Genomic DNA, 83,215 nt, shown 5'->3' with positions numbered 1-83,215 from the left:
TTGTGGCTTCGGTGAGACGTGCGAGAAGGCGTGCATCGGGAAGATCCCGGCGGCGTCGGAATGGGGCCTGGCCGTACTGGCATTGATGCTGCTGGTGGCCGGGAAGCTGTACTTCGGACGCCAGGTTGCGGAGGTCGCGCAAGGTCGACGTCCGTAGTCGATCACCGAGGAGACGAACTGGTGGGAGCGCTCGCCCTTGCCATCGCGGCAGGGGCGAGCCGCCACCTATCCTGTGTCTTGCCTGCTAGCCTCACACCCCGATTGGTCGGCCAAGTGAACGAGGTTTTTGAAGCCGGGGCCGAAGCGCGCCTCCTCCGATACCCGCAAAGAGATTGATGGTCAGCCTGACGAAGGATCGGCAGACGCAGGTGTCGGCGCATGTACCCGGTCTGTCTGCCGTCCTGCTTCCTTCCCCGGGGCAGGGACGAACAACAGCGGAAGCGCACAAGCGTGGCCGGTGAAAATACGCATGCTCATGCACTCGCGGAACCAAGCATGTGCAAGGTAAGCGGTTCGGCTCGCGAGCGTGGCGAGCGAGTCTCAGCGGGTGGGTCGTTACTCTCTGGAAAATCAGCCCATTTCAGGGTTTGACGGCACTTGCGTGTCACTGGGCAGAGGCGGACTTGAACCGCCGACACACGGATTTTCAGTCCGTTGCTCTACCAACTGAGCTACCTGCCCGGTTGCTCCATCGGGTTCGCCGGATGCGGTCGCACCAGCACGACCGTCGGCACCCGCGCCGATCCTCCCAGCAACTCCGATGGGACGGCGATACTAAGTCCGCTCTCGCTCGCGCGTCAAGGGGCGGCGTTCAGCCGGGACTCGGATTCCTCTGCTGCCACATGGCGGGGACGTTGGCCAGACGGATCGTATCGGCCCGGCCGTGCCATACGCGGCCCCGGCGTCTTGTTCGCATGACACCGCAGACGACACGATGGCGAGTGGCTTCGCCGGACCAATGTTCGAAGAGCGGTAGAGAACCGAAGGGGAAAGAGGCCCGGTCGCGCCGCGCGCCTGGCTTTCGGTACTTCAGGAATGTCCGTGCAGGCTGAAGGCTACGGGTCAGAAGAGACTTCCTCGCGGGGAACTTAAGCGGGCACTGCTCAAGAGCATACGCACATCACTACGTGAGAATCGCCAGCGCGACCAACATGAAAATCGTGATTGAAATCATGTCGTTCAGCGTGGTGATGAGCGGTCCGGAGGCGATGGCCGGGTCGACTCCGATCCGCCGAAAGATAAATGGCAGGGCTATACCCAATGCCCCGGCGGTAAGTATGGCGGCCGTCATGGCAAACCCAACTGCTGCGGCAACGTGCCATTCGGTGAGCATGGCGGCAAGAAGAAAAGCCGTGACACCACAAACCGGTGCCATCACCACGCCGATGCGCCATTCCCGGGCGACCACGTGCTTGAGCCGGCTCGCGGCGAAATCTCCGGTGGAGAATCCGCGAACGATGATCGTGGAGATCTGAATCCCGCTGTTTCCGCCGATGGCACCGATCAACGGTACAAATGGCGCGAGTGCGGCGAACAGCGTGACCTCAAAGGCATGCTCTCCCAGCCGCAGTACAGCGGCGGTGATCATCGTTACGAGCATACACGGCAGCAACCAGGAGAGCCGAATGCGGGCCGCCTCAAACGGCGAGTGCGTCTCAAGCTCGGAGACGTCCGTACCGGCCATGTGGAGAAGGTCTTCTTCGGCTTCTTCAGCGGCGACCTCAATGACGTCGTCGTGCGTGACGCGGCCGATGAGGCGGTCGTGCTCATCGATGACGGCCGCTTCCGGCACGTCGTACTTTCGAATGACCTGGAGTACCGTTTCCTGATCGTCGTCGACCGAGACGGTGACCGGGTCAGGTTCCGCGAGTTCCGAAAGGGGAGTGTCCAGCGGATTGGTGACAAGATCTCGAAGCGAAACCGTGCCCACCAGCCGGGAGGCGTCGTCGATGAGATAGATGCCGTGGACATCCTCATTTTCGCTGGCTTCACGAACGCGTTCGATGGCGTCGCCCACCGTGGCTGAGCCCGGAACGGCGATGACGTCGGGAGTCATGATTCCGCCGGCCGTGGACTCGTCGTAGGTCAGCAGCTCCTCGATCTTGTCCGACTTGGCGTCGTCCAGTTGCTCAAGCACCTGATCCGCGACTTTCACGGGCAGCGCGGAAAGCACGTCCGCGGCATCATCGGGTTCAAGCTCGGCGACGATGTCCGTCAGCGATCGGGTGTCGAGTTCGTCGACGACCTCGCCCTGGACGACTTCGTCGAGAAGAATGACCACTTCGGCGGCCGTGTGAGGAGGAAGCGCAAAGAGGATGCGGGAACGGTCCTCGTCGGGAAGGAAGGTGAACGCTTCAGCAATGTCGGCCGCGCGTATTTCCGCCAGCGCAGAGGCAAGCTGATCATCGGGCAGCGCAAGCGCCTCGTCGAAGCGTTTGTGAAGATCGACGGTTTCGGTGCCCATTGTGGCCTGTGTTCCCGGATGTTTCATGCTCGAATGAAACGGCGTATTATGCCCACACGTGGGATTGACGCAACGCGCCGATCGCGTGGTTCGACGAGTCCATGGCGATTGGCTGGAGGATCGGATTGGCAGTCCAGTTGTCCAAGGAAGTGGTCGATTCGTCTGACATTCGGGCGCTGTCCGTGGCGGTCATTGGTTACGGCAACCAGGGGCGGGCGCACGCACTGAACCTGCGCGATTCCGGTGCGAACGTCAGTATCGGGCAACACCCCGGTCCAAGTGCGCACCGGGCATATGCGGACGGCTTCATTGTTCAATCGGCGGGGGACGCTGCCGCGCAGTCCGACCTCCTGATCGTGGGCCTGCCGGATGAGTCGGCTGGACGCGTGTTTGAGGAGGAGATCACAACGCGGTTACGCCCGGGACAGGCCCTTGGCTTTCTGCACGGGTTCAACATTCGATACGGATTCATTCGCCCCCCAACAGACGTGGATGTCGTCATGGTGGCGCCCAAGGGCCCGGGGACATTGCTTCGGTCCCTATTTCAGCAGGGGAAGGGCCTGCCCGCGCTGCTGGCCATCAGTCACGACGCCACGGGCACCGCGCGGCGGCGGGCGATGGCCTGGGCGGCGGGGATCGGTTCGTGCCGTGCCGCGATCATCGAAACGACGTTTGCGGTCGAGACCGAGACCGATCTCTTCGGCGAGCAGGCCGTGCTCTGCGGCGGAGTCAGCGCACTGACCCGGGCAGCCTTTGAGACCATGGTTGAAGCCGGATACGAGCCGGAATTCGCCTACCTGGAGTGCGTCCACGAGCTCAAACAGGTAGTCGACCTGCTGTATGAACAGGGGCTGGCGGGCATGCGCGAGCGCGTTTCCAACACGGCCGAGTACGGAGACCGAACCCGCGGTCCGAGGCTGGTTGGCGAGCGGGGCCGGGCAATCATGCGTGAGATCCTTGCCGAGGTGCGCGACGGATCATTTGCGCGGGAGTGGATCGAAGAGGCAGAGAGCGGCGCAGCTCGGTTGGCTGAATGGCGTGCCGCGGATCGAAGCTCCTCGTTTGAACAGGCCGGTCGAACGGTACGCTCGTGGATGCCGTGGCTTGGTGGGGATCAAGGCGCGTGAAAGGGCGGTTTGGCTTTCCAGCGATTCGGAGCGCGCTGTGGGCCGTGTTGACGGCGGCGATCGCGGCGATTCCGAGTTCGTCTGTGCGCGCGGCGCCGGGCGAGAAGCCGGCGGGCGCGCTGCGAGTCGCGACGTATAACATCGCCCACGGGCGGGGAAAGACGCCCGGCATGGTGGGAATCACGGCGGAGCAGGCCCGGAACCAGCTCGATGAGATTTCCGAAGTGCTTCACCGAATCGACGCCGATGTGTTTGCATTGCAGGAAGTTGATGCGCCTTCTTCGTGGACGGGCTCCTTCGATCACCTGGCATACCTCGCGGGACAGGCGGGGTTCGAACACCGCTATCACGGAATCCACTGCCGGGCGGCGCTCGGGCCAATGGAAATGCAGTACGGCACTGCCCTACTCGCGCGCCCGCCGCTACGGGGCACTTGGTCGTCGCCCTTGCCCACGGAATCGTGGAATACGAAGGGTGCGGTAGGAGCGAATATCGAATTCGAAGGTCGAGCGGTTGTTGTCGTCGGCGTTCATCTGGATTCGTCGGATCGTGCATCGCGACGAGAGCAGGTTACGCGGCTGATGGCGGAGTTGCGAAAAACCGATTTGCCGATGATCCTGATGGGCGATCTCAACAGCCGGTGGACGCAGGAAGGGGACGCCGTGCAAATGCTGATTGCCGGTCTCGGGCTCACCGCATGGAAGCCGGAAGCGACGGACCTCGATACGTTTCCGGCCGGCAAGCCCGACCGGCGAATCGATTGGATTCTGATTTCGTCGCAGTTGGCGTTTGCCGGCTACGGCATGATCGATACTCAGGTGTCCGATCATCTGCCGGTTTGGGCGGATGTGCGCTGGCAAGGCGAGTCAGCAGGTGCCCGAATGCCCGGGAAATAGTGCTTGCCCGATCGACCGGCGACAGAGAATGCTCGATTTCACTCAGACCGGATTCTCACCGCGGCGCGGCGGAACGGCCGGTCAAAAGGAAGGAGTGCATCGTGGGTGCTTACCTCGTACCGCTGATCGTGTTCTGGCTGGCGGTTTTCTCCGCTTTCTTCTCGATGGTTCCGGACCCGTTTCCGCTTTGAAGGATCCGTAGCGGCAGGGATCTTTTTCCAGCGATGCGCTTCGCCCGAGGTTGGAACATTGGGGCTCCAATGTTCCATGAATTCCTGGACGCCGCCGTCTGAGAACGAACAAGTGACAGGATTTCACGGAATCACCGCGCCGGCAGCCTCCCGAGGAGGCCCGAATACCTGATGGACGCTCTATACGTCTCGGCTGAAAGCAAGGACCGCCCCCCGACGGAACCGCTGCGCCCGCGGCAGTTGCTCCGCCTGGTTCGACTGCTCGGGCCCTACCGTGGCTGGCTGATCGTGGGGCTCGTCTTCACGACGATTTTCGCCGGCGCCCACACGCTCAGTATCGGAGGTGTCTTCCCCGTTTTCAACGTCCTGCTGGAGCGCGAAGGGGTTCACGGCTGGGTCCATCGAACCGTCGCCGGAGATCGCCTTGGCGGTGAGTTTGCCCGAGTTGCCGAAGGAAATGCGTCGGTGGTGCGCGTCGTCAAGGTGGACCGCAAGGGCGAATTGGCCCGAGCAGGGGTTCAGCCGGGCGAGGAGCTGGCCGGTGCTGACGGCGTTTCGATCCGAGACACGCTTCAGAGGGCAGCGCAGATCGAGGCAGGTGCCCCCGTTCCGTTCGAGCTGATCTCGTCCGCCGGGCAGGAGGGCGAAAATCGACGAATCGAATTGCGCCCGGCCAAGACTGATTGGAAGCTACGCCTGCTGGCCTGGTCGTTGCGCTGGATGCCTGATGACCGGGAGGACCACGGCGACGCCGAGGCCGTGGCCCGCCAGAAGATCAAGACGCTCAGCGTCCTGCTCGTTTCGCTCGTGGGCCTCGTTGTCGTGGCAAACTTCTTCCGCTACGCCGGCGAGGTGTTGATGTCACGGGCGGTGCTGCGGGCCATGATGGACCTCCGCGAGCAACTCTACGACCGCACCCTCCAGCTTCCCATGAGCTACTTCGCCCGGCAGAACACGGCCGACGTCATCACCCGGTTCGTCCAGGACATCCAGGAAATCCAGCGCGGCCTGCGCACGCTGTTCGGCAAGATGATCCGGGAGCCGTTGCGGGCGGCGTTCATCCTGACGATGGCCTTTGCGATCAACTGGCGGATCACTCTGGTCATGCTCGTTGTGGTTCCGCTGACACTCGTGATTTTTTTCCTCGTAGGTCGAAGCGTCAAGAAAGCCAATACGAAGCTTCTGCAAGCATACGGGAGGATGATCGGGGCACTGACCACAAGCCTTCAGAATCTCAAAGTGGTCAAGGCCTATACGGCGGAAAGGCAGGAAGGGGACCGGCTCGCACAAATCGATTTGCACGTCTATGAGCAGCAGTATCACCTGGCGAAGCTGGAGGCGTTTATCAGCCCCATGGTGGAGACACTGGCCGTAATTGCGGCCAGTATCGGAACGGTATGGCTGGCGGGCCGCGTGCTGGAGGAACAGCTGCCATTCGCGGAGTTCGCCGGCCTGGGAATCGTGCTGTCGGTGCTGTTCGATCCATTGAGAAAGCTGAGCGACGTGTATGTGCGCGTGAAGCGTTCCTCCTCGGGTGCAGAGCGGATCTTCGCAGTGATTGATCATCCCGTGGAGCGGGAGTTGTCCGCCGCTGAAATTGACGTCGGCCCGCTGACGGAGTGTATCGAATTCGATCGCGTTTCCTTCACCTATCCCGGCGGAATGAAACCCGCACTCCACGAAGTGAGTCTGACGATCCGGAAGGGTGAGACGGTTGCCATTGTGGGGCCGAACGGATCGGGCAAGACCACGCTGCTGAGCCTTCTGCCACGACTTTATGACCCCACGGAAGGTGCCGTCCGCTACGACGGTTTGGATCTGCGGCGCGCATCGCTCACCAGTCTTCGGCGTCAGATCGGTCTGGTCACGCAGGATTCCATCGTTTTTGAAGGAACGCCGGCGGAAAACATCACCTATGGGGCTGGAATCGAAGATGAGCCGCGCATGCTGGAGGCCGCTCGCCGTGCGCGGGCGGAAGAATTCATTCAGCAATTGAACGGTGCGTTCGCGGCGACGCTCGGCGAGAGAGGGACGACGCTGTCCGGTGGGCAGCGTCAGCGTCTGGCCATCGCACGGGCCATTTTCCGCAACGCGCCGATTCTTGTCTTTGACGAAGCGACCAGCCAGATCGACTCAGAGTCGGAAGCCGATATTCAGCGCGCCCTCCGGGAATTCTGCCGGGACCGCACCACAATCATCATCGCCCATCGTTTGAGCACGATACAATTCGCGGCTCGCGTGGTGGTTATGGACGACGCGCGGATCGTTGATTCCGGAACGCACGCCGAGCTTATTGAGCGCTGCAAACTCTATCAAGCATTGTGCGAGACGCAATTCGGTCCTGCCCGGTAAATTGTGCTGGACGGCAATTAGACGCCACGCTACACTGATCGCCAGTCGGGGATATGTTCGAAACCGGAAAAAGGACCGGACATGGTACCGACAGACATGTCCTGAGTACATTCGCGCGACAAGTGATTACCAAGAAAGTGTGAGTCTGGCGCAGCGAGCTTCGCAATAGGCTCGTATTGCGCCGGATCGCGCTCCGCGTCCATTGGGCGAAATCCCCGCCTGGATCGGACGGGGTGAGCCTCGCGTCGGACTGGTGAGGATTATTACGGTCGCCGACTGAGTTCGCGAAAATGGCCGAATCGCCACACTCGGCCCGCCGACGAGGGGACGTATCTACCCCGACGGGCCCGCGGCGTGTGAAACTCCGCAATTCGGAGAGTATTGAATGGATTCTGAACTGAGCGGCGACAGGATAATTCCTGAAAGCGCGTCCCACTCCCGGAAACGGCTGCTGATCGTTGACGATCACCCGATTGTCTGCGAGGCGATCCAACTGCGATTCGTGGGAGATCCGGAGATTGAAGTTGTGGGGACGGCCGGCGATGCCGAAGCAGCAATCGAAATCGCGTTGAAACTGCTGCCGGAGATTGTCATCATGGATATCGATATGCCGGGGCTGAGCTGCTTTGATGCGGTTCGGCGTATTCAGTCGCGCGATCCGAACATCCGCTTCATATTCCATACCGCTTTTCGCCACGACCATTTTGTGAAACAGGCACTGGACGTAAAGGCAATGGGTTTTCTGCTGAAGACTGATCCCGCGCCCGATTGTGTGGAGGCCGTGCGGGCTGTCGCGAGAGGTCGAACCTGGTTTTCGAAGTCGATTCGTGAGCTGATCGTCGCGGAGGCCTCAAGACCGGGGGATGACGTTTGCGCCCGATCCGGATTGGGCGCTTTGACCCCCAAGGAATGCGATGTCGTGCGCTACATCGCCAGGGGGTTGTCGAACAAGGAAATCGCCTCGGTCATGTCGGTGAGTCCCAAGACCGTCGAGAACCACTGCACCCATCTGATGCGGAAACTCGGCGTGAAGGATCGCGTCGATGTCGCCCGGTTTGCGATTCGCGAGGGTCTCGAGCGCCCGTAGATTGGCCGCCGCAGCGCCGTTGGGTTCGGAGCCGTGGGGCAGCGGATGGCATCATCGGCGAGCGCTGCAATGGTGCACGTATGCGATGATCTTGTAGGCCAATCGGGCTGCAAGAAACTCCGTGACGCTCTGACCGGGAATGGGCATGACTTCCACGACGTCGGCCGCCACGACATTGCGTTGCTCAATCACCTTCCGTAGAAGGGCTGTCACCTTGTACCAGTCCAACCCCCCGGGCTCCGGGGTTCCGGTTCCCGGAGCGAATGCCGGGTCGAATCCATCGATATCCACCGTGATGTAGACAGGGTCGGTAAGCGCGTTGACAACGTCTTCCATCCAATGGTCGTTCTTCACGCATTCTCGCGCGGAAAAGATACGCAGCCTCTCGCGCCTGGCGAATGCATTTTCCTCGTGCGAGATGTTGCGAATTCCCACGGGCACGATCTGTGCGCCGAGTTCAAGAACTCGTCGCATCACGCTGGCATGGGAGTATGGGCTTCCCTCGTATTGATCGCGGAGGTCGGCATGAGCGTCGATCTGGAGAACCGAGAGCTTGCGATGCCTGGTCATGACGGCCCGGACCAGACCGGACGTGATGCTGTGCTCGCCGCCGAGCGAGAGCAGGAATTTTCCGTCCCGGATCACGCGCTTGGCCGATCGGAAGATGGCATCATGCATGGCGGCGGGACCATCCGCGCGCACTTCCAGCGGCTCCAGCGTCGCCATTCGACATCCGGAAAGCGCCGTTCCCAGTTCCTCGTCGAAATCCTCCACCTGGCGCGATGCTTCCAGAATGGCTCCGGGACCGTTTCGGGTTCCGGCGCGGTACGACGTCGTGGCGTCGTATGGAATCGGCAGGATGATAAAGCGCGCGTCTTCATAGGTTGCACGCTTGCCCTCGATGGCCAGAAACTCGTTGGTTGCCAGCTTCATTGGAGTTGACCCAGGAGAAGCGAACTGGATACGAATATGCAGGACAGGGGAGCCCCGGGCGCAGGTGTACCGATCGCCGACCAATTGCCCGTTGCCGAGAACATCAGCCCGGAATGAGCACCGCCGCGGACACGGTCGTGGTCCACAGGCCGTTCTTGTCGCCCTCGGCGGTTTGCACCACGGCCCGGGTTTTGACGACAAGACCTTGCGTGCGATAGATGTTCATCCGCTCGTTGTAGGCCTTGTCCGGGTCCAGATCGATGCCCTGGGTCGTGGCGAGCATGGTGGCGGCCATGTCCTCGACATAGTCGGCTACGGCCTTTTGGGTCATGCCGAATCCGTGGTGCTCGGAGATGTACCCATGTTTGGATTTGTCCTTGGGAAGCGCGAGCCCGATGCCCGCACAGGCCAAGCGGTTGGGCTCATTGGTGCGACACTCCGCGAGCACGCAAAACACGATCTGACCCGGGCTGAGCATCTCCAGACCGCGACGTTTAGTAACGATCTGGCAGCCCGGCGGGTAAATACTGCTGACCCGGACCAGGTTAAAGTGGGCAATCCCGGCGATCCGCAGGGCTTCCTCAAACGACTGGAGGTTTTCCTTGTGCTTGCCGACGCCCTTGGTGAAGAACATGTAGCGGGGGACGAATGAAGTCAGCAATTCGCAGGCTCCTTGTGCAACGGGTCACGCGCGGCCAACCATCACGAAAAGGGGGATTGTACACCCGTCGGTCTGCGTAACAAGAGATTGGACACGGAACCTGTTGCGGATTCCGGCGGCGAATGGAGGTGCCCCGGCGCGCCTACGCCAGTTTCTGATTCTGTATCAGTTCCACCAGGTGCGGGACGAGTCGAGCCAAGGCCCGACCCCGGTGGCTGATACGGTTTTTCTCCACCGGGTCGAGCTCCGCCGCCGTCTTCCCCAAAGACGGAATGTAGAAGTGCGGGTCGTAGCCGAACCCGCTCGTGCCACGCGGGGTGTCCATGATGATGCCCTCCACGGAGCCCTCAACACACTGCAAGACTTCTGTCCCACGGGCCAGCGCGAGCACGCACCGAAACCGGGCCGTTCGACGCTCGGGTGGCACGCCCGCCAGGCGCCGGATCAGCTCGGTATTGTTAGCCGCGTCATTTCGCGGCCACCCGGCGAAACGGGCGGAATGCACCCCCGGAAGGCCGCCAAGAGCGCCGACCTCCAGGCCGGAGTCGTCGGCAATGCACACCTGATTGGTGACGCACGCGTAGTATGCCGCCTTAAGTCGAGCATTCTCCGCGAAAGTCTCGCCGGTTTCCTCGGGCTCCGAGATCGCATCAAAATGGGTAAAATCAAGCAAGCGGGCCGGCACCTCTGCCAGCGCCTGGCGAACTTCCCTTAACTTTCCGGCGTTGGAGGTGGCGATCACGATGGCGGGAGCAGATTCCAAGAACTTCCTCCGTCTCCGGATCGAGGAACGCGCACCAGGCGGGATTCAACCGGTACTTTCTGGTCCCTATCCGACATGGCCGTGTAGATGGCGCCATTGAGCACGTTGTAGCGGAGAAGGTCGGAGCTGTTGCGAAGCCGCTCGATTTTTGCGCTGTATCTCCAGAGTCCGCGGTCCTGCGGGACCAACGCGTCCTCCCCGAACGTACCGACGGTAACCATGCTTGCGGATGGGGTGTGGTAATAATAGGCCTCGTAGCCTTCTTCGCGGAGGGCCCGGCAATAGTCGACCGCGGCCTGCTTGAACTCCCAGAAGTCGTCCGTCGGCTGAAATACGCCGACCTGAAGCGAGTACACCGCACTCGTCGAAGCCAGATTCCATTCGGGGGGGCCTACATCCGGAAGTGGGACCGGGACCCGGCGGGCCTGGAGGAAGAGACGACGGCCGTCCGGCGTGCCCAGGCTCTTGATCATCATCAGATCCTTGTCCATGCGCGGCGGCATGGAGCGGCGCCCGGACGGGTCCGTCTTGCGGTAGTAGACGCCGTAATAGAGGCGGGTGAAGCCCTCCTGATCGTCGTCGATCACCATGACGTCGCCGGGACGGACGCCGGGTGTCCGACGCAGCGTTTCCGCAAGCTGGCGAATGACCATGATGCGATCATCTCCCTGCCGCTCGAAGCACAGGATCGTCCACGGTGCACCCCGGCCGCGCTCGAGTCGCCCGGCGAAGCCGCCAGAATCGGCGGAGCTCATTCGCGGAGCGGACGTTGTTCCTGCACATCCGGCGAGGGTGACAATCATCGCGACGCAAACGTAGCCCAACCGTGCGACCGGTCCGCTGCCGTAAATTAGTGAAGACCCGCGAATCATGGACATGGTGTTGTCACTTCCACCGGAGAGGTTTCCGCAGCGCCTCTCGCTGCGCACGGATCAACTTGCGTATTCCGCCGGAGGCGAGCCTGATCATGGTAGCGAGTTGCTCCTGGGAGAAGGTGGCTTTCTCCCCCGTTCCCTGGACCTCGACGAATGCTCCCTTGCCCGTCATCACCACGTTGAAGTCCACTTCGGCGGCCACGTCTTCGGCGTAATTCAGATCGAGTAGACCCCGACCGTCCACGATCCCGACGCTGACGGCGCCCACGGAACTGAGGATGGGGGACTTCCGGATCAGGCCCTCGCCTCGGGCAACCGCGACGGCGTCGCAAAGGGCTACGTAGGCGCCGGTGATGCTCGCGGTCCGCGTGCCACCGTCGGCCTGGAGCACGTCGCAGTCGATAAGAATGGAATTCTCGCCCAAGGCCTCGAAATCAACAATCGCCCGAAGCGCCCGGCCGATGAGTCGTTGGATTTCCTGCGAACGACCATCGATTTGTGTGCGATTGCGTCTGCGCCGCTGGTGCGTAGAGGCGGGAAGCATGTCGTATTCGGCGGTGACCCATCCTTTGCCCGAGCCTTCGCGCCACTTGGGTACGCCAGGTTCGAAGGACGCTGTGCATAGGACGACAGTGTCGCCCGCGCGGGTGAGTACGGAGCCGGCGGCATGCCGGGTGTACCCTCGCTGGAATGAAACCGGCCGGAGTTCGCCGGGGCGTCTGCCATCGATGCGTGCGGAAATGATGAAACCTCCCTGGCTTCAGTACTTACGTCTCGCGACTCGCGCGACGATAGGTCTGCCGCGAAGGCGTGTCAACGCAGCGTCTCGGCCCAGGCGCTCAGGCACATTCCGGCGAAGCGGGAGCGGGCCCGGGCGCGAAGTTCGCGCTGAGTTGGTCCGCGGGGATGGAGCTCAATCCACAGCGAGTCTTCCGGCATTAAGGATGGCACGCGGTCGGCCCATTCTACAACAACAACACTCTCCGGAGTGAGCAGCTCATCAAAGCCGAGCGCCGCAACGGCGGACGCGTCGGGCAGACGGTAGGCATCCAGATGGTAAAGTTTGAAACGTCCTTCGTACTCGTTCATCAGGACAAAGGTCGGACTGGTTACGCCGCGGGCGTGCCCGGCTCCATTGCCGATGGCCAGCCCTTTGACGAAGTGTGTCTTGCCGGCGCCCAGCGGACCGATCAGGGCGATGGCCAAACCGCCGACCAGACGCCGGCCGAGCGCCTCGGCCGCGGCCATCGTCGCTTCGGGCGAATCGCAGGCCCAAAGCAGCTCATCTTGCGGCGATGCGGTCAATGAACGAATCCTCGAGGCTCAAGAGCGATTGCCGTCCCCTCTGAGCCGACCAGGGTCAATCCGGAAGGGGTCACGATGCCCACGGGATGCAAGCCGATTCCGCCGACCTCGGCTCGGCCTTCAACGGCAAGGAGCAGCTCAAAGTCCTCGCCATCTGACAAGGCATGATCGAGCGGCGCGCGCCTGTCCTTCTCCGCCAGCCGGCGGGCGTCCTCATGAATAACCGGTTCCAGCAGAGTTTCCGACAATTCCGCCCCCACGCCCGAGGACTGGGTCATGCGCCAAAGATCGAGCGACAGGCCGTCGCTGATGTCCATCATGGCGTGTAGCCCCGAGCCTAGCGTCTCAGCGATTATTTTCGCCTCGCGAACGCGCGGAGTGAAGGTCAGGTGTCGAGACATGAGGCTGCCGCCTAGTGGCCCGGTCACATAGAGTCGATCGCCGACCTTTGCGCCGGATCGCATGACGGGATCGATTCCTGTGAATGGCTCGGCGACCACGGTGACGTCGATGACCAGCGGCTTGGACCAACGTGTTGTGTCCCCGCCAACGAGCACGACGTCGTATTCCTCCGCAAGATCTTGAAGACCCAGAAGGAGCCGGTGTACATCGTCCGCAGCGAAGTTCACGGGGAGGGCCACCGATGCCAGCGCCGCGACCGGTCGCACGGCCATGGCGGCGCAGTCGCTCAGACTACATGCCAGGGCCTTTCGCCCGATGGCTGCCGGATCGTGGTGGCCGGCGTCGAAGTGGACACCGTCCAGCAACATATCACAGGTGAGGAGGATACGATCAGAGTCGACGCGAAGCACCGCCATGTCGTCGCCAATCCCGGCGAGGACACGATCGCACCGCTTCTGTTTTCCAGAAAGCCACTGAATAATGTCGAGCTCGTCGCCGGGCAATCCTGGCTCCCATTGGTTAGGTTGCGGAAGAGAAAACGGTCAAAGCGAGCAAGTCTCGAGGGCCACGGATTTGTGCTTGACATGCCTACCACCATGGCTAGCATGTCGCCCGATCGCGAGGCGCGGTCGCTTGTCTTAGCAGTCCGTTTAATCCGAGAAGGGTAGGGGTCATGATGCAACTTCGCAAGGTGCTGTCCCGGCGGGCGGCGGCAGCCGCATTGAGCGCGGGAATGTTGTTCCAACTGGGCGGGTGCAATTTCGGCCAGGTCAGCACGACGTTTACGCTGGATGGCCGGGAACTGATCATCAGTCTGGTGCGAACCGCCATCATTAATCCTCTGGATATGTACATCACGGACGCGATCAACAACGCGTTCAGCAACGAGTAGTCCCCTGCGCGGGTCGGACTGGTCGTTGTCCTTTCTGATGTGTTCTGCGGATCGGCTTGGCCATGTTGCGGCAGCGGCTGCACGTTGGCGTTTCCCCTTGGCGGCGGGTGGATTCATGAAAGTCATCATTCGGCTTGGACTGGCGGTGTGTGCGGGGTTGGTCCTGTCGTCGGCAAGTGTGCGTGCCGACGAAGTGAACCTCAGCGACGGGAGCAAGCTGGTCGGTACGATCGAAAGCGCGGCGGATGGGAAGCTTACACTCTCGACCGAATTCGCGGGAAAGCTCGTGCTCGATCTATCGCGGGTGACCGGCATTGTCAGTGCCGAGCCGCTCAACGTGGAATTCGCAAGCGGCGACCGGCTTGTCGGCGTGATTGAAGCCGGGGCCGATTCCGAGGCGGGTCGACTGAAGAGCGAAGTCGGTGAGGTTCCCCTGACGACGGACAAGGTGAAGTTCATCTGGCGTCCGAGCGCGGAAAGCCCCGAGGTCGTGGCCATGCGGGCGGAGGCGGAGAAGAAGATCGAAGCGCTCAGGCCTGACTGGACGATCAAGCTCGAGGCCGGAGGTAACAAGACGGAGGGTAATACGGAAACGTTCGATGCCCAGGGCCGGTTCGACTTGATCCGCAAGACCGAGAGCGACCTGCTCAACTTCTATTTGGCGGCAATCTACAGCGAACAGAATCAGGCGCGGACCAAGAACGAGTACCGTGGGGGCGTCAAGTACGAGGGGAATGTCACCGACCGCTGGTACTGGTACACGCGGTTGGAGTTGGAGTACGACGAATTCGAGAATCTGGATCTGCGTACCACCGCCGCCGCCGGTGCGGGCTACTACTGGCTCCGCAAGCCTGAGCACGAACTCAAATCGCGGGTCGGTGTTGGTTATCGTAACGAGAATTACACCAACGGGCGAACCGAGGATGACGTCATTACGGACCTTGGGCTGGATTACCGGGTTCAGCTTGCCAAGTTTGCCGAGTTCACGCACTCCACGACCTACAGCCCGAGTCTCGAAGATTTCAGCAACTATCGGCTTGATTTCGACACGGCGCTGGCCCTGCCGCTCAAGGACAATCGCTGGAAGTTCAAGGTCGGCATGCGCAACGAGTACAACTCGATGCCCGCGCCTGGACTCGAGCGACTGGACAACACGTACTACGCGAACATTGTCCTCGAGTTGAAGTACTGACGAGAGACGGGTTCCCGTCATATAGCGGGTGGCAGCGCCTCGAGCGGCGTTGCCGGCCAAGTGAAGGAAAAGTCCGGTTCCGTTCCGGTAAATCACTCCATCGGGGCGCGGCCGGACCTTTCTTTTCGGCCCATCCGAATACCCTTTGATGTGCTCCAGGTAGCGTTCTAGGATCGAGCGGGGCTCATGGAGAGCGTCGGGCACTTGCGTTGCGCCGATCGCTCTTCGATCAGTCATGTCTTGCGCATTCTTGGGGGGAAATGCCGGTGCCTCGCGGAACGTGCGTCCGTATTGCAATTGCCGTTTCTTTGGCAGCCGGGCTCGTCGCATTCGAACGAGTTACCGCATCCGTCGTCGCCCCCATGACGGTTGAGGAGCTGGCAGATTACGCTGGAAGCGTCGTTGTGGGGCGCATATCAGACGTCCAGAGTTTCAAGACCGACGAGCATCCCGGCATTCGCTCGCGCATCGTCCTTGAAGACGTGCGGATGCTGAAAGGGGAGTCCGCGAACGGCTCTTCGACGCTCGAGCTCATCGTTCCCGGTGGAACCGTTGGTGAGTACACACTTCGCGTCTGCGGCGCGCCGGAGTTCACCGTCGGCGACGAATGGGTACTGTTTCTGCTCCCCAATTACCGAACCCATCCTGTAGTGGGGATCTCCCAGGGGGCCTTCCGGGTCGAGAAGGATGACGCCGGCGTTCCGCGCGTCTTCACGGTCGGGCGGCAGCCGGTCATCGAAGTGCCCAAGGCCGGGTTCATACAGGTAGGGGAGCCTGCCGCGGCGGGGATTCAGCAACGGTCATCGGATTCGTCGCGGCTGGTATCCGAAGCGGGGGTGCGCGTGTCGATGCCTGCCTCCAGGCCGGAACCGACCGAGGCCATCTCTCTGGAAGCGTTTCTCCACGGGCTCCGGCCCGTGCTCGATGCGAGCCACAAGTACGACACCGCGAATCGAGTCGCACGTCCGGCCGATGTCCGATTCACACCGGTCCCGCTCCGTGGGGCTGTGGGTTCCCATTCGCAGCGGGACGATTCTTCCGGCACGCTTCGATCGCCGCGGCGTCCGGCGTCCGGGTTGGAAGAGCGTGCGGTGAAGTCGCGTGGCGCTGGAGGTGCGCGTCGGTGAAGTCCCGGGGTCATTGCGGAGCTTGGAAGGCGGCGTTCATCGTCGCCGCCGCGGGGGCGCTCGTGCTCGTCGGGGACGCGCGGATCGCCGCCTATTCCTACTACACTCTGAACGGAACGCCGGTGGTCTGGCTGGATGCGAACAGCGTCCGCTATCTTTCTCCCTCGACATTTCCGCCCGGCAGTGAGGTGGAAATTCAGTTTCTTTCGGCTATGGCGGAGTGGAATCTCGTTTCCGGCTCCGACTTCAACTACTCGTTCGTTCGCCTGGGCGAGGATCCGCCGATGGACCATTTCGACGGGTACAACGACACGGCGGCCGTACCCGCCGGACAGCTCGATCCCGGCGTGCTCGGCGTGACATTCCTGGTGAACAGCGGCGCCAACTGGTTCGACATGGACATCGTGTTCGCCGATCTGCCGCTCAATGTGGGATATACGTTTGACCCGAATCCGGATTGCCGCGTGGTCGATGCACCGACGCCGAACAACGGCTTCAGTTTCCTACTGGTGGCCATCCACGAATTGGGTCATGCGATCGGATTGGGGCACGACCCTGTCGGGGACGAGCCGGCGGGCTATCCCTGGTTCGTGGCAACGATGAATCCCCGGTATCCCAGCGGCGGAACACTGGGTCAGAATAACATAATCGAGTTGCACGCCGACGATCGCGGCGGCGCCCGTTTCCTCTATCCGCATTCGGGTCCTTCGGGTACACCCTACGTCGATCTGGCCGCTTCGTCATTCGCGAGTTCCAGTACATTGGGGCGTGCCGAGCCGCTGCAATGTTCTCCCTCGGCGTTGTACCCCGGGCAAGACGTCACGATCCCCAGCGTGATCGAGAACATGGGGACGTCGAGCGTCTTCTTCATTCGTCAGGGCTTCTATCTTTCGCTGGATTCCCAGATCGACACGTCGGATCAATTTCTGGGATCGCTCAATTGGGACATTGCCGGGGGGGATGCGCTGGCCTTCGACGTGACGGCTACACTGCCTGCCGATCTGCCCGCGGGGGAGTATTACGTCGGGGCGATTCTCGACGACATCAACGCGCTGAACGAAAACTGGGAGGACAACAACGCCGCCCGTTGCTGCGACCCCATCGAGGTCCTTCGGTTGCCGCCGGTCATCAACCCGATTCCGCAGCGCGTGGTCTCCTGCGATGCTGCATTTGTGGGCTCGGCGCCGACGGTGAGTCGTCCGCTGAACATGGCGCCGATCACCTGGAGCCTGGATGGAGCGCCGGCGGGCATGACGATCCAACCGTCGACCGGCGTGATCACGTGGCCCGATCCGGTGTCGTCAGATTTCCTTTACGTCGTGCAGGTTCGAGCCACGAACTCCGCAGGGACCACCACGCAGCCGTTCTTTCTCGGAGTCCAGCCGGTGGCGCCCGTGCTGATCCCGCTTCCCGATGTTCGCGTCACATGCTCCCCCGCGTGGTCGCACGCGCCGCCCTCAGTCGTCGATCCGGGTTGCATGGATCCAATCATTGCTTGGCTGCTCGAAACCGGCCCATCCGGTGTCCACATGAACGCAGATTCTGGCGTGCTCACATGGCCCAATCCAGTGCCGAGTAGCGCGCCCTACCTCGTGACCATTCGAGCCCTGAATGCCGTGGGCGGCGGCAGCGCGTCGTTCCGGTTGCTGGCCATGCCCGGAGACTACAACGCAGATGCGCGCATCGATCTGCGCGACTGGTCGCTGTTCGCGGGATGCGCGAATGGCCCCGGCGCCTCGCTCGCCGTTTCGTGTTCCTGCGGAGATGGCGACGCCGACGGCGATCTTGACCTGCGCGACGCCGCGTCCCTTCAGCGCGAGTTCGCTCCTTGACCTCGTTCTACAGTGGTCTGAACGGATCGGTATCTGATTCGCTGATCGCCACGTCAACGTGAGGCAAGGCATTCGCCAGCCGATCGCGGAGCGATGCCAGGACAGGCCGCTCGCTTGCCCAATGCCCCAGTGCAATCGCTGTGCAACCCAGCCGGGAAAATGTCAGCGCGTCGTGATGGCGTATTTCACCGGTGATGATGACGTCATCCCTGCCGAGTTGCGCCTTGAGGGGCAGCGACCCTGCCGCGCCCGCGACGATTACCGCGCGGTAGATCGTTCGTTTGGGGTCTCCGACAAGTTGCACATTGGCCGTCTTGGTAGATCTCCTCAGCTTCGCCGCGAGGGCCTCGAGGGTCACCGGTCCGGGGAACATGCCCACGCGCCCGATTCCTTGAACTGGCGGAGCTTGTAGCGGATAGAGGTCGAAGGCGGGCTCTTCGTAGGGATGGGCGCTGCGCAGCGCCGCGCACACCTTCGGCAAGGACTTCTGCGGGACGACTACTTCGATGCGCATCTCGTCCACCTGTTCAAGCTTCCCGCGCTTTCCGACCGTGGGGTTCGTGGATTCCCCGCCGAGAAACGTGCCCTGTCCGGCGAGTCGATAGCTGCAATGGCTGTAACCGCCGATGTGTCCTGCGCCGGCTTCGAACAGACCGTCAGCCACGCGGTCTAGATGGTCCGCAGGAACAAAGGTGATGAGCTTGAACAGCGTTCCCGGCGGTGGGGAGGCGAACTCCAGCGGCTCCGCATGCGCCAGCCCGCACAGGTTGGAAAGCGCGTCGTTCGTTCCGCCCTCGGCCGCGTCCAGGGCGGTGTGCGGCGCGTAGATGGCGATGCCCGCCTGGATGCACCGCAGGACGAGGGACTCCATGTCGCCGTCGGACATGATCAATCGCTTGACGGGCCGGAACAGCGGTGGATGGTACGTCATCAGAAAGTCGGCTTGGGACTTGACCGCCTCATCGACCACGGCCGGGGTCAGATCAATGCATAACATCGCGCGCTGGACACGTGCGGCGCGGTCGCCGACGAGAAGCCCTACGTTGTCCCAATCCTGGGCGAGCGACGGCGGCGCGATCCTGTCCATCGCGGATTCGACGTCGGCTACCGTCGCCGCCGCTTTGCCCCTCGTTCGCCGCGGAGTCGTGCTCCGCAGCCTCTTGGGTGTTGGTCGCTTCATGACAAACCGCATTCTCTTCGTACGTAATCGGTGAACGCATTCAGCAGCCGCTTACTCATTGAGCCGACTGCGCCTTCTCCGATGTCGCGCCGCTCGATTCGAACGACGGGGAGGACCTGAAAAACAACGTTCGTCAGAAACACCTCCTCAGCTTCGAGCAGGTCGTCGATGGACAGCACCTGCTCACGCGCTTCGATCCCAAGCGCGCGGGCGAGCGTCAACGTCGTGTCGCGAGCGATTCCGGGAAGCACGGGCGTGCTCAGTGGCGGTGTCAGCAGCGCGCCGTCGCGGACGAGGAAAACGTTGCTGATGGAACCCTCTGCAAGGTGATTCAGCGTCGTAAACCAGAGTGCCTCGAAACACTGCGCCCGCTGTGCTTCTCGAAGACCAAGCAAGCGGCCGAGGTAGGACGTACACTTGTGTCCCGCAAGCGGATCGGAAGGAGATGTGCGGAAACTGCACAGCTTGACCTGTACCCCGCGGGCATAGACCTCCGGCGGGGGTTGGGCCAGCGGGCTGACTGAAACGCAGACGTTTAGACGAGGTGCTTCGGTCGAGTCTCCGCCCCGCATCGATCCGGCAGAGACGGTAAGCCGCAGCCGCGCGGAGCGCAGCCCGTTGGCCCGTATGAGCCCGGAAAGATCATCGCCCGTTGGCAGAATTTCCGGGTGCAAGACGTGCAGCAGCACCTCCGCCGATCGACGGAGGCGACTCAGATGGTCGTCCAGCCGGAAGACGCGCTCCGATTCCGCCCGCATGGTTTCGAACAGTCCGGCGCCGTGCAGCCAGCCGCCGTCGTCGACGCCGACGTGCGCCTCGCTTTCGGGGACGAGTCGGCCGTTGTAGTACACGGTAGGTGTCATGATATGGAAACCTCCACGTCGCGGGCATGCGCCGGATCTTGGGGTCCGGCCCCGAGCGCCCGGAACATGCCTGAGGCTTTCGTCATGATTTCCTCGTACTCCCGCTCGGCTACGCCGTCCGCAACGATGGCTCCGCCCGCGTAGCAGTGAAACACGCCTCGGCGATGGATCATGGTCCGGATCGCCACATTGAGCGAGAGTGAACCATCCACGCCGATGCGACCGATCGACCCACAATACACGTCGCGCGGCGTCGGTTCCAGTTCGTCGATGATCTGCATCGCCCGGATTTTCGGCGCGCCGGTGACCGATCCGGGCGGGAACGTTGCGCGAAGCAGGTCCGCCCAGCCACGCCCTTCGGCCAGATGGCCGTGGATGGTCGCGACCTGATGGAACACGGTGGGGTGCTCTTCAATTGCCGCGGCTTCGACTACGCGGATGCTGCCGGGGCGACAAACGCGGCCAAGGTCGTTGCGCATGAGGTCGACGATCATCACCAACTCTGCTCGTTCTTTCACGCAGGTCTGCAGCTCGTCGCGGTGGATCCGGTCGACGGCGGGATTGCCGGTTCGCGGACGAGTGCCTTTGATAGGGCGTGTGATCACGCGCCGCCCATCGAGCTGCAGAAAGAGCTCCGGCGAGGAGGACAGGACGGCGTAATCATCATGCACCAGCAGGGCGCCGTGAGCCGGCTGACTGATATTCCTGAGACGCATGTACGCTTCAGTGTGTGACAGTTGGGAGCGGATCGCGAACCGCTGCGTCAGGTTGACTTGATAGACATCTCCGGCTTCGATGTGTCCTTTGATGCGCGCTACGTGTCGGCAATAGGCCTCATGGCTCATGTTCGATTCAATATCAGCGGGTGGCGCCGATGACGACTCATGGCCCAACGGAATCGATCGCTCTGCGATATTCCGCAGTCGCGTTTCCTGGGCACGGAGTCGATCTCGAAGTGCCGGCCGATTGCCGGACTGGGCCGAGCTTCGCGGCCAATCGATCCCGGCGGCGTACCACCGATTCTCGAGCCGGTCATACACCGCCATGGTGTCGTAGAATCGCAGATGGGCGAGCTTCGCCGGGGAGTGTCGATGCAGAACCGGAGCGGCGTCGCCTCGTCCCAATCCGGCCTCGTAGGCGAAGTAGCCTATCCATCCGCACGCGGGTCCATTGGGCTCTGCCACGCCGTGGTAATCCCCGAGCCTCTCTTGTACTTCCTGGCTTTGGTGACCAAACAACCTCGATGTGGCTTCGTGAAGTGCTTCGATGGCGTCGCCGTCGGAGTGCGACAACCACTTGAACTCATCAACGGGGTCGTCCGCCAGTATGCTGTATCGAGAGAACCGCGGATTCCCGTAAGCGCTTTCGAGAATGGCAGTTCCGTTGCGCGGAGCCAGCGCCGCAATCGCGGCGCCGATCTCGCACCGGACGGAAAGCCGTTCGAATTCCGTGATGATGGACGGCATGGGAGCTCCGAAACCGGCGGAATTCACCGTAGGAAAGTGTAAGCGAACCGATCCCGGCTGGCACGAAGCGTCCCGCGTTGACAGCGTCGTCCGCGCGGATTAGCGTGCGCGGTTTGGCGAGGCTGATTTCACAGGATCGGGTCGAAGGAGTTGGCAGTCATGTCGCTGGGAACCCCAAAAAGACGAGGTCTGAATCTTGTCGGCGGAACTTGGGGGGCGGCCTGGGGCCTGGTGTTGTTCTCCGCCGGGGCCTTCGCCCAGACTAACCCGCCGGCGCCCACAAGTCCTGTGGCGGGCGAAGTCACCGGTAATGATGTCTACGTGCGAAGCGGTCCTAGCTCGAACTATTATCCTGTTTCAAAACTGAACGCCGGCGACCGCGTGACCGTCATCGGACAGACCGGAGAGTGGTACGAAATCGTTCCACCATCGAACGTATTCAGTTGGATTTCGGCCGAGTACGTTGATACACCGGACAACGTTCATGGTGTCGTAAACGGCAACAACGTTCTTATCCGGGCCGGGTCCGATCTTCCGCCATTCGAGCGGCACCGTTCGACACTTCAGATGAAGGTATCTCGAGGTACGGAGGTGACGATTCTGGGCGAGAGTGCCGACGGCTACCTCCGTATCCGTCCGCCGAGCGGCGTGTCGGTCTGGATTTCTTCGAGCTTGGTGAATCTTGCCGGCCATGCCCCACCCGCCGGCTCGCAACCGACTTCGGTCGATTCCAACGCGCCATCTAGCGCTCCATCCAACCCGCCGACGTCGACCGCATCGGCACCGACTCAGCGAACTCAGAGGATATCGCCCTCGCGTCGTGCAACTCCGGTGATCATTACCGGGACGGATTCAGCTCTGAAGGGGTTGCCGAGCACGCCGGAGCGATTGCAACTCGTCGAGATTGAGCGGACGATCCAGCGGGAGATGGAAAAGGACGCGGACGCGCGGGATTTCGGAACAATCAGCAAAGAGTTGCGCGCGGTTGCAGACCAGAACGACGACGAGCTTGCACAGCGATACGCAGAAGCGAGGTTGCAACAGCTTGAGGAAATGGCTTCGCTGGACGCCGCCATCGCCCAGATGCGAAAGATCGATGAGCAAAGCGAGGAACTCCGCCTCCGGTACATTCAGCAACGGAGCACGATGAGCGCTCTGACTACGCCGACGCCGGCCGGTCTGGATGCCGAGGGTGTGCTGCGGGAAAGTGCGGTTTTTGCCAACTCGGCGACGCCGAAGCGCTTACGGCTCGTCGATGTCGATGGCGACAGGCCGAGAACCATCGCGTACGTCGAGATTCCGCCGGACATGACCATCGATCTGGACAAGTACCTTGGGCATCGTGTCGGGGTACGGTCCACCTCCAGCCGTCTCCAAACCGGTACGGTCGATCCCGTTCCCGTCTATGTTGTTCGCGAACTTGTTCTGCTGGATAATGACGACGCCTCCACGCAGGATCGTGGCTGATACCGACGTATGTATTGAGCGTCGCGATGGGAGTGACCGAGATGAAACGTCAATGGAAGAGGTGGACGCGCCGTTTCGTTTCTGTAGCAAGCGCGGCTGTGCTGCTTCAGGCGGGCAGTTGCAGCATCGACCAGCAGCAGATCGTTGCCGGGCTGGCCAATTCGATCATCGGCACCGTGGTGCAAAACTTCGTATTCAGCAGCTTCAATCTGATACCGTGATGCTTCGCCCGCGGAGTCCGGCCGCGGGCGCTAGCCACCATCGGCAGCGAGACGGCTGGTGACGGCGTCGACGATCATGCGCTCCATCCGACGGTCACGCCGGGCGAATTCCCAGACGACGTTCTGTTCGGCGGTGGAACCGGCCTCCGCTTCGATTGGCGTAACTCCCGGCCGATCATCTCCCCGCCAATCCTCAGTTGCCATGCGGTATGCCTGGGACACCTGCTGCTGCACGCGCGCCCGGCAATAGACTTGGTTGGCGCCGTCCGCTTCGACCACCCGAACGTCGACAATCATGCGCTGCGGGCGCGGCGTGCTTAGTCGCGCCGAGGTGATGAAATCCACATTGCGATTCGGAATCGGAACCGGCGCGGTCTGAATCAGGCCCGCAGCCCAATCGCGCGACTCGATCTTCAGTCCCTGCTCGATCAACGCTGATTCGACCGCAGCAAGCGCCAGCTCGCGAGGCACGGAGATCTCCGGACTCAAACTGTACTCGGTTGCTCGAGGACCCGTGGCACGGCAGCCGCCCAGCAGAACGGCCGTCACGATCCAGGCGAAGAATGCCGCTCGCTCCATGCCGCAAGGCCCTTTCCCGACAGGTTATTGAGAGGCCATCTGCACGCCGGCGAGCGCGATCGCGACGTTGTCGGTGAACTCGAAGACCTTGTCCAGCCCGGTGACCAGGAACAGGCCCCAGACGTTCGTATTGATCTCGCAGAGAACCAGACGGCGCTTCTCCGTCAGCAGCTTCTTGCGTAGCTTGAGCAGCTTTGCGATGTTGGAAGAATTGACGTAGTTGACACCCTTGAAGTCCAGAATGACCGCGGTTTGTCCATCGGCCTCACCCTGATCGATCAGCGCGTTAAGATCGTCAGTAAAGGCCGGGTCGTCTTGAAGGTCTACGACCAGGATGTTGTCGGACCAGCGCTCGATGGACACAAGGTGACTCCCCTTCGGACGATGTGACCTTAACGCGGCGACGCAGCTCTGTCAACGAACTTTGAGCGAGTTCCGGAGAAGGATTTCACCATTCCACTCCCCAAAAGCGGTTTCTCATCTTTCCCGTACAAGCGAGGCGCGATCCACGCCGGCTCGCTCCAGCAGTTCGGCCGCATCCGCGATCCACCGAAGTGCATCGTTGAAGTAGCCGGCCGTCGGCCGCAACGATTCCTTCTTCGATGACCAGTATGTATTGAACGCGTACATGTAGAGTTCCCGGACGTACTTGCTCGCAATGCTGGCAAGCGCGATCGGAAGGTGCTTATTCTCTCCCCCGACGGTGAAATCAATCTCCATGGACAAGCCGTCGCACGTGACGGAATAGCGGCTCGATTCCGGAGCCTCCTCGAGGACGGAGAGATTTCCAGGCCAGGAAAGCCCGATCCACTCCCGATAATGCACGCGACCTCCAAGACGATCCACGTGTACGAGAAGCGATTCGCCGGGAACCAGCAGCCGGATCCGCTCGACGACCCGGAGCACTTGACCCAGCAAGACGACGGCCTTGTTCCGCGTGGCCCGGAGCCTCCGATTGAATTCGTCCTCCAGGAGCGTCTCACTGACCAGGGCGACGGGCACGATTCCGCCCTCCCGGCAGTCGCGGAGGACGGCGTTGGCACGTGTTCCGACGTCTCCCGTGTCCGGGGCGAGGGGCAGCGCGAACCCCGTTTCGGCATACCAGGGCTGGGATCCTGCCGCCTTCAGGGCGTGCGGGGCGAGGTATTCGAGCAGCTCGCTGAAGAATCGCGGCCGGACACCCGTTGTTGCCAGCATGACCAGGAAGGCGCGTTCAAGCAGGGACAATCCGTTCGGTCCCAAGCCAGGTTTGTACAGGATTTTGCTGTCCGCGATGGCGAGCTTGCGGCCGCGCGGCGTCGGTTTCCGGGAGCAGGTTCGACGCAACCGCGTCCACAGGCATTCCCGGGCCTGGTCATCGGGAACACGGAACGCGGTGCCGCTCACCACCAGCGGTCCGAGCATCGGGCCGTAACCCGCTTCATCGATGCCGACGACCACGGCCATGCGGTCAAGTCCTGTTCTGCATCACTTTCCGAATCCGCCCGACATGCGATCACATTGAGTCCTCGCGTGCGGAAACGATGTGAAAGCGAGGCCAGACTATGCCCACGTTCTCTGCGTGACAAGGCTTGCGCACAGGCCGCGCGTTCCTGGTTGTGATATCCTGTGATCGGATGCGTCTCACTTGCCGCCCAAGCACATGGGCTTGAGTGCCTTGAGGAGTCGCTTGCCGGTCGATGAAGAGAAATCGAGGGGGTCGCAATGAAACAACTGGTTTGCGCGACCCGAAGCGAGGCGAATGCGGTCCAGCAAACGCTCGATGCGGCGGATGCAGGTCGGTGTATCCTGGGTTGGCGCGCCCACTTTGTCGTTGATGATGATGAGGTCGCTTTCGACCAGCCCGTGGTAGGGCGGACTGAGCTGGATTCGCGTAGCCAATTCGTCCCCGAGCGGCGAGTGGAGGAAGCCCCGTAGCTGTGTTTTCGAGAGTGCGCTCCGCTCTTCGTGCGTGTCGCCGTCGTCCATCAACTCGTCGCTGAAGAGTCCGAAAATCTCCGAGGCAAAGGCCTGCGTGTCATCCAGAACACGTTGGAGCTCGACGGCCGCCCGCTGGGGATCGCGAAAAATGTCACCCAGCGACTCCGGAACCGGCATGACAAACACCCGGTGGTCGTAGGGGTAGGCCCAGCGGAGGATGGGCTCCGCGTCGGCCTCGACCACGACGGAACCGTAGCGGTCCTGCTTGTGAAGTGCGGTCAGCGTTTCGCCCAGGAGCTCAAAGATGCGTTCATCGTCGTATTCCAGCCACCGGGCGGTCGCCACGCCACAGTCGCCATTGGGCTTGGCGGACGGGGGAGGCCGGGTCTTGTCGCCGCCGGACTTGACCAGCCGGATGTAGTGCGGCGGCCGCTTCCAGAGCTGGTCGATCATGGCGCGGATGAGCGTACTCTTGCCGCAGCGTCGCAATCCGCTGACGAACGTAACGCAAAGGCCCATAATCGACTTGCTCCCAACCCCTGTCCGCTTTCGTCCGTGCGTCGCAGGCTACGGTCATCATACGCCCGACAAGACCAGATTTCACGTTGCGCAAGCGTCCGGGAAAGTGTGGTACTGTGCTGAATTGTCGCCAGTTCAGAACGAATGCCGGAATTGGCCACAGCCAGGCGAAAAGATGGGCTTCTTACCGAACGCCAAGCGGATCGGTCGAGCGGGCTTTGCGCAGGGCGAGGATCAACTCGATTTCCCCGACCGGACGCTCTTCCCGATGGGCAATCTCAGCGGCGCTGAGTCCCTGATCGGCGAGGCGGTGAATCTCGGCATGCGAATCCGGCGCTGCGTTTGCGGACGGCGCTGCATGGTTGGGATCACCCTCTGGACCATCGACGACCACGTCGAGCGCCGGGGCATGGCCGTCCGCGTTCATCGCTCGATCGAGCTTCTGGATGCGCTCGTCGGCCGCGCGAATCAGCGCCTCGAGCCTCGCGAATCGCGTGTCAAGCTGGCCATGAACCTGCCGGGCGACGCGGTCAAGCTCCAGAATGGCTTCCTCCACTTCCCGACGTGAAGCATCCGCATGGGCGTTTCGAGATTGATACAGCTCTCGCGCGTTGGGGCCGGGAAGTCCGGTGTGGGTCTGAATCCGCCGTCGAGTAATCATCATGAGAATCGTCAGGGCGACGATCAGTACGCCCAGCAGGCCCAACTGACCGGGGCTGATCCAGGCGGCAACCACGTGCACGGACTGCTCAATATGGGTTCGGGCGGCGGCGCTTTCCAGTAAGCTCATGGCATGACGTCCCTGTCGGATGAGTTCGATCGACCGCCGGGTTTAGCCGCGCCCCGGCCTGCTTTGCCACGCGAGCCGGGCGGTCTCAAGAATGACCCGCAGCGGAATTCCCTCCCGCAGGGCGGCTTCACGGCAGTCCTCGTATTCCGGACTTGCGGTGACGATTGTGCCGCCATGCTCCGCGAGCTTCACGCGAATCGGCCCATACGCCGTTTGTACGGTTTCGATGCGCCGGTGGAGCTTGGCCCGCTGCACTTGAAACTTGCGAATACCCAGCGTCGGGGTTTCGGCAAATATGATTTTCTCGAACTCGGCCGTGCGTTGCACGTCGCAGAGCACGGTCAGAAGAACGCCCGCGCGTCCCTTCTTCATCCCTATCGGCACGGTGTAGACATCCAGTGCACCCGTGGCGAGCAGCCGTTCCGTGGCGAAAGCGACCGTCTGCGGCGTGGCGTCGTCCAGATTGGTCTCCAGGATGCTGACAAGGTCGGATTCCCCGGAGGCGGACGATTCTCCGATCAACACCCGCAGGAGATTGGGGCGGTGCCGACCCTCCCGCGTCCCGGCTCCATACCCCGTGGACTGAAGCCGCATGGCAGGCACCGGACCGTAACCCTCGGCCAGCGTTGTCAGAATCGCGGCGGCGGTGGGGGTGGTCAGTTCGCCTGTTTCCTCAGAGGCCGCGATGGGAACCCCGTGGAGGAGCTCGGCCGTCGCCGGAGCGGGAACGGGCATCACGCCGTGCTCGCAGGTTATGGTTCCCGATCCGACCGGCAGGGGCGAACAGTCCACCCGTTTGATGCCCAGGAGCTCCAGGCAGATCGCCGCTGAAGTCACATCCAAAATGGCGTCGACGGCACCGACTTCGTGAAAATGGACTTGCTCCATGGCACAACCATGCACCTTGGATTCGGCCTCGGCGAGGCGTCGGAAGACGGCGATGCTCGTGGCTTGGGCCCGTTCCGATAGCGAGGACCGCTCAATGATTTCCACGACATGCTTGAGGTGCCGGTGCGGACGGGGGGCGGAAGCATCGAGCTCGACGCGGAAGCGGGTGCCGGCGAACCCCTGCTTCGAAACCTTGCCGATCTCCAGTTGGTAACCGGCGAGTCCGAGCGAATCGAGCTGACCTCGGAGGGCGTCAGGGTCGGCACCGGCGTCAATCAGGGCCGCCGCGATCATGTCGCCGCCGGCCCCGCTGAAGCAATCGAAATAGGCAATCCTCATGGTTCTGCTCTGATATTTCCGTACGACGCTACCGGCGGGGGATGTCCATTGCAATATGGATAGATCCGCCGTCCGGGATGAACCGAGCCGAGGCTTCGGCGAGGCGGGAGCCGGACAAGCCGGGCGGCGGTCGGCTGAGCAGGGGTACCAGAAAGATCCCGTTTGCTGTGGAATTCTGGTTCGAAGTCTCGGCGATCCCCTGCCGACTCAGTGTCCGTTGGAGTCAGGGAATCGGCGGGCTCCGGGCGTGGAAAAAAACGCAATAATTATCCTCAGAAAATCGTTGACTTTTTCTGTCCGTACGGTTTAATCCCCGCGCAATGGTGGTCCCGCGCGATGAGTCACAGTATCGCCCGTGTGTAACTCGGTCGGGGACGAAGCGGCGGCGTTCACCTGAGGTTGTCCAAGAGAAAATGGACGAGCACTCCTGCGGCTCCGAACCGGAGCCTGGCGGTTACCGCCCCATCGTAGCGTCCCTTACTGTGCTGGATAACACGCCTCCGATACTCCCGCCGAGGAACGGGAACGCGCGCAGGCGACGATCGACGGGTCAGCGTGCTCGTGCGCCAGGCGCCGAGCAGCCAAGTCCGATCATCGACGAGTTCCGCCGGAACTTCTATCCCGAAGCAACGATCGAGGAGTGGAGTGACTGGCGCTGGCAGTTGCGCAAACGCATCCGCGAACTCGACGGATTGGAGCGCATCTTCTCGCTCTCAACGGATGAACATTCGGCAGTTGAAGCGCTTGGCGGTCGCTTGCCGGTTGGGATCACGCCATACTACGCGGCGCTGATCGATCGGAGCGATGCCGACGACCCTCTTCGCAGGACGATGATTCCGCTACCGGGTGAGTTCATCACTGGGCCGGGGGAAGCCGACGATCCGCTCGCAGAAGACGCCTACATGCCCGTTCCGGGGCTGGTTCACCGCTATCCGGATCGCGTGCTCTTTCTGGTAACGAACTTCTGCGCGACCTATTGTCGTTATTGCACAAGGGCGCGGTTGGTCGGGCAGACCGGTGAGTACCATTTCAACGCGCGCCAGTACGAAGAGGGTATCGAGTACATCAGGAGCCATCCCCAGATCCGCGATGTGCTCCTTTCCGGCGGCGATCCGCTGACGATGAGCGACGACCGCATCGAGTGGATTCTGTCGCGATTGCACGATATTCAGCACGTCGAATTCTTGCGCATCGGATCCAAGATCCCTGTGGTGTTGCCGCAGCGGATAACGCCGGCACTGTGTAACATGCTTCGGCGTTACCACCCGTTCTGGCTGAGTATCCACTTCATGCACCCCAGCGAAATCACGCCCGAAGTGGCCCGGGCCTGCGGGAGGCTGGCGGACGCCGGAATTCCCCTTGGGGCGCAGATCGTTCTGACCCGTGGTGTAAACGACGATGTGGACACCATGAAGCGGCTCGTCCTCGGACTGCTTCGCATTCGCGTCCGCCCATACTACATCTACCAGTGCGACCCCATTGCCGGCTCCGCCCACCTGCGGACGCCGATCGAGAAGGGACTCGAGATCGTCTCCGGACTGCGCGGCTACGTAACCGGGTATGCCGTCCCGACGTTTGTCGTGGACGCTCCCGGCGGCGGCGGAAAGATTCCCATTTATCCTGAGACACTGGCCGGGCGCGATGGGGAGTTTGTCGTGTTGCGGAATTACGAGGGGAAGACGTTCAGGTATTACGATCCGGAAACGCAGGTGTCCCGTGGCTAACGAAAGCGGCGGTTCGCAGCTCTGGGGCTGTGCCTTGCACGCCCGGATGGGAAAGACGTGTTGCCAGGAGTGCGAAGTCCTTGTCACCGTCGGCGATAGGCAGCGAATCGCCGAGCAGACCGGCCGGGAGGATTTCTGGGAGCACAAGGCTCCGGACAATCCGGCCTATCTCGATCAGGACGACGACCCCAACTGGTTGAAATGGGCATTCCGGCCCGATGGAACGCGTCCCGTGCTCAAGCGCCATTCTTCCGGCGATTGCGGATTCCTCGGCCCGGAGGGATGCGTATTGTCCTTGGAAATCAGGCCGATTGTCTGTCGCCTGTTCCCCTACACGTACACCGAGCGGGGCATTGACGGCGTTTCGGATGCTTGTCCGAAGGAAGTCATTCCGCCGGGCAGCACCATACTTCAGGTTCTGGACATGCGTCGCGAAGACGCCGACCGATGGCACGCCCAGCTCTACGCGGAGCTGCGCACCGGGACATCATGCGATGAAAATCGGGCTTACCTACGATCTGCGTGACGCATACCTTGCCGCGGGCTACAGCGAGGAAGAAACGGCCGAGTTCGATCGCGGGGAAACGATCGACGAGTTGCAGTCCGCGCTGGAATCGCTCGGACATGACGTGGATCGCATCGGCCATGTTCGTGAATTGGCCGCGCGCCTCGTATCCGGCGATCGCTGGGAACTCGTGTTCAACATCGCCGAAGGGCTCCGTGGCTTCGGACGCGAGGCGCAGATTCCCGGGCTTCTGGATGCATTCGAGATTCCTTACACCTTTTCCGACCCGCTCACCTCATCTCTGACGCTGCACAAGGGCTTGACCAAGCGTGTCCTTCGGGATTGCGGATTGCCCACGGCTCCTTTTGCGGAGGTAAGTGACGAGGCGGATGTGGATCATGTCGACTTGCCGTATCCGCTTTTCGTCAAGCCCATCGCGGAAGGAACGTCCAAGGGAATCGACGGAACGTCGCGCGTCAGCAATATGGATGAGTTGCGCCGTGTTTGCCGGCGGATCATTCGCGACCTGCATCAGCCTGCGCTGGTAGAGAGCTTTCTCTCCGGGCGGGAATTCACCGTGGGCGTTACGGGAACGGGACGGCAGACTCGCGCGGTCGGCACGCTGGAGGTCGAGCTGCTTGCCGGTGCCGAGGACCACGCCTGCACCTATGTGAACAAGGAGCGCTGCGAAGAGCTTTGCCGGTACGCGCTGGCGCCGCGATCGATCGCAGAGGACGCTGAATCGATCGCCATTGCCGCTTGGAGGGCTTTGGGCTGCCGAGACGGCGGCCGGGTCGATCTGCGCGCCGATGCAGCGGGCTCGCTCCATCTGCTCGAGGTGAATCCACTGCCCGGGTTGCATCCCACGCATTCTGACCTGCCCATGCTTTGCACGGCAGTCGGAATGCCCTACCACGAGCTGATCGACAGAATCGTCCGTTCCGCCATGCAGCGCATTCCGAGCGACGGCCGCGCTGTTCGTGCTGCGGCGGTGGCGGCGCCGGCATGAACGTGGTAATCCTGCACGATGTCGTCACTGACGCCAGTCGGCCGGACGAGGCGGACGGGCTGCATCAGGCGGACCTTGTCGAAAGCGCCTTGGCCAAGCTCGGGCACCGCGTGCAGCGCATGGCCGTGGGTCTCGATCTTGAAGGACTCTCGCAGCAACTCGAATCCGCCAGGGTTGATCTGCTGTTTAACCTCGTGGAGTCCGCTGGGGGATCGGGGAGGTTCATCTCATTCGTCCCGGCGTTACTCGAGGCCCGGAGGTTGCCTTTCACCGGAAGTGGAAGTGCTGCGGGCTTTCTCACGACCAACAAACCACTGGCCAAGTCGTGGCTGGTTCAGGGGGGCATCCCGACGCCAGCCTGGCGGCTGCGCAGCGGAACGTCGCCATGCGATTTGTCTGTCCCGGCAACCTGTATCATCAAGCCCGTCTGGGAAGATGCTTCCGTCGGCGTGGATGATAATTCGATTATCCGTGTCGATAGCCTGAAACAAGTTGATGCGGCGCTGCAGCGTGCATCCGAACAATGGGGCGATGTGTTCGCCGAACAGTTCGTCGAAGGCCGCGAGTTCAATCTATCCCTGCTCGCCGCAGGCAGCGGTGCGGTGGAAGTTCTGCCTGTGGCCGAGATTCAGTTCATGGACTACCCTCGAGAAAAGCCGCGTATCGTCGGCTATCGGGCCAAGTGGGATGAACGCTCCTTCGAGTATCATGCGACGCCGAGGCGATTTGAATTCCCCTCGTCGGACGGGCCGCTTCTGGAGCGACTTCGCGATCTCGCCCGGGGATGCTGGCGACTCTTCGATCTTCGGGGTTACGCCCGCGTGGATTTTCGCGTGGACGAACACGGACGGGCCTGGGTCCTGGAAGTCAACATGAACCCGTGCATCTCGCCAGACGCCGGCTTCATGGCCGCCGCGCAGCAAGGCGGATTATCTTCGGAAAAGGTGATCGAGCGCGTCGTCGCCGCCGCGGTGGTATTGCCAACACGACAAGACGAAACTCGCCATGCTTAGAATCCGTCGCGTCTTCGATGATCTGCTTCCCATCGACGCCCGCGAAATCGCCGCTGTGCAGCAGATGCTCCGCGACCAGTTTCCGGGCATTTCCGAAGAGGAAATCGAAGGCCTGCCCCAGAAGCTGCGGAATCCCTTCAAGCACAAGTTCAGAGCCTTTCTCTACGTTTGCGACGATACCCAGGGTAATGTGCGCGGCGCAGCCCTGATCTCCCACGAGCCGGAATTGCGATTCTGGTTCATGGACTACCTTGCGGCGGTCACGCGCGGGACGGGCGGTGGCGTGGGTGGGGCCTTGTACGGCAGGGTGCGAGAAGAAGCGGCGGCCGGCAAGTCCATCGGAGTTTTCTTCGAGTGCCCTCCGGACGAACCCGAACTTGTTTCCGATCCGGCTCTTCTGAAGCAGAACATCGCCCGACTGCGCTTCTATGAACGCTTCGGTGCCCGCCCGCTGATTGGAAACGACTACGACGCCCCCCTCAGACCGGGACAACGGGATCTTCCGTTTCTCATGTACGATGATCTTGATTCCGGCAGGCGAATCGGAGTGGAGGAAGCCCGGCGCATCGTCCGGGTCATTTTGGAGCGAAAGTACGGTCACATCTGTACGCCCAAGTATATCGCCGGTGTGATTGCTTCCTTCCGGGACGACCCCGTCGAGCGCCGCCCGTTCCGATACATCACGCCGGAGTCGGAGCACATGCCGTCCACGGCGCCGAAGGCGCCTGTCCGGGCGCGCATTGCCCTGGTGGTCAATGACAAGCACGACATCCACCACGTTCGCGAGCGGGGCTATGTCGAAGCGCCGGCGCGCATCGCGGCGATCCGCGCGGAAATCGACAAGACGGGCCTGTTCCACGAAGTGCGACCGCGCGACTTCGGCGAGAAGCACATTCTTGCCGTCCACGATCGCGGGTTTGTCGAGTACCTGAAACGGGCGTGTGAGTCGATTGCTCCGGGAAAGTCCGTCTATCCGTATGTCTTCCCGATTCGCAATCAGACGCGACCTCCGAAAGAGCTCCTCGTGCGCGCCGGTTACTACTGCATCGACACCTTCACGCCGCTCAATCGCAACGTGATCCCCGCGGCCAAGCGCGCCGTCGATTGCACGCTTACCGCTGCGGAGGAGCTCCTCAGGGGGGAACGCTTGGCCTACGCGCTGGTTCGTCCGCCGGGCCACCACGCGGAACGGAAGTCGTTCGGTGGATTCTGCTACTTCGCCAACGCGGCGATTGGTGCTCATTTCCTGACGCAGTACGGCAAAGTGGCGATCCTGGATATTGACTACCACCACGGCAACGGCCAGGAGGAGATCTTCTGGAACCGCTGCGACGTTCTCACGGTCTCCATTCACGGACACCCCAGCTTCGCATACCCCTACTTCAGCGGATTCGAGGAAGATCGCGGCGGCGAAGGTGCGGAAGGGTTCAACGTCAACCTTCCTCTGCCGGAGAAGATTCCCGTGCAGCGCTACCACGCAACGCTGAAAAAGGCGCTGGCAAAAGTCCGGGCGTTTGCGCCGCGCTTTCTCGTCGTGGCCTTGGGCTTCGATCCTGCCAAAGGCGATCCTACGGGGACGTGGACACTCGGCCCGCGCGACTTTGAGGAGAACGGCCGCCTCATTGGCCGGATGAAGATCCCCACGCTGATTGTCCAGGAAGGTGGCTACCGGACCCGCACGCTCGGAATCAACGCGAGGTCGTTCTTCACCGGCTTGGCGGAAGGACAGTTCGCGACAGACGATACGGCGACTACCCGCCCGGCGACCACAAAGGAGCGGAAATCTGCCCCTGGGGAGGGCCGGCCGCAATGACAGCGCATGGTCAGGAGTCGAACACGCGTATCGAGTTCCGCGACAAATTGCGCCCGACTGACGTTCCCGCTATCCGAAGTATCGTGGAAGCAACCGGGATGTTCAGCGCGGAGGAAGCTGACGTCGCTGCGGAACTGGCCGAGGAGTTCCTTCAGCGGGGCGACTCCTCCGGCTATCGCTTTGTCATCGCGGAATCGGCCGGCTCCGTTGTGGGATACGCCTGTTTCGGGCCGATTCCCTGCACGCGCTCGAGCTTTGATCTGTACTGGATCGCGGTCGATCCCCACAGCCAACGACTCGGCCTCGGGCGCCGGATCATCGGGCAGGTGGAGTCTCGTGTCGTCTCGACCGGCGGAACGCGAATCTACGTCGATACCGCCGGCCGAGACGAGTACATCCCAACACGGGCCTTTTACGAACGGATGGGCTACGTCTGCGCGGCCGTATTGCCGGATTTCTACGCCCCGGCTGATGCCAAGGTCATCTATGCGAAGGTGCTTTGAATTGAAGGAGAGTTCGGCGGGGCACCGAGCCTTAACCTTTCCCTGAGCTTTACAGCGGGCGACGCGACTCGAACGCGCAACATTCAGCTTGGAAGGCTGATGCTCTACCAATTGAGCTACGCCCGCAAAGCGCCTCCACCTGAGGCCGTGTCGGACGCTGCTTCACACGAGAACGCGCAGCCCGCGCCGGACACGACAAGGAAGATAACGGTTTCGCACGGCCGAACAAGTCCCCCGCGGCGGATTCCACTGCCGTAGAAGCGGGTGTTCACGCGTTCCGCCTGCTCCGGCAGGAATCTGGGCTTCGGCGCACGGCATTGCCGGCGAAGGGGCTCGCGCCCGCGTTTCGCCACATTCGTTGAATGATCTGTCACGCAGGTGCCGAGGACCGAGCATTTGCGGAACACCACGCAAAAGCGGCCAGGGCCACGACGTAACAGGCCGCACCCACCAGGAACGCCGTCGAGATCCCGCTGGCGAGGGCGATCGCCACGCCGAGGACTGAAGCACAGACGGATGTCGCCCCGTTCATGCCCCATAGCCACGGCGTGATGGCCGGTGCCCGGCGCGTCGCCAGACGCATTCCCAGCGGGAATGCCATCCCCATGAACATTCCGACGGGAAACAGCGCAAGCACCGACAGAAGGATCCGAAAGCTGGTGGCCGCACCCTCGTATCGCCGCATGAGCATCGGCATGAGTACGGCAAACGCTCCCAGGCTTACCAGGATCAGCAGCAGGCGGTTCAGCGTGCTGCGGCGGAGTCGATCGTCATCGACGCGCCCCGTCAGGAAGCTGCCGATTCCGCTCGAGACCAGCAGCGTAAAGAGAAGTACCGACAGCCCGTAGGTCGGGTGGCCGAGAAAGACGATCATTCGTTGGACCTGCGCGATCTCGACCAGCATGAAACCCAGCCCGATTGCGCAGAAGAAAACGAAGAAGGGCAGAGAGCCCCGCAGGTCGCCGCGGCGGGTTGTCAGGGCAAGCGGCAGAACAATGCACGCGGCCGACAGGAACACCACGCACACGAACAACCCGGCCACCGTCAGCACCGCGACGACGTTGGGCGTATTCGGACCCTGTTTCCACAATTCCGGACGGGCCGCGTCCTTGAGCCGAAGCATCTGGAAAAAGAACGGCTTGTCGTCGGTGGGCGGCGCGATGTTCAGCGGATACTCGGCATATAGCTCCGGCAAGTCAGTCGCCCGGGCGATGCGCGCGAGATTCTCATCGTCCCCGAGTTCGGGTGTGAGGACGATTTCGAAGTCCATCCGGTCCGCCCATTCCTTCAGGGCCGTCAGTTCGTTCGCGGTGAAGGGGGTTCGATTCAGCAATAGCGTCCCGACACCGACTCCATCCGGCAATTCGCGCGGTATCCACCACGGCGTCTGGCGGAAGATCTTGCGGATGATCACCAGATGATCTCGCGGATTCTCGATCCCCGCGGCGGCGAGCGTCTCGGCCGCCAAAGCCGTGAGGCGGTACATCTCCGCGGGGCGGTGTTCAAAGTACCAGCGTGACACGGAGAGTAATCCCGCCGGCGCCAGGCGGCTGAGGAAAAGATCCCAGGCTTCCCGCGTGTAGAGCTGGTTCTCCGAGAGCACGAACGCTCCGGCGGCGGTCGCGGCCCACGTATCGATCAGCGAGAGCTGGATGATGTCGAAATGCCGATCGGTCCCGGCCAGAAAGCTGCGGGCCTCGTCGTGAACGAATTGAACACGGGGATCACGGTCCAAGTGCCCCGTGAACTCCCCGTACTTTCCGATTGCCGTCTCGAGAATGTTGCCGTTGAGCTCCACTGCCAAAACGGCGCGCTGGTCGAACGCGAGGGCGGAGAGAACGTCGCGGCCGCCCCCCGCGCCGATGACGAATACGTCGGCGTCATGCCGGACGATGTGGGCCGCGTTGGTTACGTCAAAACGCAGGTGTTCGACTTTCCGGAAGTCGCCGTCGAAACGTGTCATGGGCGTCCCGGCCAGGCCGTCGATCAGCAGCATGTACTGATCAACCGAGAAATCCGCCGGCAGCTTGTCGCTGAGGCCCCAACCGAACGGCTTGCGGTAGGGCTCGCGATTCCGCTTGGAGTCGCCCAGTACCGTGACGCGCGAGAACGAGTTCCATTTCTCGTACAACGGTGGAGGGGATTCGAGCTGGCCCTTTACCCACATGAGGCGGATGAGCGGCGACTGAAGGCGGACGAGCTCCGCGTGAAGGAGTGCAAACGCCGCAATCGACAAAGCGACCGTGAGCGTCGCCCGCCGGACTTGCCGCTGGCCCGCGTCCAGGGCGAAACACCATGCTCCCATTCCCGCAATCGCGGCAATGAAAAGAACCGTCGTCGGACCGTCGCTGAACGGAAGCATCAATACGACAAGGATGCAGCCGGTTGCCGCGCCGATCAGATCGGCGGCGTACAATTGGCCCACCTGCGAGGGAAACCGGGTCAGCGCCGCGGCCATGCAGATCCCGCTGAAGACGAATGGTACGGCGATCACGAAGTACTTGAACCCGATGGAGAACAGGCCGGTGAGCGAAAAGTGAAATACCGAAGGGACAACCAGTTGGACCAGGAAGCAAATGACCAGGGAGACGGAAAACGCCAAGGCGCTGAGCGCCATTTGCCGCCTCACGCGCTCGTCCGTGAACTTTTCCGGGAAGAGATAGATCAGGATGGCTCCCACGGTCATCCCGAACATCGCCACGGAAATGGCCATGAAGGCGAAATGGTAGAGCATGGTCACGCTGAAAATGCGCGTGAGCAGGACTTCGTGGCTTAATGTCGCCAGGGCGACCAGAAACAGCCCGACGTAGGTCGAACCGCTTGCGCGTAGAGGCTGGCTCAAGGAATGTCTCTCCGATGAATCAGGCCCAATGAGGCGTTTGGCAGCGGCGCTTCTCGCCGGAACGCCGAAGCAGCGTAGTCTACCGGACCCGATTCAGCAAAGATATCCCCTCAAACTGCCGGCTTGCGCGAGAACATCGCCGCTCCAATCAGGTTGACCGGCACGATCAGTACCAGAAACGGCAGATGGTACCAGAGGGGCATTTCGTTCCAGACCGAGGCCTGAACGCCGATCCCCGTGGCCAGGAGGAGCAGGCTGCAAATCAGGGCATGCCGGCCGGGAGCCCGTCGGGCAACAGCGCCGGCCGTCGCACCGGATGCAAGCGATGCAAACACGCTCACCGCCAGAAGCAGCAGGAGCACGCCGGTCCGTGAGGTCATGCCCGTTTCTTCGAAGGCGTCCGGCATGGCCGCCTGAATTCCTGCGCCCGAGGCCAGCCAGATGACCGTCCAGACGATGTACCCGCCAATGACCGAAGCGATTCCTCGAACCATTTCCTCTCTCCTTTGTCCGCGCGGCGCGATGCTGCGCGATCACCCTCCCCAACCGCGATCAGAGCGGCCAGTTCTCGCTGTGGCACTTCTTGCCGAAGATAAAAGGCATGACGAACGGCCCCATGACCGCCTGCATGGCATAGCCGAACCGAACGCCGAACGGTGGCTTGCCGGTCTCCACGACGACTTTCAGCGTGTCCACGATCGTCTTGCCGCCGGTAGTCATATGCTTGGCGGTTTGCGTGCCCTTGGGCATGTCATCGACGGTCAACGTAAACTCCACGCTGTCGCTTACTTCCTTGAGGTCGTAGGTTACTTTGCAGGGCGGATCGGGAAGCGTCGTGAACTTGAACGTGTGCGAGAATCGGTGGGGCGGGTCGAACTCCAGGACATCACCGACGACGATGACATATTTGCCGTTCGCCGAGCGCATCTGCATCTTCCCGCCCGGCTTCAATCCGTTGGTATGCAGGCGGGCGTTGAATATCGCCTTCTGAAGAGAATCGGTCTTGGTGATCTCCTGCCAGACGTCTTCGATCCGGCCCCGGATGTGCACCTTGAACACGGCACGTTCCGTTTCGCTCATTTGCGCTTCCCTTTCCTGTTCTTGGCCTCGATGCGATATTTGATATCAGTCAGCGCCCCGGCCCACAGGGCGCTGTATGCGGTCGTCCAGCGTTCGTAGATCATCCGAATGGGGACCGTGTTCACGCGGAAACGACGGTCCCGTCCTTTCTTTTCGGAAATGACCAACCCGGCGGTCTCCAGCACGCCCAGGTGTTTCATCACGGCAATGCGGCTCACCTCGAAGTGCGCCGCGATGTCGTTGACGTTGCAACCCGGACTGTTGCGCACGATGTCGAGCATCCTCCTCCGAGTCTTGTGCGCCAGCGCCTGAAAGACCGCGTCCATGGATTCAGGCTTCATATGTAACCATAAGGTTACATGAATCCGCGACGGCTGTCAAGCGTATTCCAAGCCGGATTCCCCCAAAAAAAACCTTACCCTGTACGCCGCGCAGGCGTCGGCTGGGAACCGGCGCGCGCCGAAGAAGGGAGTCGCGGGGGAGCGGCCGCCGCGTTACGACTGGTCGAGAAGCTCGCGGACCCGGCGCAGCAGGTCGGCGGCCCGAAAAGGCTTGCCGATCCAGGATGTGCTCGGCAGCTCATCGAGACCCAGAAGGTCCGACGAATAGCCCGTCATGTACAGGATGCGAACCTGTGGGACAAATTGGGATATTTTCTCGGCAAGCTGCCGGCCGTTCATGTTGGGCATGATGATGTCGGTCAGCAGGAGATCGAGATTTCCCCCGATTCGCCGTGCCGCATCTAGGGCCTCGCGTGAGTCGCTCGCCGCAATCACGTTATATCCCTGCTCGGTAAGCGTGTTCCGCACGAGCTCCAGGACTTCTTTTTCGTCCTCGCAAACGAGGATCGTTTCCCCGCCCTTGGGGTCGCTCGTGACGCGCGTGTGAGGCTCGGTCCCGGATGCGACCGGGCTGCGCGGCAATCGCACGCGAAAGAGGCTTCCTTCTCCGGGCCGGCTCTCGACCGTTACATCCCCCCCGCATTGTCGGATGATGCCGTAAACCGTGGAGAGGCCCAGCCCCGTTCCCTTTCCCTTGGCCTTGGTGGTGAAGAAGGGCTCGAAGATGCGCTCGATGACCTCCGGTGGCATGCCGACGCCGTTGTCCCTGACTTCAAGGAACACGTACCCGGCCGCGCCATCCGCGTCGCGATCTTTGCCCAGGTCCTTTTCGGCTCGGGTCCGAATATCCAGCTTTCCACCCTCCGGCATGGCGTCGCGGGCATTGACCACGAGGTTCAAGAGGACTTGCTCGAATTGTCCCTGATCGGCCCGAACGGGAAGCGGTTCATTGTCGAGATCCATGGAAAGCTGGATTCGCCTGCCGGCAAGGCTCCGCAGCATGGCCTCCATTCCCCGGACGAGGCTGTTCAGATCAACAACCGCCAGCTTGGCCGGTTGTCGCCGGCTGAACGCGAGCAATTTGCTGATGAGCGAACCGGCTCGTTCGCCGGCGGACTGTTTGAGTTCCAGGCTTCCGATCAACGATCGATCGTCGAGAGTTCTTCCTTCCTCGTACGAGATGAGCAGCCTCTCCGTATTGCCCAGAATAATCGCCAGGAGATTGTTGAAATCATGGGCAACACCGCCGGCCATCTGGCCAAGGGCATCCATCTTTTGCGATTGACGAAGCTGGTCCTCGAGTTCCCGGCGTCGCGTGATGTCCGTGGAGACGCCGAGCATGCGGTTGGCCTTGCCGTCCGGGTCAATGATCGGCCGTTTGACCGTCTGCAGCCAATGCTGGCGTCCCGTGTGGTCGGTGATCTCCTCCTCCAGCACGACTTCCTCCAGCGTGTCCATCACGTGGAGATCGACCCGCCGAAAGAATGCCACTTCCTCGGGATTCTTGTTGAAGTCAGCATCAGTCTTTCCGATCAGCTCCGCGATGGGAGCGCCGTACAGATCGGCGACCGTCTTGTTCACCAGAATGAAACGCCCGCCCCGGTCCTTGGCAAAGATGAGCGTGGGGCTGATGTCCAGGATCTGCCGCAGGAATTCGCCGTCGGCCCCCAGTGCGACGAGAGCATCCTGGTCGACCGGCGGTACAGGTTCAGTTCCACCCATCGGGCTTGGCTCCGGCCGCGCATTTCGATCAGGACGACCCGACAACAGGGAATACCCGCGCTCCGGCGATTTCGGCTGTCCCCTGTTCTGATCGGCTTGCCGCCTTTGATTGTATTAGCTGCGCCGTTGGAAACCAGCCGGTCGGACGTGCCGGCCGTCGCGGCATGTTTATCCGGTGCTTGGATCACGGCGAGATTGGAGCGCGCGATCTCGGCTGACGCAGCACGAATAGTTGGTGAATTCCCTCATTCCTCAAGACGTGCGGCCCCCAGGTTATCTCGTGCTGAAAGTGGCCCGCCAGCCAGAGTCCTTTCTTGTCAACCACAAGCGAGCGGAAGAGAGTATTCGTCGGTACAGTCTGAACGTGCCGGCGGATCGTTCGACCATCGGCGGTACTCTCCTCAAGCAGGAGTTTACGCTCGTTCGCAGAGCCATGGTCTCCGCAGTCATGCAAGTGGATCCCAGCCGGTCACTGGGTATCAGCCCCAGCACAAGTCGAATGAAACTCGAGACAATCAAGACGGGATAATGATCTGGAAAGCGGGGGGATTCCTGGGCGAGAAACGCATTGGAGCCGACCGGGATCGAACCGGCAACCTCCTGGTTGCAAACCAGGCGCTCTCCCGACTGAGCTACGGCCCCCTGAGCACGCAACGACAGTAACAGATCGGGTTGGATTGGCAAGATCGGGCCACTGCTCCACGACCTCATCGGAGTTCGCCACGCGACCGCCCTGCGCTGCGACCTCATTTGCAGTCCGGATCTCCGTGGGCGTGGCAGGGTCCGTTCGCTGGTCCTAGAATCACATCCGTACCTCATGGCGACTTGGGTCAGCTCCGGGCGATGGGGCCACGCCCTCGTCGCTCACTGGAGCCCTCCGTACAAGGGACTTCGTCCGTGGCCGGTCACGTCATCATCGACGGCAACAACCTCCTCCACGCCATGCACGCCCATGCGCCGATCCCTCTGGTCGGACGAGAGACCATGGTCAAGGTTGTCGAGCGCTGGGCCCGGCGCGGGGACGACGACGTGACGCTCGTGTTCGATGGTCCCGTGCCCCGGGGCGGACTGTCCAAGCAGATGGCTTCAAGTCGGATTCTGGTGCGCTTCAGCTCCCCCGTCTCGGCCGACGACGTTATCGTCGAGTTGCTCAAGAAAGCACGCCATCCCGCTTCCGTTCGAGTCGTCACGAGCGATGGAGGCGTGGCCCACGAGGCTCGCGCCCGACGGTCCCGCCACACCGACGCGGTGGTTTTTGTTCAAGAGTTGTTTTCTGGGGAACAGTCGCCTCGGTCGCCGGAGCAGGTGCCCGAAGCAGAGAAGCCCCCCGGTCTGACTCCGGATCAACGCCGCGAATGGATGGAGATCTTTGGCTTCAGCGACGACGAAGAAGAGCCGTTTGACGGCGCCGAATCCATGCGTGAATAAACAAACGGGGTTTCCCGGAGTGCGTAGTGCATCTCGTCGGCCGCATTCGTAACCCGAGAACGTCGCCGTCTCCGGAATTTAATCCACGAGCACGAGCCGCACGCTCATGGCGTCCAGGGCCAGGTCGAGAGCGCCGGTCCTGTCGGTGTATTGTCGCGCTCCCATGACCAGAAGTCGGCCGGCAACGGCCGCCCGGCCCGGAAGTCGAGCTGCCTGCGGATGCGTCACCAGTTGCGGTGTGAGTATGCCCAGAAGGCGTCGCGGCGTTTTCAAATCCAGCTTGGCACGGGTCGGGCGATCGCCGCAGTTGATCAAGACGATGATCTGCCTGCCCTTCAACGATCGGGAGAACGCCAGAACGTGATCGCTCTCTTTCAGCAAGATCGGCCGGACCTCTCCGCGCCGGAGGATTTCACGCTCTGCACGCTGCGTATTGAATAAATGGACCAGCTGGGCGAATTCCATTCGTTGCCGTGCCGCAGAGTCATCTCCTTCTGATTCTTCGCCCTGACCGAGCCGCCATTCACTTCGGCAGGAACCAACGGCCGGCCGTTCGAAGTTCCCGAATTCATAGCCGCGGATCAGCATGGGAGGCTGTTTGTACAAGAATTGGAACGCAAGCGCGAGGCGCATCCGCGGCAACAACTTCCCCAAATCGGCCTGCGCGCCTGGTTCGAGCGTGGGCAGAGAGGCTGGAGATGCCGCCGAATCGCAAGACATCTCCTCGAGGGCTTTCCAGAATTCCACCGGGGTAAAGCCCTCTTCGCGCGCGACGATCAACTGCTTCACGGCCGCCCCGATACCGCGCTCGACATGCCCGTCGAAGATTCCTTGAAGGCCCGGCGATTCTCCGCTGCGATCGTCTTCTGAAATGAGCAGGGCGTCCACGTTGAGTTTCTTGACCGCCGCGTGCCATTCCTTCCAGGTTTCATCCGGCACCTTCGCGGTGTCGGTCCAGAACCAGCCGTCAACGCCGTCCTTCGGATCACCGTCTCCGTTCGGATCAAACCAGGTTCGCGTCTCGGCCACGAGAACGTCGGCATTGCCCGAATCCGGACCCTCCATGGCAAGACCCGCTGACAGCGAGAATACGATGCGCAACCCCAGCCGGTGTGCTTCGCGAACCACGTCCAGCAGGGCGCGCTCTGCCGGTGCGAACCCGTCCGGGTACTCGTCAGATTGTGGCGAAGCAGCGCCGGCGTCAAAGAGAGTGGGATTGGCGCGTAGTCGTGAGCCGGCCGGCGTCTCCGGACCGGGTGCGCGGACGAGTACGCCCGACAGGATTACGGCGTTGAACTCGAGCTCGCGGGCGCGACTAAGAGCCTTGCGAAGCTCGGCCGAGGTGCCGCCGGCTTCCGCCGCCGCCGACGGAGTATTCCGATCGAGACATGGTACATCGATGCGATACCACCGCGCATCCACGGCCCATGTCGGAGGCGAGACCCCTTCAGGGACGCCGGCACGAACCGTAACCGGAAGTATCACGAGCACGGCCACGAGGCACTCCGCCCATAGGCGTTGTCCACTGCGAGCCGCAGGCTTCAGCCTGCGCGGGTCTTCGTTGCCGTCCGACATCAGGGCTCTCTTCTGAGCCGCGGGCTCTAGCCTGCGCGAGCCCGCAAACGCCGTAGGCGTTCGAATGCTCCGCACGTTGCCGCATGATCTTGAGAACCGTTCGAGCATGATCGTCAATGAAGCACCTGCGTGCGTGACGATGGGAAGTCCATCAGACCCGACGGCGCAGCAGCCACTGACCGGCGAGCGTCGCGAAGAGTGCCGCGATGCCTGCGATCCCGCCGAGCTGCAATCGGCGCGGAAGATCGACCGGCCCATCCAGCACGCCGCAGTGCAGCAACTCGACGTCGGCCCCCGTCGCCGAGGCCAGTCGCTCCTTTTCCAGTTGCGTCAACGTCGAGCCCAGGCGGGCAAGATCTTCCCGAGCCGTCCCGGCCTGCTCCTCCAGAAGTTGCGCCCGAAGGGACGACCGCAGGTACGACTGCGCCGCACCGATATTCACGTTGATGTCGCTCTGAATGTCGAGCAACTCTGCAACCGCGGCATCCACCTCCCCGCGCAGCGTCTCCACGCGGTGCTCGGCCGACGCCAGCCGCGCCGTGTGTTCGCTGCGCGCCCGTTCCAGGGCTTTCTTCGACAGCACGTCATCCAGTCGCTCGATCCGATCCTGGCAGCGCCGCAGCAACCCCTTGGCCGATCGCACCGCGCTGTCGATTCGAAAGTTATCCCTCGGCTCGAAGCCGACGAGCGCGAACTCGAGTCGATGATGTTCCTGTTGAAGAACCTGGAAAGCCCGCGCGACGTCCGACTGACTGATGTGGAATGCCGTGACGTCCGGCCCGGATTCCGTCGCCTCGCGCATACTGCTGCGGACCTCGCTCAGTCGCTTGCCGCTTTCAAACAGGAATCGGTTCGACTCACTGCGAAGGGCTTCATGTGTCTCGATGGCATGCGAAAGCAGCGGATCATCCGGAACTCCCGCCAGGGCCTCGCGATCTTGCTGGAAGTTCACCGCGAACCGCTCGACCTCCCCGGCGTAGGCCTTCACCGCGTCCCCGAAACCACTGTCGCGCATAACCCCCGATGCCTTGGCCACTTCCTCGAAACGCTGCGCGGCCGGCAGGAGTTGCCCCACGGCCGCCCGGAGATTCGTCAGGGAGTCTGCGCACCGCGCGCTGACATCGAGCAACTCCCTGCGCAGCTCGGCCAGATTCACCCCGAGCTCGCGCAGATCCTGTTGAAGCGCCTCATCCGCAAGCTGCGCCGCTTTTCGCTCCTCACCTGTGGGCAGGCCTTGCGTCGGCATCGGCAATCGGCCAAGCCGTGCTGCCTCGAGCGCCGCCGCGCTCAACTCCGATTTCGCCGCGCGATAGTCTCCGATCGCTTTGTTCCAGCGATCCAGCAGCGCCTTCTGCGCATCCGTGGGATCGCCCTCGGGCAAGGATGTCTGCGTCTGCTCCAGTCCCATCTCCACCGACGCCAGCCGCCGCTGAAGCTGATCCACGCTCTCCCCGATGGCGGCCTCGCCCGCCGACGGCGTAGACCGCTGTGCTTCCCTCGTCTCGCGTATACTCCGAACAAAACTCTCCGCGACGCCCCGTGCCTGCTCCACGGCCAGTTCCCGGTTCGTCGTGCGAATCCCCAGTTGCAGTTCCCCGGATTCCGTCGTCTCCACGTACCAGCCCTTCATCGATCCGCCCGATTCCGGCAGGTTCGGACCCAACCGACGCCAGGCGTGATCCATGAAAACCTGCCGCAGATGCTCCCGTGCCGCAAAGCTGCCGCGAGCCGACGGAACAGCCCCCGACGATCCATCGGCCGCGCCTTCCTCACCTCGCGAATCGGGCGTGACGGCCAGCGTCGCTCCACAAAGGTATTCGAACGGCCCCCACAGCGTGACAACCGCACCCACCGCGAGCGAGAGCACCACCGCCGCCAGAACACGCAGCGCCGCTCGAGGCCGCGATGCACGAACGGCTTCCCTCCTTACCTCGCCCCCTTGGTTTGCAGATTCCCCGTCCCGGGTGTGAGCCAGGGTCAGCCGCGGCGGCGAAGTTTCCCGTGCGGAGTCTTTCACGATGCGAAGCTCGTCTTAAATCCCGTGCCCGTTCTCCCGAACGAGTCGATCAATCTCGGCGCGATCCTCCTCGCGCAGCTTCCAGCCGATGCTCTGCGATGCCTCGCTCACCTGCGAGGCCAGTTTCGCGCCGACGATCGGTGCCGTCACCCCATCATGATACGCAGTCCAGTTCAGCACCAGTTGCGTCACGGTTCGGTCGTACCTTCCCGCAATCACCTTGAGCTTCTCCACCAGCAACAGATTTCCCCGGAACCGGCTGCCCAGAAACTCCGGATCGCGACTGCGGATGCCCGAAAGTGGCGTCTCCGGCGAAAACCGCCCGGAAAGGAGTCCCTTCGCCAGCGGGCTGTAAGCCAGCACCCCGATGTCGTGCTCCTTGCAGAACGGAAGCAGATCGTTGGCTGCGTGCAGGTGCAGCATTGAAAACGGCGGCTGAAGACTGTGCACCGGACCGAATTCCCGGGCTGCGGCAATCTGTTCCAGGCTGAAATTCGAGACGCCGATCGCCCGGATCTTCCCCAGGTGAAGAAGCGATACCATCGCCTCCATCGTCTCGCGGATCGGCGTCTTCGGGTCGGGCCAGTGACATTGGTAAAGGTCGATGACATCCGTCCGCAGGCGGCGCAGGCTCGCGTCGCACTCCCGCAAAATCGAATCCTTGGTCAGGCATCGCTCCGGGACGTCCTCCCGGTTTCGCGGGAACAACAGGCCGCATTTCGTGGCCAGAAACACGTCCTTCCGCCGCCCCAGCGTGGCCTTGCCCACGATCTCTTCGCTGTGCCCGAGACCGTAAATCGGCGCTGTATCGATTAGGTTGATTCCGCATTCCAGCGCTTCGTGGATCGCCGCAATGGACTCCCGGTCGTCCACATGACCCCAGGACTCCACGGCGCCGCCCATGGCCCATGTCCCCAGCCCGATGGCCGATACCTCCATGCCGCTGTTGCCGAGCCTTCGTCGTTCCACCGGCCGTCGGACTCCTACGTTGGGAATTTGCCGACCCGGGACCGTCGGGCGGGTCGGAAGAGGGGCCGAAATGCCCCCTCGGATGGAACCGGCCACTCTACTGCCCGCCGTCCGGCTGGACAAGCGGAATTCCCGGCGATCCCGCCGCTGCCCGTTCCAATCCGATAACTCAACGGAGATGCTCTCTCCCTGGCTTCGAAAGGGTGAGATGGACGCACCTCGAAGCGGTCTTCCAGCGCCCATCCGCGCCCTGCTGAGTGGACGCCGGGAATCTGTTCGCAACGCCTTGGTTTGGGTTTGACAAGCAATGCGCGGGCCGTATACTTGCCGGGCTTCTGAGAGGTGCGGACTGTCTCGCCGGGCGGTCGATGGTACTCCCGCTGCGCAGACAAGGCGCCACGGAGAGCCCACGGCGGGCGTTTTCAGGCGAGTCCGCTCGCAGCGGAATTCCCTCGCCGGCGGCGGTCATGCGATTCTCACGGGTCCGCGCCGATGTGCCGCTGCTGTAGCTCAGCCGGTAGAGTGCGTCCTTGGTAAGGACGAGGTCACGGGTTCGATTCCCGTCAGCAGCTTTCGGCACCTTCCGATCACCGGACCGTTTGAAGGTCCCGCAGCGGAGGGCACGCCGGGAGATTGCCTCGGTTGGTATTTGTTGGAAATCGGGTTGTAGGAAGATTCAAGTAGTTTGGCGCGAAAAGCGCAAGGCACGGCACACGGCCGGCAGGACGTGGGACCGACAGCGCGAGTGGAGGATGCTTCTGGATGGCCAAGGAAACGTTTGAGCGAAAAAAACCGCACGTCAACGTCGGTACGATCGGACACGTGGACCACGGCAAGACGACCCTGACCGCCGCGATCACCTTGACGCAGGCCGCCAAGGGCCTTTCCAAGGCGATCTCGTATGACGAGGTCGCCAAGGCTTCCGAAAGTCAGGGACGCCGCGATTCAAGCAAGATTCTCACCATCGCCACCGCCCACGTCGAATACGAGAGCGAGTCGCGCCACTATGCGCACATCGACTGCCCCGGCCACGCCGACTACGTCAAGAACATGATCACCGGCGCCGCTCAGATGGACGGCGCCATTCTTGTCGTGTCCGCGGCCGACGGTCCCATGCCCCAGACGCGGGAGCACATCCTGCTCGCCCGTCAGGTGAACGTGCCGCACCTCGTCGTCTTCCTGAACAAGATCGACCTCGTCGACGATCCCGAACTCCTCGACCTTGTCGAGATGGAAGTCCGCGAGCTCCTCAGCAAGTATGATTTCGACGGCGACAACGTGCCCGTCATTCGCGGATCGGCTTTGCCCGCCACCCAGAATCCCAAGGATCCTGAGGCGACCAAGTGCATCGCCGAGCTGCTGGAAGCCCTCGACAAACATGTCCCGCTGCCTGAGCGCGAAGTCGATCAGGCGTTCCTGATGTCCGTGGAAGACGTCTTCAGCATCAAGGGCCGCGGCACCGTGGCCACCGGCCGTATCGAGCGCGGCAAGGTTACCGTCGGCGAGGAAGTGGAGATCGTCGGCCTGATGCCCACCGCCAAGACCGTGGTCACCGGCGTCGAGATGTTCAACAAGACGCTCGACTTCGGCCAGGCGGGCGACAACGTCGGCTGCCTGCTTCGTGGTACCAAGAAGGACGAGATCGAGCGCGGCCAGGTGCTCGCCAAGCCCGGCAGCATCACGCCGCACACCAAGTTTGAGTCGCAGGTGTACGTGTTGACGCAGGAGGAAGGCGGGCGGCACACGCCGTTCTTCAGTGGCTATCGCCCGCAGTTCTATTTCCGAACGACCGACGTCACCGGTGGTCTGTCCCTCAAGGGAGCGGAAATGTGCATGCCCGGCGACAACATTGAGATGATCGTCGAACTCGGCAAGCCCATCGCCATGCAGGAGGGGCTGCGCTTCGCCGTTCGCGAGGGCGGCCGAACGGTCGGGTCCGGCGTTGTGATTAAGGTTCTCGAGTAAAGCAGACTGCGGATTGGCTCACGACTGTTTCTGAGGTACGTCGATCATGGCAAAAGCGGCAAAAAGGGAATCGGTCTGGCTGCAGTGCAAAGAGTGCGACGACCTCAACTACCGCACCTCTGTGAACGTCATGGGCGGTACGCCGAAGATCGAATTGAAGAAGTACTGCAAACGGGAGCGCAAGCGTACCGTCCATAAGATCAAGCGGAAGTAAGTTCCTTGTCGCGCCGCAAGAGGCGGCGCGCGTAGGAGCGTAGCTCAATTGGTAGAGCACCGGTTTCCAAAACCGGCGGTTGGGGGTTCGAGTCCCTCCGCTCCTGTAGGTGGCGGCGGGCGCGCTGGTTCCCGGCCGCCGGCCGGTTCGTATCAGAGCCGGATTCTTGAAACATTCGAGTTTCAGGTGAGAGTGTCGATATGAGTCAGTTTGACGCGGCGGCAAGAGGGGGATCACGAGAAGGGGGCGACGATGCTTCGCGGCGCACTGGCCCGGGGCAAGCGCCCTCGTCGCGCCCGCCGGCTGCCGCAGGGGCCGGCGGCCTGAGCGACGCGTTTCGCCAGTACAAACCTCAGCAAGGCCGCACCACCCGCGTGGGCACGCTCGTTTCCGTCATGGCCCTTGCGATCTGGGGAGGCATTTGGCTTCAGAGCCAGCTTCGCGGCTTTGAAGGTGACAACTGGTGGAACATGCTCATCACCATGGGCATACCCATGTTTTTCGTGGCCGCCATTTTCGGCCTCACCTATTGGGTGGTCTTTGCCAACCGTCCCGCGAGCGATTTTCTAATCGCCACCGAAGGCGAGATGAAGAAGGTCAACTGGTCGACGCGCCGCGAGATCATCGGTTCGACCAAAGTGGTCATCCTGTTTACGTTCCTTCTGGCGGTCCTGCTCTTCATCGTGGACCTGGTTTTCCAGTGGCTGTTCCAGACCATTGGCGTGTTGAAGGTATGAACCACCCCGAGTCAGATTCGACGCCTCCCGCCGCCGTGACGACTGCGCCCGGCATGAAGTGGTACGTTCTGCGCGTCGCTTCGAACAAGGAGGAGTCCGTCCGGCAGGCCCTGCTTCGCAAGGTCAAGATCGAGGCGCTGGAGTCCCACATCGGTCGCGTCCTGGTGCCCACGATCAAAGAGAAAAAGATGAAGGCCGGCGTTCTCAAGGTGGTCGAGCGCAAGCTCTACCCCGGCTACGTCTTCGTCGAAATGGCGTGCGAGGAAGACGGCTCGGTCGTCGAGAACGTCTGGTTCATGATCAAGGAGACATCGGGCGTGGGGGACTTCATCGGGGCCGAAGGCAAGCCGACCAGCATGCCCGACCACGAGGTGGCCCAGATGCTTGCCGCCACGCAGAAGTCCGAGGAAGAACCCACCCTTTCCGGCCTCAACATCAAGCCCGGCGACATCGTCAAGATCACCGACGGGCCGTTTGAGAGCTACGAGGGCGCGGTGGAGGCCGTGGACGAACGCCGCGGCATGGTTTCCGTCAGCGTGTCCATCTTCGGGCGGCTTACCCCCGTCGAGGTCGGCTATTGGCAACTGGAAAAATCGGAGCAATGATTCGCCGGCGCGGCGCGGACGGAAACGGCTGATCCGATCCGCCTCCGGCAAAGGAAAACGGTGTCAACGTGGCCAAGAAGGAACTCACAGCAACGATCAAGCTCCAGGCGCCCGGTGGACAGGCGACCCCGGCCCCGCCCATCGGGCCCGCGCTAGGTCAGCACGGCGTGAACATCGGCCAGTTCGTGCAGCAGTTCAATGCCTCCACCGGCGAATTGAACGGCATGCCCGTCGGCGTGGTGATCAGCGTCTATTCCGACCGCTCCTTCACGTTCGTGGTCAAGAGTCCGCCCGCGGCCGTGCTGATTCGCGACGCCGCCAAAATCGCCAAGGGCAGCGGCGTTCCCAACAAGGAAAAGGTCGGCACCATCAACCGTGAGCAGCTTCGCAAGATTGCCGAGCGAAAGCTTCCCGATTTGAACTGTTATAACCTCGAGGCCGCCGAGAAAGTCGTGGCAGGGACGGCCAGGTCGATGGGGGTTGACGTCGTCGATTGATGGATTGCTTTTGACAGGAAAATTTGTCAAGAAAAAGAGATTTTTCAAATGCCGCACCTGGGTGTTCGTTATCGAAAACAAAAAGATCTGCTCGGCGACGCCGCCGGTCCAGTGTCACTGGACGAGGGGCTTGCCAAGCTCAAGCAGATGACGGAAGTCCACGGGGACCGTGGCTACAAGAACGGCAAGAAGCGCAAACGGATCGATCAGACCATTGAGCTCTGTATCCATCTTGGCATTGATCCCCGGCATGCGGATCAGCTCGTTCGCGGGGCGCTTTCGCTGCCGCAGGGACTGGGCAAGACCCGCCGGGTTATTGCGTTTTGCGACGCTGCCATGGCGGAAGAAGCGAAAAAAGCAGGCGCTGCGGATGCTGGCGCGGAAGAGCTCGTAGCCAAGGTAGAGGGGGGCTGGTCGGATTTCGATGTTGCCGTCGCCCACCCCTCGATGATGGGCAAGGTAGGTAAGCTCGGCCGGGTGCTGGGTCCGCAGGGCAAAATGCCCTCTCCCAAGGCTGGTACGGTGACCCCTGACGTCATTACGGCCGTCAAGGAGTTCACGGTCGGGCGCCTGGAATATCGCAACGACGCCGGAGGAAATATCCACCTGCCGGTTGGCAAGGCCAGCTTCGCCCTGGAAGCGCTGAAAGAGAACATCGAGGCGGCGGTCAAGCACATCGTTCGTGCCAAGCCGGCCGCCGCAAAGGGGCAGTATATTCGCAAGGTTTCGCTGAGTGCGACGCACACGCCGGGCGTGATGATCGACTACGCCGCGTAGTAATCGCCCAGTTTCATTGGACGGGAAGAAACGATGAGCAAGCCAATCAAGGCCATGGTCTCCGAAGAGCTCCGCGCCCGCTATCAGGACGTCAGCAATGTGTGCGTGGTCGAGCTGACGGGGCTCAGTGTGCAGCAGCAGGAGAAGCTCCGGGCGATGGTTCGGGAGAAGTCCGGGCGCCTGGAGGTGGTGCGGAACAGCCTGGCACGGCGGGCATTCGCGGATACGCCGCTGGAGCCGCTGGGCAAGGCGCTGGAAGGCCCATCGGCGCTGGTGGTCACCCAGGAATCGCTGATCGACGTTGCCAAGGCGCTGATCGAGGCGGCGAAGGAATTCAAGAAGCTCAAGCTGAAGCAGGCCATTTACGACGGCGATCCGAACCTGATGACCGTCGAAGAGGTTTCGAAGCTCCGTGGTATTCGGGAGCTTATCGGCGAGGTTCTGATGCTGATCACCTCGCCGGGCCGGGCGGTGGCGGGCTGCATTGGCGGACCGCAGGCGCGGATCGCCGGATGCCTCAAGGCCATTGCCGACAAGGAGCCCGCTGCGGACGCGGCCTGACCGACGGAGTTGATCTCAACCGATTTCCAGAAAAGCATTTACGAGTTTTGCGCTGCATCCTGGCTGGTCCGCTGAACGCGGATGAAATGACCTGCATCGGGCGGGTCGCCTATCGGGGTGGCGATTGATCGAGATGTAGGAGTGTCTTGCCATGGCTGAAGCACCGGCCGCGACTTTCAGTGCTGAGATTACGGAACTTGCCGAGAAGCTGGCGAATCTAAAGGTCAAGGACGCCCAGGCTCTCGTGGACTGCCTCAAGGAGAACTACGGGATTGAGCCCGCGGGCGGTGGCGTGGTCATGGCGGCCGGTCCCGGCGCCGGTGCGGCGGGCGGTGCTGCTGCCGCAGCCGAGGAGAAGGACTCCTTCGACGTGATTCTGGCCGGGTTCGGTGACAAGAAGATCCAGGTGATCAAGGTGGTCCGCTCGATCACGGGTCTGGGGCTGAAGGAAGCGAAAGACCTGGTGGAGGGCGCCCCGAAACCGATCAAGCAGGGTGCCTCGAAGGAAGAGGCCGAAAAAATCAAGAAGGAGATTGAAGAAGCCGGCGGAGCTGTTACCATACAGTAGATGGTTCTCCGATGGGCTAGCGGCACAAGCTGCGGGGGCAGGCGCTTTTCGTATGCGCCTTCTCCCGCGCGCGGAAGGCGTTCTAACCGCCGCTGGTTTCCTGCCATTACCAACATATCTGCCGGAAGGCGCGAAAGGCTGGTCAGCGGGGCCGACCAGTTCACCAGATGCCTTCGCGGCCGAGTTGCGGTCCCTCGAATCGTCGCGGTCGAATTACCGTCGAAACGCGTTCCCATCTGAGCGTGCGCATTGAAATTGCGCGATGGATGGAGGCGCGGGTCGTCACTTGTTTTCTGATCGAAGCGAAGGGTCGTTCTGCCATGATCACACCGCTGCCCGTGAAGGATTTCGCCAACGTCGGCGACGCCTTGCCGGTTCCCGAGCTTGCCGGACTGCAGACCACGTCGTACGCGCGCTTTCTCCAGGCCGATATGGCTCCCACGGAGCGCGAGGTCAATGGTCTCGAGGCCCTCATGCGCGAGATGTTTCCCATCGAAAGCTACGACGGGAACCTGTCTCTGCATTACATCAGTTATGAGCTGGGCAAGCCGCGCTACACGACGGATGAATGCCGCGAACTGCGGCTGACCTACGGCCGTCCGTTCCGGGTGCGGCTGCGCCTGGTGCGCAAGGACAGCGACGAGATCCAGGAAGACCTGGTCTACCTGGGCGACCTGCCGATCATGATCGGCGGCGGGGAATTCATCATCAACGGCGCGGAGCGCGTTATCGTTTCGCAGTTGCACCGCTCTCCGGGTGTGGACTTCATCAAGACCCAGGCCGAGGGTGACCGGGCGCTGCACGCCTGCCGCATCATCCCGGAGCGGGGAAGCTGGATCGAGACCGAGGTCACCAAGAAGGACAATCTGGTGATCCGGATCGACCAGTCGAGCAAGATTCCGGCGACGACCTTCCTGCGGGCCATGGACCCGCAGTATTCGACGGACGAGTCGATCATCGAGGAATTCTTCCCGACGAAGATGATCAAGGTGTCGGCCCTTCAGCCCGACCACTACGTCGTTTCGACGATCGTGGATGAGGAATCGGAGGAGATGCTGGTTCGGGCCGGGTGCCAGGTCGGCGACGCGGTCGAGCGGATCCAGGCGTCGTCCCTCAAGCAGATCAAGATCATCGCGACGGTGCATGATCCGCTCCTGTTGAACACGCTGGCGGAAGACTCGAGCCGCTCGCACGAAGAGGCATTGCTGAAGATTTACGCGCGGCTGCGGCCGGGCAACCCTCCGCAACTGGAGAAGGCAAAGAAGCTCTTCATCGAGAAGTTCTACGACGAGAACCGTTACCGCCTGGGCCGCGTGGGGCGGTTCCGCCTGCACCGCAAGTTCGACATCGCCGGTGACGCGGGGCCGATGACGCTGACCGTGCAGGACATGGTGGGCTGCATCAAGTACCTGCTGAAGCTCCGCGCGGGTGAATCGGCCTTTGCGGTGGATGACATCGACCACCTGGGCAATCGCCGCCTGCGAACGCTCGACGAACTCTGTGCCGACGAAATGCGCAAGGGCTTCCTCAAGCTGCGCCGCACGGTGCAGGAGCGCATGAGCATGAAGGACCCGGAGCAGATCGGCCGGGTCGCGGAACTGGTTAACAGCAAGTCGGTGAGCAGCGCCATCGAGCTGTTCTTCGGCCGAGGGGAACTTTCCCAGGTTGTGGACCAGACGAATCCGCTGTCGCAGCTTACACACGAGCGGCGGCTTTCCGCGCTGGGTCCGGGCGGCCTGAACCGCAAGCGGGCGGGGTTCGAAGTGCGCGACGTGCACATCAGCCACTACGGCCGAATCTGTCCGATCGAGACGCCGGAAGGCACGAACATCGGCCTGATCGCCTCGCTGAGCATCTACAGCACGGTGGACGACTACGGCTTCCTGATCACGCCGTACCGCAAGGTGCACAAGGACGGGCGCATCGGCGACCCGGTGTACCTGCGGGCGGACGAGGAAATGCGGGAGATCATGGGTCCGCCGGAGTGCGTGAATCCGGCGACGGGGCGGGTGTTCGACGGGCAGGTGCTGGTGCGTCATCACGGCGAACTGGCCCAGGTTGACCGAGAAGACCTGGCGTTCGTGGATATATCGCCGAAGCAGACGGTCGGCGTGTCCGCGGCGCTCATTCCCTTTCTCGAGCACGATGACGCCAACCGGGCGCTGATGGGTTCCAACATGCAGCGCCAGGCCGTGCCACTGCTTCGTCCGGAGCCGCCGGTCGTGGCCACGGGCATGGAGCGGCACGTGGCGCTCAACAGCGGGATGGTGATCCGCGCCCGCACGACGGGGAAGGTCACTTCTGTTGACGGCCGCCGCATCATCATCGACGACACCGACGAGTACGTTCTCCGCAAGTTCCAGGGCCTGAACGAGCGGACGTGCATGAACCAGAAGCCGCTGGTCAAGCCGGGCCAGCGGGTCAAGAAGGGGGAGGTCATCGCCGACGGTCCGGCGTGTTTCAACGGCGAGCTGGCGCTGGGGCGTAACCTGCTTGTCGGGTTCATGACGTTCGACGGGCACAACTTCGAGGACGCGATCATCATCAGCGAGCGGCTGGTGCGCAGCGACGCGCTGACGAGCATCCACATCGACGAGTACGACGTGGAAGTGCGCGACACGAAGCTGGGACGCGAGGAGTTCACCGCGGACATTCCCAACGTATCCGAGAAGGCGCTGGCCAACCTCGACGAGCGCGGCATCGTGCGGATCGGAACGCTGGTGCGGCAGGGCGATATCCTCGTGGGAAAGGTGAGCCCCAAGTCGAAGACGGAGCTGAGCCCCGAGGAGAAGCTGCTGCACGCGATTTTCGGCCGGGCCGGCGAGGACGTGAAGAACGACTCGCTGGAACTGCCCACCGGCGAGCAAGGTATCGTGATCGGGGCGAAGCATTTCAGCCGCCGTCTGCATATGACGGACGACCAGAAGAAGGCGCTGGATCGGGAGGTGGACGAGTACACCAAGGCTCAGAACGCCAAGGTGGTGACGGTCTTCCGGCAGTTGTGCCAGGAGATCGAAAATGTTCTCGGGCAGCCCATGGTCGATCCGAACACGCGGCAGAAGGTCGGCCACAGCAACCTGACGGAGGTCATCCTGGAGCAGGTGGACGTGTTCCGCGAGCATGTCCGGTCGCGCGATCTGAAATGGGTCAAACCCGCGGCGAAGCGCGACGAGTGCCTGGCGCTGACGGATCGTTTCTGGCCGCGCATCGAGGAGATCATGGAGGAGCGTGATCGCAAAGTGGCGCAGATGAAGCGCGGCGACGAGCTGCCCTCCGGCGTACTGGAGATGGTGAAGGTTTACGTGGCCACAAAGCGGCACATCGCGGTGGGCGACAAGATGGCCGGTCGTCACGGGAACAAGGGCGTGATTGCGCGGATCCTCCCCGAAGAAGACATGCCGTTCCTGGACGACGGAACGCCGCTGGACGTCATGCTCAATCCGCTGGGCGTGCCTTCGCGTATGAACGTGGGGCAGATTCTGGAAACGTATCTGGGCTGGTCGGCCAAGATGCTCGGCTTCCAGGCGGTGACGCCGGTGTTCGACGGGGCGTCGGAGGAGGAGCTCGACCGGTGCCTGGCCGAGGCCAACACTCGCGCCAAGGAACTCGCCGCGGACGACAAGACCGTGGCCGAGGCGGCGCTGAAGGAGTTGCGTATGCAGGTTCTGCCGCCGGGTGGAAAGATCCGCCTGCGTGACGGTCGAACCGGGGAGTATTTCGACCAGGCCGTGGCCGTGGGCTACATCTACATGCTCAAGCTGCATCACCTGGTGGATGACAAGATTCACGCGCGGTCGACAGGTCCGTACAGCCTGATCACCCAGCAGCCGCTGGGGGGCAAGGCGCGAACCGGCGGTCAGCGTTTCGGAGAGATGGAGGTCTGGGGTCTGGAGGCCTACGGTGCGGCCTACATTCTTCAGGAGCTCCTCACGGTCAAGAGCGATGACGTGGAGGGTCGCACGAAGATCTACGAGAGCATGGTGAAGGGTCGGAATACGCTGGAGGCGGGAACGCCGGTTTCGTTCGACGTGCTCTGCAACGAGATTCGCGGCCTGTGCCTGAACATCTGGCTGGAGAAGCGCCGGGCGGTCTAGCGTCCGGGTGGTTGGCGAGTGGTGACGTTGATGGTTTTCGAGCGCGGTCGGGAGGTGGTCATGACGGCGGAAGGTGTGACATTCGAGGCGATGGTCAAGCCCGACCCGAAGGAGCTGCTGGCATTCTATGCGCGGCAGCATCATCCGACGACGCCGGATGCGGCGAAGCTTCAGCGGATGATCGACAATACGTTCTGTTTCGTTCTGGCCCGGCGCGAGGAGGAGCTGATCGGCTTCGCCCGCGGCGTGACGGACGGACTAACCGGTCGACTGGCGGAATGCAAGCTGGATCCGAACTACCAGGGTCCGGCGTGTGTCACGAAGACCGACGGGCGGATCGAACACGACGAGTCCGGAATTGCCCGGCAGATGGCCGTGCTGGTGATCGATGCGCTGCGCAACTTCGGTGTGGAGCGGATTGACGCGGTGGCCTACGGGACCGAGGTCGATTTCTGTGAAGAGCTGGGGTTCCGCAAGATGCGCGGCACCGTGGCGCTGGAACTGGCGGGTGACGTCACGCTGGCGCAGGTCGCGGCGAAGACGAGCACGACGGCGGCCTCGGGTGTTTGACGAGATACCGATGCGTATCGCCCCCTGAATTGCGACGAAAGTACGAACCGAGCCCCTACAAGGAAACGGACCAACGATGATTGACACCATCTACGATCGGGTCAATGACTATGCACGGGTCCATATTGCCCTGGCTTCGCCCAACGACATTCGCAGCTGGTCGTTCGGCGAAGTCAAAAAGCCCGAGACGATCAACTACCGCACCTATCGCCCGGAGAAGGACGGGCTTTTCTGCGAGCGCATCTTCGGTCCCGAGCGGGACTGGGAGTGCGCCTGCGGGAAATTCAAGGGCACCAAGCACAAGGGCATCATCTGCGACCGCTGCGGGGTGAAGGTGACGCACTCCCGCGTGCGCCGCAAGCGCATGGGGCACATCAATCTCGCGGCGCCGGTGGTGCACATCTGGTTCTTCAAGTCGATGCCGTCGCGGCTGGGCGCGCTGCTGGATGTCAAGACGACGAGCCTGGAGAAGGTCGTTTACTTCCAGGAATACGTAGTCATCGATCCGGGCGATACGCCGCTGAAGCCCAAGCAGACGCTCACCGAGGAGGAGTACCGGGCGGCGGTCAGCGACTACGGCTCGGGCTTTACGGCGATGATGGGGGCGGAGGCGGTCAAGGAGCTTCTCGGCCGGCTCGATCTGGCGACGCTGAGCGTCGAGCTGCGCGAGGAACTGGCCAAGACGGGCAGCAAGCAGCGCGAGAAGGACCTGGCCAAGCGCCTGAAAATTGTCGAGGCGCTGCGTAAGAGCCCCAACGAATCCGCGTGGATGGTGCTGGACGTGATCCCGGTGATCCCGCCGGACCTGCGCCCGCTGGTCCTGCTGGACAGCGGCAACTTCGCCACCAGCGATCTGAACGATCTCTATCGCCGCATCATCAACCGCAACAGCCGGCTCAAGAAGCTGGTCGATCTCAACGCGCCCGAGGTCATCATCCAGAACGAGAAGCGCATGCTCCAGCAGGCGGTGGATGCGCTCTTCGACAACGGGCGCTGTCGCCGGCCGGTGCTGGGCTCCAGCAACCGCCCGCTGAAGTCCATGACGGACATGATCAAGGGCAAGCAGGGGCGCTTCCGCGAGAACCTGCTGGGCAAGCGCGTCGACTACTCGGCGCGTTCCGTGGTCGTGGTGGGTCCGGAGCTCAAGCTCAACCAGTGCGGCCTGCCCAAGAAGATCGCCCTGGAGCTGTTCCAGCCATTCATCATCCGCAAGCTCAAGGACCGCGGGCTGGCCGATACCATCAAGTCCGCGAAGAAGATGCTGGAACGCCGCGATCAGGCGATCTGGGACATTCTGGAAGAAGTCATCTATCAGCACCCCGTGTTGCTCAACCGCGCTCCCACGCTCCACCGCATGGGTATCCAGGCGTTCGAGCCGGTGCTGGTCGAGGGCAATGCCATCAAGATTCACCCGCTGGTCTGCAAGGGGTTCAACGCCGACTTTGACGGCGACCAGATGGCGGTTCACCTGCCGCTGTCCATCGAGGCGCAGGTCGAGGCCCACGTGCTGATGATGTCCACGAACAACATCTTCAGCCCGGCCAACGGCAGCCCGATCATGTCGCCCACGCAGGACATCGTCATGGGCTGCTTCTACCTGACGACCGACCACGTGAGCCCGGCTCTGGAGGACAAGGACATCCCCCGGTTCTCGACGCCGTTCGAGGCCATCATGGCCTACGAGCAGAAGCGCATCGGCATGCACGACTGGTTGTACGTCCGTGTCGACCGGGAAAAGGTCGTGAACAGCGCCAAGGGCCCCATCGAGGAAATGCCCGCCAACCGGCGGATCAAGACGACCATCGGCCGGCTCTTCCTGGAGGAAGTCCTTCCCGAGGGCATGCCGTTCTACAACTGCGCGTTGTCTCAAAAGGGACTGGTTCGTCTGGTGGCGGATTGCCACGAGATTCTCGGCCGGGCGACCACCATCGAGATTCTCGACGAAGTCAAGCAGCTCGGCTTCAAGCACAGCACGCTGGCCGGGTTGTCGTTCGGCGTCAAGGATATGCGTATTCCGGGAGCGAAGAAGGATATCATCGACGCCGCCCAGAAAGCGGTGGATCGTATCGAGAAGGCCTTCCGGGACGGCAGCCTGACCCGTCTGGAGCGCTACAACCAGATCATCGACGTCTGGATTCACGCCCGCGAGCTGGTCACCAAGGCCATGATGACGGAGCTGAAGGCGGACTATCGCGACGTCAAGGGTGACTACCGCGCCCCAGGGGACAAGGACGGCACGCCGTATCTCAACCCCATCTTCCTGATGACCGAATCGGGCGCCCGAGGCAGCGTGGACCAGATTCGCCAGTTGGCGGGCATGCGGGCTCTGATGGCCAAGCCCTCCGGCGAGATCATCGAGACGCCCATCAAGTCCAACTTCCGCGAAGGCCTCAGCGTGCTGGAATACTTCAGTTCCACGCACGGCGCCCGAAAGGGCCTGGCCGACACGGCGCTGAAGACGGCCGACTCCGGCTACCTGACGCGCAAGCTGGCCGACGTGGCGCAAAACGTCATCGTGAACATGCACGATTGCGGGACGATCAACGGCGTCACCAAGGAAGCGATCTACAAGGGCGAGGAAGTGGACATCCCGCTGCGCGAGTCGATCATCGGCCGCGTGGCGCGCGACGGCATCCGCAACCCCGTGACCGACCAGTTGATCGTGGCCGAGAACCAGATCATCACCAAGACGATCGCGTCGCGCATCGAGGACCTCGGTCTGGACAAGATTCGTGTCCGCAGCCCGCTCACGTGCGAGAGCCCGCGGGGCATCTGTGCTTCCTGCTACGGCATGGACATGTCTACTGGAAGGCTCGTCGAAGAGGGCATGGCCGTGGGGATCATCGGGGCGCAGTCCATCGGCGAGCCCGGCACGCAGCTCACGATGCGTACCTTCCACACGGGCGGTGTCGCTCAGAAGGCAGCTTCGGAAAATACGCTCAAGGCGACGCAGAAGGGCCGCGTGAAGTACCTGGATCTGAATCCGGTGGACGTGCCCGGTCCCGACGGCGCCATGCGCCGCGTCGTGCTCAAGCGCAACGGAGAGATCGTCGTTCAGGACGACAAGGACCGCGAGTTGTCGCGGGACAAGGTTCCGTACGGCGCCGTGCTCAAGGTGAATGACGGACAGACGGTGGCCCGGGGTGACGTGATCTGCGAATGGGACCCGCACATGACGCCGATCCTGGCCGAGGTCGCCGGTTCGGTCCGATTCCACGACGTGGCCGAAGGCGAGACGGTGCGTGTCGAGATTGAAGGCGGTAGCAGCCGCTTCGTGGTCATCGAGCACAAGGGCGAGAAGCACCCGCAGATCATCATCGAGGACGCCCAGGGCAAGGTGCTGGATTACCACTACCTGCCCGCCAAGGCGCGTATCGAGGTGCAGGAGCGCCAGGCCATTCTGCCGGGTATGGAGCTGGCCCGGCAGCCGCGGGCCATGGGCGTCACGCAGGACATTACCGGCGGTCTGCCGCGGGTGACGGAGGTCTTCGAGGCCCGGCGCCCGAAGGAGCCGGCGGTCATGGCGGAGATCTCGGGTGTCGTGGAAATCCGCGCCGACAAGCGCCGCGGCAAGATGACCATCGTGGTCCGCAGCGAAAGCGGTATGGAAAAGGAGCACCACGTGCCGCAGGACAAGCACCTGCTGGTGCACGCGGGTGACAAAGTCGAGGCCGGCGATCCGCTGATCGAGGGACCGCTGATCCCGCACGATATCCTGCGGATCAAGGGTGAGGAGGCGCTCCACCAGTACCTCCTGGCCGAGGTCCAGGCCGTGTACCGCAGCCAGAACGTGGGCATCAACGACAAGCACCTGGAGGTCATCCTCAGCCAGATGCTGTCCAAGATTAAGGTTGAACAGCCGGGCGATACGGAGTTTCTGCCGGGCGAGCTGGTCGAGCGTTACCGGTTCCGCCAGGAGAACAACCGGCTGGCCAAGTGCGTCGTCATCGGGAACGCGGGCGACACGGGGCTGCGGGTCGGGCAGGTGCTGGAAAAGAGCGAACTCCAGGACATCAACGCCGAAACCGAGGCCCAGAACGGTGAGCCGGCCAAGGGCAAGCGGCCCAAGCCCGCCTCCGGATCGACCGTTCTCCTGGGGATCACGAAGGCGAGCCTGTCGAGCGAATCGTTCATTTCCTCGGCGTCCTTCCAGGAGACGACCAAGGTTCTGACCGAGGCCGCCCTGGGCGGGTTTGTCGACGAGTTGCGTGGATTGAAAGAGAACGTCATACTGGGCCGCCTGATTCCGGCGGGTTCCGGGTTCCCGCGCTATCAGATGATGCGCATCAAGCACCTGGGCGAGCCGATCGAGATCGAGCCGGAAGTCGCGGAAGTGCCGCTTCCGACGGTCTTCGAGGACGCGGGGGTTGCGACCCCGACGGTATTCGAAGGGGCCGAGGCGAGCCTGACGGAGCGTTCGTCGACGGAAGGTGGAATGGACGCCGCCGGTGTGGGAGGTAGCGATCACGTTTCCGGGAGTTGATGTCGTACGGGCGGCGCGGCCGCGCGTTCATACCGTACGGTTTATGGGAATAAGCAATGCCGACGATCAATCAGTTAATCCGTAGTCCGCGCCGGCCTGTGACCAAAAAGTCCAAGGTCCGCGACCTCGCCCAGTGTCCGCAGCGTCGTGGCGTGTGCCTACTGGTCAAAACGCAGACGCCGAAGAAGCCGAACTCGGCGCTGCGCAAGGTGGCCCGTGTGCGTTTGACGAATGGCAAGGAAGTCACCGCGTACATTCCGGGGGTCGACCATAACCTCCAGGAGCACTCTATCGTGCTGGTTCGTGGTGGTCGTGTCCGGGACCTGCCGGGCGTTCGTTATCACATTGTTCGCGGTACGCTGGACTGCTCCGGCGTCGAGGGTGACAAGGACAATCGTCCGCGCAACCGCAGCCGCAGCAAGTACGGCGTCAAGCGTCGGAAGTAGGAATTGCCCGGCCGATACGAGGCTCGCTGTCAGTCCAGTTGGCGGAGCGGACAGGGATGCAGCAGATGACGACCAGAGTCCGGCGCGGGGTGCTCGACGACCGGACGTCGGCTTGCGCAGTCTGGATGGCCTTGGCCGTGCTGACGGTCCTGGGCATGACGCTGGGGGCGCAGTTGCGGATTCCCGCTCCGGGGACGGCGGTGCCGTTCACGTTGCAGTCGTTGGCGCTGGTTCTGATCGGCCTGACGTTGCCGCGTGTGCCGGCGGCCGCGGGCATGGCAGCGTATCTGGCGCTGGGTGGGGCGGGCGTGCCGGTTTTTCAGGCGGGCTCGGCCGGTTTCCTGGGGCCCACCGGGGGTTACCTTCTGGGATTCCTCCCGGCGGTCGTGGTGATGTCGACCCTGCGCGGGCGTGGGTGTGCCGGGCTGATCCGGCTTCACGTCGCCGGGGCGGCGGGCCTGGCCATCGTGCTGTTGTGCGGTGTGTCGTGGCTTTCCGCATGGGAGGGGCGGTTCGCCTTCAGCACCGGCTTGCAGCCGTTCGTGGTCAAGGCGATGATTGAAGTCAGTCTGGCGGCCTGGATGGTTCATGCGGGTCGCGGTGTTCGGATCGGGCGGCGTCGCCTATCCGGTTGAATTCCGGGAGAGGATCCGACAGGCGTTGGCGGTAGCGGCGGGTGCCGCGAGGTTTGTGACGGGAATCGGTCTTATGGCGTTCAAGAAATTCACGCATTCTTCCGAGCAGCTCGCGGCGGACACGCGCTTCAACAGCATGCTCGTATCCAAGTTCATCAACGCCGTCATGCTGGACGGCAAGAAGAGCGCGGCGACGCGGGCGGTGTACGGGGCGATGGATATCGTCTCCCGCCGCGTCAAGGACGAGCCGCCGGACAAGGTCTTCACGCAGGCCATCGAGAACTGCAAGCCGAACGTCGAGGTTCGCTCCAAGCGCGTCGGTGGCAGCAACTACCAGGTGCCGATGCCGGTGAACCGGCGGCGCCAGCAGGCGCTGGCCATTCGATGGATGCGTGACGCCGCGCGGGCGAAGAAGGGTCGTCCCATGGCGGACCGTCTCGCCCAGGAGATCATTGATGCCTATCGTGGGGAAGGCACCGCGGTAACGCAGCGGGAAAACGTGCATCGCATGGCCGAGGCCAACAAAGCCTTCTCCCACTTCGCGTGGTAGAAGAACATGCGACGATGATATTGCCACGAGCCTGTCCCGACACGGGGCAGGCTCGTTTCGCCTTTATTTTCCGGTCGACACGCGCGCCGACTGCTTTGCACAGGTATTGCGGCTGAGGTTCCTGCAATGAGCGGCGATCTATCCAATGTTCGAAATATCGGCATCGCCGCCCACATCGACGCCGGCAAGACCACGACGACGGAGCGCATCCTGTACTACGCCGGCCGGACCCACCGCATGGGCGAGGTCGACGAGGGAACCACCACCACCGATTACGACGAGCAGGAACAGCGCCGGGGCATCACCATCTACTCCGCGGCGGTCAGCTTCGAGTGGCGAAACTGCCGCATCAACCTGATTGACACACCCGGCCACGTCGATTTTACCGCCGAGGTCGAGCGCTCCCTCCGCGTGCTGGACGGGATGGTCGCCGTGTTCGACGCGCGCGAGGGCGTCGAGGCCCAGTCGGAGACGGTGTGGCGACAGGCCGACCATTACAAGGTCCCGAGAATCTGCTTCATCAACAAGATGGACCGTACCGGCGCCGATTTCGAGCATGCCGTCCAGTCCCTTCGGGACCGGCTCCATGCCCGGCCCCTGGTTGTCCAGTTGCCGATCGGCGCGGCCGAGTCATTCCAGGGGATCATCGACATCATCGAGCAGAAGGCTTTCCACTTCGAGTCGGCGCAGCTCGGGGCGGTGATCACCGAGCGGCCCATGACCGACGCGGAGCAGGAGGCGACTTCCCAGGCGCGGCATGATCTTCTGGAGGAAGTCTCGGAGTTCTCCGAGGCGCTGATGGTCAAGTACCTGAACGATGATCCGATCACGCCGGAGGAGATTCGGGGCGCCATCCGCAAGGCAACGCTGTCGCGCGCGGCCGTGCCGGTCCTCTGCGGCAGCGCCTTGCGTTACGTCGGAGTGCAGCGCCTGCTGGATGCGGTGGCGGACTATCTGCCGAGTCCGCTGGAGGTGCCGCCGGTCGATGCGCACGATCCCAAGAAGCCGGACGTCACGCACACGTTGCATTGCGATCCATCCGAGCCGCTCTCGGCGCTGGTGTTCAAGATCATCGCTGAGAAGCCTGTGGATCTGTACTTCCTGCGGATCTATTCCGGCAAGCTTAAGAGCAACACGCGCGTCCTCAATGCGAGTACGGGCGAAAAGGAAAACGTCAGCCGGATTTATCGCATGTTCGCCAAGCGTCGCGACCAGCTTGACGAAGCGCCGGCGGGGGAGATCGTCGCGGTCATCGGGCCGCGCCATGCACTGACGGGCCAGACGTTCTGCGATCAGCGGCGTCCGGTACTTCTCGAGTCGATCACGTTTCCGGATACGGTGTTGAGCGTATCGGTGGAGCCGAAGTCCTCGCGCGACCGCGACAGGCTGATCGAGTCGCTCAAGGCACTGACGCGCCAGGATCCGACGATCCAGGTCATCAGCAATCCCGAGACCGGCCAGCTCCTGCTTTCCGGCATGGGCGAACTGCACCTGGAGATCATGGTCCATCGCCTCCGCAACGACATGAACGTGGATGTTTCCGTGGGCAAGCCGCGGGTCGCCTATCGAGAGACCGTGACCACGTCGGGCGAAGGCACGGCGACGTTCTCGAGACAGCTCGGCGGCAAGGAGCAATTTGCCGAAGTCCGCCTGGGCATCGAGCCGTGGAAACCGTCCGAGGGCGGGCCCAGCTTCCAGATTCAGAGCCGTCTTCCCGCCGGGCAGATCGAAGACGAGTTTGTCCAAGCGCTGAAGACGGGCATTGCGGATGCATCGCACAGCGGGACGCTTGGCGGGTACCCGCTGATCAACTGGAAGGTCACGCTGCTTGACGCCCGCCAGGACCCGGCCAACAGCTCGGAAATGGCCTTCGAAGCCGCCGGGCGCATGGCGTTTTTTGAGGCCATCGCCGCCGCCAAACCGGTACTGCTCGAGCCGATCATGGCCGTGGAGGTGGTCACCTCCGAAGAGTATCTCGGGGCGATCATGGGCGACCTGAACGCCCGCCACGCCACGGTCCGGGAGAGCACGATGGACGGTCCGAAGCGGATCATCCGGGCGGACGTCTCCCTGGCGGAGATGTTCGGATACGTGACAGTACTGCGGAGCCTTTCGCAGGGGCGGGCGACTTCCAGCATGTCGCCATCGCATTATGCCCCGGTCGCACCGGAGCAGATGAAAGCCCTCGTAGGATAGGGGGCGGGTCCCCCTCGGAGTTGGCATGGATCCCGAAAGAGGGTTCTGCCCGGGGAAGGTCCTCCGGTTGCGGGCCGACGGATTCGAAGCGGACTGGGGCGGCAGTTTGCGGGGCTCGAAGATTTGCTTAACAACCCGTTGACACGGCGTTGAAGCCTGTTATCCTTGCCCGTCTGTCGCTATTCGCGGAGGATGCGGGTAGCGTTCGTCTTATGCAGGATGTCAGAAGCGTGGCGGCCAAGACCAGGATTCGTATTCGGATGGAAGCGTACGATGCTCGTGCGCTGGACGGGTCTGCGAAGGAGATCGTCGAGCAGGCCAAGCGGACCAGCGCCCGGGTGCACGGTCCGATTCCCCTGCCGACGCGGATCGAGCGGTACACGGTGCTGCGGAGTCCGCACATCGACAAGAAGTCGCGCGAGCAGTTCGAGATGCGGACGCACAAGCGGATCATCGATATCAGCGAGCCGACGGCGCGGACGGTCGAAGCCATCAACCGCATCCAGGTTCCGGCAGGCGTCTTTATCAAGATTCGCACCTGACGGATCGTCACGGTTCGAGATGGGGCGGCGTCGGTCGCTGCCCGTTCGACCCTTTTCATTATTTCCGGCGTACCAGCCTCATGGTACGTGTTGTCAAAAATGGCCGATCCGGTCATGCGGACGGTTTGTGTTAGCGGTGTCGTATGAAACCGGCATTGTTGGGTACCAAAATCGGAATGACTCGCGTGATCGGCGAGGGCGGGGCGGTTACGCCCGTCACGGTGGTCAAGGCCGGTCCTTGCATCGTTCTCCAGGTCAAGTCGACCGATACGGACGGCTATGACGCTGTGCAGCTCGGCTTTGCCGATGTCAAGCCGCATCGCTCGACCAAGCCGATCATCGGTCATTGCGCGGTGGCGAAGACCGGTCCGAAGCGGTTCATCCGCGAAGTGCGGCTGGATGACGCGGCCGACGTGGGTCGGGGCGAGGTATTGACCGTCGAGCTGTTCCGTGAGGGCGTCGGCCATGTCGACGTTCGCGGCACGACCAAGGGCAAAGGCTACGCCGGTGTCATGAAGCGCCACGGATTCGGCGGCATGTCCGCATCGCACGGTACGGAGCGAAAGCACCGCTCACCGGGCGGCATCGGCGCCTCGGGCAGTCGCGGGCGAGGCCGCTGCATCAAGAAGGGCAAGCGCATGGGCGGCCAGATGGGCGACGTCCGCTGCGCGATGACCAATCTGAAGCTGGTCGGGATCGATGCGGACAACGATCTGCTTCTGATCGCCGGCAGTGTTCCCGGCCCCAATGGCGGAACGGTTCTCGTCGAGAAGTCGAAGAAGAGAGGCTAGATGGCCATGTTGGCGGTTCCGGTGGTGGATATTCAGGGCAAGCGGCAGGGTGAGATGTCTGTCGATCCCGAACTGCTTGGCGGACAGGTCCGCGCCAGCCTGCTCAAGCAGGCCATCGTGGCGTTCCTGGATCGCCAGCGGCAGCGCAGCGCCAGGACCAAGCGGAAATCGGACGTGGAAGGCTCGACCCGCAAGCTCTATCGCCAGAAGGGAACGGGCAACGCCCGCATGGGGCAGATTCGTACACCCATCCGCCGTGGCGGCGGTCGGGCCTTTGGGCGGAGGATTCCGGGTCGCGTCAAGGAACTTCCCCGGGCCATGCGACGCCTGGCTCGGGCGAATGCCGTCCTGGCCAAGCTTCAGGCGGAAGACGTGCTGATCCTCGACGGGCTGTCTCTGTCGCAGCCCAAGACCAAGACGATGGCCGGCATTTTCGCGGCGCTCGGTGCGGAGCGGGGTTGCCTGCTGGCCGTCGAGGCGCCGAATGCCAACGTGCATCTGTCGTGCCGGAATCTCCCGCGTTCGCAGGCGATGGTGGTTGACGATCTGAACGCGTATGCGGTGCTGCGGCGCAAGAAGCTGGTGTTCACCAAGCCGGCGTTCGAACGCTTTACTGCGTCGCTCGCCGGGCTGCCCTGGGGCAGTGGCGGTCGCAATTGACGGCGGAGGTGTGCAATGGACATATACGACGTTATCAAGCGGCCGATCATCACGGAAAAGAGTACGCACCAGGCCCAGCAGTCACACGAGAGCACGGGTTCGCGGCAGGCGCGGGGTGGTTCGTATACGTTCGACGTTCACCCCAAGGCGTCCAAGCCGCAGATTCGCGACGCCGTGGAGAAGATTTACAACGTCAAGGTGCAGAGCGTGCGGACGTCGAATCGGCAGGGTAAGTCGCGGCGGTATCGGTTCAAGATCGGCCGAACCGCGGCATGGAAGAAGGCAGTCGTTGTTCTCGATCCGAACTCCCACATTGATCTGTTCTAGGAACGAAGGGGACGGGTCGGGTCAAGCGTTGCGCAGGTGAGACGATGGGCATTACCACATACAACCCAACGACGGCAGGACGCCGCAATTCGTCGGTCAACGACTTCAAGGAGCTGACCGACAAGAAGAAGCGGCCGGAAAAGTCCCTGCTGCGCCGATTGGCTCGGAAGGGTGGTCGCAACCACCACGGCAAGATCACCACGCGACATCGTGGGGGTGGCGCTCGTCGTTTGTACCGCATTATCGACTTCAAGCGCAACAAGGACGGCATCCCCGCGAAAGTCGTCTCCGTCGAATACGATCCCAACCGATCCTGCCATATTGCCCTCCTCGAATACGCCGACGGCGAAAAGCGATACATCCTGGCTCCGGTGGGACTGACCGCGGGTAAGACGGTGGAGAGCGGCGAGCGTGTCGAGCCCAAGGTGGGCAACGCCATGCCGCTGAAGTACGTTCCCCCCGGCTTCGAAATCCACAATATCGAGATGAACATCGGGCAGGGCGGAAAGCTCGTTCGCAGTGCGGGCGGGGCGGCCCGTCTGATGGCCCGCAACAACAATTGGGCGACGCTCCAGCTTCCCTCGGGTGAAATTCGGGAGGTCCGCGTCGAGTGCCGTGCGACCATCGGTCAATTGGGCAACGCCGAGCACCAGAATGTTCGGTGGGGCAAGGCCGGTCGCACGCGGCATCGCGGTCGTCGCCCGCATGTTCGCGGAACCGCGATGAACCCCGTTGCTCACCCGCTGGGCGGTGGCGAGGGTCGAAGCGGCGGCGGCCGGCATCCGTGCAGCCCGCGGGGCAAGCTGGCCAAGGGCGGCCGGACTCGGAATCCAAAGAAGATTTCCAATCGCCGGATACTGCGGCGACGGCGGAGTGTGCGCTACGGCCAGTTGCCGACGCCGAAGAAGTAGGCTTTGCAGTTTGGGGAATTGTCGCGGCGGGTTTGATCCGTCGCGAACGTGTGTGTTGGGATTTGAATCCGGAAGGTGCGATCGATGGCGAGATCGGCAAAGAAAGGCCCGTACGTCGACCAGAAGCTGTTCCTCAAGGTGCAGCGGCAGAAGGCGGGCGGCGCAGGCGGCGTGGTTCGCACGTGGGCGCGTCGGTGCACGATCGTCCCGGAGTTTGTCGGCCAGCGCTTTGAGGTGCACAACGGCAAGACGTTTCACCAGGTGTATGTGACCGAGGACATGGTCGGGCACAAACTTGGGGAATTCAGCCTTACGCGGTCGTTCCGGGGCCACGGTGGCAAGAAGGCCGCCGGTAAGTAGTACCTTGCTCGGCGGGAAGCCGGCGCTTTCCGCTCTGGAGATGACGGACGATGGACGGTTTGCGGCAGTGGACGGCACGGCATCGCTTCGCACGGATCGCTCCGCGCAAAGCCCGCCTGGTGATCGACCTGATCCGGGGGCAGCGCTGCGACGAAGCCGTGGAGCAACTGCGGTTCAACCGTCGCCGGGCGGCTTATTTCATCCGCAACGTGTTGCGGTCGGCGATGGCCAACGCCAGCGAGGCGGAGGCCAGCGTCGGGGATCTGGTGGTGACGGATGCCCGGGTGGACGGCGGGCCTTACTATCGCCGGTGGCAGCCGAAGGATCGCGGCCGGGCGCACCCCATTGCCCGGCGTACGAGCCATATCACGGTGGTGGTCACCGAGCGGGATCGAAGAACAGGGCAGGAAGAGGCGTCGTAACAGGCGACCGACGGAGTGTTGGCTGGTGGGTCAGAAGACGCATCCAATCGGGTTTCGCATCGGTGTGACGGAGCACTGGCGCTCTCGCTGGTACGCCCCCAAGGCGGCCTTCGGTGAGTTCCTGGTGGAGGATCAGCGCATCCGCAAGTTCGTGGACGAGCGTCTGAACCAGCAGCCGCCCTACGCGGCCGTCGCCAAGGTGGACATTGAGCGCACGCGTGACGATGTGCGGATCATTCTGCATACCGCCCGACCGGGTCTGGTGATCGGTCCCAAGGGGGCCGAGGTGGACAAGCTCAAGGAAGCGCTCGAGAACCTGGTCGACCGCAAGATCTCGCTCAACATCATGGAGATCAAGCAGCCGGACCTCAACGCCAAGCTCATCGCGGAGGCGATCTCGGAGCAGCTCAAGAAGCGGGCTGCGTTCCGCCGGGTGATGAAGCAGCGCATCGAGGCAGCGATGGCGGCGGGGTGCCTGGGAATCAAGATCATGTGCAAGGGGCGGCTCGGCGGGGCGGAAATGGCCCGCTGCGAGACGCAGATTCGCGGCTCGGTGCCGCTCCATACGCTCCAGGCCCACGTGGATTACGGGGTGGCCACCTGCCGGACGACGTACGGGACGATCGGTGTGAAGGTGTGGCTGTATCTGGGGCGGTACGGCGAGGAACAGATTGACGAGGAAGCTCGTCCGCAGGGTCGTGGACGCGACGGCCGGCGCGGCAAGCGCGGCTAACGGGGGCGTTTGGACAGGCAAGGGCCTGTCGTTCGCTCTGGTTCGGGTCGGATTCGGCGAGGCGATTGAAGGGGAGCTGTTAAGTCATGGCCTTGATGCCCAAGCGGGTCAAATGGCGCAAGAGCCAACGCGGCCGGGTTCGCGGAAACGCGACGCGCGGGAACAGCGTGTCGTTTGGCGAGTACGGCCTCCAGGCGCTGGATTCCGGCTGGGTGACCGGTCGGCAGATCGAGGCCGGTCGCGTCGCCGCGACACACTTCCTGCGACGCGAAGGGCGTGTGTATGTGCGGTTGTTTCCGCACAAGCCCGTTTCGGCCAAGCCGCTGGAAACGCGTATGGGCAAGGGCAAGGGCGACCCGGCATTCTGGGTTGCCATCGTCAAGACCGGAACGGTCATGTACGAGCTGGCCGGCGTGGAGGAAGAGGTTGCCCGCCAGGCGCTGATGCGCGTGGCGAACAAGATGCCCTGCCGTTGCCGTTTCGTGAAGCGTCGTCACACGCTTTGATGCGTAGGAGCGTGCATCGATGAAGATTGCGGAAATCAGGGAAATGAAGTCCGAGGAGCTGCATGTCGAGTTGGAGCAGCTTCGGCGGCACGCTTTCGACCTGCGTTCCCAGGCCGTGACGGAGAAGCTGGAGAATCCGCATCAGCTTACCGCGGCCAAGCGCTCCATTGCGCGAATCCTGACAGTTCTGCGGGAGCGAGGCGAACGTGATATCGAACAGCGCCAGCGCAGACTGGAAGCCGAAGCGGCCCGGCGCCGGCGCGGCTAAATAGGGATGATTGCGGTGGCGGGCTGATCCCGTCACGGCGGGTCGGATAAGCGTCGTAGATTGGATTCAGGATCGAAGGTCGAAGCGCCAGGAGCGACGGGACATATGACGGCAACGGCGACGGTAGAAGCCACGACGGAGCGCGGGAAGCGTGATCGGCGCATCTGTACGGTGGTCGCACGCAGCGGAGACAAGACGATTCGTGCTCGGTTCGAGTTTCTCTCTCGTCACAGGAAGTACGGCAAGTTTCTGCGCCGCTCGACCATGCTGCACGCACACGACGAGAAGAACGAGGCATCGGTCGGCGACCTGGTCGAACTGGCGGAATGCCGGCGGTATTCGAAGATGAAGTCGTGGCGCCTCGTGCGGATCGTGCGAAGCGATGCACAACCCGGCGCGTGACGACGATTGGACAACAAACGTAGGGCGTCCGGTTCGAGTTGGATGCCGGCGGTGTGAATCATGATTCAAATGCAGACCATGGTGGATGTGGCGGATAACACCGGTGCCAAAGCGGCGATGGTGTTTAACGTATACAAGGGCAGTACATCCAAACATGGGAAATACCGCCTGAAGACGGCCAAGATCGGGGACATCGTTCTGGTCGCGGTGAAAAAGTCGCTTCCCAACAGCGATTTTTCCGGCGGCAGTAGTCGGAAGGATCGTTCGAAGCGGCGAAAGGCCCGGGCCGTCGTCGTCAGGATGCGGGCGCCCACGCGTCGTCCCGACGGGAGTTACGTGCGGTTCGACAGCAACGCCGTCGTGTTGATCGACGAGAAGGGTGAGCCGCGGGGCACGCGCATTTTCGGTCCGGTCGCCCGTGAACTTCGCGAGAAGAACTTCATGAAGATCATCTCGCTGGCGGAGGAAGTCGTCTGACCGGCGGGTTCGTGGCGATTGCTCGGAAGGGACGTTGAGGAACATGGCCGCCCATATTCGAAAGAACGACACTGTCGAGGTCATCAGCGGCGATCATCGCGGTCGGCGGGGCAAAGTGCTTCGCGTGGACCGCCAGCGCGGGCTTGTGGTCGTGGAAGGCGTGAATATGGTCTATCGGCACGTCCGTCCGACGCGTCGCAGCCCCCAAGGCGGACGGCTCCAGAAGGAGGCGCCGATCCACGTGTCCAACGTACTTCCGCTGGACAGCGGGGCCGGCAAGGGGCGGCGGGTTCGCTTTGAAACCGTGCGGGATGATCAGGGGCGCGTGCGCTCGAAGAAACGCGTTACGGTTTCCGGACAGACATTGCATTCACTGACACGGTCGGAGTCCGCGGGCGGCGCGGCAAGGAAGTAGATTTCAGGGTGTGGTCATGGCCAGGTTGATGGAACGATATCGCAAGGAAATTGTGACCCGGCTGCAGGAGGAGCTCGGCCTGAACAACGTCATGGCTGTTCCCCGCCTCACCAAGGTCATCGTGTCGATGGGAACGGGCTCTCCCGCGACGGACAAGACGCGTAACGATGTGGCCGTGGCGGACTTGACGCAGATTACCGGTCAGAAGCCGCAGGTAACTCGGGCCCACAAGGCCGTGTCGAACTTCAAGACGCGACAGGACATGCCCATCGGATGCCGGGTGACGCTCCGCGGGCAGCGGATGTACGAGTTCGTGGACCGGCTCATCAACACGGCGATTCCCCGTTTCCGCGACTTTCGCGGACTGAATCCGCGGAGCTTCGACGGTCGCGGGAACTATACCATGGGTGTGGCGGATCAGTCGGTGTTTCCGGAGATCGATCTCTCCAAGATCACCATGACCCAGGGTATGAACATTACGTTTGTTACAACGGCGGAGAATGACCAGGCTGCTCGGGCGCTGTTGCGCGAGCTGGGCATGCCGTTTCGCAGGACGGAAGCGCAGGCGAACTGATGGCAACGACGGCGTGGGTCAACAAGGCGAGGAAGCAACCGAAGTTCGCGTCGCGTGTCGTGCGGCGCTGTGCGGTTTGTGGTCGGTCTCGTGCCGTTTACCGCAAGTTCCGGCTTTGCCGCGTTTGTTTTCGGAAGATGGCCCTGGAAGGGTTGATTCCCGGGGTGCGAAAGGCAAGTTGGTAAGCCGGCGCAAGGAGCCGGAGCAGATACGGCAAGGTTGCCGAAGGATGAGCGTATATGTGGAGTGATCCGATCGCGGACATGCTCACGCGGATTCGCAATGCCGCCAGGGCCCGCAAGAAGACGGTTTCGATGCCCTATTCCAAGATCAAGGAGGGTATCGCCCGGGTCCTGAAGGAAGAAGGATACGTCAACGACCACGACGTGATCGAGGTGGGCGCCAAGCGCATGCTTCGGGTGGAGTTGAAGTACGGACCGCGCGGCGAGGACGTGATTCATAACCTGAAGCGTATCTCCCGCGTCGGGTGTCGCACCTATTCGGGTGTGGAGACGCTGCCCCGGGTGCTGGACGGTCTCGGTGTGAATATCGTTTCGACGAGCCGGGGCGTGCTGAGTGATCGCGCCTGTCGCGAGCAGCGCGTCGGCGGCGAAGTGCTTTGTCAGGTGTATTGATGCCCGTCGGATCGGGTCGCAGGGGCGATTCGACCGGCTTTTGTGGAGCAGCAGGGCGATGTCTCGTGTCGGCAAGAAACCCATTCCGCTACCCTCCGGCGTGACCGTGAAGGTCGGTCCGGAGGAGGTGACGGTCACCGGTCCCAAGGGGACATCGGCGCTGCGGACGCCGCGCGGGGCGAAAATCGCCGTCGATTCCGACCGCAAGGAAATCGAGGTCACGCGGACCTCCGATGAGAAGCAGATTCGAGCCAACCACGGTCTGGCCCGGGCGCTGCTCGCCAACATGGTCCGCGGCGTGACGGAGGGATTCGAGGAAAGGCTCGAAATCTATGGCACGGGGTACAACTGCAAACTGGTGGGCAAGAAGCTCCACCTGAACATCGGGTACTCCGGCCGGCGTCGTGGCGTCGGCTCCCAGTTCGAAGTCGACGTTCCCGCGGGTATCGAGGTCACCGTGGAGCGTGAGCAGACGCGAGGTGACAACGAACCGGCTGTATTCGTTGTTCGAGGAATTGACAAGCAGCGCGTCGGGCAGTTTGCGGCCGAGGTGCGGGCGCTGCGCAAGACGGAACCGTACAAGGGCAAGGGTATCCGTTACCAGGGCGAGCACGTAATCCGCAAGCAGGGCAAGGCCCTGACCGGTGGCGGCTAACAGGTAATCTGGTGCCGCGCGTGGTTCATCCCACGCATCGGCACCACTGGTTTTCGGGAATCGGGCGATGAAGGATCGTGTGGAAGCGTTGAGTCGGCGGATGCGGCGCAAAAAGGGTCTGCGCAAGCGGATCCGTGGTACGGCCGAGCGACCCCGGTTGACGGTGTTTCGGAGCGATAAGCACATTTACGTGCAACTGATTGACGACCTTGCCGGTCGGACCATCTGCTCCGCGAGCACGCGGGCGAAAGACCTTCGCGACCGGGTCTCTAACGGGCGTAGCAAGGAAGCGGCCAAGCTCGTCGGCCAGGCACTGGCGGAGGCGGCGGTTTCCAAGCAGGTGTCGATGGTCTGCTTTGATCGCAACGGCTACCGCTACGGCGGGCGGATCAAGGCCTTGGCGGATGCGGTACGCGAAGCAGGGTTGAAGTTCTAGGCGGCAGGCTGTCGGGCCGATGCCACGTGGCGGGCGGTCTCTGGAATGGTTGGGCGGAAAAAAGCGCATGGCGGAAGAACAGGATAAAACAGTCGAGCAGCCGGCTGCGGAAGCTCCGGCCTCTGAAGCACCTGCCTCAGGCACGGCAACGACCACCCAGGAACCTCAAGCACCTAAGCGCGAGGCGCCTCGGGGCGGGCGGTCCTCGGGCCGGGGACCCCGTCCGGCGACGGACGAAGGCGAATCGGGGATGGAGGAGGTCGTCGTTCGCATCTATCGCTGTGCAACGGTGGTGCGTGGCGGACGGCGGTTCAGCTTCGGCTCGCTGGTGGTCGTCGGCGACCGCAACGGAAACGTGGGCGTCGGCTACGGCAAGGCCAACGAAGTCCCCGGGTCGGTCGAAAAGGGCAAGCGGCTCGCGGCTCGAAACATGAAGCGGATCAACCTGGTCGGGGGCACGCTTCCCCACCGGGTCATCGGTCGCTATGGGGCAAGCCGGGTCGTCATGCTTCCGGCATCGCCCGGAACGGGCGTCATTGCGGGCTCCAGTGTCCGTGCCGTCCTGGAAATGGCGGGCGTGAAGGACGTATTGACCAAGAGTTACGGGTCGACCAGTCCCAAGAACCTCGTTCTCGCGACATATGACGGCCTGAAACAACTGCTCACGCGAGAGAACATCGAACGGTTGCGGGGCGTACGGTTGGCAGGGTAATTGGGCGGAGTGCGGATCGTGAATCTTGCGGAAATCACCAGAGAGGCCGGCGCCGACAAAGGCCGGAAACGCGTAGGTCGGGGTCGGTCCTCAGGACATGGCAAGACCTGCGGTCGCGGCCACAAGGGCGGCGGTCAGCGCTCGGGTTGGCGTCAGCGCGGCCTGCAGGAAGGTGGGCAGACGCCCATCTTCCGTCGCACGCCCAAGCGCGGGTTTTCGAACGCTGCTTTTCGCCAAGCGTATGCAGTGGTCAACCTGTCAGCTTTGGAGGCGCGCTTTGATGCCGGCACACACGTGACCGCACAGCTGCTTCGGGAGGCGGGGCTGATCGGCAACGCGAAAGATCCCGTGAAGATTCTCGGAGACGGCAATCTGACCAAGAAGCTGACGATCGACGCGGCGAAGTTCAGCAAATCGGCCATGGAGAAGATTCAGGCCGCGGGCGGAGAGGCCAGAGTTAAGGCATAGTCGTCGAGCGAGCCGTGCACCGGGTTATCGGTGAGGCGGGGCTTCGGCATCTGAGCTTGAGAGATCGGGCATGATCGGAACGCTGCTAAACATCTTCAAGATTCCGGAGCTGCGCAACAAGCTCCTGTTCACGATCGGTATGCTCGCGATCTACCGCGTGGGGTACTACGTGCCGGTTCCCGGCGTGGACCAGCGGCAGATGGCCGCGAGCATGCCGACCGGCGGCGGGGGCGGCCTGGGTGACCTGGTGCAGTATTTCCAGATTTTTACGGGTGGTAACCTCCACCAGAGCACCATCTTCGGTCTCGGCATCATGCCCTACATCTCGGCCTCCATCATTCTCCAGCTCCTGGTCACGGTCGTGCCGAGCCTGGAGAAGCTGTCGCGTGAGGGTGACACCGGCCGACGGAAGATTCAGGAATACACGCGATATCTCACGGTCTTCCTCTGCCTGGTGAACGGCATTTTCTGGATGAAGTATCTCGCTTCACAGGACCTGCTGTTCCCGCGCTATGAAGGACCGTTCTTCGGCATGACGTTCACGTACATGCTGCTGTCGCTCTGTCTGCTTACCGGCGGTGCCGTGTTTCTGATGTGGCTTGGCGAGCAGATCGACGAGTACGGGATCGGGAGCGGCATTTCGCTGATCATCACGGCCGGCATTGTGGCTCGTCTGCCCAACGCCATCATGACGGTGTGGCAGGGCATTTCCTTCGGCGGCACCAGCGCCGAAGGGCAGTTCGACGTCCCCAAGCTGCTCCTCCTGGCGGTAATGTTTGTGGCGGTTGTGGCCGGGGCGATTCTCATCCAGCAGGCGCAGCGGCGGATTCCGATCCAGCAGGCGAAGCAGACCCGCGGACGCCGGGTGTACGGCGGCCAGCGACATTACCTGCCCCTGCGGGTCAATCACGGCGGCGTGATGCCCATCATCTTCGCCAGCTCGATGATGATCTTCCCGGGCATCATTTTCGGCGCGCTGGCCAACGCCTGGCCGACGCAGTTCCTGATCGCCTTGCAGGGCGCGTTCACTCGGGGCGGGTACGTCTACATCGTTTGCGAGATCCTGGCGATCTATTTCTTTGCTTACTTCTGGACGACCGTGCAGTTCCGTCCCAAGGAAATGGCCAACAACCTCCGCGACTACGGGAGCTTTATCCCGGGGCTTCGGCCGGGCAAGCGGACGGCGGACTACCTCGAACGGGTCATGGGCCGCATTACGTATGTCGGCGCCGGCTTCCTGGCGATCATCGCGATTATTCCCACACTGGTAACCCGGTCGATGGGCATTCCGTTCATGGTCTCCGCGTTTCTCGGCGGCACGGGCCTGCTCATCGTCGTCAGCGTGACGCTGGACCTTGTGCAGCGTATCGAGGCGAATCTGATTATGCGAAATTACAAGGGCTTCCTCGGAACGGAAGGCCCGATCCGGGGCGGCCGATAGGGCGTGCCCTTTGCGCCGTTTGGCGCTGGCGAATAAGACTTGATTTGGGCCTGACGTGAGTTCGGGCATGTATGCAGGTGCAAAAGCGAGGCATTATTCTCAAGAGCGAGCGAGAGATTGAGCGCATGCGCGCTGCGGGCCGGGTGGTGCATGCGGTGCTCGCGAAAATGAGGGAATTGGCCCAGCCCGGGGTGACCACGGGCGAACTGAACGAAGTTGCGGAAGCGATGATTGCCGAAGCCGGGGGGGTGGCCCTGTTCAAAGGGGTCGAGAATCCCCAGGCTCGCAGGCCGTTCCCGGCCGCTCTGTGCATCAGCGTGAACGAAGAGCTGGTCCACGGCGTACCGGGCAAGCGGCAGTTGAAGAGCGGCGATATCGTCGGCGTCGATTGCGGCGTGCGACTGGAAGGCTATTGCGGCGACTCGGCCACGACCATCGCGGTGGGCGACGTGTCCGAGCAGGCAACGCGGTTGCTGGAGATAACCCAGGGCGCGTTGCAGATTGCTTTGCGGGAGATGCGTCCGCATCGCGCGTGGAGCGAGGTTGCCGGTCGGATGCAGGCCTTCGTGGAAGAATCCGGCTTTTCCGTGATTCGCGATTTTGTGGGACACGGAATCGGCCGGGAAATGCACGAGGAGCCCAAGGTTCCGAATTTCTGGGACGAGGGACGCAAGCGGGGCGATTTCGAGTTGCTCCCGCGAATGACCCTCGCGGTTGAGCCGATGGTGGCCGTGGGCTCCCATCGCGTGGAATACGGCGACGCCGACCGTTGGGTCGTGGTGACGCGGGATCGCAGTTTCTCGGCGCATTTCGAGCACACCATCGCCGTGACGGACGATGGCGTGGACGTCTTGACCGACGGTCGTTGAGGTGACTTTGTCCCGGGAATCGTCCGGGTGCCGGAAGGAAGTTGGATCATGAAAGTTCGACCGAGCGTGCGACGGATCTGTGAAAACTGCAAGATCATCAAGCGGAAGGGTGTCGTGCGCGTCGTGTGCACGAACCCGCGTCACAAGCAGCGTCAAGGGTAGTTTCAGAGGAGATTCGGCGTGCCCAGAATTGCTGGCGTGGACATCCCGGCCGACAAGCGCATCGAGTACTCCTTGCGCTACATCTACGGCATCGGGCCGAAGTTGGCCCAGGATGTCCTCAAGGAATCGGATATTGCCGCTGGGGTCAAGGCCAAGGACCTTACCGAGGAGGAGGTCGCCCGGATCGCAAGCGTCATCGATCGCAATTTCGCGGTGGAAGGCCAGTTGCGCCGGACGATCCAGTCCAACATCCAGCGTCTGAAGGATATTCGCTGCTTCCGTGGGCAGCGTCATCGTATGCACCTGCCCGCCCGCGGGCAGCGTACGCGGACCAACGCCCGCACGCGCAAGGGGCCGCGGAAGACCGTGGCGGGCAAGAAGAGCGTGAAAGAGCTGCGGTAGTAAACGAGGAGCCGGGTTTTGGCCAAGAGAGCTGGAAAACGTCGGGTGCGTCGCAACGTGGCCAGGGGAATCGTCCACGTCAAGGCGACCTTCAACAATACCCTGGTGACGATCACGGACGTGAATGGCGAAGTGCTCTGTCGAGCTTCGGCGGGTACGGTGGGCTTCAAGGGTACGCGCAAAAGCACGCCCTTTGCGGCACAGCGCGCCGCTGAGCAGGCCGCTTATGCCGCCAAGAAGTTCGGCATGCGGGAAGTCGAAGTCCGCGTCAAAGGACCGGGCAGCGGTCGAGATTCGGCGGTTACGGCGCTGCAGTCGGCCGGGCTGCGGATCTATTCGATCGAGGACATCACACCCCTGCCGCACAACGGCTGCCGCCCGCCCAAGCGGCGTAGGGTGTAATGTGACGTGATCGACCGGGCAACTACAATCTGTTGGGCTTTTGTTTTTCAGCGTCGATAGGCGCGGGAATTACGATCGAGCAGGAAACATGGGACGATACATCGGTCCGGTATGCAGGCTGTGTCGGCGGGAAGGCATCAAGCTGATGCTCAAGGGAGCACGGTGCGAGACCGCCAAGTGCGCTATGGAGCGCCAGTGGCGTAACCGTCCTCCGGGCATGCACGGCTGGCGGCGGCGCAAGTCCGGCGAGTACGGCGTTCGCCTCCGCGAGAAGCAGAAGGTGAAGCGTTACTACGGCGTTCTGGAGCGCCAGTTCAGCCTCTATTTCAAGATGGCCGAAAGCGGAACGACCAACACGGGCGACGCGCTCCTCAGCCTTCTGGAGCGTCGCTTGGACAACGTGGTGTGGAAACTGGGGTTTGCCCCCTCTCACAAGGCCAGCCGGGTTGCCATCTCGCACGGGCACATTTACGTCAATGGTCGGCGGCTCAACCGGCCCAGTTATCTGGTCAGGCAGGGCGATCGGATCACGGTCAAGCCCTCCGATCGCAGCAAGGCTTTCGTCCGTCAGTGGGTTGGCGAAGGCGGTCCCACGGTCCAGCCGTGGCTCCAACTGGACGCGCAGAAGCTCGAAGGCGTGGTGGCGGCGCTGCCCACCCGCGAGGACGTCCAGATACCGGTGGAAGAGCAGCTCATCATCGAAATGTGCAGTCGGTAGAGCGGCCTCGGTGGAGCATCTGGCCGACTCATTTTGTTCATATCCGGACTAGACCAAGGAGGACTCGCGAATGCGTATTCGATGGCGAGGTTTGGAGTTGCCGGGTCGTGTTGTCCGGGACGAGAATATCAGCACGAACGCCTACGGACGGTTCACGGTGGAGCCGTTCGAGCAGGGATTCGGTACGACGATTGGGAATTCCTTGCGGCGGGTCCTGCTTTCCAGCCTGGAAGGCGCCGCCATCACTTCCGTCAAAATCGCCGGTGTTTCTCACGAGTTTACCAACATCGACGGCGTGATGGAGGACATTACGGACATCCTCCTCAACATCAAGGGCATCGTGATCCGCTACGAGGGGGACGAAACCAAGCGAATCGTCGTTCGGCGGGATCAGGCGGGTGTCGTCCGCGCGGGGGACATTGAAACCGATCCGTCGATTACGATTCTGAATCCCGAGCACGTGATTGCGAACCTGACGGAGAACGTGTCCTTCCATGCGGAGATGAGCGTGCGTCGCGGCAGGGGATACGCCACCGCAGCCGACAACCGCTCACCCGATCAGGAACTTGACGTCATTCCCGTCGAGTCGGTCTTCTCGCCCGTACTTCGCGTGCGCTTCCGGACGGAAGACATGCGCGTGGGGCAGTTGACCAACTACGATCGGCTCATCCTGGATATCTGGACCAATGGGTCCGTCCTCCCGGAGGATGCCCTGGTCGAGGCGGGCCTGATTCTGCGCAAGCACCTGAATCCGTTTGTGCTCTATTACGAGCTCGGATCCGACGTGGTCACCACGAGCGAGACGGCGTTTGACCATCCGGCAACGCTGGACGATGCGGAACTCAACGAGACGCTGAACACGCCGATTTCAGACTTGAATCTCTCCGTGCGTGCCAACAACTGCCTCGAAGCGGTGCGTGTACAGACCCTTCGTGATCTGGTGCAGCTCACCGAGGCCGACCTGTTGCGTTTCCGAAGTTTTGGCAAAACGTCCCTTCATGAGGTCCAGCGGAAGCTGGCGGAGCGGGGACTGCGTCTGGGCATGGCCTTTGGCGGGCAGCGCATCGATCTGAGTGACGCCGAGATTCACGGACTGGAGCCGGAAGGGCACGGCGAGGAATCGGAAGAAGGTCAGGGCTCGGAAGGGAGCGATGGTGCGGGCTCCGGGCCGATGGCGGCCTACACGATGGAGAGTCAGCGCTAGTCAAGGAGTGTTTCGGCCGGACGCCTCAGCGGCGCTTCGGACGGGAAGGTGAGAATCGAGTATGCGGCATCAACGACACTTTTACCGCCTGAATCGCACGGCCGAGCATCGCCTGGCCCTGCGCCGGAACATGGCGCAGAGCATGATCGAGCACGGGCAGATTCGTACGACGCTGGTGAAGGCTAAGAACCTTCAACCGTACATCGAGAAGATCGTCACGATGGCGATCCGGGCCCGCAAGTGCAAGGCCAGCGGCGACAATGCCGGCGCTCTTCGTGCCAGGCGCATCGTGCACAGCCTCCTCGGTGAGCGTTCGATCATTCCCGAAGAGCATCGAGAGGCGTTTGTGGAAATGTCCGACGCTTCCCGCCGAAAGGCCGTGCAAATGGCCAGCGGACGGCGCTATCGCACGGGCGAGCCGCGCGGACGGCTGAGCTTCACGGCAGAATCGGTGAGCTTCCGTCTCATCGAAAAGGTTGCTGCGAGGTTCGAGGATCGCCCCGGCGGATACACGCGGCTCATCCGGCTTTCCGAGCGTCGCCTTGGGGACCACACCCAGTTGGCAGTGCTGCAGTTCGTCGGCAACGAGGAAGCCCCCTTGTCGTTGACCAGGCCCGAACGATCCGCGCGCAAGCGTCGGGCCGACGCCCGGTACGCGATGGCCGCCCGACTGGCCAAGAGCTGGGGGCGGGAGACGGCTGCCAAGACCTCCGCGGCCGGCAAACCGGCCGATGCATCGGCATCCGAACCGCAGGATTCCGAAGGCTCGGATTCTCCGAAAGAATCCTGACCGGTTGCTCGACCCAACGCTCCCCGGCGAAGAACACCTGCGTGCGCGCCGGAGTTTCTCCCCATGCCTCGCGATGCCGATTGCATTTTCTGCCGGATCGTATCCGCCGAGGTTTCGGCGTCGGTGGTCTACGAGGATGAAAACTGCCTTGCGTTTCTCGATGTCGCCCCGCTGGCGGAGGGGCACCTCCTGCTTGTCCCGCGCGACCATTTTTCCGATCTGACGTCGCTTCCGCCTCCGCTGTGCGGGTCGGTCATGTCCCTTCTTCCGCGACTGGGATCGGCCGTCATGACTGTCGCGAAGGCTTCCGGCTTCAATGTGCTGGTCAACAACGGCAAGGCCGCCGGTCAGGCCGTCCCCCACGTTCACATTCACGTGATCCCCCGCGTCGCGTCGGACGGGCTCGGCTACCGATGGAATGCATCGAAGTACGCCCCGGGCCGGGCGGAAGTACTGGCCGAGGCCTACCAGCGGGCACTTCGAACTCCATCCTGACGGCACTATCCGACAACCTGGACAACAACGGTTCGCGTCCGAGGGCGCGTGTCGAAGTCGATGAGCACGATCTGTTGCCACGTGCCCAGGAGCATCGTCTTGTCCACGAAGGGAACGGCAAGGCTCGGGCCCAGCAGCGAAGCCCGCACGTGGGAATGGCCGTTGTCGTCGTTCCAGGTGCGTTCGTGAACATACTCGGCGTCGGTGGGTGCGATCCGCTCGAAGAACGCCTTCAGATCATGCCGGGCCAGCCCGGGTTCGAACTCCGTTGTCGTGATCCCGGCCGTGGATCCGACAACGAACACCGTGACGACACCCGTTTCGATCGGAGCTTGCCGAAGCTGTTCGGTGACATCGCCTGTGATGTTGATGACTTCCGCGTTCCCGCGAGTTTCGACCTGGAATGAATAGGATGCCGCGGCCATGCTGAGACGCCTGTGAATTGCGAATTCAAGCTCAGGCTAACGCCCCTTGCAGCATTGTCAATCGCATCTCCGTCTCTCGACGCTACATAATGACAACATCCGTGGCCAAGGGGCAAGCCTAGCCCGGATATTTCATGAGTTGACGTTGATTCGCGCATAAGGAAGGCCTTCGAACCTGGTATGATAGGGTTTGCTCCAACGCAATCATGCCGAGGCACGGAGGCCGTTCGTGACAGAGTGTAA

General features: G+C 62.4%; 89 protein-coding genes and 5 tRNA genes. 65 read left to right on the top strand and 29 right to left on the bottom strand.

The features are described from left to right. The first annotated feature begins 34 nt into the window (after positions 1–34). Positions 35–157, top strand: coding sequence for an IPTL-CTERM sorting domain-containing protein (locus J5J06_09000; protein MCO6437209.1), 123 nt, complete (start codon positions 35–37; stop codon positions 155–157). Positions 158–608: 451 nt separating this feature from the next. Here J5J06_09000 and J5J06_08995 read toward each other — a convergent pair. Then, positions 609–681, bottom strand: a tRNA-Phe gene (locus J5J06_08995). A gap of 442 nt (positions 682–1,123) precedes the next feature. Further along, the gene (gene mgtE / locus J5J06_08990) at positions 1,124–2,464 is read right to left on the bottom strand and encodes a magnesium transporter (GenBank protein ID MCO6437208.1); all 1,341 of its coding nucleotides are present in this window, start codon (positions 2,462–2,464) and stop codon (positions 1,124–1,126) included. Positions 2,465–2,565: 101 nt separating this feature from the next. Between mgtE and ilvC the strand changes: the two genes are divergently transcribed. The 4 genes from ilvC (at position 2,566) to J5J06_08970 (ending at position 8,117) form a co-directional block, all read left to right on the top strand. Next, on the top strand, positions 2,566–3,591 hold the full coding sequence (ilvC, locus tag J5J06_08985) for a ketol-acid reductoisomerase (protein MCO6437207.1): 1,026 nt from the start codon (positions 2,566–2,568) through the stop codon (positions 3,589–3,591). After that, on the top strand, positions 3,588–4,487 hold the full coding sequence (locus J5J06_08980) for an endonuclease/exonuclease/phosphatase family protein (GenBank protein ID MCO6437206.1): 900 nt from the start codon (positions 3,588–3,590) through the stop codon (positions 4,485–4,487). Before ilvC ends, J5J06_08980 begins: the two co-directional genes overlap by 4 nt. Positions 4,488–4,849: 362 nt before the next feature. Next, on the top strand, positions 4,850–7,030 hold the full coding sequence (locus tag J5J06_08975) for an ABC transporter ATP-binding protein (protein MCO6437205.1): 2,181 nt from the start codon (positions 4,850–4,852) through the stop codon (positions 7,028–7,030). Positions 7,031–7,415: 385 nt separating this feature from the next. Further along, entirely contained in the window at positions 7,416–8,117 is a 702-nt protein-coding gene (locus J5J06_08970; GenBank protein ID MCO6437204.1) for a response regulator transcription factor, read from the top strand. 51 nt (positions 8,118–8,168) lie between these two features. Here J5J06_08970 and speB read toward each other — a convergent pair whose 3' ends face one another. The 7 genes from speB to thiL all read right to left on the bottom strand — a co-directional run bounded on the left by speB (position 8,169) and on the right by thiL (position 13,559). Beyond that, positions 8,169–9,050, bottom strand: coding sequence for an agmatinase (gene speB / locus J5J06_08965; protein ID MCO6437203.1), 882 nt, complete (start codon positions 9,048–9,050; stop codon positions 8,169–8,171). 103 nt (positions 9,051–9,153) lie between these two features. Further along, complete coding sequence (locus J5J06_08960; GenBank protein MCO6437202.1) at positions 9,154–9,684, bottom strand: arginine decarboxylase, pyruvoyl-dependent; 531 nt, start codon at positions 9,682–9,684, stop codon at positions 9,154–9,156. 169 nt (positions 9,685–9,853) lie between these two features. Continuing rightward, entirely contained in the window at positions 9,854–10,474 is a 621-nt protein-coding gene (locus J5J06_08955; GenBank protein ID MCO6437201.1) for an XTP/dITP diphosphatase, read from the bottom strand. Then, entirely contained in the window at positions 10,450–11,352 is a 903-nt protein-coding gene (locus J5J06_08950) for a hypothetical protein (protein MCO6437200.1), read from the bottom strand. The genes J5J06_08955 and J5J06_08950 overlap by 25 nt, the downstream gene beginning before the upstream one ends. A 7-nt stretch (positions 11,353–11,359) precedes the next feature. Further along, positions 11,360–12,091 carry a ribonuclease PH gene (rph, locus tag J5J06_08945; GenBank protein MCO6437199.1) on the bottom strand — a complete coding sequence of 244 codons (732 nt, stop codon included), beginning with the start codon at positions 12,089–12,091 and terminating at the stop codon, positions 11,360–11,362. Positions 12,092–12,162: 71 nt separating this feature from the next. Then, complete coding sequence (gene tsaE / locus J5J06_08940) at positions 12,163–12,654, bottom strand: tRNA (adenosine(37)-N6)-threonylcarbamoyltransferase complex ATPase subunit type 1 TsaE (protein MCO6437198.1); 492 nt, start codon at positions 12,652–12,654, stop codon at positions 12,163–12,165. After that, entirely contained in the window at positions 12,651–13,559 is a 909-nt protein-coding gene (gene thiL, locus J5J06_08935; GenBank protein MCO6437197.1) for a thiamine-phosphate kinase, read from the bottom strand. The genes tsaE and thiL overlap by 4 nt, the downstream gene beginning before the upstream one ends. Positions 13,560–13,729: 170 nt before the next feature. On the opposite strand from thiL, the gene J5J06_08930 reads away from it, so the two are divergent. The 4 genes from J5J06_08930 (at position 13,730) to J5J06_08915 (ending at position 18,099) form a co-directional block, all read left to right on the top strand. Then, a complete protein-coding gene (locus J5J06_08930; protein ID MCO6437196.1) occupies positions 13,730–13,948 on the top strand; it encodes a hypothetical protein in 219 nt (72 codons plus the stop codon). 115 nt (positions 13,949–14,063) lie between these two features. Continuing rightward, a complete protein-coding gene (locus J5J06_08925; protein MCO6437195.1) occupies positions 14,064–15,140 on the top strand; it encodes a DUF481 domain-containing protein in 1,077 nt (358 codons plus the stop codon). Positions 15,141–15,406: 266 nt separating this feature from the next. Then, positions 15,407–16,267 carry a hypothetical protein gene (locus J5J06_08920; protein ID MCO6437194.1) on the top strand — a complete coding sequence of 287 codons (861 nt, stop codon included), beginning with the start codon at positions 15,407–15,409 and terminating at the stop codon, positions 16,265–16,267. Beyond that, positions 16,264–18,099: a matrixin family metalloprotease gene (locus J5J06_08915; GenBank protein MCO6437193.1), complete on the top strand. Its 1,836-nt coding sequence runs from the start codon at positions 16,264–16,266 to the stop codon at positions 18,097–18,099. The genes J5J06_08920 and J5J06_08915 overlap by 4 nt, the downstream gene beginning before the upstream one ends. A 7-nt stretch (positions 18,100–18,106) precedes the next feature. On the opposite strand, the gene J5J06_08910 is transcribed toward J5J06_08915, so the two are convergent. Genes J5J06_08910 through pabB form a run of 3 tightly spaced genes read right to left on the bottom strand, consistent with a single transcriptional unit; the run spans position 18,107 to position 21,608 of the window. Continuing rightward, positions 18,107–19,279: a Nif3-like dinuclear metal center hexameric protein gene (locus J5J06_08910; GenBank protein ID MCO6437192.1), complete on the bottom strand. Its 1,173-nt coding sequence runs from the start codon at positions 19,277–19,279 to the stop codon at positions 18,107–18,109. Then, the gene (locus tag J5J06_08905; GenBank protein MCO6437191.1) at positions 19,276–20,142 is read right to left on the bottom strand and encodes an aminotransferase class IV family protein; all 867 of its coding nucleotides are present in this window, start codon (positions 20,140–20,142) and stop codon (positions 19,276–19,278) included. The genes J5J06_08910 and J5J06_08905 overlap by 4 nt, the downstream gene beginning before the upstream one ends. After that, positions 20,139–21,608, bottom strand: a complete 1,470-nt coding sequence (pabB, locus tag J5J06_08900) for an aminodeoxychorismate synthase component I (protein MCO6437190.1) — start codon at positions 21,606–21,608, stop codon at positions 20,139–20,141. Before pabB ends, J5J06_08905 begins: the two co-directional genes overlap by 4 nt. Before the next feature lie 159 nt (positions 21,609–21,767). Here pabB and J5J06_08895 point away from each other — a divergent pair, with 159 nt between their 5' ends. Together J5J06_08895 and J5J06_08890 are read left to right on the top strand one after the other, a co-directional pair. Beyond that, a complete protein-coding gene (locus tag J5J06_08895) occupies positions 21,768–23,075 on the top strand; it encodes an SH3 domain-containing protein (GenBank protein MCO6437189.1) in 1,308 nt (435 codons plus the stop codon). 26 nt (positions 23,076–23,101) lie between these two features. Beyond that, positions 23,102–23,296: a hypothetical protein gene (locus tag J5J06_08890; protein MCO6437188.1), complete on the top strand. Its 195-nt coding sequence runs from the start codon at positions 23,102–23,104 to the stop codon at positions 23,294–23,296. 30 nt (positions 23,297–23,326) lie between these two features. Here J5J06_08890 and J5J06_08885 read toward each other — a convergent pair whose 3' ends face one another. From J5J06_08885 to larC, 6 genes are all read right to left on the bottom strand, one after another. Continuing rightward, positions 23,327–23,875, bottom strand: coding sequence for a hypothetical protein (locus J5J06_08885; protein ID MCO6437187.1), 549 nt, complete (start codon positions 23,873–23,875; stop codon positions 23,327–23,329). A 24-nt stretch (positions 23,876–23,899) separates the two neighbouring features. Next, positions 23,900–24,238: an STAS domain-containing protein gene (locus tag J5J06_08880; protein ID MCO6437186.1), complete on the bottom strand. Its 339-nt coding sequence runs from the start codon at positions 24,236–24,238 to the stop codon at positions 23,900–23,902. Positions 24,239–24,352: 114 nt separating this feature from the next. Beyond that, positions 24,353–25,321 (bottom strand): hypothetical protein, encoded by a 969-nt coding sequence (locus J5J06_08875; protein MCO6437185.1) that lies wholly within the window; start codon positions 25,319–25,321, stop codon positions 24,353–24,355. A 177-nt stretch (positions 25,322–25,498) separates the two neighbouring features. Next, the gene (locus J5J06_08870; GenBank protein MCO6437184.1) at positions 25,499–26,314 is read right to left on the bottom strand and encodes a hypothetical protein; all 816 of its coding nucleotides are present in this window, start codon (positions 26,312–26,314) and stop codon (positions 25,499–25,501) included. Between the two features lie 184 nt (positions 26,315–26,498). Then, positions 26,499–27,104, bottom strand: a complete 606-nt coding sequence (locus J5J06_08865) for a hypothetical protein (protein MCO6437183.1) — start codon at positions 27,102–27,104, stop codon at positions 26,499–26,501. A 42-nt stretch (positions 27,105–27,146) separates the two neighbouring features. After that, entirely contained in the window at positions 27,147–28,331 is a 1,185-nt protein-coding gene (gene larC / locus J5J06_08860) for a nickel pincer cofactor biosynthesis protein LarC (protein ID MCO6437182.1), read from the bottom strand. Positions 28,332–28,744: 413 nt separating this feature from the next. Between larC and J5J06_08855 the strand changes: the two genes are divergently transcribed. From J5J06_08855 to J5J06_08830, 6 genes are read left to right on the top strand one after another with little or no spacing between them, the layout of a single operon-like run. Then, entirely contained in the window at positions 28,745–30,055 is a 1,311-nt protein-coding gene (locus J5J06_08855) for a KamA family radical SAM protein (GenBank protein ID MCO6437181.1), read from the top strand. A 46-nt stretch (positions 30,056–30,101) separates the two neighbouring features. Continuing rightward, positions 30,102–30,581 carry a hypothetical protein gene (locus J5J06_08850; protein ID MCO6437180.1) on the top strand — a complete coding sequence of 160 codons (480 nt, stop codon included), beginning with the start codon at positions 30,102–30,104 and terminating at the stop codon, positions 30,579–30,581. After that, on the top strand, positions 30,550–31,569 hold the full coding sequence (locus J5J06_08845) for a D-alanine--D-alanine ligase (GenBank protein MCO6437179.1): 1,020 nt from the start codon (positions 30,550–30,552) through the stop codon (positions 31,567–31,569). The genes J5J06_08850 and J5J06_08845 overlap by 32 nt, the downstream gene beginning before the upstream one ends. Continuing rightward, complete coding sequence (locus J5J06_08840; GenBank protein ID MCO6437178.1) at positions 31,566–32,582, top strand: D-alanine--D-alanine ligase; 1,017 nt, start codon at positions 31,566–31,568, stop codon at positions 32,580–32,582. The genes J5J06_08845 and J5J06_08840 overlap by 4 nt, the downstream gene beginning before the upstream one ends. Further along, complete coding sequence (locus J5J06_08835) at positions 32,575–34,395, top strand: histone deacetylase family protein (GenBank protein ID MCO6437177.1); 1,821 nt, start codon at positions 32,575–32,577, stop codon at positions 34,393–34,395. The genes J5J06_08840 and J5J06_08835 overlap by 8 nt, the downstream gene beginning before the upstream one ends. After that, positions 34,392–34,898: a GNAT family N-acetyltransferase gene (locus J5J06_08830; GenBank protein MCO6437176.1), complete on the top strand. Its 507-nt coding sequence runs from the start codon at positions 34,392–34,394 to the stop codon at positions 34,896–34,898. Before J5J06_08835 ends, J5J06_08830 begins: the two co-directional genes overlap by 4 nt. Before the next feature lie 53 nt (positions 34,899–34,951). Here J5J06_08830 and J5J06_08825 read toward each other — a convergent pair. From J5J06_08825 to J5J06_08800, 6 genes are all read right to left on the bottom strand, one after another. Further along, a tRNA-Gly gene (locus J5J06_08825) sits at positions 34,952–35,024 on the bottom strand. 244 nt (positions 35,025–35,268) lie between these two features. Further along, positions 35,269–37,740: a hypothetical protein gene (locus tag J5J06_08820; protein ID MCO6437175.1), complete on the bottom strand. Its 2,472-nt coding sequence runs from the start codon at positions 37,738–37,740 to the stop codon at positions 35,269–35,271. A gap of 110 nt (positions 37,741–37,850) precedes the next feature. Continuing rightward, positions 37,851–38,234, bottom strand: a complete 384-nt coding sequence (locus tag J5J06_08815; protein ID MCO6437174.1) for a hypothetical protein — start codon at positions 38,232–38,234, stop codon at positions 37,851–37,853. A gap of 58 nt (positions 38,235–38,292) precedes the next feature. Then, on the bottom strand, positions 38,293–38,820 hold the full coding sequence (locus tag J5J06_08810) for an SRPBCC domain-containing protein (GenBank protein MCO6437173.1): 528 nt from the start codon (positions 38,818–38,820) through the stop codon (positions 38,293–38,295). Next, positions 38,817–39,161, bottom strand: coding sequence for a helix-turn-helix transcriptional regulator (locus J5J06_08805; GenBank protein ID MCO6437172.1), 345 nt, complete (start codon positions 39,159–39,161; stop codon positions 38,817–38,819). Before J5J06_08805 ends, J5J06_08810 begins: the two co-directional genes overlap by 4 nt. Positions 39,162–39,314: 153 nt before the next feature. Further along, on the bottom strand, positions 39,315–40,883 hold the full coding sequence (locus J5J06_08800) for a PAS domain-containing protein (protein ID MCO6437171.1): 1,569 nt from the start codon (positions 40,881–40,883) through the stop codon (positions 39,315–39,317). Between the two features lie 235 nt (positions 40,884–41,118). Here J5J06_08800 and J5J06_08795 point away from each other — a divergent pair, with 235 nt between their 5' ends. After that, positions 41,119–41,412, top strand: coding sequence for a hypothetical protein (locus J5J06_08795; GenBank protein ID MCO6437170.1), 294 nt, complete (start codon positions 41,119–41,121; stop codon positions 41,410–41,412). A 40-nt stretch (positions 41,413–41,452) separates the two neighbouring features. Here the strand turns inward: J5J06_08795 and J5J06_08790 are convergent. Continuing rightward, positions 41,453–41,525, bottom strand: a tRNA-Ala gene (locus J5J06_08790). Between the two features lie 255 nt (positions 41,526–41,780). Here J5J06_08790 and J5J06_08785 point away from each other — a divergent pair. Next, complete coding sequence (locus tag J5J06_08785) at positions 41,781–42,311, top strand: NYN domain-containing protein (GenBank protein ID MCO6437169.1); 531 nt, start codon at positions 41,781–41,783, stop codon at positions 42,309–42,311. Positions 42,312–42,389: 78 nt separating this feature from the next. Here J5J06_08785 and J5J06_08780 read toward each other — a convergent pair whose 3' ends face one another. From J5J06_08780 to J5J06_08770, 3 genes are all read right to left on the bottom strand, one after another. Next, a complete protein-coding gene (locus tag J5J06_08780) occupies positions 42,390–43,886 on the bottom strand; it encodes a hypothetical protein (GenBank protein MCO6437168.1) in 1,497 nt (498 codons plus the stop codon). Between the two features lie 151 nt (positions 43,887–44,037). Beyond that, positions 44,038–45,903, bottom strand: coding sequence for a hypothetical protein (locus J5J06_08775; protein ID MCO6437167.1), 1,866 nt, complete (start codon positions 45,901–45,903; stop codon positions 44,038–44,040). A gap of 15 nt (positions 45,904–45,918) precedes the next feature. Continuing rightward, positions 45,919–46,872 carry an aldo/keto reductase gene (locus tag J5J06_08770; GenBank protein MCO6437166.1) on the bottom strand — a complete coding sequence of 318 codons (954 nt, stop codon included), beginning with the start codon at positions 46,870–46,872 and terminating at the stop codon, positions 45,919–45,921. Positions 46,873–47,371: 499 nt separating this feature from the next. On the opposite strand from J5J06_08770, the gene J5J06_08765 reads away from it, so the two are divergent. The 46 genes from J5J06_08765 to J5J06_08540 all read left to right on the top strand — a co-directional run bounded on the left by J5J06_08765 (position 47,372) and on the right by J5J06_08540 (position 82,547). After that, positions 47,372–47,444: transfer RNA gene (locus J5J06_08765), tRNA-Thr, on the top strand. Positions 47,445–47,634: 190 nt separating this feature from the next. Then, entirely contained in the window at positions 47,635–48,837 is a 1,203-nt protein-coding gene (gene tuf, locus J5J06_08760; protein ID MCO6437165.1) for an elongation factor Tu, read from the top strand. Positions 48,838–48,883: 46 nt separating this feature from the next. Further along, on the top strand, positions 48,884–49,051 hold the full coding sequence (rpmG, locus tag J5J06_08755; GenBank protein ID MCO6437164.1) for a 50S ribosomal protein L33: 168 nt from the start codon (positions 48,884–48,886) through the stop codon (positions 49,049–49,051). Positions 49,052–49,084: 33 nt separating this feature from the next. Further along, positions 49,085–49,157: transfer RNA gene (locus J5J06_08750), tRNA-Trp, on the top strand. A 94-nt stretch (positions 49,158–49,251) separates the two neighbouring features. Continuing rightward, entirely contained in the window at positions 49,252–49,788 is a 537-nt protein-coding gene (gene secE / locus J5J06_08745; GenBank protein ID MCO6437163.1) for a preprotein translocase subunit SecE, read from the top strand. A gap of 53 nt (positions 49,789–49,841) precedes the next feature. After that, positions 49,842–50,393, top strand: coding sequence for a transcription termination/antitermination factor NusG (gene nusG / locus J5J06_08740; GenBank protein ID MCO6437162.1), 552 nt, complete (start codon positions 49,842–49,844; stop codon positions 50,391–50,393). Between the two features lie 68 nt (positions 50,394–50,461). Beyond that, positions 50,462–50,890 carry a 50S ribosomal protein L11 gene (rplK, locus tag J5J06_08735; protein ID MCO6437161.1) on the top strand — a complete coding sequence of 143 codons (429 nt, stop codon included), beginning with the start codon at positions 50,462–50,464 and terminating at the stop codon, positions 50,888–50,890. A 48-nt stretch (positions 50,891–50,938) separates the two neighbouring features. Then, positions 50,939–51,667: a 50S ribosomal protein L1 gene (locus J5J06_08730; protein ID MCO6437160.1), complete on the top strand. Its 729-nt coding sequence runs from the start codon at positions 50,939–50,941 to the stop codon at positions 51,665–51,667. Between the two features lie 33 nt (positions 51,668–51,700). Beyond that, positions 51,701–52,228 (top strand): 50S ribosomal protein L10, encoded by a 528-nt coding sequence (locus J5J06_08725; protein MCO6437159.1) that lies wholly within the window; start codon positions 51,701–51,703, stop codon positions 52,226–52,228. Positions 52,229–52,379: 151 nt separating this feature from the next. Beyond that, entirely contained in the window at positions 52,380–52,796 is a 417-nt protein-coding gene (gene rplL, locus J5J06_08720; GenBank protein ID MCO6437158.1) for a 50S ribosomal protein L7/L12, read from the top strand. Positions 52,797–53,116: 320 nt separating this feature from the next. Beyond that, positions 53,117–56,890 carry a DNA-directed RNA polymerase subunit beta gene (gene rpoB / locus J5J06_08715; protein ID MCO6437157.1) on the top strand — a complete coding sequence of 1,258 codons (3,774 nt, stop codon included), beginning with the start codon at positions 53,117–53,119 and terminating at the stop codon, positions 56,888–56,890. Between the two features lie 60 nt (positions 56,891–56,950). Next, positions 56,951–57,460: a GNAT family N-acetyltransferase gene (locus tag J5J06_08710; GenBank protein ID MCO6437156.1), complete on the top strand. Its 510-nt coding sequence runs from the start codon at positions 56,951–56,953 to the stop codon at positions 57,458–57,460. Positions 57,461–57,536: 76 nt separating this feature from the next. Then, positions 57,537–61,943 (top strand): DNA-directed RNA polymerase subunit beta', encoded by a 4,407-nt coding sequence (rpoC, locus tag J5J06_08705; protein ID MCO6437155.1) that lies wholly within the window; start codon positions 57,537–57,539, stop codon positions 61,941–61,943. A gap of 56 nt (positions 61,944–61,999) precedes the next feature. Continuing rightward, positions 62,000–62,389 (top strand): 30S ribosomal protein S12, encoded by a 390-nt coding sequence (locus tag J5J06_08700; GenBank protein MCO6437154.1) that lies wholly within the window; start codon positions 62,000–62,002, stop codon positions 62,387–62,389. Between the two features lie 65 nt (positions 62,390–62,454). After that, positions 62,455–63,024: a biotin transporter BioY gene (locus J5J06_08695; protein MCO6437153.1), complete on the top strand. Its 570-nt coding sequence runs from the start codon at positions 62,455–62,457 to the stop codon at positions 63,022–63,024. A gap of 73 nt (positions 63,025–63,097) precedes the next feature. Then, positions 63,098–63,574 carry a 30S ribosomal protein S7 gene (gene rpsG, locus J5J06_08690; protein ID MCO6437152.1) on the top strand — a complete coding sequence of 159 codons (477 nt, stop codon included), beginning with the start codon at positions 63,098–63,100 and terminating at the stop codon, positions 63,572–63,574. A gap of 126 nt (positions 63,575–63,700) precedes the next feature. Continuing rightward, positions 63,701–65,770, top strand: coding sequence for an elongation factor G (fusA, locus tag J5J06_08685; GenBank protein MCO6437151.1), 2,070 nt, complete (start codon positions 63,701–63,703; stop codon positions 65,768–65,770). 212 nt (positions 65,771–65,982) lie between these two features. Next, on the top strand, positions 65,983–66,312 hold the full coding sequence (rpsJ, locus tag J5J06_08680; GenBank protein ID MCO6437150.1) for a 30S ribosomal protein S10: 330 nt from the start codon (positions 65,983–65,985) through the stop codon (positions 66,310–66,312). A 143-nt stretch (positions 66,313–66,455) separates the two neighbouring features. Further along, entirely contained in the window at positions 66,456–67,103 is a 648-nt protein-coding gene (rplC, locus tag J5J06_08675) for a 50S ribosomal protein L3 (GenBank protein MCO6437149.1), read from the top strand. After that, positions 67,104–67,763 carry a 50S ribosomal protein L4 gene (gene rplD / locus J5J06_08670; protein ID MCO6437148.1) on the top strand — a complete coding sequence of 220 codons (660 nt, stop codon included), beginning with the start codon at positions 67,104–67,106 and terminating at the stop codon, positions 67,761–67,763. Positions 67,764–67,778: 15 nt separating this feature from the next. Then, the gene (gene rplW / locus J5J06_08665; GenBank protein MCO6437147.1) at positions 67,779–68,090 is read left to right on the top strand and encodes a 50S ribosomal protein L23; all 312 of its coding nucleotides are present in this window, start codon (positions 67,779–67,781) and stop codon (positions 68,088–68,090) included. 44 nt (positions 68,091–68,134) lie between these two features. Beyond that, positions 68,135–69,001, top strand: coding sequence for a 50S ribosomal protein L2 (rplB, locus tag J5J06_08660; protein ID MCO6437146.1), 867 nt, complete (start codon positions 68,135–68,137; stop codon positions 68,999–69,001). Positions 69,002–69,085: 84 nt separating this feature from the next. Beyond that, positions 69,086–69,361, top strand: a complete 276-nt coding sequence (rpsS, locus tag J5J06_08655; GenBank protein ID MCO6437145.1) for a 30S ribosomal protein S19 — start codon at positions 69,086–69,088, stop codon at positions 69,359–69,361. Between the two features lie 50 nt (positions 69,362–69,411). After that, a complete protein-coding gene (rplV, locus tag J5J06_08650; GenBank protein MCO6437144.1) occupies positions 69,412–69,783 on the top strand; it encodes a 50S ribosomal protein L22 in 372 nt (123 codons plus the stop codon). Positions 69,784–69,808: 25 nt separating this feature from the next. Then, positions 69,809–70,516, top strand: coding sequence for a 30S ribosomal protein S3 (rpsC, locus tag J5J06_08645; GenBank protein MCO6437143.1), 708 nt, complete (start codon positions 69,809–69,811; stop codon positions 70,514–70,516). An 86-nt stretch (positions 70,517–70,602) separates the two neighbouring features. Further along, on the top strand, positions 70,603–71,022 hold the full coding sequence (rplP, locus tag J5J06_08640; GenBank protein MCO6437142.1) for a 50S ribosomal protein L16: 420 nt from the start codon (positions 70,603–70,605) through the stop codon (positions 71,020–71,022). 19 nt (positions 71,023–71,041) lie between these two features. Beyond that, positions 71,042–71,290, top strand: coding sequence for a 50S ribosomal protein L29 (gene rpmC, locus J5J06_08635; GenBank protein MCO6437141.1), 249 nt, complete (start codon positions 71,042–71,044; stop codon positions 71,288–71,290). A gap of 105 nt (positions 71,291–71,395) precedes the next feature. Further along, on the top strand, positions 71,396–71,692 hold the full coding sequence (gene rpsQ, locus J5J06_08630; protein MCO6437140.1) for a 30S ribosomal protein S17: 297 nt from the start codon (positions 71,396–71,398) through the stop codon (positions 71,690–71,692). A 60-nt stretch (positions 71,693–71,752) separates the two neighbouring features. Then, positions 71,753–72,169 (top strand): 50S ribosomal protein L14, encoded by a 417-nt coding sequence (gene rplN / locus J5J06_08625; GenBank protein ID MCO6437139.1) that lies wholly within the window; start codon positions 71,753–71,755, stop codon positions 72,167–72,169. Positions 72,170–72,212: 43 nt separating this feature from the next. Next, entirely contained in the window at positions 72,213–72,584 is a 372-nt protein-coding gene (gene rplX, locus J5J06_08620) for a 50S ribosomal protein L24 (GenBank protein MCO6437138.1), read from the top strand. A 16-nt stretch (positions 72,585–72,600) separates the two neighbouring features. Continuing rightward, positions 72,601–73,158, top strand: a complete 558-nt coding sequence (rplE, locus tag J5J06_08615; GenBank protein MCO6437137.1) for a 50S ribosomal protein L5 — start codon at positions 72,601–72,603, stop codon at positions 73,156–73,158. Further along, on the top strand, positions 73,158–73,343 hold the full coding sequence (locus J5J06_08610; GenBank protein ID MCO6437136.1) for a type Z 30S ribosomal protein S14: 186 nt from the start codon (positions 73,158–73,160) through the stop codon (positions 73,341–73,343). Before rplE ends, J5J06_08610 begins: the two co-directional genes overlap by 1 nt. 54 nt (positions 73,344–73,397) lie before the next feature. Continuing rightward, positions 73,398–73,793, top strand: coding sequence for a 30S ribosomal protein S8 (gene rpsH, locus J5J06_08605; protein MCO6437135.1), 396 nt, complete (start codon positions 73,398–73,400; stop codon positions 73,791–73,793). A gap of 58 nt (positions 73,794–73,851) precedes the next feature. Continuing rightward, positions 73,852–74,448, top strand: a complete 597-nt coding sequence (rplF, locus tag J5J06_08600; GenBank protein MCO6437134.1) for a 50S ribosomal protein L6 — start codon at positions 73,852–73,854, stop codon at positions 74,446–74,448. Between the two features lie 67 nt (positions 74,449–74,515). Continuing rightward, positions 74,516–74,884, top strand: coding sequence for a 50S ribosomal protein L18 (locus J5J06_08595; protein MCO6437133.1), 369 nt, complete (start codon positions 74,516–74,518; stop codon positions 74,882–74,884). Positions 74,885–75,134: 250 nt separating this feature from the next. After that, complete coding sequence (rpsE, locus tag J5J06_08590; protein MCO6437132.1) at positions 75,135–75,596, top strand: 30S ribosomal protein S5; 462 nt, start codon at positions 75,135–75,137, stop codon at positions 75,594–75,596. Between the two features lie 18 nt (positions 75,597–75,614). Then, the gene (gene rplO / locus J5J06_08585) at positions 75,615–76,064 is read left to right on the top strand and encodes a 50S ribosomal protein L15 (protein ID MCO6437131.1); all 450 of its coding nucleotides are present in this window, start codon (positions 75,615–75,617) and stop codon (positions 76,062–76,064) included. 70 nt (positions 76,065–76,134) lie between these two features. Further along, positions 76,135–77,505: a preprotein translocase subunit SecY gene (secY, locus tag J5J06_08580; GenBank protein MCO6437130.1), complete on the top strand. Its 1,371-nt coding sequence runs from the start codon at positions 76,135–76,137 to the stop codon at positions 77,503–77,505. A gap of 71 nt (positions 77,506–77,576) precedes the next feature. Beyond that, a complete protein-coding gene (map, locus tag J5J06_08575) occupies positions 77,577–78,374 on the top strand; it encodes a type I methionyl aminopeptidase (GenBank protein MCO6437129.1) in 798 nt (265 codons plus the stop codon). A 48-nt stretch (positions 78,375–78,422) separates the two neighbouring features. After that, the gene (gene rpmJ / locus J5J06_08570) at positions 78,423–78,536 is read left to right on the top strand and encodes a 50S ribosomal protein L36 (protein MCO6437128.1); all 114 of its coding nucleotides are present in this window, start codon (positions 78,423–78,425) and stop codon (positions 78,534–78,536) included. Positions 78,537–78,554: 18 nt separating this feature from the next. Beyond that, positions 78,555–78,938, top strand: coding sequence for a 30S ribosomal protein S13 (rpsM, locus tag J5J06_08565; GenBank protein MCO6437127.1), 384 nt, complete (start codon positions 78,555–78,557; stop codon positions 78,936–78,938). 18 nt (positions 78,939–78,956) lie between these two features. Continuing rightward, positions 78,957–79,340 carry a 30S ribosomal protein S11 gene (gene rpsK, locus J5J06_08560; GenBank protein ID MCO6437126.1) on the top strand — a complete coding sequence of 128 codons (384 nt, stop codon included), beginning with the start codon at positions 78,957–78,959 and terminating at the stop codon, positions 79,338–79,340. An 88-nt stretch (positions 79,341–79,428) separates the two neighbouring features. Next, positions 79,429–80,058, top strand: a complete 630-nt coding sequence (rpsD, locus tag J5J06_08555) for a 30S ribosomal protein S4 (GenBank protein ID MCO6437125.1) — start codon at positions 79,429–79,431, stop codon at positions 80,056–80,058. A gap of 70 nt (positions 80,059–80,128) precedes the next feature. Continuing rightward, on the top strand, positions 80,129–81,262 hold the full coding sequence (locus J5J06_08550; protein ID MCO6437124.1) for a DNA-directed RNA polymerase subunit alpha: 1,134 nt from the start codon (positions 80,129–80,131) through the stop codon (positions 81,260–81,262). Between the two features lie 61 nt (positions 81,263–81,323). Further along, positions 81,324–82,052: a 50S ribosomal protein L17 gene (gene rplQ / locus J5J06_08545; GenBank protein MCO6437123.1), complete on the top strand. Its 729-nt coding sequence runs from the start codon at positions 81,324–81,326 to the stop codon at positions 82,050–82,052. Positions 82,053–82,115: 63 nt separating this feature from the next. Beyond that, positions 82,116–82,547, top strand: a complete 432-nt coding sequence (locus J5J06_08540) for an HIT family protein (GenBank protein MCO6437122.1) — start codon at positions 82,116–82,118, stop codon at positions 82,545–82,547. Between the two features lie 5 nt (positions 82,548–82,552). Here J5J06_08540 and J5J06_08535 read toward each other — a convergent pair whose 3' ends face one another. Beyond that, entirely contained in the window at positions 82,553–82,972 is a 420-nt protein-coding gene (locus J5J06_08535; GenBank protein ID MCO6437121.1) for a YjbQ family protein, read from the bottom strand. Positions 82,973–83,215 lie beyond the last annotated feature (243 nt).

The sequence above is a fragment of the Phycisphaerae bacterium genome (assembly GCA_024102815.1).
Classification (GTDB): Bacteria; Planctomycetota; Phycisphaerae; order UBA1845; family UBA1845; genus JAGFJJ01.
The sequence above is the reverse complement of the archived record's forward strand: the minus strand, read 5'-3'. Positions and strand labels throughout refer to the sequence as shown.

Bases quoted from the DNA above. Each gene is read 5' to 3' on its own strand.
- rpsQ (MCO6437140.1), top strand. From the start codon at position 71,396: ATGACGGCAACGGCGACGGTAGAAGCCACGACGGAGCGCGGGAAGCGT.
- J5J06_08815 (MCO6437174.1), bottom strand. From the start codon at position 38,234: ATGGTTCGAGGAATCGCTTCGGTCATTGGCGGGTACATCGTCTGGACG.
- J5J06_08800 (MCO6437171.1), bottom strand. From the start codon at position 40,883: ATGGGTGGAACTGAACCTGTACCGCCGGTCGACCAGGATGCTCTCGTC.
- J5J06_08730 (MCO6437160.1), top strand. From the start codon at position 50,939: ATGCCGCACCTGGGTGTTCGTTATCGAAAACAAAAAGATCTGCTCGGC.
- J5J06_08610 (MCO6437136.1), top strand. From the start codon at position 73,158: ATGGCAACGACGGCGTGGGTCAACAAGGCGAGGAAGCAACCGAAGTTC.
- rpmJ (MCO6437128.1), top strand. From the start codon at position 78,423: ATGAAAGTTCGACCGAGCGTGCGACGGATCTGTGAAAACTGCAAGATC.
- rpsG (MCO6437152.1), top strand. From the start codon at position 63,098: ATGGCGTTCAAGAAATTCACGCATTCTTCCGAGCAGCTCGCGGCGGAC.
- J5J06_08695 (MCO6437153.1), top strand. From the start codon at position 62,455: ATGACGACCAGAGTCCGGCGCGGGGTGCTCGACGACCGGACGTCGGCT.
- secE (MCO6437163.1), top strand. From the start codon at position 49,252: ATGAGTCAGTTTGACGCGGCGGCAAGAGGGGGATCACGAGAAGGGGGC.
- J5J06_08840 (MCO6437178.1), top strand. From the start codon at position 31,566: ATGAACGTGGTAATCCTGCACGATGTCGTCACTGACGCCAGTCGGCCG.
- ilvC (MCO6437207.1), top strand. From the start codon at position 2,566: ATGGCGATTGGCTGGAGGATCGGATTGGCAGTCCAGTTGTCCAAGGAA.
- nusG (MCO6437162.1), top strand. From the start codon at position 49,842: ATGAAGTGGTACGTTCTGCGCGTCGCTTCGAACAAGGAGGAGTCCGTC.
- rplD (MCO6437148.1), top strand. From the start codon at position 67,104: ATGGCCATGTTGGCGGTTCCGGTGGTGGATATTCAGGGCAAGCGGCAG.
- rplX (MCO6437138.1), top strand. From the start codon at position 72,213: ATGGCCGCCCATATTCGAAAGAACGACACTGTCGAGGTCATCAGCGGC.
- rpsS (MCO6437145.1), top strand. From the start codon at position 69,086: ATGGCGAGATCGGCAAAGAAAGGCCCGTACGTCGACCAGAAGCTGTTC.
- rplE (MCO6437137.1), top strand. From the start codon at position 72,601: ATGGCCAGGTTGATGGAACGATATCGCAAGGAAATTGTGACCCGGCTG.
- J5J06_08885 (MCO6437187.1), bottom strand. From the start codon at position 23,875: ATGGAGCGAGCGGCATTCTTCGCCTGGATCGTGACGGCCGTTCTGCTG.
- J5J06_08710 (MCO6437156.1), top strand. From the start codon at position 56,951: ATGACGGCGGAAGGTGTGACATTCGAGGCGATGGTCAAGCCCGACCCG.
- J5J06_08960 (MCO6437202.1), bottom strand. From the start codon at position 9,684: ATGTTCTTCACCAAGGGCGTCGGCAAGCACAAGGAAAACCTCCAGTCG.
- J5J06_08835 (MCO6437177.1), top strand. From the start codon at position 32,575: ATGCTTAGAATCCGTCGCGTCTTCGATGATCTGCTTCCCATCGACGCC.
- J5J06_08895 (MCO6437189.1), top strand. From the start codon at position 21,768: ATGTCGCTGGGAACCCCAAAAAGACGAGGTCTGAATCTTGTCGGCGGA.
- J5J06_08970 (MCO6437204.1), top strand. From the start codon at position 7,416: ATGGATTCTGAACTGAGCGGCGACAGGATAATTCCTGAAAGCGCGTCC.
- rplW (MCO6437147.1), top strand. From the start codon at position 67,779: ATGGACATATACGACGTTATCAAGCGGCCGATCATCACGGAAAAGAGT.
- pabB (MCO6437190.1), bottom strand. From the start codon at position 21,608: ATGCCGTCCATCATCACGGAATTCGAACGGCTTTCCGTCCGGTGCGAG.
- fusA (MCO6437151.1), top strand. From the start codon at position 63,701: ATGAGCGGCGATCTATCCAATGTTCGAAATATCGGCATCGCCGCCCAC.
- rplQ (MCO6437123.1), top strand. From the start codon at position 81,324: ATGCGGCATCAACGACACTTTTACCGCCTGAATCGCACGGCCGAGCAT.
- rplL (MCO6437158.1), top strand. From the start codon at position 52,380: ATGGCTGAAGCACCGGCCGCGACTTTCAGTGCTGAGATTACGGAACTT.
- J5J06_08975 (MCO6437205.1), top strand. From the start codon at position 4,850: ATGGACGCTCTATACGTCTCGGCTGAAAGCAAGGACCGCCCCCCGACG.
- J5J06_08830 (MCO6437176.1), top strand. From the start codon at position 34,392: ATGACAGCGCATGGTCAGGAGTCGAACACGCGTATCGAGTTCCGCGAC.
- J5J06_08855 (MCO6437181.1), top strand. From the start codon at position 28,745: ATGGACGAGCACTCCTGCGGCTCCGAACCGGAGCCTGGCGGTTACCGC.
- J5J06_08595 (MCO6437133.1), top strand. From the start codon at position 74,516: ATGAAGGATCGTGTGGAAGCGTTGAGTCGGCGGATGCGGCGCAAAAAG.
- rpsH (MCO6437135.1), top strand. From the start codon at position 73,398: ATGTGGAGTGATCCGATCGCGGACATGCTCACGCGGATTCGCAATGCC.
- J5J06_08550 (MCO6437124.1), top strand. From the start codon at position 80,129: ATGCGTATTCGATGGCGAGGTTTGGAGTTGCCGGGTCGTGTTGTCCGG.
- rpoC (MCO6437155.1), top strand. From the start codon at position 57,537: ATGATTGACACCATCTACGATCGGGTCAATGACTATGCACGGGTCCAT.
- rpsD (MCO6437125.1), top strand. From the start codon at position 79,429: ATGGGACGATACATCGGTCCGGTATGCAGGCTGTGTCGGCGGGAAGGC.
- rplB (MCO6437146.1), top strand. From the start codon at position 68,135: ATGGGCATTACCACATACAACCCAACGACGGCAGGACGCCGCAATTCG.
- tuf (MCO6437165.1), top strand. From the start codon at position 47,635: ATGGCCAAGGAAACGTTTGAGCGAAAAAAACCGCACGTCAACGTCGGT.
- rplF (MCO6437134.1), top strand. From the start codon at position 73,852: ATGTCTCGTGTCGGCAAGAAACCCATTCCGCTACCCTCCGGCGTGACC.
- larC (MCO6437182.1), bottom strand. From the start codon at position 28,331: ATGAGGATTGCCTATTTCGATTGCTTCAGCGGGGCCGGCGGCGACATG.
- rpsJ (MCO6437150.1), top strand. From the start codon at position 65,983: ATGCAGGATGTCAGAAGCGTGGCGGCCAAGACCAGGATTCGTATTCGG.
- J5J06_08870 (MCO6437184.1), bottom strand. From the start codon at position 26,314: ATGGGCCTTTGCGTTACGTTCGTCAGCGGATTGCGACGCTGCGGCAAG.
- J5J06_08905 (MCO6437191.1), bottom strand. From the start codon at position 20,142: ATGACACCTACCGTGTACTACAACGGCCGACTCGTCCCCGAAAGCGAG.
- rpoB (MCO6437157.1), top strand. From the start codon at position 53,117: ATGATCACACCGCTGCCCGTGAAGGATTTCGCCAACGTCGGCGACGCC.
- rpmG (MCO6437164.1), top strand. From the start codon at position 48,884: ATGGCAAAAGCGGCAAAAAGGGAATCGGTCTGGCTGCAGTGCAAAGAG.
- J5J06_08810 (MCO6437173.1), bottom strand. From the start codon at position 38,820: ATGAGCGAAACGGAACGTGCCGTGTTCAAGGTGCACATCCGGGGCCGG.
- rplP (MCO6437142.1), top strand. From the start codon at position 70,603: ATGGCCTTGATGCCCAAGCGGGTCAAATGGCGCAAGAGCCAACGCGGC.
- rplN (MCO6437139.1), top strand. From the start codon at position 71,753: ATGATTCAAATGCAGACCATGGTGGATGTGGCGGATAACACCGGTGCC.
- mgtE (MCO6437208.1), bottom strand. From the start codon at position 2,464: ATGGGCACCGAAACCGTCGATCTTCACAAACGCTTCGACGAGGCGCTT.
- speB (MCO6437203.1), bottom strand. From the start codon at position 9,050: ATGAAGCTGGCAACCAACGAGTTTCTGGCCATCGAGGGCAAGCGTGCA.
- rplV (MCO6437144.1), top strand. From the start codon at position 69,412: ATGGACGGTTTGCGGCAGTGGACGGCACGGCATCGCTTCGCACGGATC.
- J5J06_08930 (MCO6437196.1), top strand. From the start codon at position 13,730: ATGATGCAACTTCGCAAGGTGCTGTCCCGGCGGGCGGCGGCAGCCGCA.
- J5J06_08875 (MCO6437185.1), bottom strand. From the start codon at position 25,321: ATGGCCGTGGTCGTCGGCATCGATGAAGCGGGTTACGGCCCGATGCTC.
- J5J06_08700 (MCO6437154.1), top strand. From the start codon at position 62,000: ATGCCGACGATCAATCAGTTAATCCGTAGTCCGCGCCGGCCTGTGACC.
- J5J06_08850 (MCO6437180.1), top strand. From the start codon at position 30,102: ATGGGAAAGACGTGTTGCCAGGAGTGCGAAGTCCTTGTCACCGTCGGC.
- J5J06_08950 (MCO6437200.1), bottom strand. From the start codon at position 11,352: ATGTCCATGATTCGCGGGTCTTCACTAATTTACGGCAGCGGACCGGTC.
- J5J06_08910 (MCO6437192.1), bottom strand. From the start codon at position 19,279: ATGAAGCGACCAACACCCAAGAGGCTGCGGAGCACGACTCCGCGGCGA.
- rplC (MCO6437149.1), top strand. From the start codon at position 66,456: ATGAAACCGGCATTGTTGGGTACCAAAATCGGAATGACTCGCGTGATC.
- J5J06_08865 (MCO6437183.1), bottom strand. From the start codon at position 27,104: ATGAGCTTACTGGAAAGCGCCGCCGCCCGAACCCATATTGAGCAGTCC.
- J5J06_08845 (MCO6437179.1), top strand. From the start codon at position 30,550: ATGAAAATCGGGCTTACCTACGATCTGCGTGACGCATACCTTGCCGCG.
- J5J06_08535 (MCO6437121.1), bottom strand. From the start codon at position 82,972: ATGGCCGCGGCATCCTATTCATTCCAGGTCGAAACTCGCGGGAACGCG.
- J5J06_08780 (MCO6437168.1), bottom strand. From the start codon at position 43,886: ATGTCGGACGGCAACGAAGACCCGCGCAGGCTGAAGCCTGCGGCTCGC.
- J5J06_08925 (MCO6437195.1), top strand. From the start codon at position 14,064: ATGAAAGTCATCATTCGGCTTGGACTGGCGGTGTGTGCGGGGTTGGTC.
- rpsE (MCO6437132.1), top strand. From the start codon at position 75,135: ATGGAGGAGGTCGTCGTTCGCATCTATCGCTGTGCAACGGTGGTGCGT.
- J5J06_08805 (MCO6437172.1), bottom strand. From the start codon at position 39,161: ATGAAGCCTGAATCCATGGACGCGGTCTTTCAGGCGCTGGCGCACAAG.
- J5J06_08890 (MCO6437188.1), top strand. From the start codon at position 23,102: ATGGGAGTGACCGAGATGAAACGTCAATGGAAGAGGTGGACGCGCCGT.
- rpmC (MCO6437141.1), top strand. From the start codon at position 71,042: ATGAAGATTGCGGAAATCAGGGAAATGAAGTCCGAGGAGCTGCATGTC.
- map (MCO6437129.1), top strand. From the start codon at position 77,577: ATGCAGGTGCAAAAGCGAGGCATTATTCTCAAGAGCGAGCGAGAGATT.
- J5J06_08540 (MCO6437122.1), top strand. From the start codon at position 82,116: ATGCCTCGCGATGCCGATTGCATTTTCTGCCGGATCGTATCCGCCGAG.
- J5J06_08725 (MCO6437159.1), top strand. From the start codon at position 51,701: ATGAGCAAGCCAATCAAGGCCATGGTCTCCGAAGAGCTCCGCGCCCGC.
- secY (MCO6437130.1), top strand. From the start codon at position 76,135: ATGATCGGAACGCTGCTAAACATCTTCAAGATTCCGGAGCTGCGCAAC.